Source organism: Sphingobium anseongense, from assembly GCF_037725245.1.
In the GTDB taxonomy this organism is placed as follows: Bacteria; Pseudomonadota; Alphaproteobacteria; order Sphingomonadales; family Sphingomonadaceae; genus Sphingobium.
The window spans coordinates 281204-367609 of record NZ_JBBJUL010000003.1; the positions used below are offsets into that span (position 1 = coordinate 281204).

The window sequence follows — 86406 nt, forward strand, 5'->3', positions numbered from 1 at the left end:
GCCATAGCCCGGCACGGCTTCGAAAATGGAAAGCGGGCCGGCGACATGCTGGAGCTGGAAGCCAGCATGCACGACGAAGCCGATCGTATAGGTCACTGCCCGTTCCTCGACATCCCTCCGGGCCGCCAGCATTATTCGGCGCTGCGCTGTCCCTGCGCGATTATGTCGGTTTACCTGACCCGGCGCAAGGGCGGGGGCCGCGTCCGCCCCGGTGCCAGGGGAGCGCACCCCGCCGATTTAGGACTGGAATTTTTGCCCAGTTGACCCCCGGAACCGCATGATCGATCCTGACGGAAATAGACAATGGAGAATAGGATGCTGTCGAATGCTGAAAAGGCAAGATCGTGGGGTCTTCATGTCGATGAAGGCGACAACTGGAATGAACTTTTCTACTATTCGATCGACGATTTGCATTCAATTCCTGTCGAAGATTTGCAGCATATAGCGCTTAATGGCCTGAGGGAGCGCTTTGACAGTCTGAAATCCAGGCTGGTCATGCTCGATAAGCTGGCGAAGGAACAGGGCGTCAATGAAATAGACGATATCAATGACGCGGCGAAATTACTGTTCCAGCATTCCATCTACAAATCCTACCCGGTCAGCTTCGTCGAAAAATCGCAGTTCGATCGGCTGACGAAATGGCTGGGCGGCTTCACGACGGCGGACCTGTCCGGCCTCGATTTCGATGGCATCGACACGATCGACGACTGGATCATGCTGCTGGACGCGCAAACGTCGGTTCGCGTGCTCCATTCGGGCGGCACATCGGGCAAGCTGTCCTTCCTGCCGCGCGGCACGGTGGAAACCGATCTGATGGTCCAGGGCTGGCGCCTGCTGCACGAAGGGTCCGGCGCCGATATGCCGCCGATGGATGAAGTGCCCGTCATTTTCCCCGCCTACCGCACCGGCGCCTTCGCCCAGCAGCGGATGTTCAACCGGATGGTCGAAACGGTGTTCGGCGGCAATGAGGCTATGCTGCTGGCCCTGGACGACGGGCGGATGAGCGCCGACGCGCTGTCGCTGGGGGGGCGTCTGCAACTGGCGGCGCAAAAGGGCGAACTGGGCGAAGTGCGGCTGTCGCCGGCGCTGATCGCCCGGCGCGACGAATATGTGCGCAGCATGACCGACGCGCCCACCCGCATGCGGGATTTCATCGATGCCGTCGCCAAATCGCTCGCCGGCCGCCCCGTGGCCATGCTGGCATGGGTCGGCCAGCTCTATGACCTGGCGCAGGCGGGGCTGGACCGGGGCCTGTCCAACATCTTCGCTCCCAACAGCAACATCATGTTCGGCGGCGGCTGGAAGGGGCGCACCCCGCCGCAGGACTGGGCAAGGGTCATCACCACATTCCTCGGCGTCGACCATATCCGCGACGGCTATGGCATGACCGAATGCATCGCCTCGGCGCGCTCGTGCGAACATGGTCATTACCATATCTATCCGTTCCAGGTGCCCTTCGTGCTCGATCCGCTGACGGGCGATCCCTTTCCGCGCGAGGGGCAGCAGACCGGGCGGTTCGGCGTATTCGACCTGGGGGCGACGACCTATTGGGGCGGCTTCCTGACCGGCGACAAGGTGACCGTTTCCTACGAACCCTGCGCGTGCGGCCGCACGACGCCCATGGTGCTGGCGAACAGCATCAGCCGTTACAGCGAAGCGGAAGGCGGCGACGACAAGATCAACTGCGCCGGCGCGCCCGAAGCGCATGCAAACGCCCTGGCCTATCTGATGGCGTCGGTGGAGGACTGACATGGCCCGATACAAGGTTCCGCTGATCATCCGGGGCAAGGTGATCGAAGACTGCGACGCCCATTTCGGCGGACGCGACGGCGCGACCGAACTGGCGACGCCTTCGGTGGGCAAATATATGTCCGAACTCGCCCTGACCCGGCCATCGGCGATGAGCGACCTCTACACGATCAGCTTCGAGGAGATACTCGACTATCTCGAACAGCTCGGAACGCGGCTCCATCTCGGCGCAAACGCCTATGTGCAGGACGCTCTCGATCTGTCGTTGCGCACCTCGGGGCTGTCCGAAGGCATATTGCGCGACTGCTACGCCAATCTCCACAAGCTGTTCGGGAAGGAACAGTGGCGGCAGACGGTGGACCGGACCATCGGCATCGACCATGTCGAAGGCTGGGTCGAACATGCGATCGGCAATGGCGGCCGCGCCGCGATCCGTGCATTCGGCGCGCGCAGCGTCCACGTCATCGCCGGCAACGTGCCCCAGGTCGCGGCGATAACCATCGCCCGCAACGCGGTGACGCGCGGCGACGCCATCATCAAGACGCCGTCCAACGATCCGCTGACGGCATCGGCCATCGCCCGGACGATGATCGACATGGCCCCCGATCATCCGATCACCCGGCACCTGAGCGTCGCCTACTGGAAGGGCGGAACAGAGGCGGTCGAGGAGCGGCTCTATCGCCCCGCCAATATCGAAAAGATCGTCGCCTGGGGCGGCTTCGCATCGATCACCCACATTTCGAAATATCTGCAACCGGGCATCGACCTCATCACGCTCGATCCCAAATTGTCGTCGACCATCCTGGGGCGAGAGGCCTTTGCCGACGAGGCGACGATGCGCGCCGCCGCATCGCTGGCGGCGCTCGATGTCGGCGTCTATAATCAGGAAGCCTGCTCCAATGCGCGGGTCATCTATGTCGAAAGCGGCACCGACCCGGCGGGGCTGGCCAAGGCCAATGCCTTTGGCGAGATGCTGAACGAGGAAATCCGAGCGCTGCCGCCGCATTTCAGCGGTCCGGCGGTCCGCATGGATCCGGCGCTGGAAGCGGAGATGAGCGCGCTTCGCCTGGGCAGCGCCTGGCATAAGGTCTACGGTGGCGGGCGCGAAGGCGCGGTCGTCGTGTCCCAGATCGACGAGCCTGTCGATTTTGCCAAGCTGCTGGCCAATCGCGTCGCCAATGTCGTGCCGGTCGATGACCTGGACGTTCCCGTCCGCGCGGTCACCGCCTACACCCAGACCATCGGCATCTATCCCGAAGCGCTCAAGGCGCAATTGCGCGATCGCCTGTCGATCCACGGCGCCCAGCGGATCGTCTCGCTCGGCGGGTCGGGCATGCCGGTGTTCACCGGGCCGCAGGACGCGATCGAGCCGATGCGGCGGATGTGCAAGTGGATCGTCGATGAGAGCCGGCCGGAAACCTATCTCAAACAGGTGCTGGTCAAAGAGGATGAGGGGGAAATGGCATGAGCCACGCCCAGACGGTGATTCTCACCGGCGCGAGCAGCGGCATGGGGAGGATATTGGCGGAAGTCCTTGCGCTGCAAGGGTTCCGGGTCTTTGCCGCCATGCGCGATGTCGATGGCCGCAACGCCGCCAACGCCGCTCATCTGCGGGCGATAGACGCGCGCCACCCGATCGTTCCGGTCGACATCGACGTCACGGATGACCAATCGGTTATCGAAGGCGTCCAGGGAATAGTGGCGCAGGCCGACGATGTCGACATTCTGATCAACTGCGCTGGGTTGATGTCCGCCGGACCGATAGAGGCTTTCTCAACCGATCAGTTCCGCCTGATCCTCGAAACCAATCTCCTCGGCCCGTTCCGCATGTACAAGGCCGTCCTGCCCAATATGCGCGCGCGCAACGCCGGGCTGATCATCACCATCAGCTCGGTCAGCGGCCGGGTCGTCGCGCCTGGCCTTGGCATCTACACGGCCAGCAAGTTCGCGGTGGAGGGGCTGGCCGAATCGCTGGGCTACGAGGTGTCGGGCCTCGGCATCGACACCGTCATCGTCCAGCCAGGGCCGTTCGCCACCAATTTGGGGGCCAACCAGATCGGCCCGGCCAACCCCGCGCTCGCGGGGGAATATGGCGAGAATGGCCGGCTCGACAAGATGCTGGGCGAGCGGCTCTTTCCGTTGCTGGAACAATGCAACATCTCGCTCGACCCCCGCGATGTCGCCGACCTGGTGCTGGACCTTATCGGAATGAAGCCCGGCCAGCGGCCGATGCGGACGACGGTGGGCATGGATGCGGGCGCATCCAGGATGAACGAGTTCACCGAACAGGTTCAGAGAGAATATCTTCGGGTGATGGATTTCGAAGGGCTGGCACGCATGGCGCCATGATCGCGGCGGCGCCGTGTGTTCAGAAATAGTGTGAAGTAAAAGCAGATGAATATCATTTCCGGTGATTGGATTTATTTCAATTACCGGAATGGCGACGTCCCGTTCACAATAAAACTGAAAAACCTTGGGAGAGGGTGCATGAAACATCTTGTGATGAAGGCGGGCGGTCGTGCCTGTTTGCTGGTTGCGCTGATGTCGACGTCTGCGCTGGCGCAACAGCAGCCGGCGGCGGCGCCCGATCCGGTCGGGCTGGAGGACATCGTCGTTACCGCGCAGAAACGGAGCGAAAATCTTCAGGATGTGCCGATCGCGGTGTCGGCGGTGACTGAACAGGCGCTGACCAACGCGAATATCCGCAGCACCGTGGGCTTGCAGGTCGCGGTTCCGGGCCTGGTCGCCTACCAGACGGTGACATCGTTCCAGCCGTTCATCCGCGGCGTCGGCAGCAATATTTCGAGCGTGGCCTATGAAAGCCCGGTCGCGGTCTATCTCGATGGCGTTTATCTCTCCTCGAAATCCTCGGCGCTGTTCGACCTTGGCACCATCGACCGGATCGAGGTCATCAAGGGGCCGCAGGGCACCCTGTTCGGGCGCAACGCCACCGGCGGCGCGGTCAATGTCGTCACCCGGCAACCGGGCAACAGCATCGCATATGGCGCCGAACTGGGCTATGGCCGCTACAATGAAATCGCGGCAAAGGGCTATGTCTCGGTGCCGATCACCGACACGCTCAGGCTGGCGGCGTCCGGCTCCTACCGCAATGATGACGGCTATATCAGGGATATCGTCGGCGGCGGCACCGTGGGCGACGTCAACAATTATGCCGCCATGGCCAAGCTGGCATGGGCGCCATCGGACCGGGTCGATGTCGAAGCGACCTATCTTCGCTACCGCACCGAAAATAATGCCGGCGTTCTGACGCATAATATAAAGGGGATGCATGCGCCTTTCCCCGCCGGCGTCATCAATGCGACCGGAAACTATCAATCATCCTTCGACTTCGTGCCCGAAATATCGTCCAAGGCTCAAATCGCCATCGGCAAGATCCGCTACGGTCTGTCCGACAGGATCGACCTGATCTCCACGACCGCCTATCAGGACGCCAGGGCCGTGATCACGGTCGATGCCGACCGCACCTCCGCCCCCAGCCAGTTCGCGTTCCAGGCCGAACGAAGCCGGACATTTTCGGAAGAATTGCAACTGGCATCCAATGGCGGCGGCGACCTGACCTGGATATTGGGCCTGTTCTATTACAAGAATGTCGCGCGGATCGAACCGTCCGCCTTCAGCGTCGGCGTATCCCATGGCTTTGACCCGGCCACGCTGTCGGGAACGCCGTTCGTCGCGCCCTATTTCGCGCCGACCCGCGCGAGGATGCCGACGCAGGCCAGGGCGGTCTATGCGCAGGCGACATACAGCCTGACCGACATGGACCGGATCACGGTCGGCCTGCGCTACAGCGCGGACCGCAAGGGGCTGCGCAACCAGATGTATTATGTCGACAGGACCGGCGCTGAAATTCCGGTCGCGGGCAGGAGCGCCGACACCCGCCGCACCTTCAAGAAGCTGACCTGGCGGCTCGCCTATGATCACAAGTTCAACGACGATGTCCTGGGGTATCTGAGCTATAATCGCGGGTTCAAGAGCGGCGGCTATGTCCCCACCGCCTTCGCCACGCCGGCGGGGCAACCGGCCGCCCTCAATCCCGAAGTGCTCGACGCCTATGAAATCGGTCTCAAAAGCGAGCTGTTCGACCGCAGGGCACGGCTCAATGTCGCGGGCTTCTTCTACAAATATAACGATATCACGGTTCAGTTCGTCGATCCCGTCACGGTGCAGAGCCAGTTGCGCAATGCGGCCAAATCCGAAATCTACGGCATCGACAGCGACCTGACCGTCGTCGTCAATGATCGGATCAACCTGCGGGCATCGGCTACCTATCTGCATGCCGAATACAGGAAGTTCGAAAATGCCGCGGTTTTCGTGCCGGGACCGACCGGCAGCGCCGTCGCAACCAGCCGCGACGCGTCCGGCGCCGACCTGACCTTCGCGCCCGAATGGACCGTCAGCCTCGGTTTCGACTATAAGGCGATCCTGTCCGGCGGCTCGTCATTATTGTTCAGTTCCTCCTATTATTACAACGCCGGCTTCGACACCCAGCCGCTTGAAGGCCCGCTGTCGATCCCGTCCTGGTCGAACGTCACGGCGTCGCTCACCTGGCGCGCGGCGAACGACAGATATTTCGTTCGCGTCTGGGGCGACAATCTCACCAACGAAAAACGCGCCATGTATACGTTCGGCAACGGCTTTGGTTTTTCGGAGGTGTTCGCCAAGCCGGTAACGTACGGCGCGAGCATCGGATTCAATTTCTGATGCGGGCGGCGGTCCGGTTCCGGGCCGCCGCCCAACGGTGCGATGATGACGCCGGACGCCGCAAGCGCGCGGCGAAGGCGGGAGGGATGCAGTCATGAACAATGCCGCGAGCCACGCTGCCCCATTTGCCGTCGCGGCCCCGGCGGAAAGTGAATTCCGGCGCGGATGGCGGATACTCCTCCCGTCGATCCTTGGCTGCGCCTTTTGCATGGGGACGCTGGCCACCATCTCGATCGGGCCGTTCGTGACGTCGCTTGGGCAGGATATGGGCTGGAGCAGGACGCAGGTCCAGATGTCGCTGCTCTTTGGTCAGGGCTTCAGCAGCCTGGGCGTCATCGCGACCGGGGTGCTGCTCGAAAAATTCGGGGCGCGGCGGGTTGCGCTTGGCGGCCTGCTCGCCACCGCGCTCGGCCTGGCGCTGACCTCCCTGGCCCAATCGATCGCGCACTTCTACGCGATCATGGCGCTGACCGCCTTGTTCGGCGCGGGCGCGGGCGCCATCACATGGTCGCACGCCGTGACCCGCGCCTTCGACCGCAACCGGGGGCTGGCGCTGGCGATCGTCCTTTCCGGGGCGGGGTTGGCCGGCGTGTTCCTGCCCTCTTTCCTCGCCTGGGTGATCGGCGGCCATGGCTGGCGTGCGGGCTATCTCGCGCTGGCCTGCCTGCCCGCGCTGATCGCGGTGCCGGCGGTCTATATCATGTTCCACCCGCACGAGCGCATCGGCCGCCAGGTGGCCCCCGCATCCCGCGCGGCGTCATCCGCGCCGGCCGCGATGCGGGGCATCTTCGCCCGATACCGTTTCTGGGCGCTGCTGATCTCGATCTTCTGCACCTATTTCGCGATCAGCGGCGTGATGCCCAACTTCATTCCCGCGCTCACCGACAAGGGGTTTTCGCTCGAACGCGCGGCGATGGCCCAGGGGGCGTTCGGCGCGTCGCTGATCGTCGGGCGATTGGCCGTCGGGCTGCTGGTGGACAGGTTCTGGGCGCCGGCGGTCGGCGCGATGTTCCTGGCGCCGCCAGCGCTTGGCTGTCTGCTGCTGACATGGCAGCCGGGCTTTGCGGCGGCGATCGTGGCGGCGGCGCTGATCGGCCTTGCGACGGGTGCGGAACTTGACCTGCTGGCGCTGCTCACATCCCGATATTTCGAACCCCCGTTGTTTTCACGGGTATATTCCTGGATATATGCTGCGGCCGCCAGCGCCGGTGCTGTCAGTCCCATGCTGTTTTCATGGATGCAGGACCTGACCGGCAGCTACACCGTCAGCTTTTACGTGACGGCTGTTTTGTTTCTGGTCGGCGGAGCCCTGCTATTGACGATGGGACGATATCTGGCAACCGAACCGGCGGGGGGCAATGATAGGTCCCGGCAATGACCTTGGGTCAAGGTCGCCGCCAGCAAAAAGCTTCAAGTCCCATGCGTCCAGGAGACATCTGACATGATTCACTCGCCCGATCGCCGGCAATTTCTGATCCACGGCATGGCAGCGGCGTCCGCCGGCATCGCGGTCCAGCACCTGACCGCCCCGGCCATGGCCGCGCCGGCGAACGCAGGGGACCGGCGCCCGATCGCAATCGACGATCCCCGCCTCCCCGACGAGCTGACTTTAGATTACACGCCCCTCCACAATGAAATCATAGATTATGACTTTTACAGCCTGGACGGCATGCCCCGGCTGCGCTTCCGGGGGCCGCTGTTCGACCCGCGCAAGGCCGAAAAAGGCAGCTTCTTCACCAGTCTTGGCTCGGCCCACACCCTGGGCGTGCTGTCGCCCACGACCTATACCCGGATCCTTGCCGGCAAGCTCGGCATGCCCGGCTGGAACACGGGCGTGGGCGGAATATCGGCGGCCTTCTACAATGCCCATCCGGCGATCATCGACATGGCCAACCGCGGCAGCTTCGCGATCGTTCAGGTGACGGCGGCGCGGCTGGCGAGCAACGACCGCATCCAGACCACGCCCGCCGCGCAAACCGTGTTCGACAGCCGGCACGGCGATATGGTCGAACCGGAAATGGCCTGGGCACGGATCGAAAGGGAAGAGCCGGAAAAGCTCGACACCTATATCGCCCAGAGCCGGGCCTCATGGGCGCGCGATCATGAACAATTGCTGCGGTCGCTGACGGTGCCGACCGTTCTGCTGTGGTTCGCGGTTCGCCCGATCGAAGCGGGCGGCGCGTCGATCAGGCAGGTCGGCTCGACGGCGGCGACCGCCTTCCCGCAATATATCGATGAGACCGATGTGCAGAAGATCCGGGATCGTGCCGATGCGATGACCGTGTGCGTCACGTCGCGGGGCAGCGGCCATCCCCTCATCAGCCGCTTTACCGGCCGGCACGTCACGATCACCTACCCGACGGTCAATCTGGTCGAAGACGCGAACCACTATTATCCCTCGCCCGAAATGCATGAGGACGCCGCCAACGCGCTGCTGCCGGTGGTACGCAAATGGAGCGCCGGAAAGGGATAGCGCTCCTGCCGACCTGAAGGCTGTCAAATTCCTTTCATCGTCCGGTCATCCGGGCGTCACGGCTCCCGCCTCGGGCGCCTGCGCCTGGCCCGGATGACCGACCGCCTCTCGCGCGCGCTCAAGGTGCGGATCAGCGCCATCGAAATGGCCGACGGCCGGCTGGCGATAGATGTCGACAATGCCCGCAGCTACCAGATCGCGTTCCAGTTGCTGACCGCGAACGCCCGCCTGGCGGCGTGACCGGACGACACGGTCAGGATGCGGGCGGCGGCAGCGGCGCCGCCAGCCGCGCCATGATCGCGCGCCGCTCGCTGTGGCTCATGTCCCGCCAGCGCAATATCTCCGCCAGCGTCCGCCGGCATCCGATGCACACGTCGCGCGTATCGAGCGTGCACTGGCGGATGCAGGGGGTTTCGATCGGCGCGCCCATCACATGAAGCTGTAGGGATCGACGTCCACGCTGACCCGCGTGCCCGCCTTCCACACCACATTGTCCAGCCATGCGCGGATGATATCCTGCACGTCGATGGTGCGCGTCGCGTGCACCAGCAGCCGGTGGCGGTGCCGCCCGCGCAGCACCGACAGCGGCGCGGGCGCGGGGCCATAGACGCGCAGCCCCTCGACCACCGGCGCCGATTTGCCGATCAGCCGGGCGGTGCGCGCGGCTTCCTCGCTGTCCTCGCTCGACACGATGATCGCGGCGAACCGGCCAAAGGGCGGGGCGTTGGCGCGCCTGCGGCTTTCGGTCTCCATCGCATAGAATCGCTCGGCGTCGCCGTCGATCAGCGCCTTGATGACCCCCGCTTCGGGCATTCGCGTCTGGATCAGCACCTGGCCCGGCTTCACCCCCCGCCCGGCGCGCCCGGCGACCTGCACGATCTGCTGGAACGTCCGTTCGGACGCGCGCAGGTCGCCGCCTTCCAGCCCCAGGTCGGCGTCGATCACCCCCACCAGCGTCAGGTTGGGGAAATGATAGCCCTTGGTGACCAGCTGCGTGCCGACGATGATGTCGATATCGCCCGCTTCCACCGATTTCACGAACTCGGCCGCCTTGGCGGGCGACCATAGCGTGTCCGACGTGACGATGGCGACGCGCGCCTGCGGCCACAGCGCCCGCACCTCGTCGGCGATCCGCTCGACGCCGGGGCCGCAGGCGACCAGCGAGTCCTCCTCCTTGCATTCGGGGCAGAATCGCGGCGCGGGGATCACATGGCCGCAATGGTGGCACGCCAGCCTGTGGGTCAGCCGGTGTTCGACCATCCAGGCGGTGCAGTTGGGGCACTGGAAGCGATAGCCGCAATGGCGGCACAGCGTCAGCGGCGCATAGCCGCGCCGGTTGAGGAACAGCAACGACTGTTCGCCCTTTGCCATCGTCGCGTCGATCGCCTTGACCAGCGGCGGCGCGATCCAGCGGCCGCGTTCGGGCGGATCGGTCAGCAGGTTAACGCCGCTGATCGCCGGCATCTCCGCGCCGCCAAAGCGCGAAGGCAGCTTGATCTCGCGATAGCGGCCCAGTTCGACCTGATGGCGCGTCTCGATCGCCGGCGTCGCCGACGCCAGGATCACCGGGAATGTCTCCATCAGCCCGCGCATCACCGCCACGTCGCGGGCGTGATAATGGACCCCGTCCTCCTGCTTGAAACTGGCCTCATGCGCTTCATCGACGATGATCAGGCCAAGGCGCGGATAGGGCAGGAACAGCGCCGAGCGCGCGCCGACGACGACCCGCGCCTGCCCCGACGCTATCGCCCGCCACGCCCGTCGCCGCTCGGTCTGGCGCAGCCCGCTGTGCCAGTTGACCGGCGCCGTCCCGAATCGCTTTTCGAACCGCTCCAGGAACGGCTCGGTCAGCGCGATTTCGGGCAGCAGCACCAGCACCTGGCGGTCCGCGCGCAGCGCGGCGGCGATCGCCTCGAAATAGACTTCGGTCTTGCCAGACCCGGTCACGCCATCGAGCAGGAAGGGCGCAAAGCCATTCGCGCCGACCGCCTCGACCAAGGTGCCCGCCGCCGCGCGCTGCGCGTCCGACAGGGCCGGCGGCGCATGGTCGGGGTCGGGCAGCGGGAAGGGCGTGTCGATGCTCACCTCGACCGCATCGAACGCGCCGGCCTTGACCAGCCCCCGGATCACCGCATCGCTGACCCCGCCGATCATCGCCAGTTCGCGGATCAGCCCCTGCCGCTCGCCGATCCGCTCCATCGCCTGGCTGCGCTGCCCGGTCATCCGCGTGGGGACCGTGCCGCTGGCGCGATATTCGATGACCGTGCGCGTGCCCTCCAGCGCCGACATCGACGCCAGCGCCATGCGCAGCACGGCGGCGGGGGGGCTGAGATAATAATGGGCGGTCCATTCGATCAGGCGGCGCAGCGGTTCGGGGATCGGCGGCGCATCGACCGCGCCGATGATGTTGCGCAGCCGGTTGTCGCCCACGCTCTCGACACCGGGGAACGCATCCTCTTCCCACACCACGCCTATCAACTGGCGCGGCCCCAGCGGCACGATGACGATATTGCCGGGCCTGACCGCCATGTCGTGCGGCACCCGATAGTCGAGCGGGCCAAGGGCGGCGTTCAAAAGCAGGATGCGGGCGCGGGCCATGCCGCCCATGTAGGACATGGCCCCCCGATGGCGCTATAGCCCGCTCAAGCGAATCATCATCAAACTGCCGGAAGGTCTCCAAACCCATGAAATTCTTCGTCGACACCGCCGATACCGCCGACATTCGCGATCTTGCCGCCACCGGCCTGCTCGACGGGGTGACCACCAACCCCTCGCTGATCGCCAAGTCGGGCCGCAAGTTCGTTGAAGTGGTCGAGGAAATCTGCGGGCTGGTCGACGGTCCCGTCTCGGCTGAAGTGGTCGCGCTCGACCATGAAACGATGATGAAGGAAGCCGCCGTCCTGCGGAAAATCGCCGACAATGTCTGCATCAAGGTGCCGCTGACCGTCGACGGCCTCAAGACCTGCAAGGCATTGAGCGACGACAATTGCATGGTCAATGTGACGCTGTGCTTTTCCGCCAACCAGGCCCTGCTCGCCGCCAAGGCCGGGGCCAGCTTCATTTCGCCCTTCGTCGGTCGCCACGACGATAACGGCTTTGACGGCATGGCGCTGATCGAGGACATCCGCCTCATCTACGACAATTATAATTTCGCCACCGAAATCCTGGTCGCCAGCGTCCGCCATCCGGTCCATGTGCTGCAAAGCGCCAAGATCGGCGCGGACGTGATGACCGCGCCGCCCGCCGTCATCAAATCGCTGTTCAACCATGTGCTGACCGACAAGGGCATCGCCGGCTTCATGGCCGACTGGGCCAAGACCGGGCAGAGCATCCTTTAAGCCACGAAAGCGCGGATCATTTGACGGGCCTCGCCGCTTTATCCTTTCGACAAGGAGGAAGCGGCGATGTTCGTGGCGGTCTATTGGTGGCGGGTCCATCCCGGCAAGGAAGAACAGTTCCGCAAGGCGTGGGCGCGCGGCACCGAATTGATCCGCGACCGCTACGGCAGCCATGGCTCGCGGCTGCATCGCGACGCGGACGGGCGGTTCGTTGGCTATGCCGAATGGCCCGATGAACAGACCTGGCGCGCGGCGTTCGACCGGAAAATGGTCTATGACGATCCCGCGACCCGCGCCGCCTTTGTCGACGCCATCGCCGAAGTGCCGCCCGATGCCGACCCGATCTTCACCATGACCGTGGTGGAAGACCTGCTGGACCGGTCGCGCGGGACATAGCGGTCGGCGCCGACGTCGCGGCAGCGGAAAAAATGGTGACCCCGGCGTGACTCGAACACGCAACATCCCGCTTAGAAGGCGGGTGCTCTATCCAGTTGAGCTACGGGGCCTCTGGCTGCTCCGATAGCGATGCGCGCGCGCCCGCGCAATGATCGCGCATTGCAATCGCGCGGGGCAGCGATATGCAGGGCCTATGAGCGATCCGGGGGTTCATAAAGTCGATGCGGCGGCGCTGGGCCAGCGTCCCTTGCGCTATTTCGACTTTTTCATGGCCGCCTTCGTCGCGATCCTGCTGCTGTCCAACCTCATCGGCGCGGCCAAGCTCGCGACGCTCGGCGGCTTCACCTTTGGCGCTGGCATCCTGTTCTTCCCGCTGGGCTATGTCATCGGCGACGTGCTGACCGAAGTCTATGGCTATGCCCGCGCCCGGCGCTGCGTGTGGGCGGGGTTCGCCGCGATGCTGTTCATGGCGCTGATGGCTTGGGTGGTGGTCGCGCTGCCGCCTGCCGATGGCTGGCCCGACCAGCGCGCCTATGAAGCGGTGTTCGGCAGCACCTGGCGCATCGTCTTCGCCTCGCTCATCGCCTTCTGGGCGGGCGAACTGGCGAACAGCTTCGTCCTGGCGCGCATGAAGCTGCTGACGCGGGGCCGGCACCTGTGGATGCGCACGATCGGATCGACGGTCGTAGGGCAGGGGGTCGACAGCCTGCTCTTCTACCCGCTCGCCTTCGCCGGCGACTGGACCAACGGCCAGGTGCTGACGGTGATGGGCACCAACTGGCTGCTCAAGGTGCTGTGGGAAGCGGCGCTGACCCCCGTGACCTATGCCGTGGTCGGATTCCTGAAGCGGCGCGAGGGGCTGGATATCTATGACGAGGGCACGAATTTCACGCCATTCCGTGCGCGGCTTTGAGATTGGCAGCGCGTCTGGAAACGACCATTTGCGGACGTTCGTTGCGTGCAGTAAATTGCCAACCATGCCGGTGAACATCGTTCCGTTAATGAGACTGTCGCTCTGGCTGCTGCTGATAGCGGCGGCGTTAATCGCGCTCTTTTGGTTGATGCTCGTTGTAGCATCCGGCTTTACCATCTGGACAAATGAATCGAACGCCGCTGGTTTGACCTTACAGGCAGGTCTCGTTCTTTCCCCGGGGGCATTGTTTCTTGGTCTTAAGCTATCCAAGCACAGCATTGGCCTCAGCACCGCCTTGTTTATATTAAGCTGGCTTGTCGCCTTTTCTGCGTTGATAGTCCTCCACCCTTTGTAGCGTCCGCTCCCCACCCATCTCGGACCAATCCGCCCCTAATCCCCATAATCCGCCGCCACGAAATACAGCCCGTCTGGCGGCGCGTTGAGGCCGAGCGCGGCGCGGTCCTTCGCCTCCAGCGCGGCTTTCATGTCCGCGCCCGACCATTTGCCCATGCCCACCAGCGCCAGGCAGCCGACCATCGATCGGACCTGATGATGCAGGAAGGAGCGGGCGGCGGCATGGATCGCGATGCGGTTGCCGTCGCGCTCCACCTCCAGCCGGTCGAGCGTCTTGACGGGGCTGGCCGACTGGCAATGGGCCGAGCGGAAGGTGGTGAAGTCGTGAAGTCCCACCAGATGCTGCGCCGCGTCCTGCATCGCGGCGGCATCGAGCGGCTGGATCACCCGCCACGCCAGCCCCGCCTCATGCGTCAGCGGGGCGCGCCGGTTGACGATCCGATAGACATATGAACGCCCCACGCACGAAAAGCGCGCATGCCAGTCGCCCGGCACCACCGCGCAATCCAGGATCGCCACCGGGTCGGGCCGCAGCCGCGCATTGAGCGCCTCCATCAGCCGGAACGGCGCGATCGGCCTTTCGATGTCGGCATGGGCGCGCATCGCGATGCCGTGGACCCCCGCGTCGGTGCGCCCGGCGGCATGGACCACCGCCGCTTCGCCGGTGATGGCATGGATCGCCCGTTCGATCGCGCCCTGCACGCTCGCCCCATGCGCCTGCCGCTGCCATCCCATGAACGGCCGTCCGTCGAACTCGACGGTGAAGGCAAAGCGCGTCACGCGTCCACCCGGCCCCCCGCCGGCATGTCGAACCCGCGCAGCAGTTCGCCCACCGACATCGCGCCCTTGCCCGCCCGCTGGATCAGCGTCGGGCGGATCGCGTGATGGCCGCAGCCGATCAGCAGGCTATGGTCGATCAGCACGCCGGGTTCGCCCGCATGCGCCTCGACATGCGCGGCCAGCACCCGGAACCGCTCGCCGCGATAGGCGAAGAAGGCGCCGGGCCAGGGATTGAACGCCCGCACCTGCCGCTCCACCCGATGCGCGTCGCGCGAAAAATCCAGCCGCGCCTCGGCCTTGTCGATCTTGGCGGCATAGGTGACGCCCTCGTCCGGCTGGGCCACCGCCGGATGCAGGGCGATATCGTCCAGCACCTCGACCATCAGTTCCGCGCCCGCCAGCGCCAGTTCGGCGGTCAGCGCGCCGGCGGTCTTGTCCTCGATCGGCGTCACATGCTTGGCCCGCATCGGCCCGGTGTCGAGGCCCGCTTCCATGTCCATGATGGTGACGCCGGTGACATTGTCGCCGGCCAGGATCGCGCGCTGGATCGGCGCCGCCCCCCGCCAGCGCGGCAGCAGCGATGCGTGAATGTTCATGCAGCCATGGCGCGGCGCGTCGAGGATCGCCCGCGGCAGGATCAGGCCATAGGCGGCGACCACCGCGACATCGGCATTCCACGCGGCGAATTCGGCCTGAACCTCTGCGTCTTTCAGCGACAGGGGCGTGCGCACCGGCACGCCCATCGCCTCGGCCCTTTCCTGCACCGGCGACGCGCGCAGCGCCTTGCCGCGCCCGGCGGGGCGGGGCGGCTGGCTGTAGGCCGCGACGATGTCATGCCCGCCCTTGGCCAGTTGTTCCAGCCCCGGCACCGCGAAATCCGGCGTTCCCATGTAAATGATGCGCATGAGGATATTCCAAACCCCTTGTGTCCACGACTTGCAAGCCCTTATCTCCTTGCATGGCCTCTCCTGAAATCGACGCGCTGACGCAAGCGCTCTCCCGCCTGCCGGGCCTTGGCCCCCGTTCGGCGCGGCGCGCGGTGCTGCACCTCATCAAGAAGCGGGAAAGCGCGCTCGACCCGCTGTTGCGCGCGCTCGCAGCGGTGAATGACCGGCTGGTCACCTGCCATGTCTGCGGCAACGTCGATACCCTCGACCCTTGCGCCATCTGCGCCGATCCGCGCCGCGACGCGCGGGCGCTGTGCGTGGTGGAGGATGTCGCAGACCTGTGGGCGCTGGACAGGTCGCGGCTCTTTCCCGGTCGCTTCCATGTGCTGGGCGGGCGCTTGTCCGCGCTCGAAGGCGTGCGGCCGCAGGACCTTGCCATCGATTCGCTGGTCGCACGGGTGGCGGCGGGCGGCATCGACGAAGTGGTGCTGGCGATGAACGCGACGCTGGAGGGGCAGACCACCGCCCATTATCTTGCCGAACGGCTGGAGGCGTTCCCCGTGCGCCTGACCCAGCTCGCCCATGGCATGCCGGTCGGCGGCGAACTGGACTATCTGGACGAAGGCACGCTGGCACAGGCGCTGCGGGCGCGCAGGCCGGTGGGGTAGGGGCATCGCGGCTGCGCCACCGCAAGCTTGAAATCCCCGGCATTTCCGCTTATTTTGCGGCAATGGCCATTCTTCCCATCCTCGAAACGCCGGACCCCCGGCTGCGCACCATCTCGACCCCGGTCGAAGCGATCGACGCCGATTTGCAGCGGCTGATCGATGACATGTTCGACACCATGTACGACGCGCCCGGCATCGGCCTCGCCGCGATCCAGGTCGGCGTGCCCAAGCGGGTGCTGGTCATCGACCTTCAGGAACCCGAATCGGACGATGAAGACGCCAAGCCGGTCCGAAAGCCGCGGGTGTTCATCAATCCGCAGATACTGTCCGGCTCGGACGAGCTTTCGGTCTATCAGGAAGGCTGCCTGTCGGTTCCCGAACAATATGCCGAGGTCGAACGGCCCGCGTCGGTCCGCGCAAGCTGGATGGATCGTGAAGGCCGCATCCATGAAGAACAGCTGGACGGCCTGCTCGCCACCTGTCTCCAGCATGAGATGGATCATCTGGAAGGCATATTGTTCATCGATCATCTCTCGCGCCTCAAGCGCGACATGCTGCTCAAGAAGCTGGTGAAAGCACGCAAGGCCGCCTGAGGCTCTTCACGGCATCGGCGTGCGGAGCGCCGTGCGAATGATCGGCAACCGTTCGGGCCGAGCTCAGCCAAAGCCTTGTCCTGAGCGGCGCGAAGGCGCTTCGCCTTCGGCCCCGCACAGCGCTTCGACCTGGCCATCGGATCGGGCTCGGTGCGCTAGCCGCTTGCCCTTGCCATCGCGCGACGCTTAAGAAGGCTGTCCATGCGTCTTCCCGGACCTTCCGAAGCCTTCGTCCTGTTCGACGATGCGCGCACGCGTGCGCCTGCGGCGTCGCGGCTCTACCGCGACCCGGTGGATGAGATCGTCGCGCATCGGCTGACCGAGGTTCAGCCCGCGCTCGACCGCGTGGCCGATGCGCTCGAATCGGGTTTCCATGTCGCGGGCTATATGAGCTATGAGGCCGCCTTCGCGCTGGAGGACCGGCTGGCGCCGCTCGCCGCCCGTGTCGACCGTACCGATCTTGCCGCCACGCCGCTATTGTGGTTCGGCCTGTTCGAAGGCTTTCGCAAGATCGCGCCGGATGCGGTCGCATCGCTGCTGCCGGCCCCCGATGGCTGCGGCGTGGGCATGCTGCGCCCGCTGATCGACGAGGCCGCCTACCAGGCGGCCTTCGCGCGGGCGCAGGCGCTGATCGGGGCGGGCGACGTCTATCAGGTGAACCTCACCTTCCCGTGCGAACTGCCCTTTGCCGGCGATCCGATGGCGCTTTACGCCGCCGCCCGCCCGCGCGCGAAGGCCGGCTATGGCGGGGTGGTGCGGACCGGGTGGCAGACGCTGCTGTCCTTTTCGCCCGAACTGTTCTTCACGCTGGTTCGCGGCCAACTCACCGCCCGGCCGATGAAGGGCACCGCGCCGCGCGAGCCGGATGAAGCCGCCGACATCGCCGCCGCCCGCCATCTGGAGGAAGACCCCAAGCAGCGCGCCGAAAATCTGATGATCGTCGACCTGCTCCGCAACGATCTTTCGCGCGTGTCGCGCGCGGGCAGCGTCACCGTGCCCGAACTGTTCCGCATCGAAACCTTTCCCACCGTGCACCAGATGGTTTCCACCGTGCGCGGGCGGGTCCTGCCGGGCCTCGGCGCGGTCGATGTGCTGCGAACGCTGTTTCCCTGCGGCTCGATCACCGGCGCGCCCAAGGTGCGGGCGATGGAAGTGATCGAAGCGCTGGAACCCCATCCGCGCGGTCCCTATACCGGGACGATGGGCTGGATGGATCCCGACGGCGACGCCGCCTTCAATGTTGCTATCCGCACCATTTGCGTTGAAGAAGGCGCAAGTCTGGGGCGCATTGGCCTTGGATCGGGTATCGTCGCGGATTCGGACGGCGCGTCCGAATGGGCCGAATGCCTTGCCAAGGGCAGGTTCCTGACGGGCCTGTAAAGATAATGCCTGCGGGCTTGGATGGAGACGTGATGCCGCTGGCCGATGGACGGTTCGACCTTCTGGAAACCATGGCCTTCGATCCGGTCGAAGGCATTCTCATGCTGGACCTGCACCTGGAACGGCTCAAGGCCAGCGCCGATGCGCTCGGATTTTCCTTCGATCGCCATGGCGTGCGCAACGAGCTTCAGGCCGCAACCTTCCGCCTGGGCAGCCGCAGCCGCCTGCGCCTGCTCATCTCGCGCGGCGGGGCGATGGCCATCGAGGTACGCGACCATCGCACCTGGCCAGAAGCGATCATGCAGCTTGCCGTCGTGCCCCGCAACGCGCCGGCGGACGATCCGCGCCTCGCCCACAAGACCACCGACCGCTCGCTCTATCGCGACGCGCTCCGGCGCGGCGGCACCTATGAAGTGCTGATGATGGATGACAAGGGCTATCTGACCGAAGGCTGTTTCTCGACGCTCTTCGTCGAACGCGGCGACAAGCTGGTGACGCCGCCCTTGTCGCGCGGGCTGTTGCCGGGGGTGCTGCGCCGCAACCTGATCGCCATGGGCGAAGCGGTCGAAGATGACCTCAAGCGGCACGATCTGGAACGGGGCTTCTTCATCGGCAATGCCGCGCGCGGCATGGTGGCGGCGACGCTCAAGCGGTAAGCCAGGGGGCGCCCGCAGCCCGTGGGCGGCGGGGGCCGGCGCTGCGTCGGCGTCGTCAAAGCCGGTTCGGCCCAACTGGCGGTTGCCGTTTGCGCCTTTGCGTTTTAAGGACCGCCCCGCCGCATGCTGTAGCGGCATCGGGGATATAAGCAGAAAGAATGTTGCCATGAGCCAGACGTCCGCCGCCTTGGGCCGCATCCAGCCTTCCGCCACGCTGGCGATGAGCGCGCGCGTGAATGCCCTCAAAGCGCAGGGCGTGGATGTCATCGGCCTGTCGGCCGGGGAGCCTGATTTCGACACGCCCGATTTCGTCAAGGAAGCCGGGATCGCCGCGATTCGCAACAACCAGACGCGCTATACCGACGTCGACGGCACCGCCGACGTCAAGGAAGCGGTCGCCTTCAAGTTCAAGCGCGACAACGGCCTCGTCTATGCGCGCAGCCAGATCAGTGTGAATTCGGGCGGCAAGCACACCTTGTTCAACGCGCTGGTCGCCACCATCGACGTGGGCGACGAAGTCATCATTCCCGCGCCCTATTGGGTCAGCTATCCCGACATCGTCAATTTCGCCGGCGGCACCCCGGTCTTTATCGAAGGGCCGGCCGCGCAGGGGTACAAGATCACCGCCGCCCAGCTCGAAGCCGCGATCACCCCGCGCACCAAGTGGCTGATGCTGAACTCGCCGTCCAACCCTTCGGGCGCGGCCTATTCGGCGACGGAACTCAAGGAACTGGCCGACGTGCTGCTGCGTCATCCCCATGTCCTCGTCATGACCGACGATATGTATGAGCATGTCTGGTACGCGCCCACGCCCTTCGCGACCATCGCCCAGGCCTGCCCGGACCTGTATGACCGTACCCTGACGGTCAACGGCTGTTCCAAGGCCTTTTCGATGACCGGCTGGCGGATCGGCTTTGCCGGCGGCCCCGAATGGCTGATCAAGGCGATGGGCAAGCTCCAGTCGCAATCGACATCCAACCCCTGTTCGATCAGCCAGGCCGCCGCCGCCGCCGCGCTGACCGGGCCGCAGGATTTCCTCGAAGATCGCAACGCCGCTTTCAAGAAGCGCCGCGACATGGTGGTGGCGATGCTGAATGACGCGCCGGGCCTCGACTGCCCGACGCCCGAAGGCGCCTTCTACGTCTATCCCGACGCCAGCGGCCTCATCGGCCGCACCACGCCCAAGGGTGTAAAGATCGACAGCGACGAAGCGCTGATCGGCTATTTCCTCGACGAAGCCAAGGTCGCTGCCGTCCACGGCGCCGCTTTCGGCCTCTCGCCGGCCTTCCGCATCAGCTACGCCACGTCGGACGAGCTGCTGAAAAAGGCCTGCACCCGGATTCAAGAGGCCTGCGCCGCGTTGAAATAGGCAAGGCTGCCGGCTCGATCCACGCAAAAAGCGAAACGGTATCTTTCGATCCGCGCCGTCTTGCGGATGGCGCGGATCGGCTTATATCCCGTTTCATAAAGAAACTTAAAATGGGCCTGCTTCGGTTCGCCGCCTGATTGATGCGCCTGATCCCGCTATTGTGCCGGCGGTCACAGCATTCAGCCGGCGGCAAGGCGTATCGGGCTAGCGCGTCGGTCAAGAGGGCCGGACACAGATAATGGAAGGCAAGGCCATGTTGGCATTTTTGAGATCGGACCTGTTCCTGCGCTTCCTCGGCGGCTTCGTGATCGGCACGGTCGGCGTGGTCGCGCTCAACAATGGCGAAGAGCCTGCGGCGCTGACCCGCTCGGCCGTTGCCGCGCCCGCGCCGGTGCAGGCGCTGGCCCCGGTCGATGCGACGCTCTGACGCCATCGTCCTTGCGCTGCTGGCGGGGCTGGGCCTCGCCTCGCCGCTCCATGCCGAACGCGTCGTCCTTGCCCCCGCCGCCAGCGTCGACGCGCCTGCCAGCCGCCGCCTCGATACCGCGATCTTCGCGGGCGGCTGCTATTGGGGCGTCGAGGGCGTCTTCGCCCATGTAAAGGGCGTCCACCTCGTCAGATCGGGCTTTGCCGGCGGTCCCGGGGGCCGCAAGGTCGATTATGAGGCGGTCAGCGGCGGCGACACCGGCTTTGCCGAAGCGGTGTGCGTCACCTATGATCCCAGGGTCGTCAGCTACGCCACGCTGCTGCGCATCTTCTTTTCCGTGATCGCCGACCCGACGACGCTCAACCATCAGGGTCCCGACCACGGCACCCAGTATCGCAGCGCGCTGTTCCCGCTCGATGCCGGCCAGGACAAGGCCGCGCGCGCCTATCTGAAGCAACTGGACGAAGCCCGGCTTTGGACCGCCCCCGTCGTCACGCGGGTCGAACGCTTCACCGGCTTCCAGGACGCCGACGCCTTTCACCAGGATTTCATGCGCAAGAACCCGCGCCATCCCTATATATCGCGCTGGGACGCGCCCAAGCTCGCCGCCTTCAGGTCGCTCTTCCCGGCGCTGTATCGCGCCAGGCCTGCGCCCTGAACGGCTAGACCCGGTCCGCCTGCACCACCGTATCCAGCCCGCGCAACGCCGACAATATCCGCATCAGGTGCGCGGCGTCGGCGACCTCCAGGTCGATGATATCGGTGTGGAACGGCCCTTCGCGGTTGACCAGTTGCAGGTTGAGGATGTTGGCCTTGGTCGCGCCGAAGATATTGGCGACCGCGGCCAGCGCGCCCGGCTGGTTCTTGACGATGACCGACAGGCGCGCCGCGCCGCCCTTCGCCCCTGAATCCCACGACAGGTCGATCCAGTCGTCGTCCTGCCCGGTTTCGAGCGATCGGCAATCGATGGTGTGGACCTCGATCGGGTCGCCGGTGCGGCGGATGCCGACGATCCTGTCGCCCGGCACCGGATGGCAGCAATCGCCCAGGCGAAAGGCGATGCCCGGCGTCAGGCCGCGAATCGACACCGGCGCATGCTGGCGCGGATGCGCTTCCTCCATGCCCTCGGCCGTGGTCGATCCGGGGATCAGCGCTTCGAGCACTTCGGAATCGAGCAGCCGGTGCGTCGCGATCGCGATCATCAGCGCGGCGCGATCTTCCAGCCGCAGCCGCTTCAACGCGGCCTTGATCGCCTTGTCGCCCAGCTCGGCGGCTAGGTCCCTGGGCAGGCGGCCGACAATCTCCTCATAGAGCTTGGAGCCCATCGCCACCAGCTCGTCGCGCTGCTTGTGGCGGATATAGCGGCGGATCGCGGCGCGCGCCTTGCCGGTGATGACGAAGGTCAGCCAGCCGGGCTGCGGTTCCTGCCCGTCGGATTTGAGGATCTCGACCTGATCGCCATTGTCGAGCGCGGTGCGCAGCGGCACGACCCGGCCGTTGACCTTGGCCCCGACCGTCTGGTTGCCCAGCGTCGTGTGGACGGCATAGGCGAAATCGACCGGGGTCGACCCCTTGGGCAACTGGTGCAGCTCGCCCTTGGGCGAAAAGGCGAAGATGCGGTCCTGGTACATCGCCATGCGGGTATGTTCGAGCAGCTCGTCGGCGTCCTGGGTCTGCTCCAATATTTCCACCAGGTCGCGCAGCCAGGGCGCCTGATGATCGTCTGAATCGCTTTTCTGCTTGTACGCCCAATGCGCCGCCAGCCCGAATTCGCTGTGATGATGCATCTCGCGGCTGCGAATCTGCACTTCGATCCGGGCATTTTCATTGTGGATGACGGTCGTGTGCAGCGAACGATAGCCGTTGCGCTTGGGGGTGGAGATATAATCCTTGAAGCGGCCGGGGACCATTTTGTAGGTCTGGTGGATGATGCCGAGCGCGCGGTAGCAATCCTCGGTCGTCTCGGTAATGACGCGAAAGGCGATGACGTCGGTCAGCTGCTCGAAGCTGATGTGCCGCTCCTGCATCTTCTTCCAGATCGAATAGGGATGCTTCTCCCGACCCGACACGGTCACGCTCAGGTTCGATTGGCCCAGCAGCAGCTGAAGCTGCGCGCCGATGCGATCGACCTTGTCGTGGCCGCCTTCCTTCAGCTGTTCCAGCCGCCGGGTGATGCTGCCATAGGCTTCCGGTTCCAGCTCGCGAAAGGCCAGCAGCTGCATCTCGCGCATGAAATCATACATGCCGATCCGCTCGGCGAGCGGGGCATAGATGTCCATCGTCTCCCTGGCGATGCGCCGCCGCTTGCCTTCATTCTTGATGAAGTGGAGCGTGCGCATATTGTGCAGCCGGTCGGCGAGCTTGACCAGCAGCACGCGGATATCGTCCGACATCGCCAGCAGGAACTTGCGCAGATTTTCCGCCGCGCGCTCGTTTTCCGACTGCGCCTCGATCTTGCTGAGCTTGGTCACCCCGTCGACCAGCCGCGCGACATCGCTGCCGAACGCCGCCTCGATCTCCTCGTAGGTGACCAGCGTATCCTCGATCGTATCGTGCAACAGCGCGGTGACGATGGTGTGGTCGTCCAGGTACAGGTCGGTCAGGATGCCCGCCACCTCGATCGGATGGCTGAAATAGGGGTCGCCGCTCGCGCGCTTCTGGCCGCCATGCTTCTGCACCGAAAACACATAGGCGCGGTTGATCATCGCCTCGTCGGCCTGGGGGTCGTAGCGCTTTACCCGCTCGACGAGTTCATACTGGCGTAACATCGTGTTTCCGATTGTGTGGGAAGCGGCGATCCGCGCAAGAAAAAAATCCAAGAAAAGCGCGGTTGCGGTCTGGCCGTGCCGTGTCGATTGCACTTTTGCAACCCTCTCCACAATAGGCTATGATCAACGCCCAATGAGTCATAATTTCGCCCAGGATCTTGAACATTGCGCACTGCCGGGTGCGCTTGAGGCGATGGGAGAACGCTGGTCGTTCATGATTCTGCGCAGCGCGATTTCGGGCGTGCGCCATTTCGAAGAGTTTCAGGCCACTCTGGGCATCGCGCGCAACATTCTGGCCAACCGCCTCGCCCGGCTGGTCGAAAATGGCATCATGGTGCGCCAACCGATGCTGTGCGACCGGCGCAAGGTCGAATATCTGATGACCGCGAAGGGCGAGGATCTGGTGCCGGCGATGATAGCGCTGCGCCAGTGGGGCGAAAAATGGGGCAGCGGCGCGCCCTGCACGCCGATCCTTGCCGATCGCCGCGATGGCAAGCCGATCCGGCAGATCTGCATCCTGTCGCATGATGGCCGCTCGCTGGGGCTGGGCGACATCGCCTGGCTGTCGGTCGATGAAATGCGGCCGGTTTCGTGCGACGCTGAACATCAAGGCGCGCCCCCAGAGCCGGCCGCTGCCTGATCGGGCCGCGGGGCGCGGCTTTCCGCCTGAAATCAAACATCTCAGATTGAAGACGATGGCCGCCAATCCCTTCCAGCCGCAGCCTTTTTTCGCGGACAAGAATCGCGCCTTCTGGAATTTGCAGTCGCTCGGCTGGGCCGGCGCCTTCCTGTTGCGCGGATCGTCGACCATCGCCAACGGCCAGCCGCTCTCGTCGCTCATCCCGGTCCTGATTTCCACGGTCACCGGCTATTCTGTGACGCTGTTGCTCGCGGTCATGTTCCGCTGGCTGCTCAAGCAACAGCCGCTCGTCACCTGGGGCGTGTCGATCGTGATGGTGATGGTCGCGGCGGGGTTGTGCGCCTTCATCGACGCCTGGGTGTTCTCCACCCAGAACCGGTCGAACGAAATGGTCGGGCTGCAACTGTTCCTGGGCGCTTTCTACCTCAACATGACGCTGCTTGGCGCATGGTCGGCGCTCTATTATGCGATCAATTTCTACCTGACGGTGGAGGAACAGGCCGACCAGTTGCTGCGCCTGGAAAATCAGGCGTCGAGCGCGCAGCTGGCGATGCTGCGCTATCAGCTCAATCCCCATTTCCTGTTCAACACGCTCAACAGCATTTCGACGCTGGTGCTGCTCAAGCAGACCGACCGGGCGAACCAGATGCTCTCGCGCCTGTCATCCTTCCTGCGCTATACCCTCATCAACGAGCCGACGGCGCAGGTGACGATCGAACAGGAGATCGAGACGCTCAAACTCTATCTGGATATCGAAAAGATGCGGTTCGAGGATCGGTTGCGTCCGGTCTTCACCATCGACCCGGCGGTGGCGAAGGCGCGACTGCCCTCGTTGCTGCTGCAACCGCTGGTCGAAAATGCCATCAAATATGCGGTGACGCCCAAGGAGGATGGCGCGGAAATCATGGTCGTGGCGCAGCCTGCCGGTGAAAATGTCCGGATCATCGTATCGGACACCGGGCCGGGATTGAATGATGCGGGCGTTAGGCCGACCAACCCTGACAGCGTGAGCACGGGCGTGGGGCTGGCGAACATTCGCGACAGGCTGTTTCAGGCCTTCGGGGAACGTCAAAGCTTCGATGCGCGTTCCACGCCCGGCGGCTTTTCGGTCACGATCGAAATGCCGCTCAACATCGATGAACCAGCGAAAGTCGCCGCATGACCATAAGAACGATCCTCGTCGATGACGAAAGCCTTGCCACGCAGGGACTTATGCTTCGTCTCGAACGTCATGAGGATGTGGAGATCGTCGAAATCTGCACCAACGGCCGCGAAGCTATCCGCGCGGTCAAGACGCACAAGCCCGATCTTGTGTTCCTCGACATCCAGATGCCCGGCTTTGACGGCTTTTCGGTCGTGCAGGGGATGATGGAGATCGAGCCGCCGCTGTTCATCTTCGTCACCGCCTATATGGATCATGCGATCCGCGCGTTCGAAGCGCAGGCGGTCGACTATCTGCTCAAGCCCGTGGACGAGGATCGCCTTGCCGACGCGCTAGACCGGGTGCGTCTGCGGCTGTCGGAAAAGAAGCAGGTGCAGGAGGCCGAGCGGCTGCGCGAAGTGCTGGCCGAGGTCGCTCCGCAGGCGATGAGCGATTTCGTCTCGGACGATGACCAGCCGGCGTCGAACCGCTTCGAAAAGCTCATCAATATCAAGGATCGCGGCCAGATTTTCCGGGTCGACGTCGATTCGATCGAACGGATCGACGCGGCGGGCGATTACATGTGCATCTATACCGCCGATAATTCGCTGATCCTGCGCGAAACCATGAAGGATCTCGAAAAGCGCCTCGATCCGCGCAATTTCCAGCGGGTCCATCGCTCGACCATCGTCAACCTCAGCCAGGTCCGGCAGGTCAAGCCCCACACCAACGGCGAATGTTTCCTGGTGCTCGAAAGCGGCGCCCAGGTGAAGGTCAGCCGCTCCTATCGCGACGTGGTCGCCCGCTTCGTCCACTGATCGCCAGCGGCAGGGCGATGGAGCTGTTCGGCCACCCCTTCTCGTCCTATTGTCAAAAGGCGCTTGTCGCGCTGTACGAAAACGACGTCGCCTTCGACTTTCGAATGCTCTCGCCCGACGCTCCAGGCAATGGCGCGCGCCTGGCGGCGCTCTGGCCGATCGGCAAATTCCCGGTTCTGGTCGATGCCGGTCGCACCGTGGTGGAAGCGAGCATCATCGTCGAGCATCTGCATATCCATCGTCCGGGACCGGTCCGGTTGCTTCCTGACGATCCCGCCGCCGCGCTCGACGTGCGGATGCTCGACCGCTTCTTCGACAATTATGTCGCGACCCCGCAACAGAAGATCGTCTTCGACGCCCTGCGGCCTGAAGGGTGCAAGGACGCGGCGGGCGTCGCCGATGCCCACGCGATGCTGGAAAAGGCGTATCTGTGGGCCAACGCGCATATGGCCGGGCGGTCATGGGCGGCGGGGGACGCTTTCACGCTCGCCGACTGTTCCGCCGCGCCGCACCTCTTCTACGCGCACTGGACCCACGCCATCCCGGCGGCGCTGGGCGACCTGCACGCCTATCGCCGACGCCTGATGGCGCGGCCCTCCTTCGCGCGGGCGATGGATGAGGCGCGGCCCTGGCGATCCTATTTCCCGCTCGGCGCGATCGGGGACGATTGAACGCGCCCGTGAATGCGCCTGCCGCTGTCTACACACAGGGACGCTGCTAGACCGGCAGCAGCCGATAGCGGGAAGCGTAATTTTATGTCGAAGGCGTGATGTTAAACAATCGAACGAGCGTGAAAAGTGCGAAGTTAAGCTTCACCTGAACACCCATTGCCGTTGCAGCACGAACACCGCCGCCGGCGTCACGAACAGCATCGCCGGGATGGGCGACCATTCGGGCCACCCCATCCAGGTCACCGTCAGCCCGACCCACAGCGCGTTCAGCGCATAGCTGACCAGCGACACCAGGACGAAGCGAAAGCCCCGCGCGCCATGTCCGTCGCTCGCCCGGTGACCGCGAAAGGTGAAGGCGTTGTGCAGCACATAGCCCAGCGCGACGGCCGCGAGATAGCCGGCGAAATTGGCGATCTGGGGATGAATTCTCACGATCGCGGCCAGGCTCCAGTAGATCGCGGCCTGGCACGCGGTGACGGTAAGGCCCGTCACTCCGTAGCGGACGATCTGCCAGAACAATGCACGGCGTTCGGATGAAACTGTGCCGATGATGGTCGTTGCCCCCGTTGCGCTTTGCCCCCGCTCGTTTAGGGGCGGGTCATGGACTTGAAAAGGGATGCCTTGCGCGATCGGGCACTACGCGCCTTCCATGAACAGTCGGTCTTTGCGGACCGCCACTGGAAATGGCTGATCTTCCTGTTCTGGATCGCCACCGCCGCCTGGCTCCTGACCGCGCGCTGGCCGTCGGTCGAATGGTTCGTGCTGTCGGACACCGACGACAATATGCGCTATCTTCAGGTCCGGGACTGGCTGGCGGGGCAGGGCTGGTTCGACCTGCGGCAATATCGGCTCGATCCGCCGGGCGGCGCGGACATCCACTGGTCGCGCCTCGTCGACCTGCCGCTCGCCGGATTGATGCTGTTCTTCCGCGCCTTCGCCGAAACGGGCCTCGCCGATCGCCTCGCCTGCGGCATCGCGCCGCTGCTGCCGCTGTTGCTGCTGATGTTGGGCCTGGGCTTTGTCGGCCGGCGGCTCGCGGGACCGCACGGCTGGATCGTGGCGGCGGCCGCGCCGCTCGCGGCGCAGATGGGCCTTGGCATGTTCGCGCCGATGCGGATCGACCACCATGGCTGGCAGCTTGCGCTGACGGTGACGATGCTGGCGGGGCTGGTCGATCGCAACTGGCTGCGCGGCGGCGTGATCGCCGGCGTGTCGAGCGCGCTATCGGTGGCGATCGGCATGGAAATGATTGTCTATCTTGCCGCCGCCGGCGCGCTGGTCGCGCTGCGCTGGGTGTTCAAGGAAGGCGCTGCGCGGCGAATGCTGCCCTATGCGATCAGCCTGGGCGGTGCGAGCGCGCTGCTGTTCGTCCTGTTCGCCAGCAACGCCAATCGCCTGCCGGTATGCGATGCGCTCTCGCCGGTCTGGGTCGCGGTGTTTTCGGCGGCCTCCGCCGGCATGGTGCTGCTGGCGCTGTTGCCGTTGCGCCGCTGGCCGGCGCGATTGGGCGCGGGCGTGCTCGTCGGTGGTGCCGTCGCCGCATTCTTCTGGCTCAACTGGCCGCAATGCCTGACCCCCTATCAGATATCCCCCGAGTTGCAGCGCCTGTGGCTCGCCAATATCCGCGAGGCCAAGTCGATCACCGCGCAGGCGCGGAGCCTGGTGGTGCCGCTGATGGCGCTGCCGGTCGCCGGGCTGGCGGGCCTGGTCTGGGGGCTGTGGCGCGCGCGGCGCGACAGCGAGATGCTGTGGGCGTGGGCGACGGTGGGGCTGATGATGCTCTTTGCGACGGCGCTGCTGTTCTGGCAGTTGCGGGCAGGGCCGGCGGCGCAGCTGCTGGCCATTCCCGCCGCCGCCTTCGCGGTGCATCGGGCGATCGTCGCGGCCCTGCGTGGCCGCCCGGCGGGGATCACGGCCGCGCTGCTGGCGATCGTGATATTGTGCGCTTATCCGCTCTATCCCCCGGCCAGCCGACTGGTGGCGCGGATCGGCGGCGCGCCGGTCGCGCCCGCCAAGCCCGCCGTCACCAGCCGTCGCGAAGCGATCCGCAAGGCCAATGGCCGCTGTCGCACCCTGCCTGCGCTGGCCGTTCTGGACCAGCTGCCGCCCGCGACCATCTTCACGATGGTGGATCTGGGGCCGCGCCTGATCGCGACCACGCATCATCGCGCGATCGCCGGTCCCTATCATCGCAACGGCAAGGCCATTCTGGACATCCACAAGGCGTTCGACGGCCCCGCGGACGGCTTCCGCGCGGTGGCCGCGCGGCATGGCGCGACGCTGCTGCTGATCTGTCCCGATTTCCCCGAGGGCACGATCTACCAGTCTCGCAGCCCCGGCGGCCTGTATGCGGCGCTGATGCGCGGCCAGGTGCCCGACTGGCTGAAGCCTGTCCGCCTGAATACCGGGCTGACGCTGCCCTACCAGCTGTATCGAATCGAATATTCAGCGCCGCGCGGCGAAAAAGTCGCGGAGCAGCGCTGACGCTTCCACTTCGGCAATGCCGCCATAGATTTCCGGACGGTGCAGGCATTGCGGCCGGGCAAAGACTCGCGCGCCCTGTTCGATGCCACCGCCCTTGGGATCGGACAGCGCATAATAGACACGCGCGATCCGGGCATGGGAAATGGCCCCCGCACACATGGCGCACGGCTCCAGCGTCACCCAAAGATCACAGCCGGTCAGCCGGAAGTCGGACAGGTGCCGGGCGGCAGCGCGAATCGCAACGATCTCGGCATGTGCCGTGGGGTCGCTGTCGCGCCGGTTGCGATTCTCGCCCTCGCCGATGACGTGTCCGTCCCGCGTCACCACCGCGCCGATCGGTACTTCGCCGGCGATGGCCGCCTCGCGCGCCAGGTCTAGCGCGCGACGCATCGGATCGGGCAGGGGAAAGGGGCTGGCCATCGCCATCGCGCCTACACGAGCGGCGAGCGCGACGAAAGGCACAAGCCCGCCTGTTCAGGGCTTGCGTACGTCCACTGTCGGCACTTCGACGGTTTCGTTGCGGGTGCCCACCTCTATTCTGGCGACATCGGCTTCGGGCAGCGAGCCTCGCTTGATCGCGACCTCGGGCAGGCTGCCGCCGCGCAACTGGACGAGGCCGAGGGCCAGCGCGCCCGCAATGAGGATGAGCAGGACGACCAGAAGGCCGCTCACGAACTTCAGCATGATGTCCTCCGGGTTAGAAAGCTGGTAGCAGAACGAGCCTGCGCGGAAATGGTTGCGCTTGCGCACCGATTTCCCGTGGTCGGCGGAGCAGCGCGGGTTGACGGACGGTGGCTTTGCCGCTATCCGCGCCGCTTTCCGACCGAACCCGAAATACAAGGTTGATTGATATGTCGCGCATCTGCGAACTGACCGGCAAGGGCCGCCAGGTGGGTCACAATGTGTCCCACGCCAATAACAAGACCAAGCGGGTGTTCCTGCCCAATCTGCAGAATGTCACGCTGATGTCCGAGGCGCTGGAAACCGGCGTTAAGCTGCGCGTGTCGACCCATGGCCTGCGCTCGGTCGAGCATAATGGCGGCCTCGACAACTGGCTGCTCAAGACCGACGACGACAAGCTGTCGCTCAAGGCGCGTCGCCTCAAGCGCGACATCCGCAAGAAGCAGTCGGCGACCGTCGCCGCCTGAGTCGCGCCATCGGGTGAGATTTACAAGGAGCGGCTCGGAAACGGGCCGCTTTTTTGCGTCATTCGATCAGGTCATCATCCAGCGCGAATTTGAGCAGCAGCGTTCGCTGGAAAAATTCGTGGTTATCGTCGGATATGATCCAGAGCGTGCGCTGCCCGTTCGACTCTCGGCCCAGTGCAATCCCTTCGAAATTATCGGCCAGCAGCGGCGGCGCGAGCCGGGCGAGAGTCCTCGTCAACAGCCGGTCGCCCGCCTCCGGCCGCTCGGGCAGCGCAACGATGGCGATGGTCGCCGTGAACAGCTCCGACAAAGTCAGGCGGCGGTTGAGCACCAGCACATGGCGCTCGTCCAGCGCAACCGCATCGGTGGGCCGATAGCCCTGCGGCGGAACATAGCCCAGCGGGATCGGGGCGGCGGTCGACGCTTCGGCCGGATCGCCGGGGAACAGCAGCGCCTGATGCGCGCCCTGTCGGGTCATCGCCATTTCGGCGATCGCGAGGAAGCGGCCGTCCGGCAGGCGGACAAGTGATTCGATCGACCCCGTCTTCGGCCAGGCCTTGACCTGCGGCCACACACGGCAGGCCTCGACGCGGGCAAAACCGGGGGCATAGCGGCAGATGCGCTGCTGCAACTCAAAGCCGACCCAGTAGCGATCGGTCATCGGATCATGCGTCAGGCTTTCCGAATCCCACCACCACCATTGTTTGTCGCGCTCGTCCGGCCGGATCGGCAGCGGCGCGATGAAGGCGCGGCGCAGATCCCCCTGACGCAAGCCAAAGCCCATCAACATGCCCGAATCGCTCAGCGCCATGACCCGATCGCCACTGTCGACCAGCAGCGCCGACAGGCCGCCAAAGGCGCGGTTGTCGCTTCGCAGTTCCCAGCCGCCAAGATAGGTCAGCGCGCCCACGCGGCGCAGCGCGGGTCCGCTGGCGCGCAGCGGCAACGGTCGGGCCGCGACCAGCAGGGTGCCGGGGCGAACGGCCAGGGGCTTATGCTTGTCGGGCGCGGGCAGCAGTGCGACGGCAAGAGCAAGGATGGTGAGGACGCGGCGCATCGGCGCTGGGCAATAGGCTATTCACGACGCGCTGACACCCCCCTCCACGCGAGCGAGGCAAAAACTGAACGGCGGCTGACACCCATATTCAGGATCAGGTCAATGCGACTCGGGCATATAGGGTGCAATCGATGGATATCCGTCGAGCGATATGATCTGATAGTGCAACTGTGAGGAGCGCCGCCATGAAAACCAAGTTCCTGATCAATATGGGTGCAGCCCTTGCAATGGGTATCGCATCCCTGGCCGCCACGGCTACCCCGGCAATGGCACGCGACGGCTATCACCGTGGCTATGATCGGGGTTACGATCGCGGCGATTATCGTGGCTATCGCGGTGACCGTGGCTATCGCGGTGATCGCTATTATCGCAACAATGGCTATTATCGCGGCGGTGACCGTTATTATCGCAACAGCTATCGTGGCGGCTATCGTTGCCGGGACAACGGCACGGGCGGCACCATCATCGGTGCGATAGCCGGTGGCCTGCTGGGCAATGAGATCGGCAAGGGTTCGGGACGCTACGGTCGTCGCGGTGACGGCACGACCGGCGCGATTGTCGGCGCGGGCGTAGGCGCGCTCGCCGGCCGGGCCATCGATCGCAACTGCTGATCGGCTGGCTGACGAATGGTATCAGGGGCCACCCCGGCGACGGGGTGGTCTTTTTATTGGCCGCCGCCGGTCTGATTCGCGCGATGGCGATCGGCGCGCGCAGCAGCGCTGGCGGCCGGGTTGACCGATCCGTCGACAGGCAAGGCCTCGTCCGCGCGCGTATCCAGCATGGACGCCGCGTCGTTCAGGGCGCTCGCCTCGCTGGCGCTCACGCCCCCCACCCCGTCGGCAGGTTCAGAATCGCAGCCCGCCAGCCATGCCACAGCGGCCAGGGTCATGATTCTTGCCGCTAGCTTCGTCATCGCCCGTTCCTGTCCTCATGGCCCAGCAAAAAGGCCGCCCCGTTCCCGGAGCGGCCCTGTTTCGCAGTCGAATGATCGACCGAAGATTTACATCGCGTTCGCAGCGTTGTTAGCGACGTTTTCAGCAGCGTTGCCGGCGTTTTCAGCAGCATTCATCGCCGCGTTCATCGCGTTGTCAGCGGCGTTAGCAGCGTTTTCGGCCGAGTTTGCAGCTTCGTTCGCGGCATTTTCAGCGCCGCCCGTGCAAGCGGCCAGGCCGAGCGAAGCGGCGAGAACGAGCGAAAGAGCAATGGACTTGGTCATGGAGAACCCCCCTCAGAGAATAAAATAGCGCAGACAACTCTCGGAGAAAAATTCGCCCTCCATTCCGCCTGCGGCCCTGATTCGTAATGCTTTGGCCTGATCAAGGCAATCCCATTCCTGCATTTACGGGCCAATCGCAGCCGGATATGCAACTTGACGTATATAAAGAAAACTTTATATTATGCGGGAATGAGCGCAGCATTGGACATTTTCCGGGCGTTGGGAGACGCAACGCGACTGCGCATCTTCTGTTTGTTGCGGGCGATGGAACTGGCCGTGGGCGAAATTGCCCAGGTGGTCGGACAGAGCCAGCCGCGCGTGTCCCGCCATGTTCGCATCCTGGCGGAAGCGGGCCTGGTCGAGCGGCGCAAGGAGGGCAATTGGGTATTTCTGCGCATCGGACGGGGTGATGCTGCCATGGCGCTGCTGGCCCTGTTCGATCGGCTGGCGCTATCGGAAAACGACGCTCTGTGGCAGGCGGCCGATCTTGCCCGGCTGGCGGCGGTGCGCGATGACCGGGCGCGAGCGGCGGATGCCTATTTTGCCGATCATGCCGAACATTGGGATGCGATCCGGTCGCTGCACGTTGCCGAGGCGGAAGTAGAGGCGGCGATGCGCGCGATGCTGAATGGCGATCCGATCGGGCGGCTGCTCGACATCGGCACCGGGACCGGGCGCGTGGTCGAACTCTTCGGTGCGCAGGCGCTGTGCGTCACCGCTATCGATCGCAGCCCGGACATGCTTCGACTCGCCCGGGCCAAGCTGCCCGACGATGCGGGGGACCGCTATGCGCTGGTGATCGGCGATTTCATGGACCTGCCCGTGGAAGCGGGAGCTGCCGACACGGTTGTGCTGCATCAGGTGCTCCATTATGCGCAGGCGCCCGAACAGGTCATCGCGGAGGCCGCGCGCGCCTGTGCGTCGGACGGTCGCGTCCTGATCGTGGACTTTGCGCCGCACCAGCGCGAAGAGCTGCGGCTGCGCGACCAACATGCGCGGCTGGGCTTTTCGGACGACCAGATCGAAGGCTGGTTTGGCGCGGCCGGACTCGCGCTTGAACGGGTGGAGACGCTGCCCGGCCAGGAACTGACGGTGAAATTATGGCTGGGGCGGCGGCGCGCGGACGCGCGGGTCGTGCCCATCGAAGGACGCAAGGCATCATGACGACTCCATCCGCCGAACAGGCACCGCTTTATGCGGATCTTGCCGGCGACCTCAATGTCAGTTTCGAATTCTTCCCGCCCAAGAGCGAGAAGATGGAAGCGCAACTGTGGTCGGCGATCGAAACGCTGACGCCGCTGGCGCCCAAATTCGTGTCGGTCACCTATGGCGCGGGCGGATCGACCCGTGAACGCACCCATAATACGGTGGCGCGGATCGCGCGGGAAACGCCGCTCGCCGCAGCCGCGCACCTGACCTGCGTCGCGGCCAGCAAGGCCGAAATCGACGAGGTTGCCGATGCCTATTGGGACGCCGGTGTGCGGCATATCGTCGCGCTGCGCGGTGACCCGCCCGAGGCGGGAACGGCATTCGCCCCGCATCCGCAAGGCTATCGGGGCGCGGCCGAACTGGTCGAAGGCCTGCTCAAGCGGCATCCGTTTGAAATTTCGGTCGCCGCCTATCCCGAAACTCACCCGGACGCCGCCAGCCCGCAAAGCGACATCGACAATCTCAAGCGTAAGCTGGATGCGGGCGCGACCCGCGCGATCACCCAGTTCTTCTTCACGCCCGATGCCTATTTCCGCTTCCGTGACACCGTGGCGGCGGCCGGCATAAGCGCCGACATCGTGCCGGGCATCATGCCGGTCAGCAATTTCGCCGCCGTCCAGCGCATGTCCGCGATGTGCAATACCACGGTGCCCAGCTGGATGGGCCGCCTGTTCGATGGGCTGGACGATCATCCCGCCGCGCGTCAGCTCGTATCGGCGACGCTGGCGGCGGAACTGTGCCGCAACCTCTATATGGGCGGGGTGCGGGACTTTCATTTCTACACGCTCAACCGCGCGGAACTGAGCTATGCGATCTGCCATCTGTTGGGGCTGCGACCGCAGGTGCGCGCGGCCGAACCGGAGAAAACCGCATGACCGCCGAAGAACAGTTCCGCAAGGTCGCCGCCGAAAAGATCATGGTGTTCGACGGCGGCTATGGCACGTCGATCCAGAAATATGGATTGTCGGAGGCCGATTATCGCGGCGATCTCGACCTGCCAAAGGACCAGAAGGGCAATAACGACCTGCTTTGCCTGACCCGGCCCGACATTGTCGAGGCGATCCACACCGCCTATCTCGATGCCGGTGCGGACATGATCGAAACCAACACGTTCAGTTCCACCCGGATCGCGATGGCCGATTATGGCTGCGAGCATCTGGTACGCGACCTCAACATCGCGGCGGCGCGGATCGCGCGCCGATGCTGTGAAGCCGCGACGGCCCGCGATGGTCGCCCGCGCTTCGTCGCCGGGTCGATCGGGCCGACCAACAAGACGCTGTCGATCTCGCCCGACGTCAATGATCCGGCCTTTCGCGAAGTCGACTACGACACGCTCAAGGGCCATTATCGCGAACAGTGCGATGCGCTGATCGAGGGCGGCGTGGATTTCCTGCTGGTCGAAACCTGCTTCGATACGCTCAATGCCAAGGCGGCGGGCATGGCCGCGCGCGAGGCGGAGGAAGCGTCGGGCCGCTCGGTGCCGCTGATGCTCAGTTTCACCATCACCGACATGTCGGGCCGCAATCTGTCGGGGCATACGGTCAATGCCTTCTGGTATTCGCTGCGCCATTTGAAGCCGCTGACCATCGGCGTGAACTGCGCGTTCGGGGCTGACCTGTTGCGGCCTTACTTGAGCGAACTGTCCAAGAACGCCGACACGCTGATCCTGGCCTATCCCAATGCCGGGCTGCCCAACGAGCTGGGGCAGTATGACGAGTTGCCCGAAACGACGGCGAGCCTGATCCGCCAGTGGGTGGACGAAGGGCTGGTCAACATGGTCGGCGGCTGCTGCGGCACGACGCCGGACCATATCGGCGCGGTGGCCAGGGCGCTGGCGGGGGCAAAGCCAAGGGCGGTGCCCGAATTGCCGGTCATGACGAGGCTCGCGGGCCTCGAACCGATGCACATCGCGGCGTAGTCGACAACGTCATCCCGGCGCAGGCCGGGATCTCGTGCCTCTTGGGGCGCACTTCAACACGGGGAGACCCCAGCCTTCGCTGGGGTGACGAATGCAAAAATGACCACCAGCACGCCCACGTCCACCGGCGCCAATTTCGTCAACATCGGCGAGCGCACCAACGTCACCGGCTCCGCCAAGTTCAAGAAGCTGATCATGGCGGGCGACTATGCCGCCGCGATCGAGATCGCGCGCGAGCAGGTGGAAAATGGCGCGCAGATCGTCGACGTCAATATGGACGAAGGGCTGCTCGACGCGGTCGAGGCGATGACCACCTTCCTCAAGCTCATGACGTCGGAGCCGGACATCAGCCGCGTGCCGGTGATGATCGACAGCTCGAAATGGGACGTGATCGAAGCGGGCCTCAAATGCGTGTCGGGCAAGCCGATCGTCAATTCGATCAGCATGAAGGAAGGCGAGGAGGCCTTTCTGTACCACGCCCGCAAATGCATGGCCTATGGCGCGGCGGCGGTCATCATGGCCTTCGACGAGACGGGGCAGGCCGACACCAAGGAGCGCAAGGTCGAGATTTGCGAGCGCGCCTACAAGTTGCTGATGTCCATCGGTTTCCCGCCCGAGGACATCATTTTCGATCCCAATATTTTCGCTGTCGCGACGGGCATCGAAGAGCATGACAATTACGGCGTCGACTTCATCGAGGCCTGCAAGGAAATCAAGCAGCGCTGCCCGCACGTTCATATTTCGGGCGGCCTGTCGAACTTCAGCTTTTCCTTCCGCGGCAACGAGCCCGTGCGCCGCGCGATGCATTCGGTGTTCCTGTACCACGCGATCCCTGCCGGATTAGACATGGCCATCGTCAACGCCGGGCAACTGGACGTCTATGATGCGATCGACCCGGCGCTGCGCCAGGCATGCGAGGACGTGCTGCTCAACAGCGATCCGCAGGCCGGCGAGCGTCTCGTCACGCTGGCCGAAAGCTATCGCGGCACCGACGCCGCGACCGAAAAGGCGGCGCAGGAATGGCGCGGCTGGCCGGTGGCCAAGCGTCTGGAACATGCGCTGGTCAAGGGCATCGACATCTATGTGGTGGAGGATACCGAGGAAGCGCGCCTGACCGCCGACAAGCCGATCCATGTGATCGAAGGGCCGCTGATGGACGGCATGAACGTGGTCGGCGACCTGTTCGGGGCGGGCAAGATGTTCCTGCCCCAGGTGGTCAAGTCCGCCCGCGTGATGAAAAAGGCGGTGGCCCATCTGCTGCCCTTCATCGAGGCGGCGAAAGAACCAGGCGCCAAGGGCAAGGGCAAGATCATCATGGCGACCGTCAAGGGCGACGTGCATGATATCGGCAAGAACATCGTCGGCGTCGTGCTCCAGTGCAACGGGTTCGAGGTGATCGACATGGGCGTGATGGTGTCGTGGCAGGACATCATCAAGGCGGCGAACGAGAATGACGCCGACATGATCGGCCTGTCGGGCCTTATCACGCCGTCGCTGGACGAGATGGTGACGGTGGCCGCCGAAATGCAGCGCGCGAACATGACCATGCCGCTCCTCATCGGCGGCGCGACCACGTCGAAGGTCCATACCGCGCTGCGCATCGACCCGGCCTTTGCCGGGCCGGTCGTGCATGTGCTGGATGCCAGCCGCGCCGTGGGTGTGGCGACGGCGCTGGTCAGCGAGACGCAGAAGACCGATTTCGTGCAAAAGACCAAGGATGACTATGAGCATGTCCGCGTCACTCGCGCCAACAAGGGGCAGAGCGCGCTGGTCAGCCTGGAGGATGCCCGCGCCAACGCCTTCGAGATCGACGAGAGCCTCAAGGCCCCGCGCCCGCGCCTGCCCGGCGTGCATTGCTTCCCCGACTGGGATCTCAAGGACCTGCGCGACTATATCGACTGGACGCCCTTTTTCCGCGCATGGGAACTGGCGGGCAATTATCCCGCCATCCTGGAGGACAAGGTCGTGGGCGAAAGCGCGCGCAGCCTGTTCGCCGACGCACAGGCGATGCTCGACCGCATCATCAACGAAAAATGGCTGACCGCGCGTGGCGTTGCCGGCCTGTGGCCCTGCCGCCGCGAAGGCGACGACATCATCGTCCATGTCGAGGATGAGAAGCACTATACCCTGCCGATGCTGCGCCAGCAGATCCAGAAGCGCGAAGGCCGCGCGAACATGTGCCTCGCCGATTTCATCAGCCATGACGGCGACTGGATCGGCGGCTTCGCTGTATCGCTCCACGGCATCGAACCGCATCTCGCCCGCTTCAAGAACGCGATCGATGACTATTCGGACATACTTCTGAAGGCGCTGGCCGATCGCCTCGCCGAAGCCTTCGCCGAACGCCTCCATCACTATGTCCGCACCGCGCTCTGGGGCTATGCCGAGGGCGAGCAGCTGACCAACGAAGCTCTGATCAAGGAACAATATCGCGGCATTCGTCCGGCGCCGGGCTATCCCGCCTGTCCCGAACACAGCTTGAAACCGATCCTGTTCAAGATGCTCGACGCCCACCACGCGACCGGCATCACGCTCACCGAAAATTTCGCGATGCTGCCGACCGCGGCGGTCAGCGGCTTCTATTTCGGCCACCCGCAGGCGGAATATTTCGGCGTGGCGCGGGTCGGTCGCGATCAGCTGGAGGACTATGCGCAGCGACGCGGCATCGATCTGGAGACAGCCGAGCGCTACCTGCGGCCCAATCTGGATTGAGGCGGGCAGGGCGCCCACCGTCCCCTTCCCACCGTCACCCCGGACTTGATCCGGGGTCCCGCTTTTTGCGCGAGGAAGCAGAAGAAAGCGGGATGCCCGGTCAAGCCCGGCATGACGAAAGGGGACTCGCGATGAACGACCAATGCCGGTCGTTCAGGCGTCAACGGTCCCGTCCGAAAACCTGCCGTTCGTCAGGGCAGTCGCAGAACCACTGCAATAGCTAGCGAGATCGACGGATAGCCTCTCCGTTGTCCTACTACATTCTAGCCAGCGAGCACAGACCTCGCGGTGCACGTCTCACTCTACGCCGGGCGCAAACACAAGCGATTTGGAGAAGCGGTTGCGCCCTTCGCTTTTAGCCCGATAGAGGGCGTGGTCGGCGGCTTGTAAAAGTCCTTCTGGCATGCGCATCGTCCCTCCCACGCGGGCAAGAGCAGTGGCAATTCCAATGCTGGCGGTCACGACCGGCGCGGCGGAGTTTCCAAGATGCGGTATCTGCAAAGCCTCGATCGCGCGTCCGATCCGGCCGGCAATTTCCGTCGCGCCGTCCGCGCTCGTTCCGCTCAAAATCACGGCGAACTCTTCGCCGCCATAGCGGCAGGCAATGTCACCGGGGCGGGTAAGCGCGGAACGGGTAGCAGCCGCCACGCTGCGCAGGCAATCATCGCCTGCCTGATGTCCATATTCGTCGTTAAACTGCTTGAAATGGTCCAGATCCAGGAGCAGCAATGAAAGTTGAGACATCTCGCGCACTGCCTTGCGCCATTCGAGATCGAGCGTCTGGTCGAATGATCGCCGGTTTGCCAGCCCCGTCAGACCGTCCTCCAGGGCAAGTGCGGCTAATCTCTCCTCCAAATGTTTCAGATCGGTGATGTCGCGCAGGACGAGGATGGTCGATCCCGTGCCGTCCTCGGACAGAACGGAGTTGCCCTCGACCCAGATTGAAGTTCCATCGGCGCACAGCAAACGCGTCTGGTGACGGAGCCGCACCGTTTGCCCGCTCCGATGATCCGATAACGCTTGGGCCAGTGCAGGTCTGTCCTCTTCGGGAACGAGCCACACCATGTCAGTGCCGACGACCTGCTCCGGCTTGTAGCCCAGCATGCGCTCCACCGAGGGCGATACGTACGTTACCATCCCGTCGGGTCCAAAGTGGGCGAGTACATCGGACGCCTGCTCGGCAAGCACGCGATACACGGATCCATCAATCGGCTGGACAGACGCAAGGCGGGGCTTGTGCCGAAGAAAATCGCTGAAGAATGTCATTGGCCATTCCTGAAATAAGGCAGCGTAGGCCGAAATGTTTAAGAATTGGTATGCGGCGGCGGGAAATGCCGAAGACGATTCTGCGCAGGAATGCTTCAGAAAGGCCGTTCAATTTACCTCAAAATCATCATCCTCGAGTCTGGATAGAGGACATTGTGCCGCCAACCCCGGGCCGGCGCACAATTGGCGGATGGGGCCTCTCCCGACGCATTAACGCTGCAAGTTGGGCAGCAATCCCGGATCGCAATCCGAAACCGCCCGGTCCGTTGCCCACCCCAAATCCCCCTTCCAATGTAGGAAATCTTCTGGTCTATCCTCATGGATGGACCAGCACCCCACATCCCCTCCGCCCGCGCCACCGCCCGCCGACCGCGCCCGCTGGACGCCGGACAGGCAGCGCCTCTTTCTCACCGTCTTGCTCGCTACCGGCAATGTCACGCAGGCCGCTCGGGCTGCGGGTATGTCGCGGGCCAGTGCGCATCGGTTGCGGCGGCGGCTGGCGGGCACGCCGTTCGACCGGACCTGGGATCGCGCGCTGGCGCTCCATGCGCAAAGTCTGGCCGATCCTTTCGCCCCCGATCCCCTCGCCGCAACGCCCGTTCCCCCTGTAACCCAGGCGGTGCGTCGCCGATGCGTGGGTGGCGCGCCATAATAGCGTTCCTGTCGCGTCGCTGTAACTCGGCAGCCGCGTCACCATCGCGTCGCGGGGACTTCACCGTCGCTTCACGCGCCCTTTTGCCCGCAATGCCCCTCTCATGGTGTGAACTTCGCCGCTGTGGCGCCGCTGTGACCCTGAACCGCCCCGTAAACCTTTGCCCGCCACTCTGTCCCATAGCGGGGCAGGGCGGCGTTAACCCCGTTTCCGCCTTGGTCGGCGCGCTGCCCGCGCCTATCCTTGCCGCCATGCGCATCCTGTCCACCGCCATCCTTCTGTCCGCCGCCATTACCGCCAGTGCCTTTGCGCAGGGCGGCGGTCAGCCCTTCACCGTCGCGGAAACCGGCCGGGCCTATGGCTCCCTGTCCGAAGCGATCGGGGCGATCGGTGGCGGGCGCGGCACCATCGTCATCGCGCCGGGCACCTATCGGCAATGCGCGGTGCAGGAAGCGGGCGACCTCAGCTTGCGCGCGCAGACGCCGGGTACGGCGATCTTCGATGGGGTCGCTTGCGAGGAGAAGGCAGGCCTGGTCCTGCGCGGACGCAGCGCCACGATCGACGGCGTCGTGTTCCAGAATTATCGCGTGCCAGACGGCAATGGCGCTGGCATTCGTCTCGAAACCGGCAACCTCACCATCACCAACAGCCTTTTTCGCAGCAGCGAAAACGGCATATTGGCCGGCAACGACGCCTCGGGCGCGGTTACGATCGACCGGTCGACCTTCCGCAAGCTCGGCTATTGCGGCGACGATTGCGCGCACGGCATCTATATCGGCCGCTATGGCAGCCTGACAGTCACGCGCTCGCGCTTTGATCAAGGGACAGGCGGCCATTATATCAAGACGCGTTCGGCGCGGGTCAGCATCACCGACAACAGCTTCGACGACAGTGCCGGCCACGTCACCAACTATATGATCGACCTGTCCAACGGATCGACGGGAACGATAAGCGGCAACGAAATGGTGCAGGGCCGCGACAAGGACAATTACAGCGCCTTCATCACCATCGCGCCCGAGGGACGCGAACGGACGAGCGCGGGCCTGACCATCGCCAACAACAGCGCCGCGTTCGTTCCGGGCCTGTCGCGCAGCAGTACGTTCGTCGCCAATTTCACCGACGACGCGGTCAGGATCGGCGCGAACAGGCTGGCGAGCGGGATCAAGCCGTCCGACCGGCGTTGATGGATGGGCGACAGCATGCAATAGGCTTCCCCCAATGCGCTCCACCTATGACACAGCCACCGTTCGCCTCTATCATCTGAGCGATGGACCCGACGGCGGGGCGGCGTCGACGCTCTATTATGGCTCCTTCGATCAGGCGATGCGGATCGCCGCGCAGCAACCCGAAGACGTGCAGGACGGCCTGTTCATCGCCACCGACAATGACGTCGTGGCCTATCTCGACCTGATCGCCGACTGATCGGGTTCGCTTTTTTTGCCGCTTCCTCTTTAACCCTGATGATTACAGGGGTAGGGGACGAGGATCATGACCACAGCTCGCACGCTTTACGAAAAGATATGGGACGCGCACGTTGTCGAGCGTCGCCCCGACGGCACCTGTCTCGTCTATATTGACCGTCACCTGGTCCATGAAGTGACCAGTCCTCAGGCGTTCGAGGGGCTGCGCCTCGCCGGGCGCAAGGTGCGCCGGCCCGACCTGACGCTGGCGGTGCCCGATCATAACCTGCCGACGACCCCGCGCCGCGACGCTGCGGGCAACCGCATACCGATCGCGGACCCGGAAAGCGCGCAGCAGCTCGCCGCGCTGGAGCGCAACGCGCCCGAATTCGGCGTCCGGCTGATCGGCGCGACCGATCCCGAACAGGGCATCGTCCATGTCATCGGGCCCGAACAGGGCTTTACGCTGCCCGGCACCACATTGGTCTGCGGCGACAGCCATACCAGCACCCATGGCGCGCTGGGCGCGCTGGCCTTCGGCATCGGCACCAGCGAGGTCGAGCATGTGCTCGCCACCCAGACGCTGCTGCTCAAGCAGTCCAGGACGATGGAGGTGCGGGTCGACGGCGAACTGGGCTTCGGCGTCACGCCCAAGGATGTCGCGCTGGCGATCTGCGGCCGGCTGGGGACGGCTGGCGGCACCGGCTATGTCATGGAATATCGTGGTTCGGTGTTCGAGGCGATGTCGGTCGAAGGGCGCATGACTGTCGCCAACATGTCGATCGAGGCGGGTGCGCGATCGGGCTTGTTCGCTCCCGATGACAAGACATTTGCCTATCTCAAAGGGCGGCCGATGGCGCCCAAGGGCGCGGAATGGGATGCGGCCGTCGCCTATTGGAAGACGCTTGCAACCGACGAGGGCGCTGCCTTCGATCAGTCGATCGTCATCGACGCTGCCGACATCGGGCCGACCGTTACCTGGGGCACGAGTCCCGAAGACGTGGTCGCGATCGGCGGCGCAGTGCCCGATCCCGACAGTTTTGCCGATGCGTCCAAGCGTGCCGCCGCCGCCAGGTCGCTTGATTATATGGGCCTGGTCCCCGGTCAGCGGATGGAAGATGTGCTGGTCGAGCATATTTTCATCGGCAGTTGCACCAACAGCCGTATCGAGGATCTGCGCGCTGCCGCCGCCGTGTTGCACGGGCGGCAAATCGACCCGCGGATCAAGCAGGCGATGGTCGTGCCCGGCTCTGGCCTCGTCAAGCGCCAGGCGGAGGCCGAAGGGCTGGACCGGGTGTTCGTGGATGCAGGTTTCGAATGGCGTGAACCGGGTTGTTCGGCGTGCCTGGGCATGAACCCGGACAAGGTGCCCGCCGGCGAGCGTTGCGCTTCGACCAGCAATCGCAATTTCATGGGCCGTCAGGGTCCGGGCGCACGCACCCATCTGGTGTCGCCGGCGATGGCCGCGGCTGCGGCGATCACCGGGCATCTGACCGACGTGCGCACGCTGCTGGAACATAAAGAGGGACTGGGCGCATGAAGAAGATTTTCTGGGTGCTGGCGCTGGGCGCGCTGGCAAGCGCGATGATGGCGGCAGGTCTTGGCCGGGCCAACGACGCGCCCACCGAAATGCAGCCGGTGGGCTGAATGGACAAGGTCACTACGGTCGATGGCCGCGCTTATCCGTTCGGCATGAAGAATGTCGATACCGACATCATCATCCCGTCCCACTGGCTCAAGACGATTTCCCGCACGGGACTTGGCAAGGGCGCATTCGAGGCGTTGCGCAAGGAGCCGGGCAACGTCTTTGACGATCCCGACTATGCCGGCAGCCCCTTCCTTATCGCGGGCGACAATTTTGGCTGCGGCTCCAGCCGTGAACATGCCGCCTGGGCATTGGCCGACATGGGCGTCAAGGTGGTTATCGCGCCCAGCTTTTCCGACATTTTCTCCGGCAACGCGTTCAAGAACGGCATATTGACCGTGGTGCTGCCGCAGGAAGCGATCGACCGACTAATGGCGGTCGCCCGGACGGATCCCATTCATGTCGACCTGGAGCAACAAATGGTGACGACGCGGTTCCAGGATCGTTTCGCGTTCGATATCGATCCGTTCCGCAAAGCCTGCCTGCTGGGAGGATTGGACGAGATCGGCCTGACGCTCGATGGCGCGGGGGCGATCGACCTTTATGAAGCCAGGACTGCCGGCGAGCGCCCCTGGCTGGTGCCCGCCGTTGCGTGAGCGCGACGAACCGCATATCTTGATATTATCGATCCGATTGCAGCAGGGTTTTGACGCATGACCACATTCGACGACCGTGAACGCGCTTTTGAAAATATGTACGCGCACGACCAGGAAATGCAGTTCCGTATCCAGGCCCGGCGCAACCGCCTGTTCGGCGAATGGGCGGCGGAGAAAATGGGCCTGACGCCCGAGGAAACCGATGCCTATGCCAAGGCGGTGGTGCAGGCGGATTTCGAGGAATCCGGGGACGAAGACGTCATCCGCAAGGTGTTGGGCGACATGACATCGGCCGGGATCGATATTGACGAAAGCGGCGTCCGTACCGCGCTGGATGAACAGGCGGTCGCCGCCCGCCGCCAGTTCATCGAGATACAATAGGATCACCTGCATGCCGATGGCCGCCGACGACATTGCCGACATGATCCGCGCCGCGATTCCCGACGCGCAGGTTGAGATCACCGATCTTGCCGGCGACGGCGATCATTATGCCGCCCGCGTCGTTGCGGAAAGCTTCCGAGGACTTAGCCGCGTGGCGCAGCAGCGCGCTGTCTATGCGGCGCTTGGCGGCCGGATGGGCGGCGTGCTGCATGCCTTGCAACTGACTACGGCGGTTCCCAACTAAAGCGATATCACCCCGCGCGGCATAGGCCGCGCGCCTGACAGGAATGGACTATTCAATGACCGACCCCGTGCAGCAGCGGATTGCCGATATCGTCGCGGGCAGCGACGTGGTGTTGTTCATGAAGGGGACGCCGCTGTTCCCCCAGTGCGGATTTTCAAGCCGCGCCATCGCCATTCTCGAACATCTGGGCGTGTCGTACGAAACGGTCGACGTGCTCCAGGACCAGGGGATCCGCCAGGGGATCAAGGAATTTTCCGACTGGCCGACCATCCCGCAGCTCTATGTAAAGGGCGAGTTTGTCGGCGGCAGCGACATCATGATGGAAATGTACGAGGCCGGCGAACTGCACCAGTTGATGGTCGATGGCGGGGTCGCGGCAGCCAACTGATCGCATCTGCCAGCTAAGGGATGCCGCGATCATCGCTTGCATCCCCAATCCTGTCTTCACCGTCAAGCCCGGCTGATCGCCGCAACCGGTACGCCATTTTCTGGATATCCGCGCTATTGCAAGGGCGCTGCGGCGAACAGCTGGCCGCCCTTACTGATGAACGCCAGGATCACGGCACGGTCGTCACCGGCAAGCTCGACGATGCCAGCCTTGACGACAAATCCGCCCAGTTCGGTCAGATGCCGGGTCCGTTCGCGGCGCTTCATTTGGCCCGCGCGTGTGTCATGTCGCGCCTTGCTCAGCAGTTGGCGATTGCGTGCGGTCGTTAGGGTCACCGCGATCCCGCTGGCGAAGCTTAGCCAGAACAGCCGACCCCCGCAATCCCGGTACAGCCCATTAACAACACCGGCGGAGGGACGCCATCGAGCACGCCATGCGCGTTGAAGGCGAGGGCCGTGATTGCAGCGCAACTGCCGTTGAACAGCCGACTCCTCTGGGGCATTTCGCCGTCCATCCTCTCTTATGTAATGCGTTACGCGCTTGGGCGCCGCTTGGAATGCAAGCTTCTTTGTCTGATCCTTGCACGCCATTTCAGTGCGCCGCGCCTGTTTGGGCTCGCCAACAATCGCGGCCTGTGTATGGAATGGACGCCTACGAGGATCGGTGATGGCGACAATCAAAATGGTAGCGGCGCGCGCCGGAGTATCGACAGCCACAGTTTCGCGCGCAATCAGTAATCCTGAGCAGGTTCTACCGCCTACTCGCGCACGGGTGCGTGAGGCAATTGAAGCACTAGGTTACGCCCCGAATTCGGCCGCTAAAAATTTGCGCATGCTGCGTACGTCGAAGATCGTGGTGATGGTGCCCGATGTCTCGAACCCCTTTTTCTCCGAAGTGTTGCGTGGCGCGGAGGAGACGGCGCAAGCGGCTGGCTATGCCGTGCTGCTTGGCGATACGAACGACAATGCTGAACGCGAGGCGCAATATGCCGCGATGCTGCTGCGCAAGGAGGCGGACGGACTGATCTTCCTGGGCCATCGCATGCCAGCTGCTTTGATTCGGATCGTTGCGGAAAAAGATATGGCAGCGCCCATCGTCAACGGGTGTGACTATTCACCAAAACACGGTGTCGCGGGAGTACACATCGACAATTTGAGCGCTGCGAGTGAGGCAGTGGCGCTGCTCCTATCGATGGGGCACCGTCGCATTGGCATCGTCGCTGGACCGCGCGACAGCCATATCACGCGTGACCGGCTAGCCGGCGTGCGCCGGGCAGCCGCAGAGCAGTCGGGTGACCTGATCGTTGTCCATGGCGATTATACGATTGAGTCTGGCGCTCGCCTTACGACGCAACTTCTATTGGCAGCCGATCGTCCCACCGGAATCTTTTGCTTCAGTGACGAGATGGCCGTCGGGGCACTTTCCGCTGCAAGGGCCGCTGGCCTTGTGTGTCCCAAAGACCTGTCGATCATTGGCTTCGATGACGTTCGCTACGCGCGGTTCATGGATCCGCCGCTGACGACGATACGCCAACCGATGAAGCTGATTGGAAGCACCGCTGTCGAGCTGCTGCTGGCCATCTTGAACGGAGGGTCCGTCGAACGGGCGGCCGCTATAACGTTACCACATGACCTCGTGGTACGCGGCAGTACGGCATCAAGCACGCTTTAAGGGGGGTAAGCGGAGGCGGTCAGCGATCTAAGGCCCGACTACCCTGAACTGCTCTCGCGTGCCCATCGACGGCGCTTCTGTCAGTGTTGAAGCTGCTCGAATATACTTCGCCAAGAACCGACCAGATAGGTTGCCCCACCCCGCGCAAGGAGCTGCGTGTCGCGACGCTCCTCATATGTCCCGAGAGGTGCTTTTGCGAATGACGAGTTCAACCTCCTGTTCGATGCGTCGCGGTCCGTCCTTCACGCTGCTCCGGTCGAGAAGCAGCCGGGCGGCGGCCTCCGCCTGTTCCACGATCGATTGCCTGATCGTGGTCAGCGGCGGCCAGATCAGCCGGGCGATCTCGCTGTCATCGAAGCCCGTCACCGCGATTTCGCCCGGCACCGCTATGCCGCTCGCGCCGAGTACGCTGATCACGCCGGCCGCCATCTCGTCGTTGGCCGCGCAAATGATGGAGGGCCGCATCTTATGGGGCAGCGACAGAATCCGCCGGGTCGCTTCGGCACCCGAGTCATAGGTATAGTCGCCCTGCTCGATGATGACGGTGGCCGGACTTATGCCAAGAGCTGTCAGCGCTCCGGTGAACGCTGCCATCCGAATACGCGAGGATCTGTGGCTGGAAGGTCCGCCGACAATTGCGAACCTGCGGTGTCCCAGCTGGTAGAGATGATTGACCAGCTGCCGGACTCCGTCTCCATCGCGGGCAAAGACTGCATCCGTTCTCGCGGCGTCACTGGCCGGCGACATGCGCACCATGGGTATTTCGTGCGCCTCAAGGAGATCGAGAATGGCGGCGTCATCGGTCAGTGGCGGGATAAGGATCGCCCCCGCAAGCCGGATGCTGTCGACCAGTTCGGCTATGCTTTCGGCTATGTTGTTGTCTGCAGGGGTGAATTCCTCAAGCGTGAGAAAATTGCCTGTTTCGCGGCAGACTCTCGAAACCCCGCGCACCACATCGGCCACATAATGCGGTGAAGGGTTATTGTTCAGAATGGCGACCAGAAATGACCGGTCGCTGCGCAAGGCTCTCGCGGCAAGGTTCGGGCGAAACTTCAGCGCCTCAATGGCCTTGTCGACCTTTTCCCTGGTCTTGACCGACACGCCGGTCTCACCATTGACGACGCGCGAAACCGTCCGCGCCGCAACCCCCGCAAGCGCGCCGACATCATGTAAAGTCGGCTTTGTTTCCTTGCTCATCCGTATTGATACTCCCCAGGCGTATTTTGGGCTCACCGGCGCGATAGTCAACTTTGCCATCGCCGCTTTTCAACGTTGGCAGTTGGCGTCAGGCGTTGGTCTCATAAGGCGGTAAGGGTCTGTGCCAGTCAGAAGGGGAGTTAACACATGATCAGTTGGCTCTCTCGGATGTCCGCGTGTTGAAGGGCAAATGGAACTACGAGCGCCGGGCCATGTCGGATTGCGCGTGGTCGACGGCGTCTATTTCAAAGCTGGGCTCGATCAGCAGACGGGTCGCCAACTCGACAAGCTGGCCTGGTTGGGCCAGCCGCTTGCCAATCTTATCACGAGCGCTGAGGTGCCGAAGAGCCACATATCCGACGTGGCGCGCCGCGTGGAAGATGGTCAGTAAGCCATTGAGGGCGGCGGGCACTGTGCTTCGCTTCTCTACATTTGGACCGGTTCGCGCAGCGCAACTGCTTAGCCGTCCAGCTGTGAAGCAAATGGGAGGCGGGAGATGAGGTGCAGGGATAAGATTAAGAGACTTGCATTCTCAGCCACGCCCAAGAATGTAACGCATTACATAGGGCGGCGCATGGAAGGCGAAATATCCCCAGAGGAGTCCTCGATTCCACGGCAGTTGGGCAGTGATCACGGCCCTCGCCTTCTGTTTGCGGTCCTTTTCGGCGGCTTGTCAACGTTGGCAATTTGGGATAGGGGTCCGGTTCTTATGAGACCGTAATGGTCCGTGCCATTTAGGAGGGGAGCTTCAACACATGATCAACAGTCGCTTTCGTATATCGATACTCGCGTTGGCCACCGGCCTTTCTATTCCATCCAGCGCCTATGCGCAGGCCGATCAGGCGGCGGAAATCCCCAATGGGGAGATCATTGTCACTGCGACGCGCAACGAAACGCTCGCTTCGAAAACCCCGATCGCGCTGACGGCGATCAGCGGGGCAGCGCTGGCGTCGGCGGGCATCACCAATCCCACGACTCTGGCCGAGCAGGTCCCCAACCTGTCGATCGATCGCAACAATGGCGGGCTGCAGATTACCATTCGCGGCGTGACCAGTTCGGACATCACTGAAAAAGGCGATCCATCGGCCGCATTCATGGTCGACGGGATTTATATCGCGCGTCCCCAGGCGCAGGAAGTGAGCTTTTTCGACGTCCAGCGTGTCGAAGTACTCCGGGGGCCTCAAGGCACGCTCTTTGGTCGCAACACGACGGCCGGTCTTGTCAACGTCATCGCCAACAAGCCGAAACTGGGCAGCTTCAACGGCTCGCTTGACGCATCATATGGCAATTTCGATACCCAGCAGATTACAGGCGTGCTCAACATCCCTGTAAGCGACGCCGTCGCGATCCGGGCCGCAGCCAATTACGACCGGCGCGATAGCTATCTGATCCGGGGGCCGGCCTTCACGACGCCGCTCGATCCGTTCAAGAAAAATCTGTCGGGCCGCCTGTCCGCCCTGTTTGACTTAGGTGACGGCGAATTGCTGGTCCGCGGCGATTATTCATCGATCAAGGGCAACCCGTTCAACTTCCTTCCGACGGGCAATTTCTATCAGAACTTCGATACGCCGGGCGTCGAGCCGATCTACATCGGGAACAGCAAAACTTTCGATCAACTGCGCACGATCAACGCGCCTGTGCAAACCCCGCTCTACACCGACAATTCGACCTGGGGCGTCATGGCCGACTTCAGCTATAATCTAGGGCCGGTTACGCTCAACTATATTGGGTCTTATCGAGAGTTGGACAGTCGGGTAAATAATGCTCTTCTATTGAGTTTCGGCGGCGCGACTCCTAACACTTTTGTGGGAAAATATTGGCAGAACAGCCAGGAAATTCGCTTCTCCGTCGGCGATGGTCCACTCAAGGCGCAGGCGGGGCTCTATTATTTCAAGGAGAGATCGGGCATCAGAGCGGACCTCATTGGTTTGCTTTCGCCCACCCCGGGCACGCCCGGCTATATATTTGGCTTTCCTCAGGATCCGACGATCGCGGAGTCATGGGCCGGATTTGGGCAGGCCACCTATGCTGTCGCCAGCAACTTTCGACTGACAGCAGGCATCCGCTATTCGCACGACAAGAAGTCGCGTGACGGCGCTACGCTTGTTTGCGGCACCGTCGCGTGCAACCAGCCCGGAGATTCATCGACGCCCAATATCGCCGCCGCATCCTTTTCCAAGGTGACATGGCGCCTTGGCGCGGATTTCGATCTCAATGATCGCACCTTACTCTACGGTGTCGTCTCCACCGGATACAAGGCGGGGGGATTCAATGACGGCTGCGCAACCGGGACAGGTCCGACCTGCAACAGTCTCCCCAGCGAGCTCTATTACAATCCGGAAACGCTGACGTCTTATGAAGTCGGCATCAAGACGGGGTTCCTGGATAACGCCGTGCGGCTTAACGCATCGGCCTTCCATTATGATTGCAAGAATATCCAACTCACTCAGGCGGCAATCTGCGGCGCAGGCCCGTGCTTTCAGATTTCCAACGCGGCAGTGGCGAAGGTCGATGGCGTGGAGCTTGAAGGCGTGATTACCCCAGCGCGATCGAGCAAGTTCGACTTCTCGATGGCCTGGCTCAATGCGCGCTATGATGACTACCAGGTCACACCGAGCGTCAATTTCGCCGGCAGAAAGCTCGACCGCTCGCCGTCGGTCGTGTTCACCGTCGGTTACACGCACAGCATTGAACTCGCAAATGGCGGCAATATCCAGGCGGGCGTGCGCACGCGCGTTTCGGATGACTTTAGACTTGCCGCGCTTGGAACGCAGACACAGTTCCGCGTTCCCGGCTATACGAAGACCGACATGCTGGTGTCCTACAATGCTCCCGGTGATCGCTGGTACATCCAGGGCTTCGCCAAGAATCTCGAGAACAATATCGTTCTTTCGACAGCCACCAACGGCTTCTTTGGTTCTTCGCAGATTTCCGATCCGCGCACTTATGGCGCGCGCGTCGGTGTGAAGTTCTGATACTCGGGGGCGTTCGGGGTCATAGGGGTAGGCTGCGATCCGGTGGATTGCGGCCTACCCGCCATTATACAGCAGAAAGAGGGCAATGACCGTGTTGGTTTCCGACCATGTTCGAACAGGCTCTGAACAGATACCCGCATCGCGCGCCCTCGTGGCGGCTGTCGTCGCGCTCTTTTTCCTCTGGGGGGGGCTGACCAGCCTCAACGACATTTTGGTCCCCAAGCTCAAGGGGCTGTTCTCGCTCTCCTATACAGAGGCGATGCTGACCCAGTTCGCCTTCTTCATGGCCTATTTCATCGTGTCGATTCCCGCCGGCGCGTTGATCGCGCGGATCGGATATCTCAAGGGTATCGTCACCGGCCTCGCGACCATGGCCATCGGTTGCCTGATGTTCGTCCCCGCTTCGTCGTCGGGCATCTACGCCACCTTTCTCGCGGCGTTGTTCGTGTTGGCCTCCGGGATCACGATTCTGCAGGTCGGCGCCAATCCATTGATCGCAAATCTGGGCGATCCGGCGACATCGCACAGCCGCCTGACGCTGGCGCAGGCGTTCAACTCGCTCGGCACTACACTGTTTCCGCCGATCGGCGCCCTCATCATCCTCGGCTCGATGAGCAAGGTGGACCCGGCTGGGCTTGCGCCAATAGAGCGCGCCCTTTTCCTGACGAAAGAGGCGGCGGTGGTCGGCCACGCCTATATCGCGATTGCCGTGATACTCCTGGCCGTCGCGCTATTCTTCTTCGTGCGTCGTTCCGCGATTCCGAGCGGACAAGGCGCACCGGCAAGCCTGGCCGGGTCGTTAGCCCTGCTGCGGCGCAGGCGGCTTGCAGGTGGCGTAGTGGCCCTCTTTCTCTATGTCGGGGCGGAAGTCGCGATCGGATCGATGCTCGTCAATTATCTCGCGCAGAAGAGCGTCATGGGGCTGAGCGAACAGGTGGCCGGAACGATGATCGCGCTCTATTGGGGCGGCGCGATGGTCGGCCGCTTCGTCGGCGCTGTGCTGCTTCGACGCTTCAGGCCCGGTCTGGTCCTGTCCGCCGTCTGCATCGGTGCGGTCATGCTGATCGCCCTGTCGGCAATGACGGCGGGCGCTGTCGCAGGCTATGCGATCCTGGCCGTCGGCCTGATGAACGCCATCATGTTTCCGACGATCTTCAGCCTGGGGATCGAAGGTCTGGGCGAGCGGACACCGCAGGGGTCGGGCCTGTTGTGCATGGCCATCGTCGGCGGGGCGATCATCCCGCTGCTTACCGGCGCGATCGCCGACGCCACTTCCCTGGCGATGGCGCTCACCATCCCTGCCATCTGCTACCTGCTGATCGCCATCTATGGCTGGTCGGCACGCCATCGAGCCTGACGAAGGAATATTCATGCGCTTTGCTTTGCTTACCCTCTCGTGCCTTCTCGCGTCGCAGCCGCTGACGGCGCAAAACAGCCAAGAGGATGCCGACGCGAAGGCCGCGCGGCTGGAAGCGCAGATGACCGATGCCGAACGGATCGGCCTGTTGTCCGGTATCGTGCCGATTGCGTTTCCCGGGATAGAGGTCGTAATTCCCGAAGGCATGCCGGCGACGGCCGGCTATGTGCCTGGCATCCCGCGTTTGGGCGTTCCGCCCCAGCTTGCGACCGATGCGAGCCTCGGCGTCTCCAACCCCTTCCAACTGCGAAAGGGTGATGTCGCAACGGCCATGCCATCGGGCCTGCTGCTGGCGTCGTCGTTCGATCCCGCGATGGCCGAACGCATCGGCGCGACGGTCGGCGCGGAGGCGCGGGCCAAGGGTTTCAACATCCTACTCGGCGGCGGCATGAACCTGGCGCGTGATCCGCGTTACGGCCGCAATTTCGAATATCTCGGCGAAGACCCGTTGCTCGCCGGGACGCTCGTCGGCCATGCCATCCGCGGCACGCAGTCGCAGGGCGTGGTTTCGACCGTCAAGCACTTCGCCCTGAACGGCCAGGAAACGCTGCGTCACACGGCGGATTCGGTGATCGCGGAAAGCGCGCTGCGGGAAAGCGAACTGCTGGGCTTCCAGATCGGCATCGAGATCGGCCGGCCGGGCGCGGTCATGTGCGCCTATAATCTGGTCAATGGGCACAAGGCGTGCGGTAACGACTATCTGCTGAACCGCGTGCTGAAGGATGAATGGAAATACAAGGGCTGGGTCATGTCGGACTGGGGCGCGGTCGATGACGTCTCCTATATCAAATCCGGCCTCGATCAGCAGATGGGCTATCAACTCGACAAGCAGCATTGGTTCGGCCAGCCGCTTGCGAATCTTGTGGCCAAGGGCGACATCCCGAAGAGCCGGGTTTCCGACGCTGTGCGCCGCATTCTGCGCAGCCTGTTCACGGTGGGCATTGCGGCTCCATACAAACCGCAACCGATCGATTACAAGGCGCACGCCCAGGTCGCGCTCGATGCGGCGCGCGGCGGCATCGTCCTGCTCAAGAATGACGGCATATTGCCGCTCGCCGCCAAAGCGCGGACTATTCTCGTGGTCGGCGGGAACGCGGATTTCGGGGTGCTGTCGGGCGGTGGGTCGAGCCAGGTCACTCCCTCCAATGGCGCGCTGCGTATCATCGAGCAGGGCGGAGACGGGTTGGTGGCATTGTTCAGCCGCCAGATCTACATGGCCGGTGCGCCGCTCGATGCGCTGCGCAGGGCTTTGCCCGATGCCACAATCCGCTTCCAGAACGGCTATTCGGCGGAAGCTGCGGCGGCCTATGCCGCCAGGGCGGACATGGTGATCGTTTTCGCGACCAAATGGGAGGGTGAGGGCGTGGACTCTGGCTCGCTTACCCTCCCTCAGGGACAGGATCAGTTGATCACGGCACTGGCCGACGCCAACCCCAATCTGGTGGTCGTGCTGGAAACGGGGAACCCGGTGACGATGCCCTGGCTCGACAAGGCGAGGGGCGTCGTGCAGGCTTGGTATCCCGGCCAGGAAGGCGGGAAGGCCATCGCCGATGTCCTGACCGGCAAGGTCAATCCGTCGGGCCGCCTGCCGATCACCTATCCTGCTTCGATCGATCAATATCCGCGCATCGCCCTGCCAGGGCTTGGCCTGCCAGACCGCACGCCGGTCAAAGTCCCTTATGACGAGGGTGCGGATGTTGGCTATCGCGGCTTTGCCAAATCGGGCGAGACGCCGCTATTCTCCTTTGGCCATGGCATGAGCTACACCAGCTTTTCCCACGGGCCGCTGTCGGCGCGGGCAGGCGCGTCGGTCCGGTTGCGTTTCACGGTCCGCAATGTCGGTGGCCGCGCCGGGGCGGATGTGCCGCAGCTCTATCTGGTCGAGCGCAATGGCGAAAAGCTGGAGCGGCTGGTCGGTTTCAGGAAAGTGGCGCTGCAGCCGGGCGAGAGTCGCCAGGTGACGCTCGATGTCGACAACCGCTTGCTGGCTGACTGGAAAGACGGCGGATGGTCGATCGCGGGAGGGCGCTACAGCTTCGCGCTCGGCGAAAGTGCGGCAAAACTGGGCAAGCCCGTCATCGTTCGCGTGCCCGCAACGGCCTGGAAGGATTGATACGGACCATATCCGGCATCTCCGAGCCTCCTGGTTCCTATATGCTTATGCGAAATGCCGGTAGGATGGATAATGTGCTTCTGTGCGCAAAGCTTGAATAAAAAGGATCCTGAAGAGCGAAGGTCGCTTGGGTTCGATCGAGATGATTTCTCGGCCGCCTATCGAAGCGGCAACGGGGGAGGTCGGCAACTGATAGCTTTCCGGCGTTAGATCGCTTCTGTCAGCCGATGTCACCAATACATGATGTTATAACAAGAGGGTAACCGCCGTGTCGGAGATCGTGATTGATGAGCTGAAGCAGTTGGTTCGGGCGACCCATTTGGCCGACGCCCTGATGACGATCGACGATGTCAGGGGGTACAATGCGGACCTTGCAAAGCTGTTAGAGGTCGCAGCGGGGCGGTTCGCGAAGATTAGGCTGCTTGTAGACGCGCGCAGACTGTCAATCCAGTTGCCGGAGGTCGGCCGTCATTTCGACGGACCGGATCGGCTGCTGCGCACGCCCGAGGACCGCTATGCACTCGTCCTCGGCTCCAGTCTTGCCAAGATTCAGACGCGCCGTATCCTGGGGAACCTAGGGGACGACAAACGCATGCGCATGTTCCTTTTGCTGGAGGAGGCCGAGCTCTGGCTGCTCGGCACCGGGAGCCAGGCCACGACTTAGATGGGGCGGCAAAGCACGCCAGTTATGCGGCGCCGGCCGGGACCGGCGGATCAGCGCGCAGCGCGCTTGTCAGCAGCCGCCTCCGTCAGGTCGAGCCGGAGCCGCCAAGGATCGGGCCCTGACTTCGGGTTCCCCTCGGCGCTAAAATCCAACAGCTGCCTTGCCCCCGCGTCGTAGCGGGGCCAGGCCGGCAGGCCCGGACCATTCGGGTCTCCGGTCTTGGCGAAATTGACCCAGTAGCCGTTCATGACCTGGGCCACCGCCATGTCCTGGGCGGCCAGCCGCGACCCATATTTGGCCGGGACTGTGTCGAACACGTAGGGGATTTCAGTCGCGTGGGGCGCGCCGCTCTTCCAATCGTCGCGCATGGAGTAGGCCACATAGGAAAAGCGGTACACATAAGCGTCTTGCCCCCCCGCAGCGACGGAGGCGGCGACAAAGCGCGCCGGCTCGATCATGGTCGCGTCCATGGCGACGCGCTCACCCACCAGCGCCGCATTGCCGGTGCGGTCAGGATCGTAGGCCGCCAGCGCCGCCGCCCGGTCACCGCCGAGGGGTGCGATCGCCTCATCGATGGTACGGGCGCGGCTGAACGCCATGTCGGCGCTGTTGGCGCCCACGATCACCGGAATCGGAGCGACCTTTCCTGCGCGATAGGCAGTCTCCGGCGACATGACGACGATCTTACCATCCTGGATCGGACCCGCGAAATCCCCCGAGCCCGCCGTGAATAGGCTGGCGAGGTTCAAGCCGTCGATTACCCGATCGGCGGGCAGAGCGCGGAGTCTGGCGAGCGCGGCGGCATCCTCACCCTCGACGCCGTGCCGGCGGGCGAAGGAAAGCCCCAATGTCTCCGCGGAGGGTTGGTCTGGCCTGTCGCCCCACAGAGGGCGCGGCGTCATCAGCGCGTCGCGGCCGCCGCCGGACTGCACGATCGCCTTGTGGAACAGCCCCCGCGCATCGGGCGCGGCCATGAGTGCGTTAGCCGAAAACCCTCCCGCGGACTCCCCGAACAGAGTGACATTAGCCGGGTCGCCGCCAAAGGCCGCGATATTGGCCTTGACCCACTTCAGGGCGGCGATCTGGTCCATCAAGGCGTAGTTGCCCTTCGGCTCCTCCCGATGCTCACGGCTCAGGGCTGGATGAGCGAAGAAGCCGAAGCGGCCCAGGCGGTAGTTGAAGCTCACCAGCACCACGCCGCGCCGGGCAAAGCGATCACCGGCATAAACCGCCGGCGAGGAGCCGCCGTTGACGAAGCCCCCCCCATAGATCCAGACCATCACCGGCAACGGACGGGCCGAGGTCTCGGCGGGCCGCCATATGTTCAGCACCAGGCAATCCTCGGACGGCGTCGTGCCGAGCGGCGCGGCGTCGCTGTCGAACGGCTTCTGCATGCAATCGTGGCCGTATTGCACCGCCTCCCGCACGCCGCTCCATTTGACGGCCGGCTGGGTCGAACGCCAGCGCAGTTCGCCGACCGGCGGGGCGGCGAAGGGAACGCCGAGATAAGCTATCACGTCGCCCTCGGCGACGCCGCGCACACGGCCGGCGTCGGTCACCGCGATCGGAATCTTGGACGCCATCGGTTCGATGCGGTTGGCGGTGACCATCGGCTCGCGAACCGGCGGGGCCGGCCGGTCCGCCGCAACGGCGACGGATGTGGCCACCGTCGCAAGCACCAAGGTTGAAGCGGACACAAAAATGCTGCTGCGGATAGTCACCTGGAATCCCTCCCTGACTTCAATGCCCGACTAGCGTGTTGCACCACCATTTAGGCCGACAGTTTGTCAACGTTGACTTCTCAAACCCGGGCGCATCTGTCAACGTGGTTATCAGCCGTCGGCGCGCCGGCGTGAATGATTGACTCGCAGGGTTGCGGATTGGGCAGTCGGTGATTCGATGCCTCCGGATAGGACGGAGGCAGGCATGGCGGCAATCAAGATAGAGCGGAATGATCTGGACGCGGCGGGACGATGCCGTGAAGCGGCGGCGCGACGGATGCCGGCGCTGGCGCTGGTCCTGGAAGGCCGGTCGCGGGCTGAGGCGGCGCAGATGGCGGGGATGGATCGTCAGACACTGAGGGACTGGGTTCACCGTTACAATGCGGAAGGGCTTGCGGGATTGTCCGACCGGAAAGGCGACACCGGTCCGAAGCGCCTGCTGTCGCTGGAGCAGGAAGCGCAGGTGGCGCAGTGGGTCCGCAAAGGACCGGATCTGGCTGAAGATGGGGTGGTTCGCTGGCGGCGCATAGACCTGGCCCGGGCGATCGAGCGCAAGTTCGGCGTCGTGCTGGCCGAACGCAGCGTGGGCGACGTCTTGCGGCGGCTCGGTTTCCGGCGACTGGTGGTGCGTCCCCGCCATCCCGGCCACGACGCCGCGGCGCAGGCGTCTTTCAGGAGGATTCGCCGCCCTCATAGACGCCGCGCTGCCAGAGTATGCCCGCGGCAAGCCGGTCGAGCTCAGCCAGTCCGCATCACCGCCATCGGCTCCAAATCATGGGCACAGGTCAATCAATGACACCGTGTGTATAAGGGAATCTGCGGGCATCGGGCGCCTCAGCCGATCGGGGTCGCCCATGCCTTGCGCAAGGCGTCCAGCTTTGCGTCGTTGAACTGCCTAACGACACCAGCCTCGGGCGAGCCGTTATCGAACCCGTGGAACGCACCGGGCACCACCAGCAGCTCGGTCGGCACACCTGCCCCGACGAGCCGCCGGGCATATTCCATGTCTTCCTCTACAAAGAGATCGAGCGCGCCCACGCAGATGAAGGTAGGCGGCAGACCGGACAGGTCGACGACTCGCGCCGGGACCGCCGCGACCGGGACCGTTGCGGTTCCCGGCTGCTGACCCAGGAACGCACGCCAGCCGAAGCGATTGCCGGCGGGCGTCCAGATGATCTGACCGACCGTTGCAGGCGCCTGACGGCTGCTGCCCGTGCGATCATCGAGCATGGGATAGACCAGCAACTGGAAGGCGAGCTTGAACTCGCCGCGATCGCGGGCCGCCAATGCCAGCAACGCGGCATGGCCGCCTCCGGCGCTCTCGCCCATGACCGCAATCCGCCGCGGATCGACACCCAATATTGCCGCATTACCGAACAGCCAGCGCAAGCCGGCGTAATTGTCCTCGATCGACCCCTGATATCCCACCTCGGGCGCCAGTCGATAGTCGACCGACACGATCACGCAATCGAGCGTCGCAGCCATCTTCTGTAACCGGGGTACGTCGCTGGCGGGGGCACCGATGATGTAGCCGCCGCCATGCGTATGCAAGATCGCGGGACGCCGCGTGCCGGCACGCGCGTTGATGACATAGACGATGACCTCGGGCGCTCCGCGCCCGCCGGGAATCGATCGACGCTCGACCGGAACATTGGTATCGAATGCGGGCACCCTGCTACCCAAAGCCCGCAGGGCGGGCAGCGTAGCCGGCGACAGAGCCGAGAGCGCGTCGGTTATTGGCGCCGCTTCGCGCGCGGCCGCGCGCAGTTGCGGATCCACCAGCGAAAGGTCTACCTTCGAGCCTGTCGGCGCCTGCGCCATGGCGACGGTACGCGGGAGGGTCGTAGCAGCCAGACTAGCAAGGGCGCCGATGGCGAGATTGCGCCGGGTCAGATCAAGCGTCATTCTTCAATCCTGAGGTCATGGGGGATGAGGCAGCCTGCCCCATCCCCCGTGGAATGATGGTGTCGATTACATGAACAGTGCGCGATTCAAGCGCGGCAGGTAGTCCGGATCAAGTCCGGGAGCCGCACCCTCCAGCCGCTCCATCATCGCCGCGCCGACAAGGTCGCGACGCTTCGGCAGTCGCGCCCTTTCCGCCGCGGCTAGCGCCGAACCCATCTCGTCACGGGTCAGGTCGGTGCAATAGGCCGGCGCACCGGGCTGCTGAAGACAGGATGTCGGGGCCGATCGAATCCGGGCCGCGCGAGTTGGCGACCTTCACGTCGTGCCCTGCCTCGCTCAGCCGGTGAATGAGCGTCTTGCCGATATTGCCGGTGCCGAGAATGCCGATCTTCATATGTGCTGTTCTTTGCTGTGTGGTCCGGCGCCGGCCTGGCTGTGTGCCGCAGGCGACCGGAGATGAGGTAATGCAGGCGGATCGCTTTCGACTCCCGGCCGGGCGAAGTCATCGAGTGTCCGGCGCAGGTCGGTGGCGCCCCGTTCATCGAGCTTGCAGGCCGTCCTGATCTGGCCGCTGATCGCCAGGACGGCGGGGCGGAGCGCTTCACCGGCGGGTGTCAGGTCGATGAGAACGCGTCGTTCATCGGCGGTATCGCGAACGCGCGTTACCGTTCCAGCCATCGCCAGCCGCTTCAAAAGCGGCGTGATCGTGCCCGTTTCCATGCCGAGCTTTCCGCCAAGTTCGCCCACCGTGCGCGGCGTGTCGGCAAAGAGTTCGAGCAGGACGAGATATTGCGGGAACGTCAGTCCCAGCGGCTCGAGGAACGGCTTGTGCATCCGCGCCATCCGGTTGGCTGCGCGATAAACGGCGAATGACAGCTCGTTGCCCGCCCCGGACCTGTCGTCCGGGGCGGCTTCGGTTTCAGGCAGATGACTGGACGCGATTTCCATAGCGCACTACATAGTAGTGCAATATGGAGATGCAAGATCACGGCTGAATTTCCAACCGACCGACTTCGCGAGGCCCAGCAATAATGGGTGAGGGTGCCTACCTCGACAGTGCCATTCATGGACTCGGGTGACCGCGCAAGATCATTTGATCCGCCATCCAAATCCGGTTGGGCGTTGTTGACCGGGAGCTTGTTCCCGATTGCTGATTCGCGAAATGCATCACTCGATGCGGACAAACGGAAAACCTTAGTCGACGTCAATCACATGATTCCGGCAGGCTAACCATCTGAATTATATAGAATTTTCTTCTCTTCAGCGCGCGAGGCGTATCACACCGCAGGATGGCGTCGCACCTCTGTCTGATTGCTGGCCGCGAAGTTGCTAGATTTGCCCTGACGCTACGAGCTTACCCAGCAGGGCATTGACGCGCGTTTGCCAGCCTGGGCCGCTCCCACGCAAATGCTCGACCGTCTTCGCATCCAGGCGGATTTTCACCTCTACCTTCGGGGTTTCGAGCTTCGGACGACCTCGCCGGGACGGTTTCATTCCGGACATGAACGCCGCATCCATCGGCGGATTATCGTCGTGAATCTCAGGATCAAACTTGGCCATAATAGAACCTCGCTTCATTCTTCTCTGCCGGACGCATGCTGATGGCGCGAACCGCATCGTCGTGGGAGCCGTCGGTGAAAGCCAGCACATGCAGGCGATCACCGATCAACCCTATGGCAACGAAACGGACCTCTCCATAATCGAAGCGGTCATCCTCGCGTTCAAAGGCCGTGTCCTAATCGAACCCTTCCGCAGCCTGCAAGGATATGCCGTGTTTGGCGATATTACTCTCGTCTTTGGCCGGGTCGAACTCGATCTCCATACCAATTTCGTACACCCATTAAATTGCCCGCACAACAGTTTTTGTGCACCCTAAAAAGATCAGCATGGACCAGCGACATCACACATCGGCCTTTGACGCTACCCACCCTGTTCGAGCCAAGGTGTCCGCAAGGGTCGATCGGGGCACATTGAATGTGCCAGTATCGCTTGAAGATTAGGTTGCCGAGGACAATTCGGTTCGGTTGACCTTGCCTAGACATCCCGGATTATACAGCGAAAACCAATGTGCCCGGTGCTCGTGTCGACGGGATTGGCGTACCGCGCCGCAGGCCGGTAGCGCTGACAATAATTTTCCGCGCAAAGATGCGAGCCGCCCTTCAGAACCTTGCGCGGAACACGCGCGGGGTCGCGCTTGATGATGCTGCCCCCGCGTGTCCCGCCGCTAGGATTGGCGGGTACGCAGCAGGAACCGTAGGATTTGCGCTCGATCTTGGGCTGCGCGAACCAGTCGGAGGTCCATTCCCACACATTGCCGATCATGTCGTATAGGCCATAGCCGTTGGCCGGATAGGAGCCAACCGCAGAGGTGCGCACCCTGTCGCCGTTTGAAGCGCTGTCGACGGGAAATGCTCCCTGCCAATAATTCGCCATCATCGCCCCGCCGGGCGCGAGTTCATCGCCCCAGGCGTACGCCGCATCGGCAAGGCCGCCTCTGGCGGCAAATTCCCACTCCGCCTCGGTCGGCAGGGCTTTGCCCGCCCACGCCGCATAAGCCTCGGCATCGGCATAGACGATGTGGACGACCGGATGGTCCTCCAGTCCTTCTATTGAACTTCCAGGTCCCCTCGGCGCGCGCCAGCTTGCGCCGATGCGGTAACTCCACCAGCTCGGCACGGACAGGTCGCGGGGCGCGACGCGCGGCGCGTCGAACACCGCCGATCCGGGCTGCGCCAGTTCCGGCAGCAGGCCGGCATAGTGTTTCGGATCGGGCGGAATCTCCGCAAAGGTCACATAGCCGGTCGCCGCGACGAAGGCGGAGAACTGGCGGTTCGTCACCGGGGTGGGATCTATCCGGAACGGATCGACCCGCACCCGTCGCACCGGGGTCTCCTCCGGGTAGAAGCCGTCCGACCCCATGTCGAACGTTCCACCGGGAATGACGATCATGTCCATTGTGGGCATAGATTTCCGCTCTTATTTCCGCGCCGGATGCGCGACCTTCCGCGATTCCTCTTCCATCGATTTGCGGCCCTTCGTCTGGTGGATTTTGCCGGCAAAAACATCGTCCCACGTGATGAGCGGATACAGATTATGCTCTTGCGCCTGCTGCTCGAACAGCGCGCGCAAGTCCTTGACCTTGTCGGGATATTTGGCGGCCAGATTCACGCGCTCGTTGAAGTCGGTGTTGAGATCATATAGTTCCCACGCATTCTCGTCGAACGGCTTGCGTCCCGATGCGGTATTGGCCGTCAACGGATAGGGATAGGCGAGCGAGGCCTTCCAGCCGTCCTGATAGATCGCGCGCGATCCGAAGATATAATAATATTGCAGCCGGTGCCGGGAGGGCGCCTTTGGCTGGGTGATCGAATACGCCAGTGAAGTGCCCTGAATCGGCTGCTGGGCAACACCCCGGATATGGTCCGGCGCGGTAACGCCGATCAGTTCCAGCGTGGTCGGCAGGATATCGACGACATGGCCATATTGGGTGCGGATGCCGCCCTGCCTGATCCCCTTCGCATAGGAGATGATGAGCGGGTTGCGGGTGCCACCCTCGCTGTTGGCGTCCGTTTTCCACAGCCGGAACGGCGTGTTCATGGCCTGCGCCCAGCCGAGCGGATAATTGCCCTCGATCGCGTCGGCCGTGCCGATCTCGTTGATTTTTCGGAGGTTATACTGGATGTTATCCGCTTCCGGCAAGGGCTTACCCACCAGGGGCCGATCGATGTCGCCATTCAGCGTGCCCTCCTTGCTCGCGCCATTGTCGCCGACGATTACGATGAAAATCGTGTTGTCATATTGTTTGGTTTCCTTGAGGTGGTCGACGAGCCGGCCGATCTCATGGTCGGTATAGGTGAGAAAGCCCGCATAGACCTCCATGAAGCGCGCATAGAGCGTCTTCTCGTCCGGGCTGAGCGCGGCCCACGCCTTGATGTCCGGATTTCGATCGGGCAGCTTGGCGTTGGCGGGGATGACGCCGAGCTTCTTTTGCCGCGCGAAAACCTCGGCGCGATACGCGTCCCAGCCGGCGTCGAACTTGCCGCGATATTTGTCGCTCCATTCGGCCGCGACCTGATGCGGCGCATGGGTCGCGCCTGGCGCATAATAGAGGAAGAACGGCTTGTCGGGCGCAGCGTCCCGCTGCCGGTCGATATAGGCGATCGCCTTGTCGGTGATCTGTTCGCTCAGATGCCGGCCATCAGGCTTCACATAGGCCTGATCCTCGACCAGATCCGGCTTATACTGGTCCGTCTGCGACCCCAGGAAACCGAAGAAATGATCGAAGCCCTTTCCGGTTGGCCATCGGTCGAACGGACCGGCGTCGCTCGCCTCCTCATCAGGAGTCAGGCCATATTTGCCGACCGCGAACGTGTTGTAGCCACGGTCGCGCAGGATCTCCGCGATCGTGCCGTCTTCCGATGGCAAACGCCCATCCCAGCCGGGAAATCCGGCAGACAATATCGTATGAGAAAAGCCGGCCATATGGACCGACGAGCTGTTCTTGCCGGTCAGCAGCGAAGCGCGGGTCGGCGCGCAGATCGCCGTCGTGTGGAAATTGGTGTAGCGCAGGCCCTGATTGGCCAGCTGCTCCAGCACGGGCGTGCTGACGCCGCCGCCGAATGCGCTCGACGCACCGAAGCCAACATCGTCCAGCAGGATCCAGACGATATTGGGCGCCCCCGCCGGCGCCCGGACCGGTTCTGGCCAATATTCCTGCGATTGCGCCAGTGTCCGGCCGATCTTGCCCTGAAAGGCCTGCGGCTGTTGCTGCTGCGCATAAGCCTGGGCGGCGACCGAAAGCGCCGCTGCGGCCGCCGTGATGGACAGAAGATGTTTGCGAGTCACGGACTACCCCTTCTTGCATTTCTGAGACGAAAACGGAGAGCAGGATCGGCGTTGCCATCAGCGACTGCCGGGATAGTCCCACCCCAGGGCTGGCGTAGAGCAAACTCGCGCGCAGTGTTTGTCTACATTAATAGTAGTCATATGACTGTCAAGGCGACACGGCCGCTGGTGATCGCCGATTTTTCGGTCCGCTACAGAAAATACCCAATATTTCCAAAATGATAACGGGAAATGATCTAGAATGTGGCTATCAGCAAAGGAGATTTTTGGAAGCGCAAAGCAAAGCTATATTGCCTTATACTATCGAAAAAGTAGACAATTTTTGCGGATGAGGCTGGTCGCTCGTCCGGATGCGGGCGGCAGCGTCGGCTCCCTTATGACCCGCGGCTCATTTGAAGGGATGCAGCTTGCTCCGCGTCATCAACGGCTAAAGCGCGCGATGCCGAGGCGACTACGCCAGGGATCGTGATCCGCCACTTCAGGGGGAGAACCGATGCGCAGTCGCGTGATCCGATACATACGTCGCCACGGCGCGCGCAGTTTGATCGGCATTCCTGCCGCACCGGCAGGTGCATGCGGACTTAGAAGCGCCTCGCTCCCCTGCCAAAACCTATTTCAGAACAGGGGCTTTCGTGAACAATAACCATCCTGCCGTGCAGCACGCTCTCGTCCGCAAACAGCGTCTTTTGCTGTTGTCGGCCGCCGGTCTCGCCACTTTCCTTTCCGCCAGCCCGGCGCTGGCCGACGCGGTCGCACCATCGGCCGATGACGCCGCCAGCACTGCCTCCGCGGATGATGCTATCGTCGTCACCGCACGCCGTCGCGACGAAGATGCGCAGGATGTGCCGATCGCACTGAGCGTGATCGGGTCGGAGACACTGGCCAAGACCGGCAACTATACGTTGTCGCAGGTCCAGCAGCTCGTCCCCAGCCTTCAAGTGTACAGCTTCAATCCGCGCAACACGAACATCAACATCCGCGGCCTTGGCGCGAATGTCTCGCTCACCAATGACGGGCTGGAGAACGGCGTCGGCTTCTACCTCGACAATGTCTATTACGGACGCCCCGGCCAGTCGCAATTCGATCTGGTGGACCTCCAGCAGATCGAGGTGCTGCGCGGCCCGCAAGGCACCCTGTTCGGCAAGAACACCACCGCCGGTGCGATCAACATCACCAGCAAGGCGCCCAGCTTCACGCCCGAATTTTACGGCGAGGCGAGCGGCGGCAATTATGGCTATCATCAGCTGCGCGCGTCCCTATCCGCGCCGATCATCGCCGACAGGGTCGCCTTGCGCCTTTCGGTCGCCGATACCCATCGCGACGGCTTCCTGACCAACCTGCATGACGGGTCGAAGGCGCAGGACTATGATAATTTCTCGGTTCGCGGTCAGTTGCTGATAAAGCCGACCGACACCGTTTCGATCAAACTGATCGGCGACTATTCCAGTCAGAAACAGAATTTCGTCCTGAGCATCCCGGTCGCTTACGTCACCAATTATGACGGCGGCGCGCTCCTCGCGAACAATATCGCGCTCCGGGCCGCACGGGCCGGCTACAGCTTGCTGCCGGCGAGGCCGTTTGACCGGCTCGGCGATTCCGACGCCCATTATCAGGCGAACATGAAGAGCTACGGCGTGTCGGGCCAGCTGGACTGGGATCTGGGCGGCACTGCGCTCACCGCCGTCACCGCCTATCGCTGGTGGGATTGGGACCCGGCCAATGATATCGACAATACCGGCCTGTCGATTTTCGTGAAGGGGCAGCAGGCCAACCGACAGCGCCAGTTCAGCCAGGAAGTGCGGCTGGCCTCGCAGGGTGAGCGCACCATCGACTGGGTGGTGGGCGCCTATTATTTCTGGCAGACGATCCGCGGCTATGGCGAGGTCGCTTATGGCCCGGCGGCGGCCAACTGGAACCTGCCGGCGGCAAATCAGGCGATCGCCAACGCCGCGCTGAACGGGTTCGAGGCCGACAGCTATTCCGAGCCGCGCACGAAGAGCTATGCGCTGTTCGGGCAGGCGAACTGGAATATTTCCGATCGGCTCAGCCTGACCGGTGGCCTGCGCTATACCCATGAGGACAAGACAGGCATCTACCGGCAGTTCTGGGTGGCAGGCACGGACCTGTCCACCCTGTCGGCGACGGATGCCCAGGCGGCCACCGCCTTCCGCAACGCCTTCAACCCGCGGACCAGCTACAGCATCGGCTTGAAAGACGACAGCGTCTCGGGTCTGGCGACGCTGAGCTGGAAGGCGGCGCGGGACGTCCTCGTCTATGGTTCCTATTCGCGCGGGAACAAATCGGGCGGCCTCAACCTGACCAACATTCCGGCCGGCTTTACGACCTCGGCGCTGGCCGTCCGGCCGGAGACGGTCGACAATTTCGAGATCGGCCTCAAGTCGCAATGGTTCGACAACCGCCTGACCGCCAATGTCGCGGGTTTCTGGACGAACGTGAAGGACTATCAGACGGCGATCACCGCGTTCAATGCGCTGGGCAATGGGGTTCAATATATCTCCAATGTCCCCAAAGTGCGGTCACGCGGTTTTGAAGGCGACCTGACATATGCTCCGAGCCAATGGGTGAGCCTGACGGCATCCGGCTCTTATGTGGACGCCACCTATCGCGACTACGCCAATGCCCCGCAGGCGCTTGAGAATAATCCCGCGCCGGTCGCGGCGGGCGGACTGGGGCCGACGCAGGATCTGGCCGGCGTCCAACTGCCCGGCGTGCCCAAATTCACCTACTCGCTGGGCGCGGACGTGGCGCAGCCAGTGGGCGGCGGTGACATCGCCGTCTATGCCCATGCCGACTATTCGCACCGGTCGAGTTTCAACACCTCTTCCAACAACAGCCGCTATGCGCAGGTGCCGGGCTATGGCATCCTGAACGCGCGGCTGGGGATCCGGACGGAAAGTGGCCGTTGGGACGTCTCGATATGGGCCCGCAACCTGACCGACACCAATTATTATCAGGCGCTGAGCGCAGCCGCCACGGGCTTCATCACGGGGACCATCGGTGATCCGCGCACCTGTGGCGCGACCATCAGGACGAAATGGTAAGGTGGTGGTGGCATATAGCCGCCGATATGGCGCGCCTTTCGGCCCCCCTTCCATGGCATTCTCACGACGCTTTGCGTCTAATAGACGAGAGGCGCAAGAAATGACCACTAAAAGGGTTTGCATCATGTATATCAGCCACATATCGATATATCGGGGAATAGGCCGGGCTGCTCTGGCGGGCCTTTTTGCAGCGGGACTTGCCGCGTCTCCCATGGCCGGTGCGGCCAAGCCCCAGCCTGCCCGTGCGCTGGCTACCCCGCGGCAATATCAGATAGAGGAAAGGGCGAACGCGATCCTCCGGACGCCCCGGATGCAAAAGACGATGGAGGAAGCGCGGCGGATGCTGCTGGCAACGCCGCCGGCATCATCGGAGGCCGCTCGCCGGACGTTGCAACAGATGGTCACCGAAACGGCCGGATTTGCCACTTTGACTGCAGCCAGCGTCGACCCCCGGAATCCCGGCCTCGTCTGGAATATCGCAGGTTCCAAAAAATGGATGGGCCATTCGGCGCCGGCTTCCCGGTTCGCCTTCGACAATCCCGACAATGTCTATCGCTACGCGATCATCGACGATGCATCGACTTATGTTCTCGATGCGCAATCCAACGGGACGGCCGGCCGCCTGACCGTCACCGTCTACAAAGCGTTCGTCGGGGCGCAGACGACCAATTGGGAGCGGGCCGTCGCCTCGGCGGACGAGCAACGGATAAGGTTCGACAGCATAGGCAAGGCGCGGATCACGATCGGACCGGTCGATCCGCATGACGGCTCGCTCTACCTGAACTCGGGAGGCGGCCGCATGCTGCTGGTGCGCGAGGCCATATATGATTGGGGGAAGCAGCACCCGCGAACCATCTCTCTCCAAAGGGTTTCCGGGCCCAAGACGCGCTCTCGCACATTCGACGAAAGTGTCGCTATCGCACAGGACTATCTGATCGCGGCGACCCAGACTGTCATCGATCAGGAAAGGACCTACAGCCCCCTGCCGATTAACGGCTTCGCGTCGGTGGCGCGGGGCTTTGGTAAATCGATGATCAGCATGGGGCGATTCCATATCGCGAATGACGAAGCGCTCGTCGTGAACATCCGGTCGCAATCGGCGGACTATATCGGCACGACCGTGACCTCACCCTGGCTGATAACGCGCGATTATATCGACCATTCGGGTAGCCGGACGAACAGGCAGTCGCACCAGAATCCGAACGGCTCTTACACCTATATAGTGAGTAGCCAAGATCCGGGGGTAGCGAACTGGCTGGATACGGGCGGTCTGCTTGATGGCGGCATGACACTGCGCTGGGAGGGGATGAACGCGCCGGAGGCCAAACTCGATGACGCTATAACGAGCGTGAAGCTCGTCAAGCTAACTGCTCTCCGCGCCGAGCTTCCATCCGGATTCCCTTCTATCAGCGCTACCGATAGACAGGCCGAAATGGTCGCTCGACGGAGGAATTATGAAACCCGCTGCGGAATACCTTGCCGTATTGAAGCGGGTTCTGAAGGGAATTGACGACAGACGTTTGAGCTGCCTCCTGGTTCGATTCAATCGACAGCACGGAGGCCTAAATGATTAACGCGGTGCCCCGTCATTTCGGAGGTGAACGATAAACAGGCCAGTCCGTCTGAAAACCCCGTAACGGATTCACGGATGGTTGCGTGTCCGGTATGATGGGCATGGGCTATATCGAAGGGCATTCGCGCGATCAGATGCTGCTGCTTCCGGCGTCGGTCTATGATTATGTGGCAGCCGACAACCCGGTGAGGGCCTGAAATGGTTCGACTTTCAGCCCTCAACGCTACAACATCGCGCCATACGGCGTGATATGGCCCATCAGGCCACGCCATCTGCACGCACCCGCCTCTTTCGGGGTCGTGATCGCTGCGCGATGAGTCGTCTTTGGAGCAATCAGCGCTCCACGTAAATCTGAAGCTATGTCTCGTTCAGCCCGGGCAGTCGCAATGGCATAACGAAATACCTGACTGGCCGTCGATCGCGCTCGAGTGGCAGTGTCATAACGCTTGGTCGCTTCAATTTTCTTGAGTGCAATCAGCAATTCATGCGCCAGACTCGGCTCCCGCTAGGCTCGACCAGGAGATAGAGGCCATCGCGGTCGCTCAGTTTGTACGGCTTGTCCTTTGGCTTCGCACGCGACACCCAGGCGGCTGTTAGCCCGGATTTCTGCCGCTTTCCTTCTGGCATGATGGTATTTCCCAACCGCTTGCTTGGGGCCTACCATCAAATCATCCATCATTCGGGTGAGATTTGGCGACACAGCCTCGACTGACTGGGTCAGTATACCAGAAAAAACGGCAGAAAACAGCCATTCGTGGGACGTTCTCGGACGTCGCTGGAAGGGCAAATGGAGGCCCGAGCCAACTTATAACCGGCTTTCGCCACCGTTCGCAGCGTGCCGCATTTCTGCCCCTGTTCCCTCTATGATCGCCTGACTTGTTCCGCATTCGTTCGTTGACGTTCGCCTGGACCCGCGCCATAATGAGGGAACGGATGAGGTTACGTCGTGGGCAAGCTTACTGCGGTTGGAGTTTCAAAGGCGAAGGCCGGGCGACATGCCGATGGCTCTGGCCTGTATCTGCTAGTCAAGCCCACGGGCGGAAGGTCTTGGCTCTTGCGGGTTCAGGTGGCGGGACAGCGCCGGGACATTGGTTTGGGCACAGTAGATGTTTCGGCGCGCAAGCCCTCGGTGCCAGGGCAAAACGATCCGCTGGACCATGTGCCCATCCTGGAGCGACGCCTTCTGTCACTGGCCGAAGCGCGCGAGAAAGCGGCTATCCTGCGCCGCATCGCCAAGTCTGGTCGTGATCCGGTTGCCGAGCGTGACAAGGATCGCCGTAGCAGCAGGACATTTAAGGATGCCGCCGAAGCATATAAAAGCAGCATGGCCGGGACTTGGAGCAAGCAACATGCCGACGCTTTTATCAATTCCCTGACAGAGCATGTGTTTCCCCAGATTGGCGCAAGGGCGGTCGATCAGATTGACGCGGCTGCGATGCGCGATGCGTTGTCGCCGATCTGGACGACCATCCCGGTTATGGCTGGGAAACTACGCCAGCGTATCGCTAGCGTGTTGAACTATTCCAACAGCGAGGGGTGGCGGACGACCGAGGCACCGTTGCGGGCGCTATCCTTCATGCTTGGCGATCGGCCCGCTGGTGGGAATTACCCTGCTATGCCCTTTGATGAGGTGCCCGCGTTCGTCGCTACGCTTCGGGAGGATACCGAGACGATGGGTAAGATGGCGCTCCGATTCCTGATCTTCACTGCGGCTCGGTCGGGCGAGGTGCGCAAGACGACGTGGGCCCATATCGACTTGCCGGGTAAGCTGTGGAACCGCCCTGCGGTACTGATGAAGGGGCGCAAGGCTAAGGCCCACAGCGTCACTCTCAACGACCATGCGGTAGCCGTCTTGGAACGTGTTGCTGTTCTGTCTGGTGACGATCCTGACGAGCTTGTGTTTCCCAGCACCAAGGGGAAGCCGCTCAGCGACATGACCATTTCCAAGATCATGCGTGACAAGGGGCTACCCTATGTTCCGCACGGGTTCCGGTCGTCGTTCCGCGATTGGGCGGCTGAACGTATGCCTGCGATTCCTGATCCGGTGGCGGAGGCCGCACTGGCGCATGTTGTGCCGGACAAGGTGATCGCGGCCTACAAGCGGACGACCTTCCTCGAATTGCGTCGCGACCTGTTGGATGGATGGGGCGAGTTTTTGTCCATGCCGAACAATGTCGTCCGGCTGGCAGAAGTCGGATGACGGCCCCCGATTGGCAAATGGCCCGAAAGGCGCGCCACATTGACCGGTTTGGCCGCCCAAGGGGGGAAAACATCATCATTTACGCGGCTAAGGGATTGATCCCGGCCCGTGCGGCCCATGTAGAAGGTGCCGTGTGGGAAAGGGACGATGCTGGTCGCACCCTGGTTCCGAAGGAATTTTGGCAAGCGACGCTCAGACTCGCAGGTAGCGAATTTCGGAACTGGCCGGGTAACTGCTTTCGTTATCGTGGGGCGGTGGGTGCATCAGGATATCCTAATCCCATTGAAGTGATAGGCGTCGAATTTGATCTCACCGAGGCCCGTAAGTTTTTGGGACTGTCAGGCCCGAAGGCCGAGCCTTCTATTGCCCCCGATACTCTCAAAAGTCGGGGAGGCGCGCCGCGCGAAAGCGAAAAATGGGATGCCGTCGTGGTAGCACTGGTGCGGATGGCAAATGACGGTCGGCTAGATCGCTCTTTGGATAGCCGTTTCAAAACTCGGGCTGCGCTGCGTCAGGCGATCCTTGATGATGTTGCGGTCGCCAGATTGGATGTCAAAGATGAAACAATTAAGCCGTTGATCGCCAAAATATTTCAGGAAATGCTCGGGTAGGTGAAAACTAGGTTTTCACCTGTTTTCACCGGTTAGTACCCCGACGCGCCCGCGATTTGGGAGCAAATAAATCCTCGTTCCGCAGCGGGCCACTGTCCGCCGCCACAGAACGAGGATGGACGCATGACCAAGATTACCGCAACCGTGAAGGAGGCCTGCGAAATGTCGGGCCTGGGCAAAACCAAACTTTATGAGTTGATGAGCGAGGGGAAGCTTGAGACTTCCACCGTTGGCCGTCGCCGGTTGGTGAAGGTTGAAAGCCTTCGCGCCCTAATCGCCGCGTGATCGACCATGGCAACATCGGCAAGGGCCGCGTCGCCCGTTAAGACGCGAAAGGCCTGCACCGCGCCAACGGTGCAGGCCTGCACGAATTATTCCAACAACGACATTCACAATTATAGCCTCTCGGCCCTCAGGCGGCAATGGCTCGACCTGCGCATTCCAGTCGCAGGGTCTTTGGGCGACCTGATCGCCTCCTTGGCTTTCGGGGAGGGGCGCATCGATGACTGACGCTCCCTTTATCGACGCAAGCTCTGCCGCCCTCGCGCTGCTCAACAACGGCGAACGGCTGACCCGCAAGGCCGGGTCCTTTCTCGGCCAGACCGCCGTCGATCCGACGCCGCTCACCCCCGCGCAATCCGAATGGTTGGCGACGCTGCTTGAGCGCGCCGGGCTTCCTCCGATCGCAGGAGACGAACATGAGTGATTATCCTCATCATCCGGGCGCGTACCCGGTCGATACATCGCTGGCCGGGGCGGACTTCATCGCCCCCTCGGTCCCACTGCTCCAACAGAAAATCCTGGGTGTGCTGGCCGATGTCGGCGAACGCGGTGCCACTGGTGATGAGATTGCCGAACGCTTGGGGTGGGAACGCTTTCGCGTTCGCCCACGCACGAGCGAGCTTCGGATCAAGAAATCCATTGTGGACAGCGGCAACCGTCGCCCCAGCCAGGCCGGCGTCGCCTCGATCGTCTGGGTGCTGCCTCAATATGCCCAAGCCGGGGAGATTGCTCATGTGTAAGGTGATCGCCTTCCCCGGTGTGAACCTGGCAGCCCGGATCGCCCGCATTGAACCATCCGGTGATAACGGCATCGTTCATGTCTGGCAGACGGGTCCCGGTCAGTTCGAAATCGGTCACGAAAGCCGGTCGGGTAGCAGTTGGGGGCATTTCGAGACGTTCGACAATCCCGGTGCTGCCGTCGCAGGCGCACATCGTCTCAACCGACGCCTGCTCGGGGGAGAGTGCGAGGTGTTCGTGCCCGCGGCGATCCGGGCGCTCTTGCCGAAAGGCGGTGCAGCATGAAGCGGTCGTTTTCCTATTCCCCCACTGAGCGCCATCGTGATTCCGATATGACCAGCGATGCAATCCCCGACTTCATTGCGGCAATGGAAGCGGCGGGCGTCCGTCCGGTCGAGCCGATCGCTGACCGTCTCGGGGCCGGCCTGGTCCGGTTTGCTTGCGAAGGCGACGGCAAGGGCAAGCTCAACGGCTGGGCCGTTCTACATCTCGACGGTTGCCCTGCTGGCGCGTTTGGCAACTATCGGCTGCAGGTGTCAGAGAAGTGGCGGGCTGGTTCGGTCGAGCGTCTGACGCCAGCGGAGCGGCGCGAACGTGCGGCTCAGTATCGAGCGGAGCGGGATCGGCGGGAAGCCATCAAACTTGCCGAACATCAGGAATCGGCGGAGCGGTGCCGGATGCGATGGGACAATGCTAGTCCTGCCGACCCGGCGCATCCCTATCTCGTGAGGAAGCATGTCGCTGGGGAGGGCATCAGGCAGAACGGCAATCGCCTGCTTGTCCCGATGTTCGACGCGGACGGGGCGCTGTGGAATCTCCAGGCTATTGCACCTAATGGCTCCAAGCGCTTCACTAAGGGTGGTCGCCAGCGGGGCTTGTCCTGCCTGATCGGCCAGCCCGACGCGGTGCTGATGATCGGTGAGGGCTTTGCCACCTGCGCTGCGGCGCGCCGGGCAACTGGTCATGCGGTTGCGATGGCATTCAGCGCCAAGAACCTGACGCCCACGGCGCTGACGATGCAGGCGGCCTATCCGGATTGTGATCTGGTGATCCTCGCCGACGACGATGCGCACCTGATCGACCATCCGACAATTAAAATGAACGTGGGGCTGGAAGCTGCTCGCGCCGCTGCACTGGCAGTTGGCGGGTGCGTTGCTGTGCCGCCTCGGGAGGCAACCATATGACCAAGACAGCTACAGCTCGCGATTTCGCCGATGTCGGTGACGATAGCGCAATCCGCTCCGCGATCGGCGGAGCGAAGGCCCCGGTAATTTCCCTGATGCCCGACATGGATGTTTTGCGCGCCGGTCGTCGGCCTGCCGTCCCCATGCCATCCGACCTGTTCGGCGGTGCGTGGCAGTTGGTGTGTGACGTTGCGGAAGGATCGGGCGCGCCGGTCGATTATGCTGCCATAGGTTTCATATCCTCCTGTGCCAGCCTGATCGGGGGCAAGCGGCGCGTCCGTCCCTACAAGGAAAGTCCGTGGTCGGAACCGTGTATCCTCTGGATGGGCGCGGTCGGCGATCCGTCCTCCAAGAAGTCCCCGGCGCTCGACGCGATCACGGGGCCGCTGCGTGCGATCGAGGCCGACCATGCCGTCAATCATCAAACGCGGATGCTTGGCCATTACGCCGATGTTGAGCGCGCGAAGGTTGAAAAGCAGGCTTGGCAGAAAGCAGTAGAAGGTGCCCATAAGGAGGGGTTGGGTACGCCGTCGATGCCAGAGGCGGCGGAAGAGCCGGATGAGCCTCAGCGCCGTCGAACGATGATCATGGATGCCACGCCCGAAGCCGTGGGGGCGATCCTTGCTGCCAATCCGGTAGGCACCTTGCATTTTCGCGACGAGTTGGCGGGCTGGTTGACAAGCTTCGACCGCTATTCGCCGGGGGGGCGTGAGTTTTGGCTGGAGGCCTATGGTGGGCGCTCCTTCGTGATCGACCGCAAGGGCACCAAAACGGCCTTGTCGATCCCGTTCAACGGCGTCTCGGTTCTGGGCGGTATTCAACCCGAGAAGATGGCGGCCGCGCTGCTCGGCACAGTCGATGATGGTCTGGTCGCGCGCTTCCTGTGGGCCTGGCCCGAGCCAGCTCCCTTTCGCCGGCCGCGCCAGTTGGCAGATATCGGCAACCTGGAAGCGATCTATCGCCGCCTCGATGGCTTGATGTGGGGCAACGACATGGCGGGTGGAAACGTCGCGATCACGATACCGCTCACGCCGGAAGCCTCTGACATATTTGAGGCGTGGGGGCGATCAAACAGCCGGGGCGTGGAGGACGCGGGTGCGCTGTACAAATCTTTCTGCGGCAAGCTGGAAGGTGCCGTGCTGCGTCTCGCCCTCACGGCAGAATTGATGGGCTGGGCTGTGTCGGGCCAAGGCGACGAGCCCAAGGCGGTGACGGCCCGCACTCTCGCCGCCGCAGCCGAATGGGTGGATGACTATGCTAAACCCATGGCGCAGCGCGTCTATGGCGATGCATCCCTCCCCGTGGTCGAGCGTGATGCCTCGATCCTGGCCCGCTATATCCTCAAGAACCGTTTCGACAGGATCAACAAGCGCGACCTGAAACGCTCTCCCCACAAGTCGCATCTGCCGACCATGCGTGCGGCTGGCCCCATGGATGAGGCGATCCTGTACCTATGTGATGCGGGGTGGCTAATCGACATCGGCTCGCGGGAGAGTGGCAGCGGTGGGCGCAAGAGCGGCGATTATCTGGTTAACCCTGCAATCTACGGAGGCTCGTAATGGGACGATGGTTGGACCTCGCGGAACAGATGCAAACGGGCAAGGGGGGTGAGGACAATAGGGACGATAGGGACGATAGGGACGATAGGGCTTCCAGAGCGGCTAATGTCCCTATTGTCCCTAACGTCCCCGCTTCTGATCCGCGTGAACTGCTTGATCAGTGGGAGGCAGGCGTGGCCTCGCTCGATCCGGACAAGCCGCTCGGTGGATATGATCGCGACCGCTGGTGCCGGATTGTCCGCGACTGCGACAACCTTGTAGCCGACTTCGGAAAAAGCGCCGCGGCGATGGGGTGGTCTTCGCTCGATCTGTTCGGGTTTCCCGCGCAGGGCGTCGCCGGGGTCAATCTTGGGGGGCTGGCCTGGCAGGTCGATGGTGGCCGGGTCATCTGCATGGACGAAAACTGCGCGACGTATCGGCTGGCATTCGCCGACGCGACGACGCGCTTTGCTCGGGGCTGGATAGGGTGCGTGGGCGAGTCATTCGTCCCCGTGTGGGAGTTGGCTTACCAATAAAATAACGGAAAAAAACTCAGAAGCCGCGCATCTTACGCGGATTTTGTGAGATCTGCTCCGTTGAGCAATAAGGCAGAATTGGGCAGCAATACGCGCGCGGCGTAAAATGGACAGCCTAAAATAGGCCTGAATAGGGGTATGGCCCCCGTGCGGGCCGTCAGTGTTCTAAAGTAGAGCCGTATAGAGTCCTCCATAAGGAGAAATCCCTCCGACTTCAGTCGGATACTGGATTCAGCCCCTTACCATGATCCTGCCGGCGTCGGCTGGTCAGTCCTTCATACGGCGGTGGCAGGATGCGAGGCCACAAGCACAACCGACCCAATTCAGGATTATGCGTCAAGAGGTGTGGAGAACGCAGATTGCGGCATTTGAAAAACAACCGACATCAATCAAACGTCAGTCGCGGGTTATGGCCACTATGCGCTCCTGGTCGGGCGGGCAGGGGGCTAGCATCCAATGAATGAAGAAAGCCCCGGTCCTTTCGAACCGGGGCACTTTGCAGGCCTGATGACCCAGGCAGCAGCCTATTCGCCTTCGCTGCCATGTCCCAAATATTGGCAGTCAGAGACTAACTGGTGGCGCAGCCGTCATCGCCGGCCATACATCGGTCCTCGCTGTCGTCCTCATCGGGATCGGCGATCGGACAACCTGCATAGCCCAGCCAGAGGGCATTCTGTGGGTGGAAATCATCCTCCCCCAGCAGGCCGTCTAGTTCTTCGCCATCAGGCTCCACGTCGGGATCGCCGTCGATGTTGTCTATACGGTCGATTGCGTGCTGTACTAGGCGCGCTAACGCCGGTCGCGGCAAGGATGGGATTACCGCCAGCATTCCTTCCAGCGAGCCGCCAGCAGCGGCGCGGCGGCGGTCGCGTGTTCGCCTCCAGGCCCGCTCGTGGCGAGGGTGGCGGCGTGCCATTGTGGGAGCATGGCTAGCCATTTGTCCGCCCTCCGTCCAACTGGTCAAGCAAGCAGACGATCCGATCGCGTGTCCCTTGTCTGATCCTGCGCCCCGCCCGAAGCTGGAAGATGAGGTTAGGATCGCTGGCGGCTTCGCGCCCGAACCTGGTTTCGGTGAGGCCGTGGGCGTCGATTGCACGACCGATGCGGGGCAACAGGTCGGTTGCTGGTGCAGAGCCTCCAGTCGGCATCGCCAGGCGGTTCTGGGGGCGCGCAGGCGTAAAACGCAGGGACAGGATAGGCTTGCGCCGCCTCGGGGCTGGCACGTAGGCCAGTGCTGCATAGTTCTGGCGATAGGCGATCATGACAGCGCCTCCCAGTTCTTGCCCGGCAGACAGCGCGCGAAGTTGTCCAATACCGTTGCCGCCCCCTGATTGCCGTTCAGCGAGGCGACCTGCATCGTCCGGTGTATGGCTTGTTGCTTGTCGTGGGGCAGCTGGACGAGGACCGACAGGACGAGGGCCATGATGGCGTCGGGACTGGGTGCCCCGCCCTCCGGCGACGGCTTGGTGACGCTGGCGACGTTTTCCGGGATGGCGTCCCCCCGCAGCAGCATTCGGGTCAACGAGACATTGCCCATCGCCTCCATGCTGTTGGACTTGCGGACCCGGCCCTTGTTGACCTTTGGCATGGTTATGACCGATGCCCTGCTCATAGCGGCGGTCATGCTCATGCCCTCTCGCTCAGGCGTCGAACGTCATCAAAAAACGGCTCGACATAGGACAGGGCGTAGGACGGCGTTGAGTCCCCGCATGCGGTTGGACCAAACAGCATGTCTAGCTTCCACAGCATCGCCTGCCTATGGGGCGCAGGAATAGAGAGCATATGGTCCATGGCGAGATATTCCGCCTCGTCCAAAGCCTCCTGCCGGTCGAAAGCAACCGTGAAGCCGGTTGCCTCATCGGCGCGGCGAAAGGTGTCCCGGAAAGCGGCGATGGAATCCAAGTCCTCGCGCATCCCCTGCCGTGCTCGCTCGCCATTCCACCATTTCCCTTCGCCAGCGAGGAAGTCGAGCCAGGTCTTCTCCAGATCCATGTCATGGGCGACAAAACTGGCGGGCTGCCCGGCGAAGCTGAGCGGTTGCAGTTTGATCGACTCCAGGGGTGGCTTGATGGCCTGAAAGGCGTCGGCAGCGCGATCCATGATCGGTTGATGCGCGTTGGCTGCGGCCTTGGCGCGCTGGTATGCGAGCATTGCTGTTTCCCATTCAGCAGTGCTTGCGGGCACGGTCCCGGCGACGCTCTGGGCGACGGCAGGGATGGCAATCATGGTGGGTATTGTGGCGAGCGCGCGCATGACAGCGCGACGCGAAGTTGCTACTTCGTGCATAGCTTCAGTCCCTCTACAGCAGGGGTTGCGGTTAGGCCTGGGGGAAAGCTCGTAACTTTCCTTCAGGTCGCTACCGTGTTATCACGTCCACAATGAGCAAGCAAGATACTGTGATAACAAAGAAGCGAAAAGGCCCTGTCCCAACGGGAAAGGGCGTTCTCGTGGGCGTCCGCCTGCAACCCGCCGACCTCGCAGCCCTGGACGCGTGGATCGCGGCGCAGGGCGATCAGCCATCGCGGCCTGAGGCGGTTCGCACACTTATGCGCCTGGGAATGACGGCGCAGGCTACGTGAGCCAATTCTCGTTATATTCGATTGAGCATCGAGCGGAGCAAGATTCGGGAGACGCGTAAGTGGCCGAGGCAAAAAACAAGGCATGGATCTGGGGCTCAATGCGCCGCTGGAAGAACTGTATCAGTTCGATCGTCCCTATCCGGCTGAGCGGATGCTGGTGGATGCGACTCTAAACCTATGGGCCAAGAAGCCGGAGCTTCCGCCGAACACGGATATTCTGATCTAGCAACTTGTTTGGCGCGCCATAACACCCAAGATGTCAGCGCTGAAAATCGAATGCGTACATTGACTTGTTAATAGTTTCGCTCCCATCTGCAACGATCGGCACGGGGTTGCTGATTCTTTGGGGGGTTCCATGAAAGTATTTTCCAGCGCCATTCTGGGCGCTTCTCTGTTCGCCTGCTCGTCCGGCGCGCAGGCTCAGTCGACCGTGGCAACGGCTAGCGGGCCGGTCGCAACCATCGTGGTAACGCCTGCCGGAAACGTCCTTCGTTCGGGTACGCAGATCAGTCTGCGCACGAGCGAGCCGCTGACAACCGAAGGCAAGAAGCTTCGCATCGGCCAGCGTATCCAGCTCGAAACAGCAGAAGCGGTCTCGCTAAACGGACAGGTTGTGATCCCCGCGGGAAGCCCCGCGATTGGGGAAGTTACGGACGTGCGCAACAAGGGCATGTGGGGGAAATCCGGCCGCATCAACGCACGGGTTCTGTCTGTTCGTGCAAATGGCGTTCAGATCAGGCTGACCGGCCAGTTTGATGATAAGGGCACGACCGGAACAGCCGGCGTGGTCGCGGCGATTGCGTTCATCCCCATTGCTGGCTTCGTCACGACCGGGACAAGCGCGAAAATACCGCTCGGCTCGCCTGTGACCGGCTTCCTTGACGAGGATATCACCGTGGCGTTCGCTGCGACTCCCGCCGCCCCGACGATGGTCGTACCATCAGCCGCGCCCATCACGCCGAAGCCGACCACCGCTTCTCTAGTGGACCCCTCGCTGGTGATCAGCGCTAAGTAATTCGCACCGAGCGGGCGGCGGCAGCTGAAAGTCGCCCGCTCCACCTCACGAGCGGCAGCGCTTCCCGGCGTAGCGATCCCACCTGAGCACGACGCCCGTTCGGCTCATCGCACAATTTAGATTGCCCACGCCCGGCAAGTCGCACCACGCACCTGTTCTGTCGCCATGGGCAGGGCCGTTTGACACGCAGCGCATGGCAGGCGCGGCCACTAAGACATGGCCGGTGCGCGCTTCGCCTTTCGCCCCTCCCAAATACCGCACCAGTCGATCGCGCGCCTCGATCCCGCTTGCCTTCGGACAGGGATGTCCGGGTTTGCATGTGCCATCGATTTCGCGCGCCGCGATTCCAGCCAATCTGATCTTGGGTCCTTCCGCGCACCATATTGGCCCGTCTCCATCCCAAACGCGAATTGGCGTGCAACTGAACGATTGACCCGAGACGATGACGGCTGCGGCAAGGGCTAAGAGCATTACGAGATAAATCCTATCTGACGGGAAGTTGATCGACCTGCGCCGGTGTCGCGCGCGCATTCTTCGTTCGAGGGAGAGGCGCATGCTACGAGTCGCGGGGCTGACGCTATTGCTGACAATCGGATCGGCTTCACCTGTTTGTTACGGGCAACCATGCTGCAAGATATGTCACGCCGGGGAAGCGTGCGGCAACACCTGTATCGCGAGACAACGTCCGCCGTACACCTGGCGGCTGTGCCTGCAACGGCTAGAGCAGTCCATCCTGAATTGAGCGAATATCCTTGGTGCGGTATTCCAAAAGTGGTATTATGATACCTGTCAGGAGGCTGCTTATGTGTGATCATGTCCACAACAGCGCTGTTCGTTTTCGGGTCAATGATGCGCTGCTGGCAGCGGCAACGGCCAAGGCTCGCCGGGAAGGCATGAGTCTGTCCGAACTGCTGCGCCATGCCGTGCGCAACGAATTGCGCGACGCGTGATGAACGTGGTGTCCCTCCCAATTGACGCGAACGCTGCGATTGGCGTTGATCTGTCCAACGCCATCCGCTCGGCGGCGGCAGGCGACATCGCTGTGCAACGCCAGATGCGCGATGATTGCCTGGAAACCATGAGGCGCAGCATCGCACAGGGCTCAATAGCGGAAGCTCACGCATATGCACTTGAAGCGATGTTCTGGGCGCGGTTGGTCGCCAGTCACGGCACGGACGACGACGCCATGCTCCTGGCCGCTACGCTTGCCTATCTCGCTGAGTTTTGGGGATTCGATCAGGAGGATGCGCCGCTTGGAAATGACATGCTGAGCGAAGCGTTTTCGATCATTGATCGTGTTGCCTCCAATGGCAGTGAGGATGCGGCGTGCGCGCTCAACTTTATAGCGGGCGAGGTCGCGCCCCATATCCTCAAGCATGCAAGGGAGATGGTCGATGTTGGATGTTAAAGCAGGGCGTCACGGCCTATTCGATCCACCTCCCTACTACGGCACACCGGGTATTGGCGATGACTTGCCTCGGGCACAGCGCCAGAGCATCCCGACCGGCTTTTTCGGCAAAGGGGTAAGCGGTTCCCTTGCGCGTTCCACGGCGGGCGCAGACATCGGATCGGATGAAGGCCCTGCGCCTGTTTCACTGATGCCGTTGCATGCCGAGCTTCAGCGGCCCGGCATGCCGTCTGTGCAACCCGTCGATGCTTCGCTAACCAAGGGCGAAGGCTTCTTTTCGTCGCAGGGCGGTTGGCGTGATCTCGTCGGGGCAATTAGTGATGGTTTGGCTGGCGCTGCTGGCATGCAACCGACCTACGGCCCTGCCAAAATGCGCCAACGCCAGCAGCAGTCGGAATGGGAGCGGCAGGATTCTATCCGTCAGCAAGACCGGCAGTGGCAAACCGACGATCGCGACTGGAAGGCCAAGCAGCCGGACTATTTCAATTCGGGCAAGGATCGTGTGTCGTTCAATCCGACCACTGGGGAAGCTAAGGTCGTCTATGATGCGCCTGAAGATTTCCAGATCTATGCCGACCTGCTTGGCCTAGCGCCGGGCACCGACGAATATGACGCGGCGGTGCAGGATTATGTCCTGAGGTCCTACGGCCCGACTGCGCAGGATGGCCGCGTCGATCTGGAAAACGTGAGGCAGGAAAATCGCGTAGGGTTGGAGGGTGTCAGGCAGGGTAACCGGATGGCTCTTCGGCAGACGCCTACCTATAGCAACCTGCTTCCTCGCGCCCCGGCTGGTGGCGGGGGCGGCGGCGGAGGTGGTCGTCCCCCGCGCACTACCGGGAATGTCTATGCGCCGATCCTTGCAAAAATGGCTGCTGGTCAGACGCTCACGCCTGCCGAACAGAAGGTGATGTCCTTCTATGGGCGTGGTGGGCGAAGCGGCAGGGGCGGCACCGGGGCGGGCACTGTCGGCCTGCCCGTCATGAAAACGCCGGGTGAAGCAAACCGACTACCAAAGGGGACGAGATACCGCACGCCCGATGGTAAAGTGATGGAGCGCTAAGATGGCAGGGGAACAATGGCCCGGCACCCTCTCGCCGGAGTCTCCGGCGGGGGCCGAGTGGCCGGGACGGGAAGATGCGCAGAGCACTATCGCGATACCACCGCCTGGCATGTTCGGAAAGGTCAGCAAGGCTGGCTCGGCTTCCTTGAAAGCCACGGGCCAAGCCCACGACGGCGACACTTTCCGTCTGAACACGGGCCAGAATGCCCGGCTCTACGGCGTCGATGCCTTTGAGCTGGATCAGGAGGGGCGTAAGGGCGGTCAGATGCTCCCGCTCGGCCGCGACGCCCGCGATTACCTTGAGGCCAACATCAGCCCCTCAAGCAACGTCGAAGCGACGGGGGGCTTTACCTATGGTCGCCCTGTAACGTCTCTTGAAACGCGCGGTAACGATGTGGCGAGGGGACTGATCTATACCGGCAATGGGCTGGCAGCGCCGCAGTATCTCCAGGGTGATGCCCGGCTGGGCGCGTATATGGAGACGGAACGGCTCGCGCGCCTCAATCGCCGCGGCGCTCACGCCAGCCAGTTTCAGGACCCCGCCGACCATCGCGCGGGAAAGCCTGACCCCTGGGCGCAGGCGCAGCTCGGCGAATATGGCAATGCGGACGCGCTGTTCTTCGATGATGCCACGCCGTTTCAAGGCCTTCGCCCGGAGATCGCGAAGGGCTATCTGGCTGTCGTGTCGGACCCCTCCAGCACGGCGGAAGACATCAAGGCCTATGCCGCGCGCAATGGCTTCCAGATTGATGAAAGCGACATCGCCGATTTCCTTTCGGATCGGGCGAAGCCAGGCGTCACAGTAGAACAGTCGATCCCCTACAAACAGCTTCCCCGCGTCATTACTGATCCGGGGGACGGTATTGTGGGCGCTGCGGGGCGCGGGCTCGCGGACCCGATCAACATGCTGGACGAAATGGGCGGGCTGGTGGACTCGCTTGGGCTGACGGAAGGCCGGGAAAATATCTGGGATAGCGATCGACGCTTTGGCGATGTCCTCTGGAACAACATCGACCAGAACCGGGCTATCCTCGCTTATGATGACCAAAATCATCCTGTTGCCCGTTTCGGCGGTCAGCTTGCCAGCGGGCTCGCAATTCCCGGCGCATCGATGCAGGGCGTCGGCCTGGCTGCGGCGCGGAAGGTCCTTCAGGCGGGTGGCACGCGCCTTGCTGCCAAAGAGGCGGCGGAAGCGGCGGTCAGATCGCGACTTGCTTCTGGTGGTGCTGTGGAAGGCGGGCTGGCGGGGTTCGGGGCGGGCGAGGGCAGTTCGCTGGACCGTCTTCCCGGTGCTGGCGTCGGCGCGGCCGCGGGCGGAGCGCTGGGCTATGGTTCGGCGGCGCTGACCCAGGCGCTCGGGCCGGTGGGGCGTTCCGCCATCGATCGCGTTCGGGGTCGTAAGGCGACTGAGACGGTGCTGGATCAGGCTCCGGGACTGGGCGTGGATGAGACGGTTGGTGCGGTGCCTGTGCGGGGCTTGGAGGCTCCCTCGGCCACACCTCCGCATCTGTTGGAAATGGCCAGCGCAGGCGCAGATGTGGTGCCCTCGATCTCGTCACCGCGCGTCGTGGATCGGATCAACGATCGTGCCCGCCCTATGCTTGATCCCGCTAGCGATATGCAGCGCATGGCGCGGGCGGAGCGTGTGCACCCAACTGATGTGCTGCCGCTCCCTTCAAATGTGGTTGCGTCGATCGATGAGGCTGTGGGCATTGCCAAGGGCATGTATGCCCCGGTCAAGCCGCTGAACGAAGCGGATGAGCTTGCAGCCCGTTCCGTCCCGTCTCCCGTGGATAGCACGCGCACCCTGCCCAAGCGGGGGCCGCTCGACCTGCTGACGTTCCTGCGCACCAGGGGTGGCATGATCGACCAGCGCGGAGAGTTACGCGCCATGGGCATCGACAACGCCGGGCGCGACCTCGACTTTGCCAAGGGTGAACAGCGCTTTGGCAAACTGGTTGATGATGAGCGCGGAATGACACTGGAAGATGCGGCGCGGGTAGCGTGGGAGGAAGGCTATTTCCCCGACCATGTGGAGCGGCCAACGATCTCTGAGTTTCTGGACACCGTAAACAATACGAACAGGGGCGTAAGCCGCGCCTTCCGGCCCGACGACCTCGAGGAAGTGGATGCATTCAATGCCGCGCGTGGTCAGCGTCTTTCCGTGGAGAAGGCCCGCGATGATGGCGCGCCCCTTGTGGCGGATCGCAGCGAACCTGCAACGCTGGATGACATCGAAGCCAATGCGCCGCCCGTGTCGGCATATGAAGAATGGGGCGAGAACGCGCCTGACTTTGCGGGGAATATCCGCCTCGGCAATCTGGACAGTCCTCAGAACATCAAGCGCGCGCTGGCCGTCACCGATCAGCGCGCCGGGGGTTTCGACGCTGCACGGCGCGGGCGCATCCGGCAGGCAGAGACGCAATCGCTGGCCGATGATCTGGGCATGACCCCTGCGCAGCTTCTGTCCCGGCGCAAGGGTCAGGCGTTCAATGCGGAAGAGGCGCTAGCCGCCCGGCAGATACTCGCGAAGTCCGGCAATGAGCTGGTCAACATCGCCCGTCGGCTTCAGCGCGAAGAGCGGCCAGGGGACGAGGCCTTGGCTGCGTTCCGCCAAGCATGGGTTCGCCATGTCGCCATCCAGGAGCAGATCGCCGGGGCGACGGCAGAGGCGGGACGGGCACTGGCGCAGTTCCGGATGATGGCTGATGGTCGGCGGGTCCGGGGCAGTGTGCTGTCGAGCCTGCTGGAAGGATCGGGCGGCGGTGATCGGCTGAAGAAGGCCGCTGACATTATCATTGAGCATAGCGACACGCTGGGAAGGATGAACCGCCAAGCTGAGAAGATGATGCGGCCCAAGTGGCTCGACAAGGTGAATGAATACTGGATCAATAGCCTGCTCTCCGGCCCGCAAACGCATGTGGTCAATTTGCTTTCGAACACGATGACGGGTTTGGCGCAGATTCCCGAACATGCCCTCGCGGCGGGTATTGGCGGCGTTCGGAATGCGGCCGGGCGCGGCAAAGTTGTGGACCGGGTGTTGTTCTCCGAACTGGGCGCGCGATCGATTGGCTTGTTACAGGGGGCCCGGGAGGGGCTGCGGCAGGCAGGGCGAACTTTCCGCACCGGTGAATCCTCTGACTTTGGCGGCAAGGTTGAGACCCGCACGCAAGACGCGATAGGCGGGGTTGCGGGTAAGGTGATCCGGACACCCACGCGCTTGCTGTCGGCATCGGACGAACTGTTCAAGGGAATGGCACGCCGGATGGAACTGGCAGGGCTGTCGATCAGGAAGGCAGATGCCGAAGGCCTGACCGGGGAGGAGGCTAAGCTGCGCGCAGGCGAGCTACTGGCCAATCCCACCGATGAAATGCTGGATCAGGCTTTCGATTATGGCCGTTACGTCACGTTCCAGCGCCCGCTTGGTTCATTCGGTCGGTTTGTTTCCGCAGCAACGAACAGCGCGCCGGGGCTGAAGTTCGTTATTCCCTTTGTCCGGACGCCGACCAATCTTTTGAAGTTCGCGATCGAGCGTTCGCCCGCCGCGCCGCTGCTCGGTGAAGTCAGGGCTGAGTTCAAAGCCGGGGGAGCGCGCCGCGATCTGGCATTGGCGCGCGTGATGGCCGGGACCGGCGTTGGCGCGCTTGTGGCTCAACTTGCTTCGCAGGGGCTCGTGACCGGCGACGGTCCCGCTGACGAGAAAGCCAGGGCGCTGCTCCAAGCTGATGGATGGCAACCCTACAGCATCAAAATCGGCAACAAGTATATCAGCTATCAGCGGCTTGATCCGTTCGCGACCACCATGGGTGTTGCGGCCAATCTGGTCGACTTGCAGAGCCATATGACCGAGAAGCAGCAGGAGGACATCGCTACTTTGCTGGTTGCGTCCGTCATCAAGAACATGTCGGATAAGACCTGGCTGTCTGGATTGAGCGATGCGATCGAGGCGGCCAAAGAGCCTGAGCGGTCTGCTGGAACCTTCATTAAAAAGCTGGTCGCGTCCGCTACGGTCCCAGCCGGGATCGCGCAGGTCGCTCGCACCGTTGATCCGACGTTGCGGGAGGCCGAGGGCATTCTAAATGCTGTTCGCGCTCGCATTCCCGGCATGTCGAAGTCATTGCCGCCTCGCCGCGATATGTGGGGACAGCCGATTACGGGGGAGGGCGGGCTAGGCCCGGACATCCTGTCGCCTATCTGGCAGTCGACGCGCGGAAATGGTGCCGTCAATAACGCGCTACTCGATCAGGGCTTGCGGGTGCCGGGGTTCGCGCGCTCCAAGGACATGACGGCGCAGCAATACGGGCAGTTCAGGGAGGAAGCGGGAGCGCTCAGCTACAACGGAATCCAGCAGTTAGTTGGTTCGCCGGGCTGGACCGAGTTGCCGCTAGAAGATCGGCAGGCAGAAATTGACGGGCTGGTGAGGGTGTCGCGCAAACAGGCCAAGACCGGGCTGTTCGGTCATGTGGCCACGTCAAAGGCAGAGGGCGCGGCCTGGCCGGGCGTTCCGGTTCAATAGCCATTCGATACGGTGCTGGAATGTTCGCGATGGCAGCCATCAGGCCGGCCATCGTGGTTGGGTCCACCATGAGAGAGGGGCATCGGGAGGGTGATCCGCAAGGAGGCTAAGGGAACGTGCTGGCGGGGCAGCCTTGATTTTACCCATCTAGGAGCGGACCAGGTATTTCTAAATGTCTTGGATTAATGCGGCTCGCTAACATTCTCGGAATGTCATTTTGTTATATTGGCGGTCAGCAGTCCGAAACCGTTGCAGGTCGCAGGGTGCGCCTTACCCTGCTCGTATGACACGATGAGGAAACTCGTAGCCTCGCATTCTATATCCATTCCAGTCAGTTTCACTGTCTAACCGACGTTTGGCATCATGGGATAATTGTTTCAGTTTTTCAGCATCTTGCTGCGCCTGACGGAGGAATGTCTGGTCAGCCATTTCTGTCTCCCTGAGGCTATTCAACTATGTCGCCCTTATGAATCATCGACGCTAATTCCGCAACCCAGCCCGAGAGATTTTCCTCTAAGCCAAAATTGCTAACGCCTA

88 protein-coding genes, 1 tRNA gene and 2 pseudogenes (1 of these 91 running past the window's edge) are annotated in these 86406 nt (G+C 63.0%); 61 read left to right on the plus strand and 30 right to left on the minus strand.

The features are described from left to right. Window positions 1–96, minus strand: the 5' portion of a protein-coding gene (locus WG908_RS05910; RefSeq protein ID WP_340185640.1) for a GlxA family transcriptional regulator. It extends 891 nt beyond the left edge of the window; the window shows 96 of its 987 coding nt (coding positions 1–96); the start codon lies at window positions 94–96; its stop codon lies off the left edge, out of view. A 399-nt stretch (window positions 97–495) separates the two neighbouring features. Between WG908_RS05910 and WG908_RS05915 the strand changes: the two genes are divergently transcribed. The 7 genes from WG908_RS05915 to WG908_RS05945 all read left to right on the plus strand — a co-directional run bounded on the left by WG908_RS05915 (window position 496) and on the right by WG908_RS05945 (window position 9184). Further along, window positions 496–1749, plus strand: coding sequence for a phenylacetate--CoA ligase family protein (locus WG908_RS05915; protein WP_340185641.1), 1254 nt, complete (start codon window positions 496–498; stop codon window positions 1747–1749). A 1-nt stretch (window position 1750) separates the two neighbouring features. Next, on the plus strand, window positions 1751–3217 hold the full coding sequence (locus tag WG908_RS05920) for an acyl-CoA reductase (protein ID WP_340185642.1): 1467 nt from the start codon (window positions 1751–1753) through the stop codon (window positions 3215–3217). Continuing rightward, window positions 3214–4098, plus strand: a complete 885-nt coding sequence (locus WG908_RS05925) for an SDR family oxidoreductase (protein ID WP_340185643.1) — start codon at window positions 3214–3216, stop codon at window positions 4096–4098. The genes WG908_RS05920 and WG908_RS05925 overlap by 4 nt, the downstream gene beginning before the upstream one ends. A 138-nt stretch (window positions 4099–4236) precedes the next feature. After that, window positions 4237–6471: a TonB-dependent receptor gene (locus WG908_RS05930; protein WP_340185644.1), complete on the plus strand. Its 2235-nt coding sequence runs from the start codon at window positions 4237–4239 to the stop codon at window positions 6469–6471. Window positions 6472–6565: 94 nt separating this feature from the next. Continuing rightward, window positions 6566–7849: an MFS transporter gene (locus WG908_RS05935; RefSeq protein ID WP_340185645.1), complete on the plus strand. Its 1284-nt coding sequence runs from the start codon at window positions 6566–6568 to the stop codon at window positions 7847–7849. A gap of 63 nt (window positions 7850–7912) precedes the next feature. After that, complete coding sequence (locus WG908_RS05940) at window positions 7913–8944, plus strand: DUF6473 family protein (protein WP_340185646.1); 1032 nt, start codon at window positions 7913–7915, stop codon at window positions 8942–8944. A 93-nt stretch (window positions 8945–9037) separates the two neighbouring features. Further along, the gene (locus tag WG908_RS05945; protein WP_340185647.1) at window positions 9038–9184 is read left to right on the plus strand and encodes a hypothetical protein; all 147 of its coding nucleotides are present in this window, start codon (window positions 9038–9040) and stop codon (window positions 9182–9184) included. 13 nt (window positions 9185–9197) lie between these two features. Here WG908_RS05945 and WG908_RS05950 read toward each other — a convergent pair whose 3' ends face one another. Continuing rightward, window positions 9198–9374, minus strand: a complete 177-nt coding sequence (locus WG908_RS05950; RefSeq protein ID WP_340185648.1) for a DUF1289 domain-containing protein — start codon at window positions 9372–9374, stop codon at window positions 9198–9200. Continuing rightward, window positions 9374–11542, minus strand: coding sequence for a primosomal protein N' (locus WG908_RS05955; protein ID WP_340185741.1), 2169 nt, complete (start codon window positions 11540–11542; stop codon window positions 9374–9376). The genes WG908_RS05950 and WG908_RS05955 overlap by 1 nt, the downstream gene beginning before the upstream one ends. 86 nt (window positions 11543–11628) lie before the next feature. On the opposite strand from WG908_RS05955, the gene fsa reads away from it, so the two are divergent. Both fsa and WG908_RS05965 read left to right on the plus strand, forming a co-directional pair. Then, entirely contained in the window at window positions 11629–12282 is a 654-nt protein-coding gene (gene fsa / locus WG908_RS05960; protein WP_340185649.1) for a fructose-6-phosphate aldolase, read from the plus strand. 66 nt (window positions 12283–12348) lie between these two features. Continuing rightward, window positions 12349–12678 (plus strand): antibiotic biosynthesis monooxygenase family protein, encoded by a 330-nt coding sequence (locus WG908_RS05965; RefSeq protein WP_340185650.1) that lies wholly within the window; start codon window positions 12349–12351, stop codon window positions 12676–12678. Window positions 12679–12711: 33 nt separating this feature from the next. Here WG908_RS05965 and WG908_RS05970 read toward each other — a convergent pair. Beyond that, a tRNA-Arg gene (locus tag WG908_RS05970) sits at window positions 12712–12788 on the minus strand. 83 nt (window positions 12789–12871) lie between these two features. On the opposite strand from WG908_RS05970, the gene WG908_RS05975 reads away from it, so the two are divergent. Beyond that, window positions 12872–13591 carry a queuosine precursor transporter gene (locus WG908_RS05975; protein ID WP_340185651.1) on the plus strand — a complete coding sequence of 240 codons (720 nt, stop codon included), beginning with the start codon at window positions 12872–12874 and terminating at the stop codon, window positions 13589–13591. Between the two features lie 64 nt (window positions 13592–13655). After that, window positions 13656–13946 carry a hypothetical protein gene (locus WG908_RS05980; protein ID WP_340185652.1) on the plus strand — a complete coding sequence of 97 codons (291 nt, stop codon included), beginning with the start codon at window positions 13656–13658 and terminating at the stop codon, window positions 13944–13946. A 35-nt stretch (window positions 13947–13981) separates the two neighbouring features. Here WG908_RS05980 and truA read toward each other — a convergent pair whose 3' ends face one another. Further along, on the minus strand, window positions 13982–14725 hold the full coding sequence (gene truA / locus WG908_RS05985; protein WP_340185653.1) for a tRNA pseudouridine(38-40) synthase TruA: 744 nt from the start codon (window positions 14723–14725) through the stop codon (window positions 13982–13984). Continuing rightward, on the minus strand, window positions 14722–15630 hold the full coding sequence (gene fmt, locus WG908_RS05990) for a methionyl-tRNA formyltransferase (protein ID WP_340185654.1): 909 nt from the start codon (window positions 15628–15630) through the stop codon (window positions 14722–14724). Before fmt ends, truA begins: the two co-directional genes overlap by 4 nt. A gap of 53 nt (window positions 15631–15683) precedes the next feature. Here fmt and recR point away from each other — a divergent pair, with 53 nt between their 5' ends. The 7 genes from recR to msrA all read left to right on the plus strand — a co-directional run bounded on the left by recR (window position 15684) and on the right by msrA (window position 21363). Then, window positions 15684–16280, plus strand: coding sequence for a recombination mediator RecR (gene recR, locus WG908_RS05995; RefSeq protein WP_340185655.1), 597 nt, complete (start codon window positions 15684–15686; stop codon window positions 16278–16280). 62 nt (window positions 16281–16342) lie between these two features. Further along, the gene (gene def / locus WG908_RS06000) at window positions 16343–16873 is read left to right on the plus strand and encodes a peptide deformylase (RefSeq protein WP_340185656.1); all 531 of its coding nucleotides are present in this window, start codon (window positions 16343–16345) and stop codon (window positions 16871–16873) included. Between the two features lie 201 nt (window positions 16874–17074). Then, window positions 17075–18253, plus strand: coding sequence for an aminodeoxychorismate synthase component I (gene pabB, locus WG908_RS06005; RefSeq protein ID WP_340185657.1), 1179 nt, complete (start codon window positions 17075–17077; stop codon window positions 18251–18253). A gap of 32 nt (window positions 18254–18285) precedes the next feature. After that, window positions 18286–18909 carry an aminotransferase class IV gene (locus WG908_RS06010; RefSeq protein WP_340185658.1) on the plus strand — a complete coding sequence of 208 codons (624 nt, stop codon included), beginning with the start codon at window positions 18286–18288 and terminating at the stop codon, window positions 18907–18909. Between the two features lie 166 nt (window positions 18910–19075). Beyond that, window positions 19076–20278 (plus strand): pyridoxal phosphate-dependent aminotransferase, encoded by a 1203-nt coding sequence (locus WG908_RS06015; RefSeq protein WP_340185659.1) that lies wholly within the window; start codon window positions 19076–19078, stop codon window positions 20276–20278. Between the two features lie 253 nt (window positions 20279–20531). After that, window positions 20532–20705 carry a hypothetical protein gene (locus WG908_RS06020; RefSeq protein WP_340185660.1) on the plus strand — a complete coding sequence of 58 codons (174 nt, stop codon included), beginning with the start codon at window positions 20532–20534 and terminating at the stop codon, window positions 20703–20705. After that, the gene (gene msrA / locus WG908_RS06025) at window positions 20692–21363 is read left to right on the plus strand and encodes a peptide-methionine (S)-S-oxide reductase MsrA (RefSeq protein ID WP_340185661.1); all 672 of its coding nucleotides are present in this window, start codon (window positions 20692–20694) and stop codon (window positions 21361–21363) included. The genes WG908_RS06020 and msrA overlap by 14 nt, the downstream gene beginning before the upstream one ends. 4 nt (window positions 21364–21367) lie before the next feature. Here the strand turns inward: msrA and WG908_RS06030 are convergent, their stop codons facing one another. Then, the gene (locus WG908_RS06030; RefSeq protein WP_340185662.1) at window positions 21368–23473 is read right to left on the minus strand and encodes a RelA/SpoT family protein; all 2106 of its coding nucleotides are present in this window, start codon (window positions 23471–23473) and stop codon (window positions 21368–21370) included. Window positions 23474–23606: 133 nt separating this feature from the next. Between WG908_RS06030 and WG908_RS06035 the strand changes: the two genes are divergently transcribed. Genes WG908_RS06035 through WG908_RS06050 form a run of 4 tightly spaced genes read left to right on the plus strand, consistent with a single transcriptional unit; the run spans window position 23607 to window position 26743 of the window. Further along, window positions 23607–24113, plus strand: coding sequence for a winged helix-turn-helix transcriptional regulator (locus tag WG908_RS06035; RefSeq protein ID WP_340185663.1), 507 nt, complete (start codon window positions 23607–23609; stop codon window positions 24111–24113). Between the two features lie 55 nt (window positions 24114–24168). Beyond that, entirely contained in the window at window positions 24169–25275 is a 1107-nt protein-coding gene (locus WG908_RS06040; RefSeq protein ID WP_340185664.1) for a sensor histidine kinase, read from the plus strand. Continuing rightward, window positions 25272–26072: a LytR/AlgR family response regulator transcription factor gene (locus tag WG908_RS06045; RefSeq protein ID WP_340185665.1), complete on the plus strand. Its 801-nt coding sequence runs from the start codon at window positions 25272–25274 to the stop codon at window positions 26070–26072. The genes WG908_RS06040 and WG908_RS06045 overlap by 4 nt, the downstream gene beginning before the upstream one ends. Window positions 26073–26089: 17 nt before the next feature. Further along, the gene (locus WG908_RS06050) at window positions 26090–26743 is read left to right on the plus strand and encodes a glutathione S-transferase family protein (protein ID WP_340185666.1); all 654 of its coding nucleotides are present in this window, start codon (window positions 26090–26092) and stop codon (window positions 26741–26743) included. A 141-nt stretch (window positions 26744–26884) separates the two neighbouring features. On the opposite strand, the gene WG908_RS06055 is transcribed toward WG908_RS06050, so the two are convergent. Next, a complete protein-coding gene (locus tag WG908_RS06055; RefSeq protein WP_340185667.1) occupies window positions 26885–27262 on the minus strand; it encodes a GtrA family protein in 378 nt (125 codons plus the stop codon). 81 nt (window positions 27263–27343) lie between these two features. Here WG908_RS06055 and WG908_RS06060 point away from each other — a divergent pair, with 81 nt between their 5' ends. Further along, on the plus strand, window positions 27344–29227 hold the full coding sequence (locus WG908_RS06060; protein ID WP_340185668.1) for a hypothetical protein: 1884 nt from the start codon (window positions 27344–27346) through the stop codon (window positions 29225–29227). Here the strand turns inward: WG908_RS06060 and WG908_RS06065 are convergent. Together WG908_RS06065 and WG908_RS06070 are read right to left on the minus strand one after the other, a co-directional pair. Further along, window positions 29189–29647, minus strand: coding sequence for a nucleoside deaminase (locus tag WG908_RS06065; protein ID WP_340185742.1), 459 nt, complete (start codon window positions 29645–29647; stop codon window positions 29189–29191). The genes WG908_RS06060 and WG908_RS06065 overlap by 39 nt on opposite strands. A gap of 54 nt (window positions 29648–29701) precedes the next feature. Then, a complete protein-coding gene (locus WG908_RS06070) occupies window positions 29702–29911 on the minus strand; it encodes a hypothetical protein (protein ID WP_445326670.1) in 210 nt (69 codons plus the stop codon). Between the two features lie 167 nt (window positions 29912–30078). On the opposite strand from WG908_RS06070, the gene rpmB reads away from it, so the two are divergent. Beyond that, window positions 30079–30375 carry a 50S ribosomal protein L28 gene (gene rpmB, locus WG908_RS06075; protein WP_340185669.1) on the plus strand — a complete coding sequence of 99 codons (297 nt, stop codon included), beginning with the start codon at window positions 30079–30081 and terminating at the stop codon, window positions 30373–30375. A 58-nt stretch (window positions 30376–30433) separates the two neighbouring features. On the opposite strand, the gene WG908_RS06080 is transcribed toward rpmB, so the two are convergent. Then, entirely contained in the window at window positions 30434–31432 is a 999-nt protein-coding gene (locus tag WG908_RS06080) for an esterase-like activity of phytase family protein (protein ID WP_340185670.1), read from the minus strand. Window positions 31433–31617: 185 nt separating this feature from the next. Here WG908_RS06080 and WG908_RS06085 point away from each other — a divergent pair, with 185 nt between their 5' ends. Further along, window positions 31618–32043 (plus strand): glycine zipper 2TM domain-containing protein, encoded by a 426-nt coding sequence (locus WG908_RS06085; protein ID WP_340185671.1) that lies wholly within the window; start codon window positions 31618–31620, stop codon window positions 32041–32043. A gap of 53 nt (window positions 32044–32096) precedes the next feature. Here the strand turns inward: WG908_RS06085 and WG908_RS06090 are convergent, their stop codons facing one another. Both WG908_RS06090 and WG908_RS06095 read right to left on the minus strand, forming a co-directional pair. Then, entirely contained in the window at window positions 32097–32321 is a 225-nt protein-coding gene (locus WG908_RS06090; protein ID WP_340185672.1) for a hypothetical protein, read from the minus strand. Window positions 32322–32432: 111 nt separating this feature from the next. Next, window positions 32433–32648 (minus strand): circumsporozoite protein, encoded by a 216-nt coding sequence (locus WG908_RS06095; protein WP_340185673.1) that lies wholly within the window; start codon window positions 32646–32648, stop codon window positions 32433–32435. Between the two features lie 189 nt (window positions 32649–32837). Between WG908_RS06095 and WG908_RS06100 the strand changes: the two genes are divergently transcribed. The 4 genes from WG908_RS06100 to metH all read left to right on the plus strand — a co-directional run bounded on the left by WG908_RS06100 (window position 32838) and on the right by metH (window position 38487). Further along, entirely contained in the window at window positions 32838–33812 is a 975-nt protein-coding gene (locus WG908_RS06100; protein ID WP_340185674.1) for an ArsR/SmtB family transcription factor, read from the plus strand. Then, entirely contained in the window at window positions 33809–34732 is a 924-nt protein-coding gene (gene metF, locus WG908_RS06105; RefSeq protein ID WP_340185675.1) for a methylenetetrahydrofolate reductase, read from the plus strand. The genes WG908_RS06100 and metF overlap by 4 nt, the downstream gene beginning before the upstream one ends. Continuing rightward, window positions 34729–35775 (plus strand): homocysteine S-methyltransferase family protein, encoded by a 1047-nt coding sequence (locus tag WG908_RS06110; RefSeq protein ID WP_340185676.1) that lies wholly within the window; start codon window positions 34729–34731, stop codon window positions 35773–35775. Before metF ends, WG908_RS06110 begins: the two co-directional genes overlap by 4 nt. Before the next feature lie 84 nt (window positions 35776–35859). Continuing rightward, window positions 35860–38487: a methionine synthase gene (metH, locus tag WG908_RS06115; protein WP_340185677.1), complete on the plus strand. Its 2628-nt coding sequence runs from the start codon at window positions 35860–35862 to the stop codon at window positions 38485–38487. Window positions 38488–38784: 297 nt separating this feature from the next. On the opposite strand, the gene WG908_RS06120 is transcribed toward metH, so the two are convergent. Beyond that, on the minus strand, window positions 38785–39753 hold the full coding sequence (locus tag WG908_RS06120; RefSeq protein WP_340185678.1) for a sensor domain-containing diguanylate cyclase: 969 nt from the start codon (window positions 39751–39753) through the stop codon (window positions 38785–38787). A gap of 322 nt (window positions 39754–40075) precedes the next feature. Between WG908_RS06120 and WG908_RS06125 the strand changes: the two genes are divergently transcribed. The 8 genes from WG908_RS06125 (at window position 40076) to grxD (ending at window position 45059) form a co-directional block, all read left to right on the plus strand. Then, complete coding sequence (locus WG908_RS06125; protein ID WP_340185679.1) at window positions 40076–40405, plus strand: terminase small subunit; 330 nt, start codon at window positions 40076–40078, stop codon at window positions 40403–40405. A 251-nt stretch (window positions 40406–40656) separates the two neighbouring features. Next, window positions 40657–41589 (plus strand): right-handed parallel beta-helix repeat-containing protein, encoded by a 933-nt coding sequence (locus WG908_RS06130; protein WP_340185744.1) that lies wholly within the window; start codon window positions 40657–40659, stop codon window positions 41587–41589. Window positions 41590–41623: 34 nt separating this feature from the next. Further along, window positions 41624–41827 carry a hypothetical protein gene (locus tag WG908_RS06135; RefSeq protein ID WP_340185680.1) on the plus strand — a complete coding sequence of 68 codons (204 nt, stop codon included), beginning with the start codon at window positions 41624–41626 and terminating at the stop codon, window positions 41825–41827. Between the two features lie 66 nt (window positions 41828–41893). Further along, window positions 41894–43345, plus strand: coding sequence for a 3-isopropylmalate dehydratase large subunit (gene leuC, locus WG908_RS06140; protein WP_340185681.1), 1452 nt, complete (start codon window positions 41894–41896; stop codon window positions 43343–43345). Between the two features lie 107 nt (window positions 43346–43452). Then, window positions 43453–44046, plus strand: a complete 594-nt coding sequence (gene leuD, locus WG908_RS06145; RefSeq protein ID WP_340185682.1) for a 3-isopropylmalate dehydratase small subunit — start codon at window positions 43453–43455, stop codon at window positions 44044–44046. Between the two features lie 57 nt (window positions 44047–44103). Further along, entirely contained in the window at window positions 44104–44427 is a 324-nt protein-coding gene (locus tag WG908_RS06150) for a DUF1476 domain-containing protein (protein WP_340185683.1), read from the plus strand. A 10-nt stretch (window positions 44428–44437) separates the two neighbouring features. Continuing rightward, on the plus strand, window positions 44438–44671 hold the full coding sequence (locus WG908_RS06155; protein WP_340185684.1) for a BolA/IbaG family iron-sulfur metabolism protein: 234 nt from the start codon (window positions 44438–44440) through the stop codon (window positions 44669–44671). Between the two features lie 55 nt (window positions 44672–44726). Then, on the plus strand, window positions 44727–45059 hold the full coding sequence (gene grxD, locus WG908_RS06160; protein WP_340185685.1) for a Grx4 family monothiol glutaredoxin: 333 nt from the start codon (window positions 44727–44729) through the stop codon (window positions 45057–45059). A gap of 113 nt (window positions 45060–45172) precedes the next feature. Here grxD and WG908_RS06165 read toward each other — a convergent pair whose 3' ends face one another. Beyond that, a complete protein-coding gene (locus tag WG908_RS06165; RefSeq protein WP_340185686.1) occupies window positions 45173–45325 on the minus strand; it encodes a conjugal transfer protein TraD in 153 nt (50 codons plus the stop codon). A 400-nt stretch (window positions 45326–45725) separates the two neighbouring features. Between WG908_RS06165 and WG908_RS06170 the strand changes: the two genes are divergently transcribed. Continuing rightward, window positions 45726–46730 carry a LacI family DNA-binding transcriptional regulator gene (locus WG908_RS06170; RefSeq protein ID WP_340185687.1) on the plus strand — a complete coding sequence of 335 codons (1005 nt, stop codon included), beginning with the start codon at window positions 45726–45728 and terminating at the stop codon, window positions 46728–46730. 171 nt (window positions 46731–46901) lie between these two features. On the opposite strand, the gene WG908_RS06175 is transcribed toward WG908_RS06170, so the two are convergent. Further along, the gene (locus tag WG908_RS06175; protein ID WP_340185688.1) at window positions 46902–47978 is read right to left on the minus strand and encodes a LacI family DNA-binding transcriptional regulator; all 1077 of its coding nucleotides are present in this window, start codon (window positions 47976–47978) and stop codon (window positions 46902–46904) included. Window positions 47979–48153: 175 nt separating this feature from the next. On the opposite strand from WG908_RS06175, the gene WG908_RS06180 reads away from it, so the two are divergent. The 5 genes from WG908_RS06180 (at window position 48154) to WG908_RS06200 (ending at window position 55096) form a co-directional block, all read left to right on the plus strand. Next, the gene (locus WG908_RS06180; RefSeq protein WP_340185689.1) at window positions 48154–48318 is read left to right on the plus strand and encodes a hypothetical protein; all 165 of its coding nucleotides are present in this window, start codon (window positions 48154–48156) and stop codon (window positions 48316–48318) included. Window positions 48319–48682: 364 nt separating this feature from the next. Further along, a complete protein-coding gene (locus tag WG908_RS06185; protein ID WP_340185690.1) occupies window positions 48683–50902 on the plus strand; it encodes a TonB-dependent receptor in 2220 nt (739 codons plus the stop codon). A gap of 85 nt (window positions 50903–50987) precedes the next feature. Continuing rightward, a complete protein-coding gene (locus WG908_RS06190) occupies window positions 50988–52259 on the plus strand; it encodes a sugar MFS transporter (RefSeq protein ID WP_340185691.1) in 1272 nt (423 codons plus the stop codon). Window positions 52260–52272: 13 nt separating this feature from the next. Then, window positions 52273–54432 carry a beta-glucosidase gene (locus tag WG908_RS06195; RefSeq protein ID WP_340185692.1) on the plus strand — a complete coding sequence of 720 codons (2160 nt, stop codon included), beginning with the start codon at window positions 52273–52275 and terminating at the stop codon, window positions 54430–54432. Between the two features lie 268 nt (window positions 54433–54700). After that, window positions 54701–55096, plus strand: a complete 396-nt coding sequence (locus tag WG908_RS06200) for a hypothetical protein (RefSeq protein ID WP_340185693.1) — start codon at window positions 54701–54703, stop codon at window positions 55094–55096. Between the two features lie 50 nt (window positions 55097–55146). On the opposite strand, the gene WG908_RS06205 is transcribed toward WG908_RS06200, so the two are convergent. Continuing rightward, the gene (locus tag WG908_RS06205; RefSeq protein ID WP_340185694.1) at window positions 55147–56817 is read right to left on the minus strand and encodes a carboxylesterase/lipase family protein; all 1671 of its coding nucleotides are present in this window, start codon (window positions 56815–56817) and stop codon (window positions 55147–55149) included. A gap of 205 nt (window positions 56818–57022) precedes the next feature. Between WG908_RS06205 and WG908_RS06210 the strand changes: the two are divergent. Beyond that, a pseudogene (locus tag WG908_RS06210) lies at window positions 57023–57557 on the plus strand (helix-turn-helix domain-containing protein); the annotation flags it as partial. Window positions 57558–57651: 94 nt separating this feature from the next. Here WG908_RS06210 and WG908_RS06215 read toward each other — a convergent pair. The 7 genes from WG908_RS06215 to WG908_RS06245 form a co-directional block, all read right to left on the minus strand. Further along, window positions 57652–58722 carry an alpha/beta hydrolase gene (locus WG908_RS06215; RefSeq protein ID WP_340185695.1) on the minus strand — a complete coding sequence of 357 codons (1071 nt, stop codon included), beginning with the start codon at window positions 58720–58722 and terminating at the stop codon, window positions 57652–57654. A gap of 220 nt (window positions 58723–58942) precedes the next feature. Continuing rightward, entirely contained in the window at window positions 58943–59116 is a 174-nt protein-coding gene (locus WG908_RS06220) for an NAD(P)-binding domain-containing protein (RefSeq protein WP_340185696.1), read from the minus strand. Next, window positions 59113–59670: a MarR family winged helix-turn-helix transcriptional regulator gene (locus WG908_RS06225; RefSeq protein ID WP_340185697.1), complete on the minus strand. Its 558-nt coding sequence runs from the start codon at window positions 59668–59670 to the stop codon at window positions 59113–59115. Before WG908_RS06225 ends, WG908_RS06220 begins: the two co-directional genes overlap by 4 nt. A gap of 381 nt (window positions 59671–60051) precedes the next feature. Next, window positions 60052–60282: a BrnA antitoxin family protein gene (locus WG908_RS06230; RefSeq protein ID WP_340185698.1), complete on the minus strand. Its 231-nt coding sequence runs from the start codon at window positions 60280–60282 to the stop codon at window positions 60052–60054. After that, window positions 60269–60397 carry a BrnT family toxin gene (locus tag WG908_RS06235; protein ID WP_340185745.1) on the minus strand — a complete coding sequence of 43 codons (129 nt, stop codon included), beginning with the start codon at window positions 60395–60397 and terminating at the stop codon, window positions 60269–60271. The genes WG908_RS06230 and WG908_RS06235 overlap by 14 nt, the downstream gene beginning before the upstream one ends. Before the next feature lie 359 nt (window positions 60398–60756). Beyond that, a complete protein-coding gene (locus WG908_RS06240; RefSeq protein ID WP_340185746.1) occupies window positions 60757–61671 on the minus strand; it encodes a formylglycine-generating enzyme family protein in 915 nt (304 codons plus the stop codon). 27 nt (window positions 61672–61698) lie between these two features. Further along, a complete protein-coding gene (locus WG908_RS06245) occupies window positions 61699–63567 on the minus strand; it encodes an arylsulfatase (RefSeq protein WP_340185699.1) in 1869 nt (622 codons plus the stop codon). Window positions 63568–64199: 632 nt separating this feature from the next. Here WG908_RS06245 and WG908_RS06250 point away from each other — a divergent pair. Further along, window positions 64200–66629 (plus strand): TonB-dependent receptor, encoded by a 2430-nt coding sequence (locus tag WG908_RS06250; RefSeq protein WP_340185700.1) that lies wholly within the window; start codon window positions 64200–64202, stop codon window positions 66627–66629. 211 nt (window positions 66630–66840) lie between these two features. Beyond that, window positions 66841–68139: a hypothetical protein gene (locus tag WG908_RS06255; protein WP_340185701.1), complete on the plus strand. Its 1299-nt coding sequence runs from the start codon at window positions 66841–66843 to the stop codon at window positions 68137–68139. A 343-nt stretch (window positions 68140–68482) separates the two neighbouring features. On the opposite strand, the pseudogene WG908_RS16535 reads toward WG908_RS06255, so the two are convergent. Together WG908_RS16535 and WG908_RS06260 are read right to left on the minus strand one after the other, a co-directional pair. Then, window positions 68483–68692: pseudogene (locus tag WG908_RS16535) on the minus strand (phage integrase central domain-containing protein); the annotation flags it as partial. Beyond that, window positions 68677–68829, minus strand: coding sequence for an Arm DNA-binding domain-containing protein (locus WG908_RS06260; RefSeq protein ID WP_340185702.1), 153 nt, complete (start codon window positions 68827–68829; stop codon window positions 68677–68679). The pseudogene WG908_RS16535 and the gene WG908_RS06260, both read right to left, overlap by 16 nt. Window positions 68830–69148: 319 nt before the next feature. On the opposite strand from WG908_RS06260, the gene WG908_RS06265 reads away from it, so the two are divergent. The 9 genes from WG908_RS06265 to WG908_RS06305 all read left to right on the plus strand — a co-directional run bounded on the left by WG908_RS06265 (window position 69149) and on the right by WG908_RS06305 (window position 75291). Beyond that, window positions 69149–70402, plus strand: coding sequence for a tyrosine-type recombinase/integrase (locus WG908_RS06265; protein WP_340185703.1), 1254 nt, complete (start codon window positions 69149–69151; stop codon window positions 70400–70402). Beyond that, window positions 70399–71013, plus strand: a complete 615-nt coding sequence (locus tag WG908_RS06270) for a hypothetical protein (RefSeq protein WP_340185704.1) — start codon at window positions 70399–70401, stop codon at window positions 71011–71013. The genes WG908_RS06265 and WG908_RS06270 overlap by 4 nt, the downstream gene beginning before the upstream one ends. A gap of 123 nt (window positions 71014–71136) precedes the next feature. Beyond that, a complete protein-coding gene (locus tag WG908_RS06275) occupies window positions 71137–71298 on the plus strand; it encodes a helix-turn-helix domain-containing protein (RefSeq protein ID WP_340185705.1) in 162 nt (53 codons plus the stop codon). Between the two features lie 217 nt (window positions 71299–71515). Next, a complete protein-coding gene (locus tag WG908_RS06280) occupies window positions 71516–71719 on the plus strand; it encodes a hypothetical protein (RefSeq protein ID WP_340185706.1) in 204 nt (67 codons plus the stop codon). Then, entirely contained in the window at window positions 71712–72035 is a 324-nt protein-coding gene (locus tag WG908_RS06285; RefSeq protein ID WP_340185707.1) for a hypothetical protein, read from the plus strand. Before WG908_RS06280 ends, WG908_RS06285 begins: the two co-directional genes overlap by 8 nt. After that, a complete protein-coding gene (locus tag WG908_RS06290) occupies window positions 72028–72318 on the plus strand; it encodes a hypothetical protein (RefSeq protein WP_340185708.1) in 291 nt (96 codons plus the stop codon). The genes WG908_RS06285 and WG908_RS06290 overlap by 8 nt, the downstream gene beginning before the upstream one ends. A gap of 83 nt (window positions 72319–72401) precedes the next feature. Next, window positions 72402–73217, plus strand: a complete 816-nt coding sequence (locus WG908_RS06295) for a toprim domain-containing protein (protein ID WP_340185709.1) — start codon at window positions 72402–72404, stop codon at window positions 73215–73217. Window positions 73218–73312: 95 nt separating this feature from the next. Further along, window positions 73313–74776, plus strand: coding sequence for a DUF3987 domain-containing protein (locus WG908_RS06300; RefSeq protein ID WP_340185710.1), 1464 nt, complete (start codon window positions 73313–73315; stop codon window positions 74774–74776). Between the two features lie 173 nt (window positions 74777–74949). After that, a complete protein-coding gene (locus tag WG908_RS06305; RefSeq protein WP_340185711.1) occupies window positions 74950–75291 on the plus strand; it encodes a hypothetical protein in 342 nt (113 codons plus the stop codon). 568 nt (window positions 75292–75859) lie between these two features. Here the strand turns inward: WG908_RS06305 and WG908_RS06310 are convergent. The 3 genes from WG908_RS06310 to WG908_RS06320 all read right to left on the minus strand — a co-directional run bounded on the left by WG908_RS06310 (window position 75860) and on the right by WG908_RS06320 (window position 77577). Further along, a complete protein-coding gene (locus WG908_RS06310; RefSeq protein ID WP_340185712.1) occupies window positions 75860–76120 on the minus strand; it encodes a hypothetical protein in 261 nt (86 codons plus the stop codon). Window positions 76121–76549: 429 nt separating this feature from the next. Beyond that, the gene (locus tag WG908_RS06315; RefSeq protein WP_340185713.1) at window positions 76550–76921 is read right to left on the minus strand and encodes a hypothetical protein; all 372 of its coding nucleotides are present in this window, start codon (window positions 76919–76921) and stop codon (window positions 76550–76552) included. Continuing rightward, window positions 76918–77577 carry a hypothetical protein gene (locus tag WG908_RS06320; RefSeq protein WP_340185714.1) on the minus strand — a complete coding sequence of 220 codons (660 nt, stop codon included), beginning with the start codon at window positions 77575–77577 and terminating at the stop codon, window positions 76918–76920. Before WG908_RS06320 ends, WG908_RS06315 begins: the two co-directional genes overlap by 4 nt. Window positions 77578–77952: 375 nt before the next feature. Here WG908_RS06320 and WG908_RS06325 point away from each other — a divergent pair, with 375 nt between their 5' ends. Both WG908_RS06325 and WG908_RS06330 read left to right on the plus strand, forming a co-directional pair. Then, window positions 77953–78096: a hypothetical protein gene (locus tag WG908_RS06325; RefSeq protein ID WP_340185715.1), complete on the plus strand. Its 144-nt coding sequence runs from the start codon at window positions 77953–77955 to the stop codon at window positions 78094–78096. 129 nt (window positions 78097–78225) lie between these two features. Continuing rightward, window positions 78226–78885 carry a hypothetical protein gene (locus tag WG908_RS06330; RefSeq protein ID WP_340185716.1) on the plus strand — a complete coding sequence of 220 codons (660 nt, stop codon included), beginning with the start codon at window positions 78226–78228 and terminating at the stop codon, window positions 78883–78885. Window positions 78886–78930: 45 nt separating this feature from the next. Here the strand turns inward: WG908_RS06330 and WG908_RS06335 are convergent, their stop codons facing one another. Then, window positions 78931–79356 carry a thermonuclease family protein gene (locus WG908_RS06335; RefSeq protein ID WP_340185717.1) on the minus strand — a complete coding sequence of 142 codons (426 nt, stop codon included), beginning with the start codon at window positions 79354–79356 and terminating at the stop codon, window positions 78931–78933. Between the two features lie 332 nt (window positions 79357–79688). Between WG908_RS06335 and WG908_RS06340 the strand changes: the two genes are divergently transcribed. The 4 genes from WG908_RS06340 to WG908_RS06355 all read left to right on the plus strand — a co-directional run bounded on the left by WG908_RS06340 (window position 79689) and on the right by WG908_RS06355 (window position 85869). Then, window positions 79689–79835 carry a ribbon-helix-helix protein, CopG family gene (locus tag WG908_RS06340; protein WP_340185718.1) on the plus strand — a complete coding sequence of 49 codons (147 nt, stop codon included), beginning with the start codon at window positions 79689–79691 and terminating at the stop codon, window positions 79833–79835. Beyond that, a complete protein-coding gene (locus tag WG908_RS06345; RefSeq protein ID WP_340185719.1) occupies window positions 79835–80293 on the plus strand; it encodes a hypothetical protein in 459 nt (152 codons plus the stop codon). The genes WG908_RS06340 and WG908_RS06345 overlap by 1 nt, the downstream gene beginning before the upstream one ends. Next, window positions 80280–81353 carry a hypothetical protein gene (locus WG908_RS06350; protein ID WP_340185720.1) on the plus strand — a complete coding sequence of 358 codons (1074 nt, stop codon included), beginning with the start codon at window positions 80280–80282 and terminating at the stop codon, window positions 81351–81353. The genes WG908_RS06345 and WG908_RS06350 overlap by 14 nt, the downstream gene beginning before the upstream one ends. A 109-nt stretch (window positions 81354–81462) precedes the next feature. Further along, the gene (locus WG908_RS06355; RefSeq protein WP_340185721.1) at window positions 81463–85869 is read left to right on the plus strand and encodes a thermonuclease family protein; all 4407 of its coding nucleotides are present in this window, start codon (window positions 81463–81465) and stop codon (window positions 85867–85869) included. The last annotated feature ends 537 nt before the right edge of the window (window positions 85870–86406 follow it).

What these genes read in the sequence shown, in the direction of transcription:
- WG908_RS05915 (WP_340185641.1), top strand. Translation starts at nt 496, where the DNA reads ATGCTCGATAAGCTGGCGAAGGAACAGGGCGTCAATGAAATAGACGAT.
- WG908_RS05920 (WP_340185642.1), top strand. Translation starts at nt 1,751, where the DNA reads ATGGCCCGATACAAGGTTCCGCTGATCATCCGGGGCAAGGTGATCGAA.
- WG908_RS05925 (WP_340185643.1), top strand. Translation starts at nt 3,214, where the DNA reads ATGAGCCACGCCCAGACGGTGATTCTCACCGGCGCGAGCAGCGGCATG.
- WG908_RS05930 (WP_340185644.1), top strand. Translation starts at nt 4,237, where the DNA reads ATGAAACATCTTGTGATGAAGGCGGGCGGTCGTGCCTGTTTGCTGGTT.
- WG908_RS05935 (WP_340185645.1), top strand. Translation starts at nt 6,566, where the DNA reads ATGAACAATGCCGCGAGCCACGCTGCCCCATTTGCCGTCGCGGCCCCG.
- WG908_RS05940 (WP_340185646.1), top strand. Translation starts at nt 7,913, where the DNA reads ATGATTCACTCGCCCGATCGCCGGCAATTTCTGATCCACGGCATGGCA.
- WG908_RS05945 (WP_340185647.1), top strand. Translation starts at nt 9,038, where the DNA reads ATGACCGACCGCCTCTCGCGCGCGCTCAAGGTGCGGATCAGCGCCATC.
- WG908_RS05950 (WP_340185648.1), bottom strand. Translation starts at nt 9,374, where the DNA reads ATGGGCGCGCCGATCGAAACCCCCTGCATCCGCCAGTGCACGCTCGAT.
- WG908_RS05955 (WP_340185741.1), bottom strand. Translation starts at nt 11,542, where the DNA reads ATGGCCCGCGCCCGCATCCTGCTTTTGAACGCCGCCCTTGGCCCGCTC.
- fsa (WP_340185649.1), top strand. Translation starts at nt 11,629, where the DNA reads ATGAAATTCTTCGTCGACACCGCCGATACCGCCGACATTCGCGATCTT.
- WG908_RS05965 (WP_340185650.1), top strand. Translation starts at nt 12,349, where the DNA reads ATGTTCGTGGCGGTCTATTGGTGGCGGGTCCATCCCGGCAAGGAAGAA.
- WG908_RS05975 (WP_340185651.1), top strand. Translation starts at nt 12,872, where the DNA reads ATGAGCGATCCGGGGGTTCATAAAGTCGATGCGGCGGCGCTGGGCCAG.
- WG908_RS05980 (WP_340185652.1), top strand. Translation starts at nt 13,656, where the DNA reads ATGCCGGTGAACATCGTTCCGTTAATGAGACTGTCGCTCTGGCTGCTG.
- fmt (WP_340185654.1), bottom strand. Translation starts at nt 15,630, where the DNA reads ATGCGCATCATTTACATGGGAACGCCGGATTTCGCGGTGCCGGGGCTG.
- recR (WP_340185655.1), top strand. Translation starts at nt 15,684, where the DNA reads ATGGCCTCTCCTGAAATCGACGCGCTGACGCAAGCGCTCTCCCGCCTG.
- def (WP_340185656.1), top strand. Translation starts at nt 16,343, where the DNA reads ATGGCCATTCTTCCCATCCTCGAAACGCCGGACCCCCGGCTGCGCACC.
- pabB (WP_340185657.1), top strand. Translation starts at nt 17,075, where the DNA reads ATGCGTCTTCCCGGACCTTCCGAAGCCTTCGTCCTGTTCGACGATGCG.
- WG908_RS06010 (WP_340185658.1), top strand. Translation starts at nt 18,286, where the DNA reads ATGCCGCTGGCCGATGGACGGTTCGACCTTCTGGAAACCATGGCCTTC.
- WG908_RS06015 (WP_340185659.1), top strand. Translation starts at nt 19,076, where the DNA reads ATGAGCCAGACGTCCGCCGCCTTGGGCCGCATCCAGCCTTCCGCCACG.
- WG908_RS06020 (WP_340185660.1), top strand. Translation starts at nt 20,532, where the DNA reads ATGTTGGCATTTTTGAGATCGGACCTGTTCCTGCGCTTCCTCGGCGGC.
- msrA (WP_340185661.1), top strand. Translation starts at nt 20,692, where the DNA reads ATGCGACGCTCTGACGCCATCGTCCTTGCGCTGCTGGCGGGGCTGGGC.
- WG908_RS06030 (WP_340185662.1), bottom strand. Translation starts at nt 23,473, where the DNA reads ATGTTACGCCAGTATGAACTCGTCGAGCGGGTAAAGCGCTACGACCCC.
- WG908_RS06035 (WP_340185663.1), top strand. Translation starts at nt 23,607, where the DNA reads ATGAGTCATAATTTCGCCCAGGATCTTGAACATTGCGCACTGCCGGGT.
- WG908_RS06040 (WP_340185664.1), top strand. Translation starts at nt 24,169, where the DNA reads ATGGCCGCCAATCCCTTCCAGCCGCAGCCTTTTTTCGCGGACAAGAAT.
- WG908_RS06045 (WP_340185665.1), top strand. Translation starts at nt 25,272, where the DNA reads ATGACCATAAGAACGATCCTCGTCGATGACGAAAGCCTTGCCACGCAG.
- WG908_RS06050 (WP_340185666.1), top strand. Translation starts at nt 26,090, where the DNA reads ATGGAGCTGTTCGGCCACCCCTTCTCGTCCTATTGTCAAAAGGCGCTT.
- WG908_RS06060 (WP_340185668.1), top strand. Translation starts at nt 27,344, where the DNA reads ATGGACTTGAAAAGGGATGCCTTGCGCGATCGGGCACTACGCGCCTTC.
- WG908_RS06065 (WP_340185742.1), bottom strand. Translation starts at nt 29,647, where the DNA reads ATGGCCAGCCCCTTTCCCCTGCCCGATCCGATGCGTCGCGCGCTAGAC.
- WG908_RS06070 (WP_445326670.1), bottom strand. Translation starts at nt 29,911, where the DNA reads ATGCTGAAGTTCGTGAGCGGCCTTCTGGTCGTCCTGCTCATCCTCATT.
- rpmB (WP_340185669.1), top strand. Translation starts at nt 30,079, where the DNA reads ATGTCGCGCATCTGCGAACTGACCGGCAAGGGCCGCCAGGTGGGTCAC.
- WG908_RS06080 (WP_340185670.1), bottom strand. Translation starts at nt 31,432, where the DNA reads ATGCGCCGCGTCCTCACCATCCTTGCTCTTGCCGTCGCACTGCTGCCC.
- WG908_RS06085 (WP_340185671.1), top strand. Translation starts at nt 31,618, where the DNA reads ATGAAAACCAAGTTCCTGATCAATATGGGTGCAGCCCTTGCAATGGGT.
- WG908_RS06090 (WP_340185672.1), bottom strand. Translation starts at nt 32,321, where the DNA reads ATGACCCTGGCCGCTGTGGCATGGCTGGCGGGCTGCGATTCTGAACCT.
- WG908_RS06095 (WP_340185673.1), bottom strand. Translation starts at nt 32,648, where the DNA reads ATGACCAAGTCCATTGCTCTTTCGCTCGTTCTCGCCGCTTCGCTCGGC.
- WG908_RS06100 (WP_340185674.1), top strand. Translation starts at nt 32,838, where the DNA reads ATGAGCGCAGCATTGGACATTTTCCGGGCGTTGGGAGACGCAACGCGA.
- metF (WP_340185675.1), top strand. Translation starts at nt 33,809, where the DNA reads ATGACGACTCCATCCGCCGAACAGGCACCGCTTTATGCGGATCTTGCC.
- WG908_RS06110 (WP_340185676.1), top strand. Translation starts at nt 34,729, where the DNA reads ATGACCGCCGAAGAACAGTTCCGCAAGGTCGCCGCCGAAAAGATCATG.
- WG908_RS06120 (WP_340185678.1), bottom strand. Translation starts at nt 39,753, where the DNA reads ATGACATTCTTCAGCGATTTTCTTCGGCACAAGCCCCGCCTTGCGTCT.
- WG908_RS06125 (WP_340185679.1), top strand. Translation starts at nt 40,076, where the DNA reads ATGGACCAGCACCCCACATCCCCTCCGCCCGCGCCACCGCCCGCCGAC.
- WG908_RS06130 (WP_340185744.1), top strand. Translation starts at nt 40,657, where the DNA reads ATGCGCATCCTGTCCACCGCCATCCTTCTGTCCGCCGCCATTACCGCC.
- WG908_RS06135 (WP_340185680.1), top strand. Translation starts at nt 41,624, where the DNA reads ATGCGCTCCACCTATGACACAGCCACCGTTCGCCTCTATCATCTGAGC.
- leuC (WP_340185681.1), top strand. Translation starts at nt 41,894, where the DNA reads ATGACCACAGCTCGCACGCTTTACGAAAAGATATGGGACGCGCACGTT.
- leuD (WP_340185682.1), top strand. Translation starts at nt 43,453, where the DNA reads ATGGACAAGGTCACTACGGTCGATGGCCGCGCTTATCCGTTCGGCATG.
- WG908_RS06150 (WP_340185683.1), top strand. Translation starts at nt 44,104, where the DNA reads ATGACCACATTCGACGACCGTGAACGCGCTTTTGAAAATATGTACGCG.
- WG908_RS06155 (WP_340185684.1), top strand. Translation starts at nt 44,438, where the DNA reads ATGCCGATGGCCGCCGACGACATTGCCGACATGATCCGCGCCGCGATT.
- grxD (WP_340185685.1), top strand. Translation starts at nt 44,727, where the DNA reads ATGACCGACCCCGTGCAGCAGCGGATTGCCGATATCGTCGCGGGCAGC.
- WG908_RS06165 (WP_340185686.1), bottom strand. Translation starts at nt 45,325, where the DNA reads ATGAAGCGCCGCGAACGGACCCGGCATCTGACCGAACTGGGCGGATTT.
- WG908_RS06170 (WP_340185687.1), top strand. Translation starts at nt 45,726, where the DNA reads ATGGCGACAATCAAAATGGTAGCGGCGCGCGCCGGAGTATCGACAGCC.
- WG908_RS06185 (WP_340185690.1), top strand. Translation starts at nt 48,683, where the DNA reads ATGATCAACAGTCGCTTTCGTATATCGATACTCGCGTTGGCCACCGGC.
- WG908_RS06190 (WP_340185691.1), top strand. Translation starts at nt 50,988, where the DNA reads ATGACCGTGTTGGTTTCCGACCATGTTCGAACAGGCTCTGAACAGATA.
- WG908_RS06195 (WP_340185692.1), top strand. Translation starts at nt 52,273, where the DNA reads ATGCGCTTTGCTTTGCTTACCCTCTCGTGCCTTCTCGCGTCGCAGCCG.
- WG908_RS06215 (WP_340185695.1), bottom strand. Translation starts at nt 58,722, where the DNA reads ATGACGCTTGATCTGACCCGGCGCAATCTCGCCATCGGCGCCCTTGCT.
- WG908_RS06220 (WP_340185696.1), bottom strand. Translation starts at nt 59,116, where the DNA reads ATGAAGATCGGCATTCTCGGCACCGGCAATATCGGCAAGACGCTCATT.
- WG908_RS06225 (WP_340185697.1), bottom strand. Translation starts at nt 59,670, where the DNA reads ATGGAAATCGCGTCCAGTCATCTGCCTGAAACCGAAGCCGCCCCGGAC.
- WG908_RS06230 (WP_340185698.1), bottom strand. Translation starts at nt 60,282, where the DNA reads ATGGCCAAGTTTGATCCTGAGATTCACGACGATAATCCGCCGATGGAT.
- WG908_RS06240 (WP_340185746.1), bottom strand. Translation starts at nt 61,671, where the DNA reads ATGATCGTCATTCCCGGTGGAACGTTCGACATGGGGTCGGACGGCTTC.
- WG908_RS06255 (WP_340185701.1), top strand. Translation starts at nt 66,841, where the DNA reads ATGGCCGGTGCGGCCAAGCCCCAGCCTGCCCGTGCGCTGGCTACCCCG.
- WG908_RS06260 (WP_340185702.1), bottom strand. Translation starts at nt 68,829, where the DNA reads ATGCCAGAAGGAAAGCGGCAGAAATCCGGGCTAACAGCCGCCTGGGTG.
- WG908_RS06270 (WP_340185704.1), top strand. Translation starts at nt 70,399, where the DNA reads ATGACGGCCCCCGATTGGCAAATGGCCCGAAAGGCGCGCCACATTGAC.
- WG908_RS06275 (WP_340185705.1), top strand. Translation starts at nt 71,137, where the DNA reads ATGACCAAGATTACCGCAACCGTGAAGGAGGCCTGCGAAATGTCGGGC.
- WG908_RS06280 (WP_340185706.1), top strand. Translation starts at nt 71,516, where the DNA reads ATGACTGACGCTCCCTTTATCGACGCAAGCTCTGCCGCCCTCGCGCTG.
- WG908_RS06285 (WP_340185707.1), top strand. Translation starts at nt 71,712, where the DNA reads ATGAGTGATTATCCTCATCATCCGGGCGCGTACCCGGTCGATACATCG.
- WG908_RS06290 (WP_340185708.1), top strand. Translation starts at nt 72,028, where the DNA reads ATGTGTAAGGTGATCGCCTTCCCCGGTGTGAACCTGGCAGCCCGGATC.
- WG908_RS06295 (WP_340185709.1), top strand. Translation starts at nt 72,402, where the DNA reads ATGGAAGCGGCGGGCGTCCGTCCGGTCGAGCCGATCGCTGACCGTCTC.
- WG908_RS06300 (WP_340185710.1), top strand. Translation starts at nt 73,313, where the DNA reads ATGCCCGACATGGATGTTTTGCGCGCCGGTCGTCGGCCTGCCGTCCCC.
- WG908_RS06310 (WP_340185712.1), bottom strand. Translation starts at nt 76,120, where the DNA reads ATGCTGGCGGTAATCCCATCCTTGCCGCGACCGGCGTTAGCGCGCCTA.
- WG908_RS06315 (WP_340185713.1), bottom strand. Translation starts at nt 76,921, where the DNA reads ATGAGCATGACCGCCGCTATGAGCAGGGCATCGGTCATAACCATGCCA.
- WG908_RS06320 (WP_340185714.1), bottom strand. Translation starts at nt 77,577, where the DNA reads ATGCACGAAGTAGCAACTTCGCGTCGCGCTGTCATGCGCGCGCTCGCC.
- WG908_RS06325 (WP_340185715.1), top strand. Translation starts at nt 77,953, where the DNA reads ATGGATCTGGGGCTCAATGCGCCGCTGGAAGAACTGTATCAGTTCGAT.
- WG908_RS06330 (WP_340185716.1), top strand. Translation starts at nt 78,226, where the DNA reads ATGAAAGTATTTTCCAGCGCCATTCTGGGCGCTTCTCTGTTCGCCTGC.
- WG908_RS06335 (WP_340185717.1), bottom strand. Translation starts at nt 79,356, where the DNA reads ATGCTCTTAGCCCTTGCCGCAGCCGTCATCGTCTCGGGTCAATCGTTC.
- WG908_RS06340 (WP_340185718.1), top strand. Translation starts at nt 79,689, where the DNA reads ATGTGTGATCATGTCCACAACAGCGCTGTTCGTTTTCGGGTCAATGAT.
- WG908_RS06345 (WP_340185719.1), top strand. Translation starts at nt 79,835, where the DNA reads ATGAACGTGGTGTCCCTCCCAATTGACGCGAACGCTGCGATTGGCGTT.
- WG908_RS06350 (WP_340185720.1), top strand. Translation starts at nt 80,280, where the DNA reads ATGTTGGATGTTAAAGCAGGGCGTCACGGCCTATTCGATCCACCTCCC.
- WG908_RS06355 (WP_340185721.1), top strand. Translation starts at nt 81,463, where the DNA reads ATGTTCGGAAAGGTCAGCAAGGCTGGCTCGGCTTCCTTGAAAGCCACG.